This is a genomic window from Pseudomonas sp. E141, from assembly GCF_052659885.1.
Genome location: NZ_CP084024.1, coordinates 2919637 through 3032181, shown reverse-complemented (window position 1 = coordinate 3032181; position 112545 = coordinate 2919637). Strand labels below are relative to the sequence as shown.

Annotated in this window: 104 protein-coding genes and 3 pseudogenes (2 of these 107 cut by a window edge); 62 read left to right on the top strand and 45 right to left on the bottom strand. The window is 60.4% G+C overall.

Annotated features, from left to right (window positions below; all coding sequences use genetic code 11):
- Both GKKCFE_RS13535 and denD read right to left on the bottom strand, forming a co-directional pair.
- Nucleotides 1-695, bottom strand: the beginning of a protein-coding gene (locus tag GKKCFE_RS13535; protein WP_076384241.1) for a GntP family permease. 712 nt of this gene lie to the left of the window's left edge; only the first 695 of its 1407 coding nucleotides appear in the window; its start codon is at nt 693-695; its stop codon lies beyond the left edge, outside the window.
- Between the two features lie 59 nt (nt 696-754).
- Nucleotides 755-1711, bottom strand: a complete 957-nt coding sequence (denD, locus tag GKKCFE_RS13530) for a D-erythronate dehydrogenase (protein ID WP_445578006.1) — start codon at nt 1709-1711, stop codon at nt 755-757.
- Nucleotides 1712-1902: 191 nt separating this feature from the next.
- Here denD and GKKCFE_RS13525 point away from each other — a divergent pair, with 191 nt between their 5' ends.
- From GKKCFE_RS13525 to otnI, 5 genes are all read left to right on the top strand, one after another.
- Nucleotides 1903-2619 carry a FadR/GntR family transcriptional regulator gene (locus GKKCFE_RS13525; protein WP_230682588.1) on the top strand — a complete coding sequence of 239 codons (717 nt, stop codon included), beginning with the start codon at nt 1903-1905 and terminating at the stop codon, nt 2617-2619.
- A gap of 63 nt (nt 2620-2682) precedes the next feature.
- On the top strand, nt 2683-3549 hold the full coding sequence (gene ltnD / locus GKKCFE_RS13520; protein ID WP_047225864.1) for an L-threonate dehydrogenase: 867 nt from the start codon (nt 2683-2685) through the stop codon (nt 3547-3549).
- Nucleotides 3550-3551: 2 nt separating this feature from the next.
- Nucleotides 3552-4823 (top strand): 3-oxo-tetronate kinase, encoded by a 1272-nt coding sequence (gene otnK / locus GKKCFE_RS13515; RefSeq protein WP_445578005.1) that lies wholly within the window; start codon nt 3552-3554, stop codon nt 4821-4823.
- Nucleotides 4820-5458: a 3-oxo-tetronate 4-phosphate decarboxylase gene (otnC, locus tag GKKCFE_RS13510; RefSeq protein WP_047225618.1), complete on the top strand. Its 639-nt coding sequence runs from the start codon at nt 4820-4822 to the stop codon at nt 5456-5458. Before otnK ends, otnC begins: the two co-directional genes overlap by 4 nt.
- Nucleotides 5459-5463: 5 nt before the next feature.
- Nucleotides 5464-6240: a 2-oxo-tetronate isomerase gene (gene otnI / locus GKKCFE_RS13505; RefSeq protein WP_076384251.1), complete on the top strand. Its 777-nt coding sequence runs from the start codon at nt 5464-5466 to the stop codon at nt 6238-6240.
- 84 nt (nt 6241-6324) lie between these two features.
- Here otnI and GKKCFE_RS13500 read toward each other — a convergent pair whose 3' ends face one another.
- From GKKCFE_RS13500 to GKKCFE_RS13490, 3 genes are all read right to left on the bottom strand, one after another.
- A complete protein-coding gene (locus GKKCFE_RS13500; RefSeq protein WP_076384253.1) occupies nt 6325-7548 on the bottom strand; it encodes a zinc-dependent alcohol dehydrogenase in 1224 nt (407 codons plus the stop codon).
- 99 nt (nt 7549-7647) lie between these two features.
- Nucleotides 7648-8601 (bottom strand): diguanylate cyclase, encoded by a 954-nt coding sequence (locus GKKCFE_RS13495; protein ID WP_445578004.1) that lies wholly within the window; start codon nt 8599-8601, stop codon nt 7648-7650.
- A gap of 3 nt (nt 8602-8604) precedes the next feature.
- Nucleotides 8605-9564, bottom strand: a complete 960-nt coding sequence (locus GKKCFE_RS13490; RefSeq protein ID WP_445578003.1) for a response regulator — start codon at nt 9562-9564, stop codon at nt 8605-8607.
- Nucleotides 9565-9730: 166 nt separating this feature from the next.
- Between GKKCFE_RS13490 and GKKCFE_RS13485 the strand changes: the two genes are divergently transcribed.
- The 4 genes from GKKCFE_RS13485 (at nt 9731) to GKKCFE_RS13470 (ending at nt 13366) form a co-directional block, all read left to right on the top strand.
- Nucleotides 9731-9973, top strand: a complete 243-nt coding sequence (locus GKKCFE_RS13485; protein ID WP_107322806.1) for a hypothetical protein — start codon at nt 9731-9733, stop codon at nt 9971-9973.
- Nucleotides 9974-10261: 288 nt separating this feature from the next.
- Nucleotides 10262-11704 carry a coniferyl aldehyde dehydrogenase gene (locus tag GKKCFE_RS13480; protein WP_445578002.1) on the top strand — a complete coding sequence of 481 codons (1443 nt, stop codon included), beginning with the start codon at nt 10262-10264 and terminating at the stop codon, nt 11702-11704.
- A gap of 18 nt (nt 11705-11722) precedes the next feature.
- A complete protein-coding gene (locus GKKCFE_RS13475; RefSeq protein WP_445578001.1) occupies nt 11723-12628 on the top strand; it encodes an alpha/beta hydrolase in 906 nt (301 codons plus the stop codon).
- Nucleotides 12629-12691: 63 nt separating this feature from the next.
- Entirely contained in the window at nt 12692-13366 is a 675-nt protein-coding gene (locus tag GKKCFE_RS13470; RefSeq protein ID WP_445578000.1) for a TetR/AcrR family transcriptional regulator, read from the top strand.
- A gap of 7 nt (nt 13367-13373) precedes the next feature.
- Here the strand turns inward: GKKCFE_RS13470 and GKKCFE_RS13465 are convergent, their stop codons facing one another.
- Complete coding sequence (locus tag GKKCFE_RS13465; protein ID WP_047225625.1) at nt 13374-15203, bottom strand: sigma-54-dependent Fis family transcriptional regulator; 1830 nt, start codon at nt 15201-15203, stop codon at nt 13374-13376.
- Between the two features lie 277 nt (nt 15204-15480).
- Between GKKCFE_RS13465 and GKKCFE_RS13460 the strand changes: the two genes are divergently transcribed.
- The 7 genes and pseudogenes from GKKCFE_RS13460 to GKKCFE_RS13430 all read left to right on the top strand — a co-directional run bounded on the left by GKKCFE_RS13460 (nt 15481) and on the right by GKKCFE_RS13430 (nt 24587).
- Nucleotides 15481-16248 carry a coniferyl-alcohol dehydrogenase gene (locus GKKCFE_RS13460; protein WP_445577999.1) on the top strand — a complete coding sequence of 256 codons (768 nt, stop codon included), beginning with the start codon at nt 15481-15483 and terminating at the stop codon, nt 16246-16248.
- 94 nt (nt 16249-16342) lie between these two features.
- Nucleotides 16343-17989, top strand: a complete 1647-nt coding sequence (locus tag GKKCFE_RS13455) for a DUF1302 domain-containing protein (protein ID WP_445577998.1) — start codon at nt 16343-16345, stop codon at nt 17987-17989.
- 18 nt (nt 17990-18007) lie between these two features.
- Nucleotides 18008-19369, top strand: coding sequence for a DUF1329 domain-containing protein (locus tag GKKCFE_RS13450; RefSeq protein ID WP_445577997.1), 1362 nt, complete (start codon nt 18008-18010; stop codon nt 19367-19369).
- Nucleotides 19370-19455: 86 nt separating this feature from the next.
- The gene (locus GKKCFE_RS13445) at nt 19456-20535 is read left to right on the top strand and encodes a WD40/YVTN/BNR-like repeat-containing protein (protein WP_188250771.1); all 1080 of its coding nucleotides are present in this window, start codon (nt 19456-19458) and stop codon (nt 20533-20535) included.
- 120 nt (nt 20536-20655) lie between these two features.
- A complete protein-coding gene (locus GKKCFE_RS13440) occupies nt 20656-23013 on the top strand; it encodes an efflux RND transporter permease subunit (protein ID WP_445578040.1) in 2358 nt (785 codons plus the stop codon).
- A 218-nt stretch (nt 23014-23231) separates the two neighbouring features.
- Nucleotides 23232-23951 (top strand): annotated as a pseudogene (locus GKKCFE_RS13435) (PAS domain-containing protein); the annotation flags it as partial.
- Nucleotides 23952-24092: 141 nt separating this feature from the next.
- Nucleotides 24093-24587 carry a methyl-accepting chemotaxis protein gene (locus tag GKKCFE_RS13430; protein ID WP_370695198.1) on the top strand — a complete coding sequence of 165 codons (495 nt, stop codon included), beginning with the start codon at nt 24093-24095 and terminating at the stop codon, nt 24585-24587.
- A 24-nt stretch (nt 24588-24611) separates the two neighbouring features.
- Here GKKCFE_RS13430 and GKKCFE_RS13425 read toward each other — a convergent pair whose 3' ends face one another.
- From GKKCFE_RS13425 to napE, 5 genes are read right to left on the bottom strand one after another with little or no spacing between them, the layout of a single operon-like run.
- Nucleotides 24612-25208: a cytochrome c3 family protein gene (locus tag GKKCFE_RS13425; protein WP_013692861.1), complete on the bottom strand. Its 597-nt coding sequence runs from the start codon at nt 25206-25208 to the stop codon at nt 24612-24614.
- Between the two features lie 9 nt (nt 25209-25217).
- Nucleotides 25218-25703, bottom strand: coding sequence for a nitrate reductase cytochrome c-type subunit (locus GKKCFE_RS13420; protein WP_445577996.1), 486 nt, complete (start codon nt 25701-25703; stop codon nt 25218-25220).
- Between the two features lie 11 nt (nt 25704-25714).
- Nucleotides 25715-28219, bottom strand: a complete 2505-nt coding sequence (gene napA / locus GKKCFE_RS13415; protein ID WP_139049864.1) for a nitrate reductase catalytic subunit NapA — start codon at nt 28217-28219, stop codon at nt 25715-25717.
- On the bottom strand, nt 28216-28476 hold the full coding sequence (locus tag GKKCFE_RS13410; RefSeq protein ID WP_047225633.1) for a chaperone NapD: 261 nt from the start codon (nt 28474-28476) through the stop codon (nt 28216-28218). The genes napA and GKKCFE_RS13410 overlap by 4 nt, the downstream gene beginning before the upstream one ends.
- Before the next feature lie 36 nt (nt 28477-28512).
- A complete protein-coding gene (napE, locus tag GKKCFE_RS13405) occupies nt 28513-28680 on the bottom strand; it encodes a periplasmic nitrate reductase, NapE protein (RefSeq protein ID WP_047225634.1) in 168 nt (55 codons plus the stop codon).
- Nucleotides 28681-28935: 255 nt separating this feature from the next.
- Between napE and GKKCFE_RS13400 the strand changes: the two genes are divergently transcribed.
- Nucleotides 28936-30258 carry an APC family permease gene (locus GKKCFE_RS13400; RefSeq protein ID WP_139050065.1) on the top strand — a complete coding sequence of 441 codons (1323 nt, stop codon included), beginning with the start codon at nt 28936-28938 and terminating at the stop codon, nt 30256-30258.
- A 136-nt stretch (nt 30259-30394) separates the two neighbouring features.
- Complete coding sequence (locus GKKCFE_RS13395) at nt 30395-31174, top strand: EAL domain-containing protein (protein ID WP_417691967.1); 780 nt, start codon at nt 30395-30397, stop codon at nt 31172-31174.
- A 70-nt stretch (nt 31175-31244) separates the two neighbouring features.
- Here the strand turns inward: GKKCFE_RS13395 and GKKCFE_RS13390 are convergent, their stop codons facing one another.
- Nucleotides 31245-32447 carry an MFS transporter gene (locus tag GKKCFE_RS13390; protein ID WP_445578039.1) on the bottom strand — a complete coding sequence of 401 codons (1203 nt, stop codon included), beginning with the start codon at nt 32445-32447 and terminating at the stop codon, nt 31245-31247.
- A gap of 145 nt (nt 32448-32592) precedes the next feature.
- On the opposite strand from GKKCFE_RS13390, the gene GKKCFE_RS13385 reads away from it, so the two are divergent.
- Nucleotides 32593-33567: a LysR family transcriptional regulator gene (locus GKKCFE_RS13385; protein WP_445577995.1), complete on the top strand. Its 975-nt coding sequence runs from the start codon at nt 32593-32595 to the stop codon at nt 33565-33567.
- Between the two features lie 47 nt (nt 33568-33614).
- Here the strand turns inward: GKKCFE_RS13385 and GKKCFE_RS13380 are convergent, their stop codons facing one another.
- A complete protein-coding gene (locus tag GKKCFE_RS13380) occupies nt 33615-34607 on the bottom strand; it encodes a DMT family transporter (protein WP_445577994.1) in 993 nt (330 codons plus the stop codon).
- 91 nt (nt 34608-34698) lie between these two features.
- On the opposite strand from GKKCFE_RS13380, the gene GKKCFE_RS13375 reads away from it, so the two are divergent.
- Both GKKCFE_RS13375 and GKKCFE_RS13370 read left to right on the top strand, forming a co-directional pair.
- Nucleotides 34699-35607 carry a LysR substrate-binding domain-containing protein gene (locus GKKCFE_RS13375; protein WP_445578038.1) on the top strand — a complete coding sequence of 303 codons (909 nt, stop codon included), beginning with the start codon at nt 34699-34701 and terminating at the stop codon, nt 35605-35607.
- A gap of 92 nt (nt 35608-35699) precedes the next feature.
- On the top strand, nt 35700-36236 hold the full coding sequence (locus GKKCFE_RS13370) for a DUF488 domain-containing protein (protein WP_047225640.1): 537 nt from the start codon (nt 35700-35702) through the stop codon (nt 36234-36236).
- Nucleotides 36237-36242: 6 nt separating this feature from the next.
- On the opposite strand, the gene GKKCFE_RS13365 is transcribed toward GKKCFE_RS13370, so the two are convergent.
- On the bottom strand, nt 36243-37190 hold the full coding sequence (locus tag GKKCFE_RS13365) for a DMT family transporter (protein ID WP_445577993.1): 948 nt from the start codon (nt 37188-37190) through the stop codon (nt 36243-36245).
- Between the two features lie 74 nt (nt 37191-37264).
- Between GKKCFE_RS13365 and GKKCFE_RS13360 the strand changes: the two genes are divergently transcribed.
- Nucleotides 37265-38119, top strand: coding sequence for a LysR family transcriptional regulator (locus GKKCFE_RS13360; RefSeq protein WP_107322795.1), 855 nt, complete (start codon nt 37265-37267; stop codon nt 38117-38119).
- Nucleotides 38120-38206: 87 nt separating this feature from the next.
- Here GKKCFE_RS13360 and GKKCFE_RS13355 read toward each other — a convergent pair whose 3' ends face one another.
- The 4 genes from GKKCFE_RS13355 to GKKCFE_RS13340 form a co-directional block, all read right to left on the bottom strand.
- Nucleotides 38207-39172: an FAD:protein FMN transferase gene (locus tag GKKCFE_RS13355; protein WP_139050066.1), complete on the bottom strand. Its 966-nt coding sequence runs from the start codon at nt 39170-39172 to the stop codon at nt 38207-38209.
- Nucleotides 39162-41342, bottom strand: a complete 2181-nt coding sequence (locus tag GKKCFE_RS13350) for a PepSY domain-containing protein (protein WP_445577992.1) — start codon at nt 41340-41342, stop codon at nt 39162-39164. The genes GKKCFE_RS13355 and GKKCFE_RS13350 overlap by 11 nt, the downstream gene beginning before the upstream one ends.
- A gap of 25 nt (nt 41343-41367) precedes the next feature.
- Nucleotides 41368-41844, bottom strand: a complete 477-nt coding sequence (locus GKKCFE_RS13345) for a DUF2271 domain-containing protein (RefSeq protein ID WP_445577991.1) — start codon at nt 41842-41844, stop codon at nt 41368-41370.
- Between the two features lie 76 nt (nt 41845-41920).
- Nucleotides 41921-42244, bottom strand: a complete 324-nt coding sequence (locus GKKCFE_RS13340) for a PepSY domain-containing protein (protein WP_139049870.1) — start codon at nt 42242-42244, stop codon at nt 41921-41923.
- A gap of 130 nt (nt 42245-42374) precedes the next feature.
- Between GKKCFE_RS13340 and GKKCFE_RS13335 the strand changes: the two genes are divergently transcribed.
- Together GKKCFE_RS13335 and GKKCFE_RS13330 are read left to right on the top strand one after the other, a co-directional pair.
- On the top strand, nt 42375-43034 hold the full coding sequence (locus GKKCFE_RS13335) for a response regulator transcription factor (protein ID WP_445577990.1): 660 nt from the start codon (nt 42375-42377) through the stop codon (nt 43032-43034).
- Complete coding sequence (locus GKKCFE_RS13330) at nt 43031-44374, top strand: ATP-binding protein (protein WP_445577989.1); 1344 nt, start codon at nt 43031-43033, stop codon at nt 44372-44374. The genes GKKCFE_RS13335 and GKKCFE_RS13330 overlap by 4 nt, the downstream gene beginning before the upstream one ends.
- 74 nt (nt 44375-44448) lie before the next feature.
- Here GKKCFE_RS13330 and GKKCFE_RS13325 read toward each other — a convergent pair whose 3' ends face one another.
- Nucleotides 44449-46164 carry an amidase gene (locus tag GKKCFE_RS13325; protein ID WP_445578037.1) on the bottom strand — a complete coding sequence of 572 codons (1716 nt, stop codon included), beginning with the start codon at nt 46162-46164 and terminating at the stop codon, nt 44449-44451.
- A 266-nt stretch (nt 46165-46430) separates the two neighbouring features.
- Here GKKCFE_RS13325 and nhaA point away from each other — a divergent pair, with 266 nt between their 5' ends.
- Nucleotides 46431-47624: a Na+/H+ antiporter NhaA gene (gene nhaA / locus GKKCFE_RS13320; RefSeq protein WP_139049874.1), complete on the top strand. Its 1194-nt coding sequence runs from the start codon at nt 46431-46433 to the stop codon at nt 47622-47624.
- Between the two features lie 94 nt (nt 47625-47718).
- On the opposite strand, the gene arsB is transcribed toward nhaA, so the two are convergent.
- Complete coding sequence (arsB, locus tag GKKCFE_RS13315; protein WP_322833924.1) at nt 47719-48804, bottom strand: ACR3 family arsenite efflux transporter; 1086 nt, start codon at nt 48802-48804, stop codon at nt 47719-47721.
- 234 nt (nt 48805-49038) lie between these two features.
- On the opposite strand from arsB, the gene GKKCFE_RS13310 reads away from it, so the two are divergent.
- The 12 genes from GKKCFE_RS13310 to GKKCFE_RS13255 all read left to right on the top strand — a co-directional run bounded on the left by GKKCFE_RS13310 (nt 49039) and on the right by GKKCFE_RS13255 (nt 59290).
- Nucleotides 49039-49452 carry an arsenate reductase ArsC gene (locus GKKCFE_RS13310; RefSeq protein ID WP_047225645.1) on the top strand — a complete coding sequence of 138 codons (414 nt, stop codon included), beginning with the start codon at nt 49039-49041 and terminating at the stop codon, nt 49450-49452.
- A gap of 8 nt (nt 49453-49460) precedes the next feature.
- On the top strand, nt 49461-49832 hold the full coding sequence (locus GKKCFE_RS13305; protein ID WP_047225646.1) for a metalloregulator ArsR/SmtB family transcription factor: 372 nt from the start codon (nt 49461-49463) through the stop codon (nt 49830-49832).
- A 65-nt stretch (nt 49833-49897) separates the two neighbouring features.
- Nucleotides 49898-50614: an arsenical resistance protein ArsH gene (arsH, locus tag GKKCFE_RS13300; RefSeq protein ID WP_322833925.1), complete on the top strand. Its 717-nt coding sequence runs from the start codon at nt 49898-49900 to the stop codon at nt 50612-50614.
- A gap of 68 nt (nt 50615-50682) precedes the next feature.
- Nucleotides 50683-51687: an ArsJ-associated glyceraldehyde-3-phosphate dehydrogenase gene (locus tag GKKCFE_RS13295; RefSeq protein WP_076384302.1), complete on the top strand. Its 1005-nt coding sequence runs from the start codon at nt 50683-50685 to the stop codon at nt 51685-51687.
- 9 nt (nt 51688-51696) lie between these two features.
- On the top strand, nt 51697-52926 hold the full coding sequence (gene arsJ, locus GKKCFE_RS13290; protein WP_445577988.1) for an organoarsenical effux MFS transporter ArsJ: 1230 nt from the start codon (nt 51697-51699) through the stop codon (nt 52924-52926).
- Nucleotides 52927-52995: 69 nt separating this feature from the next.
- Entirely contained in the window at nt 52996-53673 is a 678-nt protein-coding gene (locus tag GKKCFE_RS13285) for a thermostable hemolysin (protein WP_047225650.1), read from the top strand.
- Nucleotides 53663-55144 carry an AMP-binding protein gene (locus GKKCFE_RS13280; protein WP_445577987.1) on the top strand — a complete coding sequence of 494 codons (1482 nt, stop codon included), beginning with the start codon at nt 53663-53665 and terminating at the stop codon, nt 55142-55144. Before GKKCFE_RS13285 ends, GKKCFE_RS13280 begins: the two co-directional genes overlap by 11 nt.
- A complete protein-coding gene (locus GKKCFE_RS13275) occupies nt 55141-55815 on the top strand; it encodes a TenA family transcriptional regulator (RefSeq protein WP_445577986.1) in 675 nt (224 codons plus the stop codon). The genes GKKCFE_RS13280 and GKKCFE_RS13275 overlap by 4 nt, the downstream gene beginning before the upstream one ends.
- The gene (locus tag GKKCFE_RS13270) at nt 55802-56611 is read left to right on the top strand and encodes an SDR family oxidoreductase (protein ID WP_047225653.1); all 810 of its coding nucleotides are present in this window, start codon (nt 55802-55804) and stop codon (nt 56609-56611) included. The genes GKKCFE_RS13275 and GKKCFE_RS13270 overlap by 14 nt, the downstream gene beginning before the upstream one ends.
- Nucleotides 56608-57252, top strand: coding sequence for a tetratricopeptide repeat protein (locus tag GKKCFE_RS13265; RefSeq protein WP_076384310.1), 645 nt, complete (start codon nt 56608-56610; stop codon nt 57250-57252). Before GKKCFE_RS13270 ends, GKKCFE_RS13265 begins: the two co-directional genes overlap by 4 nt.
- An 11-nt stretch (nt 57253-57263) precedes the next feature.
- Nucleotides 57264-57926: a response regulator gene (locus GKKCFE_RS13260; RefSeq protein WP_047225655.1), complete on the top strand. Its 663-nt coding sequence runs from the start codon at nt 57264-57266 to the stop codon at nt 57924-57926.
- Entirely contained in the window at nt 57923-59290 is a 1368-nt protein-coding gene (locus GKKCFE_RS13255; RefSeq protein ID WP_047225656.1) for a sensor histidine kinase, read from the top strand. Before GKKCFE_RS13260 ends, GKKCFE_RS13255 begins: the two co-directional genes overlap by 4 nt.
- A 2-nt stretch (nt 59291-59292) precedes the next feature.
- Here GKKCFE_RS13255 and GKKCFE_RS13250 read toward each other — a convergent pair whose 3' ends face one another.
- The 7 genes from GKKCFE_RS13250 to GKKCFE_RS13220 all read right to left on the bottom strand — a co-directional run bounded on the left by GKKCFE_RS13250 (nt 59293) and on the right by GKKCFE_RS13220 (nt 65012).
- The gene (locus GKKCFE_RS13250; RefSeq protein ID WP_445577985.1) at nt 59293-60402 is read right to left on the bottom strand and encodes an ArsO family NAD(P)H-dependent flavin-containing monooxygenase; all 1110 of its coding nucleotides are present in this window, start codon (nt 60400-60402) and stop codon (nt 59293-59295) included.
- Nucleotides 60403-60486: 84 nt separating this feature from the next.
- A complete protein-coding gene (locus tag GKKCFE_RS13245; RefSeq protein WP_047225658.1) occupies nt 60487-60675 on the bottom strand; it encodes a YgaP family membrane protein in 189 nt (62 codons plus the stop codon).
- A gap of 13 nt (nt 60676-60688) precedes the next feature.
- On the bottom strand, nt 60689-61108 hold the full coding sequence (locus tag GKKCFE_RS13240; RefSeq protein WP_445577984.1) for a DUF6691 family protein: 420 nt from the start codon (nt 61106-61108) through the stop codon (nt 60689-60691).
- Nucleotides 61109-61110: 2 nt separating this feature from the next.
- A complete protein-coding gene (locus GKKCFE_RS13235; protein ID WP_281460121.1) occupies nt 61111-61545 on the bottom strand; it encodes a YeeE/YedE family protein in 435 nt (144 codons plus the stop codon).
- Nucleotides 61546-61588: 43 nt separating this feature from the next.
- On the bottom strand, nt 61589-62392 hold the full coding sequence (locus tag GKKCFE_RS13230) for a sulfite exporter TauE/SafE family protein (RefSeq protein WP_076384314.1): 804 nt from the start codon (nt 62390-62392) through the stop codon (nt 61589-61591).
- Between the two features lie 28 nt (nt 62393-62420).
- A complete protein-coding gene (locus tag GKKCFE_RS13225; protein WP_445577983.1) occupies nt 62421-64091 on the bottom strand; it encodes a TIGR01244 family sulfur transferase in 1671 nt (556 codons plus the stop codon).
- 42 nt (nt 64092-64133) lie between these two features.
- The gene (locus tag GKKCFE_RS13220) at nt 64134-65012 is read right to left on the bottom strand and encodes an MBL fold metallo-hydrolase (RefSeq protein WP_445577982.1); all 879 of its coding nucleotides are present in this window, start codon (nt 65010-65012) and stop codon (nt 64134-64136) included.
- A gap of 226 nt (nt 65013-65238) precedes the next feature.
- On the opposite strand from GKKCFE_RS13220, the gene GKKCFE_RS13215 reads away from it, so the two are divergent.
- The 6 genes from GKKCFE_RS13215 (at nt 65239) to GKKCFE_RS13190 (ending at nt 70035) form a co-directional block, all read left to right on the top strand.
- A complete protein-coding gene (locus GKKCFE_RS13215; RefSeq protein WP_445577981.1) occupies nt 65239-66564 on the top strand; it encodes a sigma-54 interaction domain-containing protein in 1326 nt (441 codons plus the stop codon).
- A 144-nt stretch (nt 66565-66708) separates the two neighbouring features.
- Complete coding sequence (gene cydP, locus GKKCFE_RS13210) at nt 66709-66909, top strand: cytochrome oxidase putative small subunit CydP (RefSeq protein WP_052915280.1); 201 nt, start codon at nt 66709-66711, stop codon at nt 66907-66909.
- Nucleotides 66906-68477 carry a cytochrome ubiquinol oxidase subunit I gene (locus GKKCFE_RS13205; RefSeq protein WP_047225665.1) on the top strand — a complete coding sequence of 524 codons (1572 nt, stop codon included), beginning with the start codon at nt 66906-66908 and terminating at the stop codon, nt 68475-68477. Before cydP ends, GKKCFE_RS13205 begins: the two co-directional genes overlap by 4 nt.
- Nucleotides 68470-69603, top strand: a complete 1134-nt coding sequence (gene cydB / locus GKKCFE_RS13200; RefSeq protein WP_445577980.1) for a cytochrome d ubiquinol oxidase subunit II — start codon at nt 68470-68472, stop codon at nt 69601-69603. Before GKKCFE_RS13205 ends, cydB begins: the two co-directional genes overlap by 8 nt.
- Before the next feature lie 25 nt (nt 69604-69628).
- A complete protein-coding gene (gene cydX, locus GKKCFE_RS13195) occupies nt 69629-69751 on the top strand; it encodes a cytochrome bd-I oxidase subunit CydX (protein WP_445577979.1) in 123 nt (40 codons plus the stop codon).
- Complete coding sequence (locus GKKCFE_RS13190; protein WP_445577978.1) at nt 69748-70035, top strand: cyd operon YbgE family protein; 288 nt, start codon at nt 69748-69750, stop codon at nt 70033-70035. The genes cydX and GKKCFE_RS13190 overlap by 4 nt, the downstream gene beginning before the upstream one ends.
- 61 nt (nt 70036-70096) lie before the next feature.
- Here GKKCFE_RS13190 and GKKCFE_RS13185 read toward each other — a convergent pair whose 3' ends face one another.
- The 5 genes from GKKCFE_RS13185 to GKKCFE_RS13165 form a co-directional block, all read right to left on the bottom strand.
- Nucleotides 70097-71014 (bottom strand): c-type cytochrome, encoded by a 918-nt coding sequence (locus GKKCFE_RS13185; protein WP_445577977.1) that lies wholly within the window; start codon nt 71012-71014, stop codon nt 70097-70099.
- A 10-nt stretch (nt 71015-71024) separates the two neighbouring features.
- Nucleotides 71025-71660 carry a c-type cytochrome gene (locus tag GKKCFE_RS13180; RefSeq protein WP_445577976.1) on the bottom strand — a complete coding sequence of 212 codons (636 nt, stop codon included), beginning with the start codon at nt 71658-71660 and terminating at the stop codon, nt 71025-71027.
- Nucleotides 71661-71728: 68 nt separating this feature from the next.
- Nucleotides 71729-72163: a universal stress protein gene (locus GKKCFE_RS13175; RefSeq protein ID WP_274090145.1), complete on the bottom strand. Its 435-nt coding sequence runs from the start codon at nt 72161-72163 to the stop codon at nt 71729-71731.
- 60 nt (nt 72164-72223) lie between these two features.
- On the bottom strand, nt 72224-75001 hold the full coding sequence (locus tag GKKCFE_RS13170; protein ID WP_445577975.1) for a cation-transporting P-type ATPase: 2778 nt from the start codon (nt 74999-75001) through the stop codon (nt 72224-72226).
- Between the two features lie 45 nt (nt 75002-75046).
- A complete protein-coding gene (locus tag GKKCFE_RS13165) occupies nt 75047-75970 on the bottom strand; it encodes a universal stress protein (RefSeq protein WP_076384330.1) in 924 nt (307 codons plus the stop codon).
- A 236-nt stretch (nt 75971-76206) separates the two neighbouring features.
- On the opposite strand from GKKCFE_RS13165, the gene GKKCFE_RS13160 reads away from it, so the two are divergent.
- Both GKKCFE_RS13160 and GKKCFE_RS13155 read left to right on the top strand, forming a co-directional pair.
- The gene (locus GKKCFE_RS13160; protein ID WP_445577974.1) at nt 76207-77451 is read left to right on the top strand and encodes an MgtC/SapB family protein; all 1245 of its coding nucleotides are present in this window, start codon (nt 76207-76209) and stop codon (nt 77449-77451) included.
- A 106-nt stretch (nt 77452-77557) separates the two neighbouring features.
- Nucleotides 77558-78469, top strand: a complete 912-nt coding sequence (locus GKKCFE_RS13155; protein ID WP_445577973.1) for a universal stress protein — start codon at nt 77558-77560, stop codon at nt 78467-78469.
- A 55-nt stretch (nt 78470-78524) separates the two neighbouring features.
- Here GKKCFE_RS13155 and GKKCFE_RS13150 read toward each other — a convergent pair whose 3' ends face one another.
- Complete coding sequence (locus tag GKKCFE_RS13150; protein WP_047225870.1) at nt 78525-79088, bottom strand: GNAT family N-acetyltransferase; 564 nt, start codon at nt 79086-79088, stop codon at nt 78525-78527.
- A 306-nt stretch (nt 79089-79394) separates the two neighbouring features.
- Here GKKCFE_RS13150 and GKKCFE_RS13145 point away from each other — a divergent pair, with 306 nt between their 5' ends.
- From GKKCFE_RS13145 to GKKCFE_RS13130, 4 genes are all read left to right on the top strand, one after another.
- On the top strand, nt 79395-80288 hold the full coding sequence (locus GKKCFE_RS13145; protein ID WP_076384336.1) for a universal stress protein: 894 nt from the start codon (nt 79395-79397) through the stop codon (nt 80286-80288).
- A gap of 136 nt (nt 80289-80424) precedes the next feature.
- Nucleotides 80425-82797 carry a phosphoketolase family protein gene (locus tag GKKCFE_RS13140; protein WP_445577972.1) on the top strand — a complete coding sequence of 791 codons (2373 nt, stop codon included), beginning with the start codon at nt 80425-80427 and terminating at the stop codon, nt 82795-82797.
- 61 nt (nt 82798-82858) lie between these two features.
- Complete coding sequence (locus tag GKKCFE_RS13135) at nt 82859-83749, top strand: universal stress protein (protein ID WP_445577971.1); 891 nt, start codon at nt 82859-82861, stop codon at nt 83747-83749.
- A gap of 101 nt (nt 83750-83850) precedes the next feature.
- Complete coding sequence (locus GKKCFE_RS13130) at nt 83851-85206, top strand: MBL fold metallo-hydrolase RNA specificity domain-containing protein (protein ID WP_445577970.1); 1356 nt, start codon at nt 83851-83853, stop codon at nt 85204-85206.
- 185 nt (nt 85207-85391) lie between these two features.
- On the opposite strand, the gene GKKCFE_RS13125 is transcribed toward GKKCFE_RS13130, so the two are convergent.
- Nucleotides 85392-85928, bottom strand: a complete 537-nt coding sequence (locus GKKCFE_RS13125) for an Hsp20/alpha crystallin family protein (protein WP_047225871.1) — start codon at nt 85926-85928, stop codon at nt 85392-85394.
- 88 nt (nt 85929-86016) lie between these two features.
- A pseudogene (gene arcD / locus GKKCFE_RS13120) lies at nt 86017-87511 on the bottom strand (arginine-ornithine antiporter).
- 264 nt (nt 87512-87775) lie between these two features.
- On the opposite strand from arcD, the gene GKKCFE_RS13115 reads away from it, so the two are divergent.
- Nucleotides 87776-88465, top strand: coding sequence for a phosphoribosyltransferase (locus GKKCFE_RS13115; RefSeq protein WP_445577969.1), 690 nt, complete (start codon nt 87776-87778; stop codon nt 88463-88465).
- Nucleotides 88466-88494: 29 nt separating this feature from the next.
- On the opposite strand, the gene GKKCFE_RS13110 is transcribed toward GKKCFE_RS13115, so the two are convergent.
- Both GKKCFE_RS13110 and fnr read right to left on the bottom strand, forming a co-directional pair.
- On the bottom strand, nt 88495-89142 hold the full coding sequence (locus GKKCFE_RS13110; RefSeq protein ID WP_076384342.1) for a BON domain-containing protein: 648 nt from the start codon (nt 89140-89142) through the stop codon (nt 88495-88497).
- Nucleotides 89143-89380: 238 nt separating this feature from the next.
- Nucleotides 89381-90133 carry a fumarate/nitrate reduction transcriptional regulator Fnr gene (gene fnr, locus GKKCFE_RS13105; RefSeq protein ID WP_139049895.1) on the bottom strand — a complete coding sequence of 251 codons (753 nt, stop codon included), beginning with the start codon at nt 90131-90133 and terminating at the stop codon, nt 89381-89383.
- Nucleotides 90134-90487: 354 nt separating this feature from the next.
- Here fnr and GKKCFE_RS13100 point away from each other — a divergent pair, with 354 nt between their 5' ends.
- The 3 genes from GKKCFE_RS13100 to GKKCFE_RS13090 all read left to right on the top strand — a co-directional run bounded on the left by GKKCFE_RS13100 (nt 90488) and on the right by GKKCFE_RS13090 (nt 94972).
- Nucleotides 90488-92326: a sensor histidine kinase gene (locus GKKCFE_RS13100; RefSeq protein WP_372241369.1), complete on the top strand. Its 1839-nt coding sequence runs from the start codon at nt 90488-90490 to the stop codon at nt 92324-92326.
- Nucleotides 92323-92685 (top strand): response regulator, encoded by a 363-nt coding sequence (locus GKKCFE_RS13095; protein ID WP_076384348.1) that lies wholly within the window; start codon nt 92323-92325, stop codon nt 92683-92685. The genes GKKCFE_RS13100 and GKKCFE_RS13095 overlap by 4 nt, the downstream gene beginning before the upstream one ends.
- 235 nt (nt 92686-92920) lie before the next feature.
- A complete protein-coding gene (locus GKKCFE_RS13090; RefSeq protein WP_445577968.1) occupies nt 92921-94972 on the top strand; it encodes a 2Fe-2S iron-sulfur cluster-binding protein in 2052 nt (683 codons plus the stop codon).
- A gap of 194 nt (nt 94973-95166) precedes the next feature.
- Here the strand turns inward: GKKCFE_RS13090 and GKKCFE_RS13085 are convergent, their stop codons facing one another.
- Nucleotides 95167-96072 carry an AraC family transcriptional regulator gene (locus tag GKKCFE_RS13085; RefSeq protein ID WP_188250787.1) on the bottom strand — a complete coding sequence of 302 codons (906 nt, stop codon included), beginning with the start codon at nt 96070-96072 and terminating at the stop codon, nt 95167-95169.
- A 110-nt stretch (nt 96073-96182) separates the two neighbouring features.
- Here GKKCFE_RS13085 and GKKCFE_RS13080 point away from each other — a divergent pair, with 110 nt between their 5' ends.
- Together GKKCFE_RS13080 and GKKCFE_RS13075 are read left to right on the top strand one after the other, a co-directional pair.
- Nucleotides 96183-96530 carry a carboxymuconolactone decarboxylase family protein gene (locus tag GKKCFE_RS13080; RefSeq protein WP_445577967.1) on the top strand — a complete coding sequence of 116 codons (348 nt, stop codon included), beginning with the start codon at nt 96183-96185 and terminating at the stop codon, nt 96528-96530.
- Nucleotides 96531-96681: 151 nt separating this feature from the next.
- Entirely contained in the window at nt 96682-97146 is a 465-nt protein-coding gene (locus GKKCFE_RS13075; RefSeq protein ID WP_445577966.1) for an HIT family protein, read from the top strand.
- 8 nt (nt 97147-97154) lie between these two features.
- Here the strand turns inward: GKKCFE_RS13075 and GKKCFE_RS13070 are convergent, their stop codons facing one another.
- From GKKCFE_RS13070 to GKKCFE_RS13060, 3 genes are all read right to left on the bottom strand, one after another.
- Complete coding sequence (locus GKKCFE_RS13070; RefSeq protein WP_445577965.1) at nt 97155-98405, bottom strand: MFS transporter; 1251 nt, start codon at nt 98403-98405, stop codon at nt 97155-97157.
- Nucleotides 98406-98524: 119 nt separating this feature from the next.
- Nucleotides 98525-100291 (bottom strand): S8/S53 family peptidase, encoded by a 1767-nt coding sequence (locus tag GKKCFE_RS13065; RefSeq protein ID WP_445577964.1) that lies wholly within the window; start codon nt 100289-100291, stop codon nt 98525-98527.
- Nucleotides 100292-100402: 111 nt separating this feature from the next.
- The gene (locus tag GKKCFE_RS13060) at nt 100403-101299 is read right to left on the bottom strand and encodes an AraC family transcriptional regulator (RefSeq protein ID WP_445577963.1); all 897 of its coding nucleotides are present in this window, start codon (nt 101297-101299) and stop codon (nt 100403-100405) included.
- A 144-nt stretch (nt 101300-101443) separates the two neighbouring features.
- Between GKKCFE_RS13060 and GKKCFE_RS13055 the strand changes: the two are divergent.
- From GKKCFE_RS13055 to GKKCFE_RS13045, 3 genes and pseudogenes are all read left to right on the top strand, one after another.
- Nucleotides 101444-101524, top strand: a pseudogene (locus GKKCFE_RS13055) (3-oxoacyl-ACP reductase); the annotation flags it as partial.
- Between the two features lie 16 nt (nt 101525-101540).
- Entirely contained in the window at nt 101541-101942 is a 402-nt protein-coding gene (locus tag GKKCFE_RS13050) for a VOC family protein (protein WP_445577962.1), read from the top strand.
- The gene (locus GKKCFE_RS13045) at nt 101939-102916 is read left to right on the top strand and encodes a saccharopine dehydrogenase family protein (protein ID WP_445577961.1); all 978 of its coding nucleotides are present in this window, start codon (nt 101939-101941) and stop codon (nt 102914-102916) included. The genes GKKCFE_RS13050 and GKKCFE_RS13045 overlap by 4 nt, the downstream gene beginning before the upstream one ends.
- A 22-nt stretch (nt 102917-102938) precedes the next feature.
- Here GKKCFE_RS13045 and GKKCFE_RS13040 read toward each other — a convergent pair whose 3' ends face one another.
- Nucleotides 102939-103862 carry a LysR substrate-binding domain-containing protein gene (locus GKKCFE_RS13040; RefSeq protein WP_188250790.1) on the bottom strand — a complete coding sequence of 308 codons (924 nt, stop codon included), beginning with the start codon at nt 103860-103862 and terminating at the stop codon, nt 102939-102941.
- Between the two features lie 113 nt (nt 103863-103975).
- Here GKKCFE_RS13040 and GKKCFE_RS13035 point away from each other — a divergent pair, with 113 nt between their 5' ends.
- Nucleotides 103976-105226 carry a cation:dicarboxylate symporter family transporter gene (locus GKKCFE_RS13035; protein WP_177513909.1) on the top strand — a complete coding sequence of 417 codons (1251 nt, stop codon included), beginning with the start codon at nt 103976-103978 and terminating at the stop codon, nt 105224-105226.
- 3 nt (nt 105227-105229) lie between these two features.
- Here GKKCFE_RS13035 and GKKCFE_RS13030 read toward each other — a convergent pair whose 3' ends face one another.
- The 3 genes from GKKCFE_RS13030 to GKKCFE_RS13020 form a co-directional block, all read right to left on the bottom strand.
- Complete coding sequence (locus GKKCFE_RS13030; protein ID WP_107322328.1) at nt 105230-106825, bottom strand: argininosuccinate lyase; 1596 nt, start codon at nt 106823-106825, stop codon at nt 105230-105232.
- A 62-nt stretch (nt 106826-106887) separates the two neighbouring features.
- Nucleotides 106888-108129 carry an OprD family porin gene (locus tag GKKCFE_RS13025; RefSeq protein ID WP_047225697.1) on the bottom strand — a complete coding sequence of 414 codons (1242 nt, stop codon included), beginning with the start codon at nt 108127-108129 and terminating at the stop codon, nt 106888-106890.
- A gap of 329 nt (nt 108130-108458) precedes the next feature.
- On the bottom strand, nt 108459-108965 hold the full coding sequence (locus GKKCFE_RS13020) for a transporter suffix domain-containing protein (RefSeq protein WP_076384367.1): 507 nt from the start codon (nt 108963-108965) through the stop codon (nt 108459-108461).
- A 116-nt stretch (nt 108966-109081) separates the two neighbouring features.
- On the opposite strand from GKKCFE_RS13020, the gene GKKCFE_RS13015 reads away from it, so the two are divergent.
- The 3 genes in view from GKKCFE_RS13015 to GKKCFE_RS13005 are tightly spaced (each overlapping or abutting the next) and all read left to right on the top strand, a layout consistent with a single transcriptional unit that may run on beyond the window.
- Complete coding sequence (locus GKKCFE_RS13015; protein WP_445577960.1) at nt 109082-110608, top strand: TolC family protein; 1527 nt, start codon at nt 109082-109084, stop codon at nt 110606-110608.
- Nucleotides 110601-111740: an HlyD family secretion protein gene (locus GKKCFE_RS13010; RefSeq protein WP_445577959.1), complete on the top strand. Its 1140-nt coding sequence runs from the start codon at nt 110601-110603 to the stop codon at nt 111738-111740. Before GKKCFE_RS13015 ends, GKKCFE_RS13010 begins: the two co-directional genes overlap by 8 nt.
- Nucleotides 111730-112545 carry the 5' portion of a DUF2955 domain-containing protein gene (locus tag GKKCFE_RS13005; RefSeq protein WP_445577958.1) on the top strand. 213 nt of this gene lie beyond the right edge of the window, so only the first 816 of its 1029 coding nucleotides appear in the window; its start codon is at nt 111730-111732; its stop codon lies beyond the right edge, outside the window. Before GKKCFE_RS13010 ends, GKKCFE_RS13005 begins: the two co-directional genes overlap by 11 nt.

Here is a 112545-nt window from a genome sequence, read left to right as displayed (position 1 = left end):
TCGAGTACTTCACGATAGGCGGTGGCGGGTTCGACCGGAGTTTGGCCGCTTTGCGCGATCATCGCCTCGATGCGTGGGCCCATGAAGCGGGCGTAGGCCACCAGCACGAAGGTGCCGGGAATGGTGAATACCACGCCCCAGAAAATCATCAACCCCACGTCGATATTGAAAATCCCGGCAATCCCCAGTGGCCCTGGCGTCGGTGGAACCGCATGGTGGGTCAGCATCAGGCCGCTGGCCAGGGCAATACCCAGGGTCAGCATCGATTTGCCGCTGTTGCGCGCCAGTGCCCGGACCAACGGGTTGAGGATGACGAACGCCGAGTCGCAGAAGATCGGCACCGAGACGATGTAGCCGGTCACCATCATCGCCCACTCTTCGCGTTTGTTGCCCAGCCAGCGCACGAAGGTATAGGCCATCCGCTCGGCGGCGCCGGAGACTTCCAGCAGGCGGCCCATCATCACACCGAAACCGATGACCAGGCCGATGGTCGACAGCGTGGCACCGAAGCCGGTGGTGATGGATTTGACCAGCGCGTCGGGCGCCATGCCGCCACCCAGGCCGGCGATCGAAGCGGCGATGATCAGCGCCAGCAGGGCGTGGATGCGGGTCTTGAGAACCAGCACGATGAGTATGACGATGGCCAGGACCAGGCTCACCATCAGCTGTGGGCCGGCGATAGAAGTTGCGTCCATTGGGTAATCACTCTTGTTGTTATTGGATGGAACGACGGCACCGCACGGCGCCGCCTGGGTCAGTGATTCATGCTGAGCTGGTGCGCCCTTACCACGCTGTCGAAGTCGGCATCACCGCGAAAGCCCAATTGCAGCGGCCTTTGGATGTCGAAGTTGCCGGGCCAGCTGCAGACGATGCGCTGGATCCGCTCGTCCGGCTCAAAGCTGACCCGCGCGCGCGCCGCCTCGCCACCGACACGGGCGAGACTGTCGAGCATTTCGCTGACCCGCACGCTGATGCCGGGCAGGTTGAGGGTCCGCCGCAGGCCAAGCGCCTGGCCGTCCAGGCGCGCGGCATGGACCAGGTTGTCGACCACGGTCTGCGGCGAAGACAGCCACATGCGGGTATCCAGTGGTACCGGACAGTTGCTCATCTCGCCGGCCAGGGGCTCGCGCAGGATGCCGCTGGCAAATGACGAGGCCGCTGCGTTGGGTTTGCCGGGGCGAACGGAAATGGTTGGCAGGCGACACACCCGGCCATCGATGAAGCCCTTGCGCGAGTAGTCATTGATCAGCAGTTCGGCCATGGCCTTCTGCGCGCCATAGGACGATTGCGGCAGCGGTGCGAGTTCTTCGGGCACCTGCTCGGGCATCGGCCCACCGAATACCGCCAGTGAACTGGCGAACACGAAACGCGGTGCCTGGGCCTGTTGGCGGCAGGCTTCGAGCAGGGCGCGGGTCGCATCGAAATTGACCCGCATGCCAAGGTCGAAGTCGGCTTCGGCCTGGCCACTGACGATCGCGGCCAAGTGATAGACCAGGGAGGTTTCTGGGCCGATCAGCGATTTGATAAAGGCCGGGTCGCAGATGTCGCCGGTGTGCGACACCACCCGAGGGTCATTGATGGGGCAGGGCGCCAGGTCGACCGAGACGAGGCTGGCACCGGGGGGCAGCAAGTCACTCGCAGTGGGCGCCAGCAGCGCTTCGATCAGGCGGGCGCCGAGAAAGCCAGCGCCGCCAGTTACCAGGATCTTCATGTATTGCACTCCGCTTAAGGAGAATATTCGGGGCAGGGTGCCGAACGCCCCGTATTCTTGTTATTTGACGAACCAGGTGACAAGCAGTTGTCATGTTGTATGATGAATTTAACGTGGACGCAACCGTTGCGTGTTTTCTTCTTGCCCACAGCGGGTGGCAAGGCAGCGCGACGATTGCCGGGAGAATTTGAGTGGACAGTCTGAACGACGTTACCCCCAAGCTGGCCGAACGGCTGGCCAAACGCCTGAGTGCAGCGGTCCATGACGGCCAGTTGGCCGCCGGGAACCGCCTGCCCACCGAGCAGGCATTGTGCGAGCAGTACGGTGTGAGCCGCACGGTGGTGCGCGAAGCGATTTCGATGCTCAAGCGCGAAGGCATGCTCACTTCGCGCCAGGGCAGCGGCACCTTCGTCGTGCCCAATCCCAGTGTCGCGCTGCGCCTGTCTCCGCCCCAGGGCAACTTCGAGGCGGTGGTGGAAATCCTCGAGTTGCGCAGCGCGCTGGAGATCAAGGCCGCCGAGCTGGCCGCGGCACGGCGCACCAATGCGCAACTGCGGGCGATGCAAAACGCCTTGGCCGAGCTTGACGAAGCGGTCGAGCGGGGTGAAGACGGCGTGCGCGAAGACCTCGCCTTCCACCGTTCGGTGGTGGCCGCCACCGGTAACCAGCACTTTCTCGAAACCATCGATTTTCTGCACCAGCTGCTGCAACAGGCGATCAGAGTGACCCGTCGCAACGAGGCGCGTAACGCCCAGTACATGTGTCAGGTCGATCAGGAGCACCACGCGCTGCTCGCCGCTATCGCCGCAGGTGACAGTGAGGCGGCACGTACCGCGGCCTCCTCGCATCTGCGCAACGCCGAAGTCCGCCTGCGCGAAGCGCGAAGCGAGGCCGACGCGTCCGGATAACAACCACAAGAGGATTCACCCGTGACAGCAATATCCAGTATTGGTGTGGTCGGCCTGGGCTCCATGGGCCTGGGCATGGCGCGCGCGCTTTTGCGCGCTGGTCTGCCCGTATGGGGCTACGACATCCGCGAGGATGTGCGCCAGGCCTTCATCGCCGAAGGTGGCCAGCCGGTCAGTGCCCTGAGTGACAGCGCCGCGCTCAGCGACCTGCTGTTCATCGTGGTGGTCAACGCCGCGCAAACCGAGCAATTGCTGTTCGGCGAGCAAGGTATTGCGGCGCGGTTGCGTCCGGGCTCCGTGGTCATTGCCTGCGCAACCATCTCGGCGGCGGCTGCGCGGCGCATCAGTGGGCGCTTGGCCGAGCATCAGGTGCTGATGCTCGATGCGCCGATTTCAGGCGGGGCGGTGCGCGCCGAAGCGGGCGAGTTGACCATCATGGCCTCGGGGCCGGAGGCCGCCTTCGAACGGGCGCAAACGGCACTTGCCGCCGTCGCCGCCAAGGTCTACCGGCTGGGTGAAGAGGCCGGGCAAGGTTCGCAGATCAAGCTGGTCAACCAGTTGCTCGCCGGGGTCCACATTGCCGCGGCGGCCGAAGCCATGGCCTATGGCATTCGTCAGGGCTGCGATCCCGAGGCGCTCTACGAGGTGATCAGTCACAGCGCCGGTAATTCCTGGATGTTCGAAAACCGCGTGCCGCATTTGCTGGCGGGTGATTATCGACCGCGCTCGGCGGTGGATATTTTCGTCAAGGATCTGGGCCTGGTGCTCGACAGCGCCCAGGAGGCGGTCTTCCCGCTGCCGCTGACCGCCAGCGCCCACCAGATGTTCAAGCAAGCGTCGGCTTCCGGGCTGGGGCGCGAGGATGATATCGCCGTGGTGAAGATATTCCCCGGTATCAACCTGCCTGCCGCCGCCAACGAGGAGATTTGACCATGCCCCTGATCGGATGCATCGCCGATGACTTCACCGGAGCGACCGACCTTGCCAGCATGCTCGTGCGCGGCGGCGCCCGTACTGTGCAGACCATTGGTGTCCCACACGGGCCCTTGGCGGTGGGCGACGCCGACGCCCTGGTGGTGGCGCTCAAGTCGCGCAACCTGGCGCCCGATGAAGCCGTCGCACAGTCGCTGCAGGCGCTGGAGTGGTTGCGCCAGCAGGGCTGCCGACAGTTCTACTTCAAGTATTGCTCGACGTTCGACTCCACCGCTGAGGGCAACATCGGCCCGGTCAGCGATGCGCTGCTCCAAGCCCTGGGCAGCGACTTCACCGTGGCCTGTCCGGCCTTTCCGGAAAACCGCCGCAGCGTGTTCAACGGCTATCTGTTCGCCAATGACGTGCTGCTCAACGAAAGCGGGATGCAGGACCATCCACTCACACCTATGCGCGACGCCAACCTGCTGCGCGTGTTGCAGCCGCAGACACGCCACCCGGTCGGCCTGATCGGCTACCGGACCCTGCGCGCCGGCGTCGAGGCGACCCGTCAGCGGATCGCCGCGTTGCGCGCCGAGGGCGTGGGCATCGCCATCAGCGACGCTATCGATAATGAAGATTTGCAGGTGCTCGGTGCCGCCTGCGCCGATCTGCCGTTGGTCACGGCCGGCTCGGGGCTGGCGCTGGGCATGGCCCAGGATTGGCAGGCCAGAGGGCTGTTGCAGGCCAACGGCGAAGCCAGCCGGCTGGAGGCGGGTTGGGGGCGCCAGGCGATTCTCAGCGGTAGCTGTTCGCGAGCGACCCTCGGCCAGATCGAGCAGGCGGCAGCGGTCTATCCTGCCTTTCGTCTTGAGGCCGCCGAGCTGATGGCCCGCGGTGACGCACTGGTGGCCGAGGCCCTGGCCTGGGCTGCCGGCCACCCGGGGCCGGTGCTGATCTATGCCAGCAGTCCAGCCGACGAGGTACGCCGGGTGCAACAACAGTTCGGTGCGCAGCAGGTCGGTGAACGCATTGAATCGGCGTTGGCGGCGATTGCCCGTGCGCTGGTCGAACAGCAGGGCGTGGGCCAATTGCTGGTGGCCGGTGGCGAAACCTCCGGCGCAGTGGTCGGTGCGCTGGGCATCGAAGGTTTGCGCATCGGGCCGAGCATCGACCCCGGCGTGCCCTGGACCCAGACGCTCGGCCAATCCGGTCGGCCGCTGACGCTGGCGCTCAAGTCCGGTAACTTCGGTAGCGCCGATTTCATGATCAAGGCCTGGGAGATGCTGGCATGACAGAAAGCCAATTGCGCGAAGAGATCGTCGAGATCGGCCGTTCCCTCTACCTGCGTGGGCTCAGCCCTGGCTCCTCCGGGAATATCAGCGTGCGTCTGGACGATGGCTGGCTGCTGACACCGACCAACGCCTGTCTCGGTCGCCTGGACCCGGCCGACATCGCCAAGCTCGACTGGCAAGGTAACCACCTGGCCGGCAAACCCGCCTCCAAGGAAGCGTTCCTGCACCGTGCCGTCTATGAAGGCCGTGAAGATTCCGGTGCCATCGTGCACTTGCATTGCACGCACTCGGCGGCGGTCTCGTGCCTGGATTGCCTGGACGCGACGTCGTGCCTGCCACCGCTGACACCCTATTTCGTCATGCGTGTGGGGCGCTTGCCGCTGATTCCGTACCACCGGCCCGGTGATCCGCGGCTGGGTGAGGCGATTCGCGGGCTGGTCGGACAGCACAGTTCGGTGTTGCTGGCCAATCACGGGCCGGTCGTTTCGGGCAAGAGCCTGGAGGCGGCCACCTATGCCATCGAAGAACTCGAAGAAACCGCCAAGCTCTACCTGTTGCTGCGCCAGCAGCCGGTACGGGCGTTGGACGACGAACAAATCGAAGAACTGCGCCAGACCTTCGGCGCCCAATGGTGACTGCAATGCCACGTTTCGCTGCCAACCTCAGCATGATGTTCAACGACGCACCTTTCCTGGATCGCTTCGGCCGAGCCGCCAAGGCCGGCTTCAAGGGCGTGGAATACCTGTTCCCTTATGAGTTCGCACCGGCCGAACTGGCCGGACGTTTGGCCGAGCACGGGCTTAGCCAAGTGCTGTTCAACCTGCCACCCGGGGATTTTGCCGCAGGCGAGCGCGGCATCGCGGCGTTGCCGGGGCGCGAGGCGGAATTTCGTGAAAGTGTCGACCGGGCCATCGAATACGCCCACGCCCTGGGCTGCCCCAAACTGCACGCAATGGCCGGACTGGTGAGTGACGAGAGCCAGCGTCCGCGCATGCGCGAGGTCTATCTGGAGAACCTGCGTTACGCCGCACGACGTTTGGCCGAGCACCAACTGACACTGCTGATCGAGCCGATCAACACCCGCTCGATTCCGGGTTACTTCATCAATCGCCAGACTGAGGGCCATGCAATCCTGGCCGAACTGGGCGAGCCGAATCTGCGTGTGCAACTGGACCTGTTCCATGCACAAATCATGGAAGGCGATCTGATTGCCGGTTTCCAGCGCTTCCAGGCCGGTGTCGGGCATATCCAGATTGCCGGCGTGCCGGATCGGCACGAACCGGACCTGGGAGAAGTGAACTACCCGTACCTGTTCAAACTGCTCGACGAGGCCGGCTACGATGGCTGGATCGGCTGCGAGTACAACCCCCGCGGCCTGACCGAGGATGGCCTGGGCTGGTTTGCGCCCTGGCGCTGAGCCGAGAGGGGTAGGGCGTCCAGGCAGGGCGTGAGGGCATGCGATGAATACAAACCCTCTCGCCCCAGACGCCGGATAAGTCCCCTACGTACTCAGCAGAACGGCCTGGTCATCATTGACCGGCAAGGCAATATCGGGCTCGCCGGGTGTCAGGATGACCTTGCGACAATCTTCCTGTTTTTTGTCGAATAGCTTGTAGCCCTCGGCGGCCTGTTCCAGGGACAGGCGATGGCTGATGATGACTTCAGGGCTAAGGCGACCGGTCTCGATATGGCCAAGCAGCTCGGGAAGGTATCGCTGCACGTGGGTCTGGCCCATTTTGAAGGTCAGGCCTTTGTCGAATGCGTCGCCGAACAGGAAGCCGTGGATGAAACCGGCATACACGCCCGGTACGCTTACGACCCCACCGCGCCTGACCGCCGCAATGCATTGGCGTAACGCCTTGCCGCTGCTGCCTTCGAGTTTAAGCGTAGCCAGCACTGTTTCGGTGGTGCTGCCTTTGGCTTCAAAACCCACGGCATCCACCACGCCGTCCACGCCCCGCATGCCCTTGGTCTGGCGAATGATCGTGTCCGCCGGGTCGTCGTCTTCATCAAAATTGATGGGAATAACGCCATAGGTTTTCTGTGCATAGGCCAGACGATAGGGGTGATGATCGACCATGAAGATCTGGTCGGCGCCCAACATCCGCGCGCAGGCGGCGCTCAGTAAACCGACCGGCCCGGCGCCATAGATGGCAATACTCGAGCCGTTGCCGATCCCGGCGTTGGTCACCGCTTGAAAGGCGGTTGGCAAGATGTCCGAGAGGAACAGCACCTTCTCGTCCGAGAGGGTTCCCGGCACTTTGAAAGGCCCGGTGTTGGCCTTTGGTACCCTTACATACTCAGCTTGTCCGCCAGGGATACCGCCGTACAAATGACTGAAACCGAACAGAGCTGCCCCGGGCGGGATTGCCTTCTTGTTCAGAATCGCGCCACGACCCGTGTTGGTCGTTTCGCAAGCGGCGAACAAATCCATCTGACAGAAGAAACAGCTGCCGCAGGCGATAACGAAAGGCACAACCACTCGATCGCCGGGTTGAACGGCGGTCACCGCTGAACCGGCTTCTTCAACGATTCCCATGAACTCATGGCCGAAGATGTCGCCATGTTCGACAGCGGGAATTTTTCCGCGATAAAGGTGCAGATCGGAACCACAAATCGCCGTTGCCGTGACACGCAGAATGATGTCGTCACTGTCCTCCAGGACCGGGTCGGGGACCGTGTCGACTTTTACACTGTGCGCACCGTGGTAAGTGAGTGCTCTCATGACTTCCTGCCTCTGGGTAGCGTGGTGATATAGGGCAGAGGCGGGAGGCTGGATGGAAGTTCAGAGCGTTAGCGCAGGTACGTGACTGGCGGTCATCATCTACTCATGCACCGTCACCCGATTGCGCCCGGTTTTTTTGGACGTATACAACGCCTGGTCGGCCCGGGCGATCAGTTCGGCGTGGCCGGTCGAGGGCTGGCTCAGGTCTGCCACTCCAAGGCTGATGGTGAAACGGATGCTCTGGTCGTTGTACAGCACCTGCAGTTCTTCGACGGCCTTGCGCAGGCGCTCGGCGAACATCCGGGCACCGGTCTGGTCGGTGTCCGACAGCACCACGCCGAACTCCTCGCCGCCATAACGCCCGGCCACGTCGGAGTCGCGTACGTGTTCGCGCAGAAGCCTGGCGACCTGTTCGATGACCTTGTCTCCGGCCTGATGGCCATAGGTGTCGTTGACCCGTTTGAAGTGGTCGATATCGAGCATCACCAGGCTCAAGGCATTGCCATAGCGCTGATGCCGCGCATAGGCAGCTTTCAGGTTCGCCTCCCAATGACCGCGGTTGTACAGCCCGGTCAGTCGATCGGTACTGGAGAGCTGCTGCAATTGCGCATTGGCGGCCTGTAGTTGATGCCGGTTGGTGGCGACGTCGGTGACGTCATAGATCACCAGGCAGATGTGACTGATCGTGTTGTCGGGCGAGCGCAGCGGTAACAGCGTGGTGTTCTGGTACATGAACTCTTCCTGGCCGGTGATGGGCTGGTAGCTCTTGAACCGCACCAGATAGGGACGCTGCTCCCAGACAGTGAACGCTGGGGTGCCCAGGGCCGCGACGCTTTCTACCTTGCGGCTGAACCACTGGCGATCGATTTCCGGGAACAGGCTGAAAAAATGCTGGTTGTGGGCGTCCTTTGGCTGAACCCCGGAGCGGTTCTCCATGAACGTGTTCCAGACCTGCACGCGGTAGTCGCGGTCCAGTACCACCACCCCGACATCGATGCTCTGAACAATGGCCAGCAACCAGTGAAACTCGTTCAGATCAATGGAATCAGGCATGGCTCAGGTCATCAGGTAGGTGAGTTTTTGGGTCAGCCGCTCGATCGAGTCTTCCGTGAACAGTAACAATAGATCGAAACGAATATCGTGCCCTTCCAGGCTGTAGCTGATTTCCACCGCCAGGGTCTTTTTCCAGTGCTTGCGGTTGACTTGAATCAGCTCCTCGATGGCCGCGTGCTGGCCGAGAATCTGCGGATGACCCTGAGAAAACACCACGTCGATCTGTTCGGCAATGCTGCTCAGGCAAGCGCCGATCAGAACGCTGGAGAGGTCCAGCAGCATTTCCAGGTCCGAATAGTCGCTGCTTTGACGTTGCATCAGTTGCGCTATGTCGGCAATTTCCGACTCGTGAAATATCAGCAGGGCTTCGCCGGCAATACCGCTGCCAATAAAGCCCTGGCAGATGGCGGTGAGTTGTTCAGAGCTACCGGCATCGTTCAGCGCCATGTGCAGCTCACCCACCTCAAGGATGTTCACGTTCGGTACCGGTAACTGCACAAACACACCCAGCACCTTGGCGATCAGGGCGGCGGCCTGGCCGATGGCAACGTTGACCGTCTCGCGAAACGCATCGTGAAAACTGATGGCCGTGTTCGTTGCCGGACGATTTTGCGGCGGCGTCTGGCCGGGTTTCGTCAGCAGGCCCAACTGGCTGAGCGTCTGGCGCAGTTCGTTTTCGTCGAAAGGTTTTTTCAGGAATGCCAATGCGCCCAGCTCAAGCACGCGGCGAACCGCCTGCTCCTGCACGTCACCGGAGATCACGATGACTTGCGCCTTCAAGCCTTCGGTGCGCAAGGCGCTCAACACTTGGTAACCATCCATCTCCGGCATGGTCAGGTCCAGTAGCACCACCTGGCCCAGCCCCTGGCGTATGGCGTCCATAGCCTGGCGACCATTGCTGGCCTCGGTGACCGAGACCGGCCAGTCCGCCGGCAGCGCCCGTAGCACCTGCTTACGGGCCATGTTGGAGTCGTCACATACCACTAAGGGAATCACTGACACTGGGGCGCCCATTTGAATTGAACGGCAGCCGAGGCCTTCAGGCAGGCCACGCATTGCATTGAACTAAAAACTGGACCAATAAGTCAGGCTAGTCAAATGCACTTCATCCATTTCGGGAGTCTGTCCAATGCGCAACTACACGGTGAATTACCTGTTCAACGACGCGCCTCGCACTCACGCGTTCGAGCTCAAGCAGCTTCAACTGCCCGTCCATGAAGCCGCGATGCACCTGCTCCAGCTGCATTTTGGAGATGCAGAGAACGGCCTGATCATGCCCACCGCGGATGCGACGCCTGCGCAGATCCTGGAGCAGGCCGAGCGGGTAGGGCTGACGCAAATCAGGGTTGTCGATCAACACATAATTGATTAATCAAAATAATCAGTTTTTTTAGTTTTTTGCTCGTGATCCGTGTTGCACCGCCCATGAAAAACATCCGCGCCGGGGTTCCGCCTTTGGTGGTCCGAACCGGATATTATCGGTATTGCCGGCTGTTTATGGGCTCTTAGCCTCGCGTCGGGATGTTTGTAAATTAAGAAACCTAGTGGTTTCCTTTCTGTTGTTTTTTGGCATACTCACCCAGCGAGTCGACACCAGATGTCTGCTCGAAATGGTATTTAGTGCTGTCTAATAACAATATAACCAGCAGGAACCCACGCCATGCACAGTCCCGATCACCACGCTACGCCAGTCGGCGCCGAACAACTCACTGCCACGCTCGCGCGGATGAAACAGGCCCACTTGGTTGACGGACCGGCCAGCCTGGAGCTGCGCCGCGACCGCCTCGATCGGGCCATTGCGCTACTGCTGGATAATCGTGACGCCATCGTCGCGGCGGTGTCGGCGGACTTCGGCAATCGTAGCCGCGAGCAGACGCTGCTTTCCGATATTGGCGGTTCGGTGGCAAGCCTCAAGCATTGCCGTGAGCATCTGGCCGAGTGGATGCAAGCGCAATCGCATCCGTCACCCTTCCCCGGCAGCGAGGCGCGGGTCGAGTACCAGCCGTTGGGCGTGGTGGGCGTGATCAGCCCCTGGAATTTTCCCATCGTACTGGCGTTCGGGCCGCTTGCGAGTATCTTCGCCGCCGGTAACCGGGCCATGCTCAAACCCTCTGAACTGACCCCGCGAACCTCGGCATTGATGGACGAATTGATCGCCCGATATTTTGACGAGAATGAACTCACCACGGTGCTGGGCGATGCCGAAGTCGGCGCGCTGTTCAGTGCCCAGCCGTTCGATCACCTGATCTTTACCGGTGGTACGGCGGTGGCTCGGCACATCATGCGTGCAGCCTCGGACAATCTGGTGCCGGTGACCCTGGAGCTGGGGGGCAAGTCGCCCGTGCTGGTGTCCCGTAGCGCCGATCTGGCGACGGTGGTGCAGCGGGTCATGACCGTGAAGACCTTCAACGCCGGGCAAATCTGCCTGGCCCCGGACTACGTGCTGCTGCCGGAAGAATGCCTGGAAGACTTTGTCGCCGAGGCGGTGCGCTTCGTCGGTGCCATGTATCCCTCCTTGCACAGCAACCCGGACTACACCTCCATCATCAACCCACGCAATTTCGACCGCCTGCAGGGTTATCTGGCCGATGCTCGCGCCAAAGGGGCGCGGCTGATCGAGATCAACCCGGCGCAGGAAGACCTGGGCGATCGCCAGACCCGCAAGATCGCTCCGACGCTAGTGCTGGATGCCACTGAACAGATGCAGGTGCTGCGCGAGGAAATCTTCGGCCCGCTGTTGCCGATCAAGACCTATCGCGATTTCGCCACGGCGATCGACTACGTCAACGGTCAACCTCGGCCCCTTGCCGCTTATTACTTCGGCGAGGACGCCGGTGAGCGCCAGCAGGTGTTGGAGCGCACGACTTCGGGCGGTGTGGTGATCAATGATGTCATGAGTCATGTGGTGTTCGAGGCGCTGCCGTTTGGCGGGGTCGGTCACTCGGGGATGGGGGCGTATCACGGTGTCTACGGTTTCCGTACGTTCAGCCATGCCAAGGCGGTGGTGGTGCAGAGCCCGGTTGGTGAGTCCAACCTGGCAATGCGCGCGCCTTACGGCGCAATGATCCACGGTCTGCTGGATCAATTGCTGACTGCCCACTGAGTCTTCAGGAGTTTGATCATGAACGTGTTGTCGACTCTCAAGGCCAAGCTGCTGCGTGCCTTTGCCAAGCGCATGAAAGCCAAGTTCACCTATGACGCGGCGCAGTATCCGTTGCGCCTGTTCGAGGAGAAGCTCATCCCCACGGCGTGGGGCCCGGCACGGGCCTTGTTTTATTGGCCCCAGACGCCCTCCAGCGAACCTCTGCCCGTGTACCTGAACCTGCATGGCGGCGGCTTTGTGGCCGGGGTGCCGGAGCATGACGACAGCTATTGCCGGCGGTTGGCCCATAACCTGGGTTGCCTGGTGGTCAATCTGGATTATGTCCTGGCCCCCGAGTTTCCCTTTCCCGCCGGCTTGCGACAGAGCTTCGCGGTGCTTGAGTGGCTGGCCGACCAGGCCGCGACCCTGGGCATCGACCCACAACGCATCGCAGTCGGTGGGCACAGCGCCGGCGGTAACCTGGCCACCGGCGTGGCCAATCTGGCGCGGGAGCACCAACGGCTGCGGGTGGTGCATCAGGTCATCGACTATGCGGCCGTGGATTTAGCCGCGGATCCGGAACTCAAGCGCTCGACCTCTGACAAACCCTTGCTCGGCCCGGGCCTGATGCGCTTCTTCAATCGCTGTTACCTGAGCGATCCGGCGCATGCCCGCGACCCTCTGGCATCACCGTTACTGGCGACGGTCGAACAATTGCAGGGCATGCCCCCCGCGACGGTGATCACTGCCGAGTACGATATCCTGCTCGCCGAGGGGCAGGCCTACGCGCAGAAACTGCGTCAGGCCGGTGTGGCGGTGACCGAGAGAATGTTCACCGGGTGCGACCATATGTTCACTCACCTGGGACCGGATGCTTCGGCACAGCAGGCGTGGCAGCTCATCGAAGACTCCCTGCGCGAGGCGTTTTCGAGCAGGCTGCACTAAGCTGGGCACCTTTGTGAAACCACCATCAGGACACGCGCACCATGCCGTTCAACAGGACCCGTAATGTCTGAAACCGTAATGCCTGAAACCACTGCGCTGCCCACCCGGCGCGGTCGTCCGCCGGTGCGCAGCCGTCAGGAGCAGATGGCCTCGCTGTTGGATGCGGCGGCGCAGGCGCTTGGCAGCGGCAATTTTGCCAACGTCACCATGGATGCCATCGCCCGCGCCGCCGGGATCTCCAAGAAGACCCTGTACCTGTTGGTGCCGAGCAAGGAAGCGTTGCTCTCGCAACTGGTGGCCAGGGACTTGTCCACCCTTGAACTGCTGTTGGAAAGCGGTATCGACTGCGCCGAGGACCTGCTCAGCGAGTTGCGCATGTACCTGACGTTATGGGCGCGCCTGACCCTGTCGCCGTTGGCGCTGGGGCTCTACCTGTTGGCGGCCCAGGGACGCGAAACGGCGCCGGGCCTTGCCAGGATCTGGTATCAGGAAGGTGCCGCGCGCTGCCTGAGCTTGTTGCGCGGCTGGTTGGGCAAGGCCGCCGGAAAGGGATTGTTGGCACACGAAGATGTCGAGTCAGCGGTGGAGCTGATCGACTCGCTGTTGATTTCCCAGCCGCTCAAGCTGTTCACCCTGGGGGTCCAACAGGCCTGGTCCGACGAGCAGATCGAGCAGCGGGTCGAGGTGACCTTGGGCCTGTTCGGCCGCTGCTTTATCCATCGATCATCTACGCCATAAGGCGCGCCTATTCGCTGGCCGAGCGTCGCGACAGGCGATAGGACAACTGAGCACGGGTCAGACCCAGACGGCGGGCCGCTTCAGAGACATTGCCTTTCACTTCGCCCAGGCAGTGGTCAATGATGGTGTCCTCGATCTCTTGCAACGACAGCCGGCTCGGGTCCTTGCCGCCGAACAGCTCCAGACTCGCACCACTGCCGGTACTGGCTGCGGCGCTCGTTGCATGGCGGGCCGGCGGCGGGTCGTTGGGGCTCGCAGCCAGTTGGCCACGGGTGCCGATGGAGAACATGGGCTGGGCCAGGCGTTCACCGCTGGTAAACAAGTGCGCCAGGTCGATGGCGCCGCCGTCCGGGGCGCTGATCACGCCGCGCTCCACCAGGTTCTGTAGCTCGCGAATATTGCCCGGAAAGTCATAGGCCAGCAGCGTATCGGCCGTGCGCGGCGTGAAGCCGCTGATCTGCCGACCATGGCGCTGGGTGAAGCGATGCAGGAAGTGGGTCATCAGCAGCGGGATGTCTTCCTTGCGTTCGCGCAGCGGCGGCAGGTGGATCGGAAATACATTCAAGCGAAAGAACAGGTCTTCACGGAACTCGCCCCGTTGCGCGGCGGCGCGAAGGTCGACGTTGGTCGCGGCGACCACCCGTACATCGACTTTCAACGTGCGGCTGCCACCGACTCGCTCGACTTCGCCCTCCTGCAAGGCGCGCAGCAGCTTGCCCTGGGCCACCAGGCTGAGGGTGGCGATCTCGTCAAGGAACAGGGTGCCGCCATCGGCGCGCTCGAAGCGCCCGGCGCGCGATTGAGTGGCTCCGGTGTAGGCACCGCGCTCGACGCCGAACAGCTCCGACTCCATCAGGTTTTCCGGGATGGCAGCGCAGTTTATGGCGACGAAGGGTTCATCGTGGCGCGGGCTGATGCGGTGCAGCATCCGCGCAAACATTTCCTTGCCGACGCCGGACTCGCCAGTGAACAGCACCGTTGCCTGGGTCGGCGCGACCCGTCGCAACATGTGGCAGGCGGCGTTGAAGGCCGAGGAAATCCCCACCATGTCGCTGTCTTGTGCGGGAGTCGGATCAACCAGCAAGCTCGTCGGCAGGGCGCCTTTATCGCTGCGGCTATGGGCTGTCACGCTGCGCCCGCCGGTGCTGACGAAAGGTTCGGCGTTCAGGTCGGCCAGGTCCGCTTCGGCGTCGTCCCATTCCTCCGCGGGTTTTCCTATCAGCCGGCAAATGCTGGAACCGGTGGAGCGGCATTCGACCTCGCGGTAGAGAATCAGCCGGCCGACCATTGCCGAGGTGTACCCGGTGGCATAGCCGGTCTGCATCCAGCAGGCCGGTTCGGTGCCGATGCCGTATTGGGCGATGTGCTCGTCGTCCTCGCTGGAGTGATGCCAGAGGAATTCGCCGTAATAGGTGCCCAGGTTCATGTCGAATTCGAAATGCACCGGCTCGACCTTCACCGCGCCTTCGATCGCATGAATGATCGGACCGGCGGCGAACAGCGCCAGGATGTCGGCCTCGGGGAAGCGCTCCTTGATCAGGGCGGCGTCCCGGGCGCCGCAATGGTAACCGGTGCGCAACATGATGCCTCGGGCGCGGGCCAGGCCCATGCTTTCAATCAGTTCTCGGCGTAGCGCGCCGATGCCGCTGTTGTGGATCAGCAGCATGCGCGCGCCGTTCAACCAGATGCGACCGTCGCCCGGGCTGAACATCAGGCATTCCGTCAGGTCCTGCAGGGTAGGCGGCGCCCCTGGTGGCAGCTGCTCGCTGGCACCCCGCACGGGTTTGTTTGGCGTTGCGCGAGAGAGTTCGGCCAGGGAAATCAGCTTGTTCGCCATCACAAATCCTTAAACGGGATAATCATAATCCGCATAGTGCAGCATGAAATTGCTGAAATCATCACTTTTTTCACCCGCCTGAATCCCCCCTCCAGATACCTACATGCCTCTGTTTGCGCTGGATGCCGCGTGCTTGAGCGGTTGCCTTGCGATTACCCAGAGATGGCATATCGCTTGCTACAACTAGTTACCGAGATTAACTAATTCGGCAATAACAATATGGCTTGGCTGTCGCCGCCTTCGAGCAGGCAGTACAAGCAAGAATCGGGAAGCCCGTATGAAGTTGACCAACAAGAGGATAGTCGTGACCGGGGTTTCCTCGGGCATCGGCGCCGAAACCGCGAGGATCCTGCGTGCCCACGGGGCCACCGTCATCGGCATGGATCGCAATGAGCCCAACCTGAGCCTGGACGATTTCATCCAGGCTGATCTCAGCCACCCGGATGTCATCGATGCGGCCGTGCAGCAGTTGCCGCAGGCGCTCGACGGCCTGTGCAACATCGCAGGAGTCCCCGGTACCGCCGATCCGCAAGCGGTTGCCCAAGTCAATTACCTGGGGGTGCGCCATCTGTGTGGAGCCGTGCTGCCGCGCATCACTGCCGGAGGCAGCATCGTCAACGTCGCTTCGATTCTGGGCGCGCAATGGCCGCAGCGCCTGGACCTGCACAAGGCCCTGGCCGATACCCAAAGCTTTGCCCATGGCCAGGCCTGGCTAGCCGAGCATCCGGTGCCTCAGGAGAGCTGCTACCAGTATTTCAAAGAGGCCTTGATCGTCTGGAATTACCAGCAGGCCCAACCCTGGTTCCTGCAGACCTCTGTGCGCATGAACTGCGTGGCGCCGGGCCCGGTGTTCACGCCCATCCTGGGTGATTTCGTCAGCATGCTCGGTCAAGAGCGCGTCGAGGCTGACGCTCATCGTATGAAGCGCCCGGCCTACGCCGATGAAGTGGCGGCTGCCATCGCCTTTCTGTGTGCCGACGAATCGCGCTGGATCAATGGCGTCAATCTGCCGGTCGATGGCGGCCTGGCGTCCACCTACATCTGAACGAGGAGCCCTGGGCGAGTGACCACCGGCCGACTACGAGCGAACGGCCAGTTCAAAAAACATGCTTCCAACAACAAGAACAATGAGGAACACCATGCACAACTCTCGATGCTATCCAGGCTTCAAGCGTTCAGCCCTGGCACTCTCGGTCTGCCTGGCCGGCTGGGCCTCCCAGCCCCAGGCTGCGCAAATAGACTTGGGCGACAGTCAATGGCGCCTGCGCTGGGATAACACCCTCAAGTACAGCCAGGCGTGGCGTCTGCAAGGGGCCGACGACAATCTGGTCAACGCGCCGACGGCGGGGGGCCTGTACCCCTCGATCCAGAGTCAGGGCGACAAGAACTTCAGCAGCGGCCTGGTCTCCAACCGCCTGGACCTGTTCAGTGAGATGGACCTGAGCCGGGAAAACTATGGCCTGCGTCTCAGCGGCGCGGCCTGGTACGACGATATCTACAACAAGAGCACCGACAGCAGCGAGCAACGGCACTTTCTCGACGATACCCGCGAACTGCACGGGCGCGACGCCGAATTGCTCGATGCCTTCGTGTTTGTGCGGGGTGATGTCGGCGAGTCGAGCCAGGGCACCGTGCGGCTGGGCCGGCATAGCCTGATTTATGGCGAAAGCCTGTTCTACGGGGGCAACGGCATTGCCAATGCCCAGGGGCCGAGCGATATCGTCAAGCTGCTCAGCGTACCCGGCACCCAGTTCAAGGAAATCCTGCGTCCGGTCAATCAGGTGTCCGGGCAGTTGCAGATCAACCCGCAGTTGTCTGTGGGTGCCTACTATCAGTTCGAATGGGAGCGTTCCAACCTGCCGGGGGCGGGCAGCTACCTGAGTGACAACGATGGCATCGGCGAAGGTTCCGGCGACTGGACCCAGGTGTTTGGCAACACCACCGTGCATGCCTCCGATATCGAGGCCAGGAACTCCGGCCAAGGCGGCATGCAACTGCGCTACAAGCCCGAAGGCACCGAACTGGAACTGGGCTTCTACGCCGCCAAGTATCACGACAAGGCGCCGAGCGCGCTCTATGCCTATCTGGACGGTGCAGCGGCCGCGGCCACCGGGCTGCCGATCCTGGGGTCCTATCGCCAGGTATACGCCGAAGACATCAAAACCCTCGGCGCCAGCTTCTCCACCGCTTATGGCCCGTTCAATTTCGCCGGCGAAACCTCGGTGCGCTGGGACGCACCGCTGGTGAGCAACCTGCAGGTGGTGACACCTGCCATGGCGGCGGACAACAACGGCGATGCGCTCTACGCCAAGGGCAAGACCGCCCACGTCAACCTCTCGACCATCTATCTGCTGTCGCCCGGCCCGCTGTGGGATGGGGGTTCGGTGCTCGCCGAACTGGCCTGGAACCGCACCCTCAGCGTCACCGACAACCGCGCGGCATTGGACGCCAACACCACCCGGGACGCCACGGCGCTGCGCGTGCTGGCCGAACCGGCTTATTTCCAGGTGGCCGACGGTCTCGACCTGAGCGTACCGATGGGTTTTGGCGTGGTCCTCGATGGGCGCTCCTCAGCGGTCAGCAAGGCCGGGTTCGGCAATACCCACGCAGGCGACTGGAGTGTCGGCGTCAAAGCCACTTACCTGCAACGCTGGGACTTCGGCATCAACTACGTGAACTTCTTCGGCAAGAAGGAGGCGGGGCTGCGCGAGGACGGCAACTTCAGCTACGGGCAATCGCTGGCCGACCGTGACTTTGTCTCCATGTACGTGAAAACCACATTCTAATAAGAGGTTTCATTCGTTATGCACAGTAACCTTTCCTTGCGTATTTCGGCCTTGGCCATTGCCTTGCTCAGTGCCGGCCTGGTGCACGCGGCCGTTTCCCCGGAGCAGGCCGCACGCCTGAACTCGGACCTCACCCCCCTTGGCGCCGAGCGCGCCGGCAACAAAGACGGCAGCATTCCGGAATGGACAGGTGGCTACACCACAGCACCGGCCGGCTACAAGAATGGCGATAAACGCGCTGATCCGTTCGCCGCCGACAAGCCGCTGTACTCGGTCAGCGCGTCCAACATGGCGCAGTACGCCGACCAATTGGCCGAAGGCACCAAAGCCCTGTTGCAGAAGTATCCCGCTTACCGTCTGGACGTCTATCCCACCCGGCGCAGTGCCGCAGCGCCTCAGTGGGTGTATGACAACACCCTGAAAAACGCTACCCGCGCGAACCTTGAGGTGGCCACCGAAAAGGTCAGCGGCGCCTATGGCGGGATCCCATTTCCATTGCCGCAAAACGGCGCCGAGGTGCTGTGGAACTACCGCCTGTCCTGGCAGGGGGGAGACACCTTCTATTCGCCTTTTGATACCTGGCTAATGACCGCAGGCGGCAAGAAAATCCAGGCCACCCGCGCGCGTTTCTGGTACCAGCAACCCTATTACTTCAAAGACGGCAGCCTGGAAACCTTCGCGGGCAAGTTTCTGATCGGCAAACTGGCCACGGAACAACCGTCCTCCAAGGCCGGCGAGGGCCTGATGACCCACTGGGACATGGACCCCGGCAAACGTGCCGCCTGGCAGTACCTGGTCGGCCAGCGCCGGGTGCGTCGTGCGCCGAACGTTGCCTACGATACGCCGGACTTCGTCACCTCGGGCGTCGGTTTCTTCGACGAGGCCTTCATGATCTTCGGTCCGACCGACCGCCACGACCTCAAGCTGGTTGGCAAGAAAGAGTTGCTGGTGCCCTACAACAACAACCGCGCGGCAGCAGCGAGCAGCGACGAGTTGCTCAAGCCAGGCTTCCTCAACCCGGATCTGGTGCGGTGGGAGAAGCATCGGGTGTGGGTCGTGAGCGCGACACTCAAGGATGGCAAACGTCATGTGGTGCCCAAGCGCACCTATTACGTGGACGAGGACTCCTGGCAAGTGCTGCTGCTCGACGGCTATGACGCCCAAGACAAGTTGGGGCGGCATAACTATTCGCTGACGTTGCTGGCGCCTGAAATGCCCGCGCTGACCGCTCAGATGATGTGGGGCAGCTACAACCTGGAGACTGGCGCCTACTTCCTGAACTCCTCGGCCAACGACCTGGATGTGCAGTACCAGAGCTATCCGCGTCCGCCGTCCGCGTTCTTCACCCCTGACGCCATGGCCAGCGACAGTATGCGCTAAGCGATTGTGCAAGGCGCCGGAGCCCAGGCATCGGCGCGTTGTGCGATCAGCGGTTGGATAATTCTTATGCGGCGGTTGGAGCGGACATGATCGGTAATTTTTCACTCATGCGGGCGCTACCGGTGGCCTTGCTGCTGGCTGCGTTATCAGTGTCAGGCTGGGCGACGGCCAGCCCGGGCATAGCACTACTCAACCAGCCGGCCTTGCAAAGTGCCAAGGCACCCCGTGCGGTGCTGCTGGCGGTAACCCGGGCGGGCGATCGGCTGGTGGCGGTCGGCGAACGCGGCATCGTGCTGCTCTCTGATGACTCGGGCCAGAGTTGGCGCCAGGCCCGCGTGCCGGTCAGCGTCAGCCTGACGGCGGTGCAGTTCGTGGATGCCGAACGGGGCTGGGCTGTCGGTCATCTGGGCGTGATTCTTCACAGCACCGACGGTGGCGAAACCTGGGTCAAGCAACTCGATGGTGTCGCAGCGGCGCACCTGGCGCTGGTTTCGGCTCAACAAGGCAGCGACGCCAAGCGGCTCAAGGATGCCGAGTGGCTGGTCGCCGATGGCCCGGACAAGCCGTTTCTCGACCTGTATTTCAGCGACCGTCGCAACGGTTATGTGGTCGGCGCCTATGGCCTGATTCTGCGTACCGCTGACGGTGGCGACAGTTGGCAGCCGTGGATGCAGCAGGTGGATAACCCCGAGGGCCTCAACCTGTACGGCATTCGCCCGGCGGGCGGTGCGCTGTTCATCGTCGGCGAACGCGGTCTGCTGCTGCGTTCGACTGACAACGGGAGCCGCTTCGAGGCCCTCGATTCACCCTATGACGGCAGTTTTTTCGGTGTGCAGGGCAGCTCGGCCGGAGAGTTGTTGGCCTTCGGTCTGCGCGGCAATGCTTATTGGTCGGGCGACCAGGGTGTGAGTTGGCGGCGGATCGAGACGGGGCTGGAAGTGGCTTTGTCGGCTGGCACTCGCTCGCCTGATGGCGCGTTGATCCTGGCCAGCCAGGCCGGCGATCTGCTGCTCAGCCTCGATCGAGGCCGCAGCTTGCGGCACTTGAAAGGACCGACCGGCACCTCGATCGCCGGCCTGGTGGCCGCCCCGGACGGCAGCTTGATTGGTGTCGGCCTCAGTGGCGTGACCCGCCTCAAGCATGACCTTTACTCGGCGCAACGTTGAAACACTTGCCAGAGCCCTATGCGGCCGTATTCGGAGTCCGATGTGAACGACCATAATCCCGCCCTCGAACAGCAAGTGGTAATCGCCCGTCTGGAGGATTTCGATCCGCGTTCCGGAAACATGGGCGAGCGGGCGATCTTCAATCATCGCCCCTGGGTGATTCTGCTCTGCCTGCTGGCCACCCTGGTGCTGGGTTACCAGGCCAGCAAGATCGGTCTCAATGCCAGTTTCGAAAAAACCATTCCGACGTCGCACCCTTACGTCGCCAATTTCCTTGAGCGACGCAGCGAATTGAGCGGCCTGGGTAACTCAGTGCGCATTGCCGTGGCGGTCAAGGACGGCAACATCTTCGACAAGGATTACCTCGACGTTCTCGCCAGGCTCAACGACGAGATCTATTTGCTGCCGGGTGTCGACAAGCCTTATATGAAGTCGCTCTGGACGCCGACCACGCGCTGGACGGCCGTGACAGAGGAGGGCCTTGATGGCGGCACGGTGATCCCGGACACCTATGACGGTTCTGCCGCCAGTCTGGAGCAGGTGCGCACCAACGTTGCCCGCTCCGGCGAGATCGGCCAACTGGTGGCGGGCAACTTCCAGTCCAGCGTGATATTCGTGCCGCTGCTGGAAATCAATCCCGTGACCGGCAAGGCGCTGGATGCCGGCGAATTTTCCCGGCAGCTGGAAGCGTTGCGCGACAAATACCAGAGCGATCGAATCCAGATCCACATCACCGGGTTCACCAAGATCATCGGCGACCTGATTGCCGGACTGGTCCAGGTCATGCTGTTTTTCGTGGTTGCCGTGCTGGTGACGGTCGTGGTGCTCTACTGGTACACCCGTTGTGCCCGCAGCACCGCGCTGGTGGTGCTCTGCTCCCTGGTGGCGGTGCTCTGGCAGGTCGGGCTGCTCGCCAGCCTCGGTTACGACCTGGATCCCTATTCGGCGCTGGTGCCTTTTCTGGTGTTCGCCATCGGCATGAGCCACGGCGCGCAGAAGATGAACGGCATCATGCAGGACATCGGTCGTGGCACGCACCGGGTGGTCGCCGCGCGTTATACCTTCCGCCGCTTGTTTGCCGCCGGCATGACCGCGTTGCTTTGTGATGCGGTGGGGTTCGCGGTGCTGATGGTGATCAAGATCCGCGTGATCCAGGACCTGGCGATTACCGCCAGCATCGGCGTGGCGGTGCTGATCTTCACCAACCTGATCCTGCTGCCGATTCTGCTCAGCTATATCGGTGTCGGCGCCAAGGCGGCCGAGCGCAGCTTGCGGGCCGAAACCGCTGAGTTGAAAGCAAACGTCAAGCATCCGCTCTGGAGTTTCCTCGACCTGTTCACCCGGCGCTCCTGGGCTTACGGCGCTTGCCTGGTGGGCCTGGCGCTGGCGGTCGGCGGTTTCGCCGTCAGCCTGCACCTGAAAATCGGCGATCTGGACCCAGGCGCTCCGGAGCTGCGTCCAGACTCGCGCTACAACCGCGATGCGGCTTTCATGACGCAGAACTACGCGGCCAGTTCAGACATTTTCGTGGTCATGGTCAAAACCCCGGAAGACCAGTGCACCCGCTATCCGACCCTGGCGGCGGTGGATGCTTTGGCCTGGCAACTGGAGCAATTGCCGGGCGTCGAGTCGACCAACTCCATGGCCGCCCTGAGCAAGATCGCCGCCGCCGGGTACAACGAGGGCAACTTCAAATGGTACGAGTTGATTCCCAATGACGGGGCCCTCGGCGCGGTACAGACCCGTGCGCCGCGTGAGCTGTTCAACCAGGGCTGTTCGTTGCTCTCGCTTTACGTCTACCTGGCCGACCACAAGGCTGACACTCTGGAGCGGGTGGTGCAGACCAGCGAAGCCTTTATCGCCCAGCAGCAACTGCCGGACGTGAAGTTCATGCTCGCTGCGGGGAGCGCCGGCATCGAGGCGGCGACCAACATTGTGGTGAAGAAGGCCATGCGCGAGATGCTGTTCTGGGTCTACGGTGCCGTGATCCTGCTTTGCTGGGTGACCTTCCGTTCCTGGCGCGCGGTACTCGCCGCGGTGCTGCCGCTGATGCTCACCTCGATCCTCTGCGAGGCGCTGATGGTGGGGCTGGGCATGGGCGTGAAGGTGGCCACCTTGCCGGTGATCGCCCTCGGGGTGGGCATCGGCGTCGATTACGCGCTTTACGTGCTGAGCGTGATCCTGACCCACATGCGCGCCGGCGCCTCGCTGTCCGAAGCCTATTACCGCGCGCTACTGTTCACCGGCAAGGTGGTTCTGCTGACCGGCGTCACCCTGGCTATCGCCGTGGCGACCTGGGCTTTCTCGCCGATCAAGTTCCAGGCCGACATGGGCATCCTGCTGGCCTTCATGTTCCTGGTGAACATGCTCGGCGCGCTGATCCTGTTGCCGGCACTGGCGTACTTCCTGTTGCCACAAAGGCTGTTCGCAAAAAAGCCTGAGGCCGCCGGCGTGTTGCAGCCGGTCGGGGAGGACTGACTGACGGTCCGCTGGCAACCGAAGGGCCAGACCAGGCAAGCCAATGCGGCTTGCCTGGTCTGGCCATTTCCACTATCCGATGGAGACAAGTCAAAACGGTTTTTCTGCCGTTTATCTGGCGTCAAAACATAATCTTTCACGCCGTATTTAGCCTTCAGCCAACTCGCCGATACCCTCAATAAGGTCCGATCGATTTGTGGGTTCGCCGAGGGTACGTCATGTTTAATTCAACGCTGAAAAGTGAATTGATGGCTAGGACAGCCGAATTGGCAACGTACAAAGGATTGGTGGGTGCTCTGGAGCGGTCGATGGCCGTTGTGGAGTTCAGCCCAGATGGCAAGGTACTGCGCGCCAATGAGAATTTCTTGCATACGATGGGGCATCGGGCAGATCAACTGGCCGGTATGTCTCATCGGGATTTCTGCACGCCCGCGCTGGTCAGCAGCGCCGAGTATCGTCAGTTCTGGGACCGCCTGCGGTCCGGTCAATTCGTGTCCGGCACTTTTCAGCGAGTCAATGGCAAGGGTGGGAATGTCTGGCTGGAGGCCAGCTATAACCCGGTAGTGGACGAACAAGGCCGCGTTGTAAAAGTGGTCAAATATGCACTCGACGTCACCGCGCGGGTAGCAAACGAGGCGCAAACCCAAGGCAAGCTGGCCGCACTCGATCGCGCTATGGCGGTGATCGAATTCGATTTGAACGGCAACATCCTGACCGCTAACGACAACTTCCTCAGTGTCATGAATTACTCGCTGGCGGAACTCAAAGGCAAGCACCACCGGCTGTTCTGCGAGCAGGAGCTAGTGAGCAGCTCCGAATACAGCGATTTCTGGCGTCGCCTCAATAGCGGTGAATTTTTCAGTGGTCAATTCAAACGTCTGGGCAAGCACGGCAAGGTTGTCTGGTTGGAGGCCAGTTACAACCCGGTCTACGATGCCGAAGGCAAGCTGAGCAAAATCATCAAGTTCGCCAGTGACATCAGCGAACGAGTCGAGAAATTCGAAGAGGATTCGCGCGGCGCTTCCCGTGCCTACCACATCTCTGCCGAGACCGAGAAAGTCGCTGAACAGGGCTCGCAAGTGATTCAGCAGACGGCCAAGGAAATGCGCCAGATCGCTGACAATATCGGGGCCTCTGCACGATTGGTCGGCCAGTTGGGCGCGCGTTCTGAAGAGATCACGGCCATCGTCAATACCATTCGCGGCATCGCCGACCAGACCAACCTGCTTGCCCTTAACGCGGCCATCGAAGCGGCGCGGGCCGGCGATCAAGGGAGAGGGTTTGCGGTGGTCGCCGATGAAGTCCGGCAACTGGCCGGGCGCACCAGCCGTTCGACGGCCGAGATTGCCGAGATGATCGGCCTGATTCTGTCTGAAACCCGTGACGCCGTCGCCAGCATGACGGTGACCCAGGAGGGCGCCCTGCGTGGCGTAACCCTGGCCGATCAGGCCGGATCGGTTATTCTGCAGATCAGAACCGGTACCAGTGACGCACTCGAAGCGGTGAGCATGTTTGCCTCCAAACTCGATGAGTCCGAGGTCATCCCGAAAACGGCCATCGGCTGGGTAGGTTGAAGCGTATGGGCGGCCCGAACCTCCTCACCAGCCTTTGACGCCGCTCATATCAGGCAACTTGTGGGCGATGCCCTTGTGGCAATCGATGCAGGTTGCCTCGCCATTGGCCAGTGAGGTCGAGTGCATGCTCGAGGCGCGCTTGCTTTGCCGGGTGAAGTCCATGAATTCGAAGTTGTGACAATTGCGGCATTCTCGCGAGTCGTTGGCCTTGAGTCGGGCCCATTCGTGCTCGGCCAGTTCACGTCGCAGGGCGAGGAATTTGTCGCGGGTGTCGATGGTACCGAAAATCTTGCCCCAGACCTCCTTGGAGGCCTGCATCTTGCGCGCGATCTTATGGGTCCACTCGTGTGGCACGTGACAGTCCGGACAACTGGCGCGTACGCCGGAGCGGTTGGTGTAGTGGATCGTGTCCTTGAGCTCGACAAACACGTTGTCACGCATTTCATGGCAGGACACGCAGAACGTCTCGGTATTGGTCGCCTCCAGGGCAGTGTTGAAGCCGCCCCAGAAAACGATACCGGCGATAAAGCCCCCAAGCGTCAGGAAACCCAGGCTGTAATACAGGCTCGGACGACGCAGGACGCCCCAGTAGTCCTTGAGCAAGGCGAACAGTGCTTTCATGTTGCCTCCTCAAGGTTTCTTCGTGGCGTTGGCGTTGTCTAGCAGCAGTTTGTCGATTGTCTCGAAATTGTTTCCCACCAAAGGCTTCACGTCCGCCTGCGGTACATGGCACTGGTTGCAGAAGTACCGACGTGGTGAGACGGCCGCCAGCGCTTGGCCATCGCGGTCCATGTAGTGGGTGATGCTGATCATCGTTGCCTGGGTCCGTGCGCTGTTGGCACGGCTGTGACAGGACAGGCACTTGTTGCCGTTCGCGTCGACCTGATAGCCACGGATGGTGTGGGGAATGGTCGGCGGCTGGTCCGGGTAATTACGCTCGCGTTTGAGGTCTTTGTTTTCTTCATCGGTAATGGGCGGGGCGGGCATGTTCTGGGACAGAGTGCCGCCGGGGCGACGCCCATCCGGAGCTGGCGCGTCGAGCGGGTAGTTGATTTCAGCCGCGATCACCACGCCAATCGCGGCAAGCAGAAACAAGGGCAGCATTCGAAAAAGCATCAGGGTTCTCCTCAGGCCACGCTGACCAACTCGATGCGTATCGCGCACTTTTTGTAGTCGGTTTGCTTGGAGATCGGGTCGGTGGCATCGAGCGTGACCTTGTTGATCAGCTTGTTGGCGTCGAAAAACGGCACGAATACCAATCCTTGAGGCGGCTTGTTGCGCCCGCGGGTTTCGATGCGCGCACGGATCTCACCGCGTCGGCTGATCAGCTTCACTTCACTGCCGCGCCGTGCTTTCAAGGCCTTGGCATCCTCGGGATGCATGTACACCAGCGCATCCGGCACGGCTTTGTAGAGTTCTTCGACTCGCTGGGTCATGCTGCCCGTGTGCCAGTGTTCAAGAACGCGCCCGGTGCTCAGCCAGAACGGGTAGTCCGCATCCGGTGCCTCGGCCGGCGGTTCGTAGGGGAGGGCGAAAATGATCGCCTTCTTGTCCGGATAGCCATAGAACTGCACCTCGCTGCCTTTCTCCACATAGGGGTCCAGCCCCTCGCGATAACGCCAGCGGGTTTCCTTGCCATCCACCACCGGCCAGCGCAGGCCCCGTTCACTGTGGTAACGGTCAAACGCGGCAAGGTCATGTCCATGGCCGCGACCGAATTGGGCGTACTCCTCGAACAGCCCCTTCTGCGGGTAAAACCCAAAGGCCTTGGCTTCATCGTTTTTGTAGCCGGCTTCCAACTGCTCGACGGGGAACTGGTCCACCTGGCCATTTTTGAACAGCACCTCGAAGAGGGTCTTGCCCTTGAGCTCAGGTGCCTTGGCGAGCAATTCGGCGGGCCAGGTTTCATCGGTGGTGAAGCGCTTGGAAAATTCCATCAACTGCCACAGGTCCGACCGGGCGTCTCCCGGTGCCGTCACCAACTGATGCCAGAATTGCGTGCGTCGTTCAGCGTTACCGAAGGCGCCTTCCTTCTCCACCCACATGGCGCTGGGCAGAATCAGGTCGGCGGCCTGGGCGGAAACGGTGGGGTAGACGTCGGAGACAATCATGAAATTGTCCGGGTTGCGCCAACCCGGCAGGACTTCCTGCATGATGTTCGGTCCGGCCTGCATGTTGTTGCTGGCCTGGGTCCAGCACACGTTGAGCACACCGTCCTTGAGCATGCGGCTCTGTTCCACCGCGTGGAAGCCGGGCTTTTCCTGGATGGTGCCGGCGGGCAGCTTCCAGATTTTCTCGGCGGTGGCGCGATGCTTGGGATTGGTGACCACCAGGTCGGCCGGTAGTCGGTGGGAAAAAGTCCCCACTTCACGTGCCGTGCCACAGGCCGACGGTTGACCGGTCAACGAGAACGGGCTATTGCCCGGCTCACTGATCTTGCCGGTAAGCAGGTGGATGTTGTAGATCAGGTTGTTGGCCCAGACGCCACGCGTGTGCTGGTTGAACCCCATGGTCCAGAACGACACGACCTTACGCTTGGGGTCGGCATACAACTGCGCCAGGCTTTTCAGTCGCTCAGGTGCAACCCCCGTCTCCCTGGCGGTTCGCTCCAGCGTGTAAGGCTTGACGAAGGCGGCGTACGCCTCGAAGTCAATATCCGTCCAGGTGTTGGCCTTGCCGGCATTCTTCGCGCTGGTTTCCCGTGGGTCGTCAGGACGCAGGCCGTAGCCGATGTCGTCGGCACCCCGGGCAAAGCGAGTGTGCTTGCTGATGAAATCCTGGTTCACCGCGCCGCTTTCAATGATGTGGTTGGCGATGTAGTTAAGAATCAGCAGGTCGGTTTGCGGCTTGAACACCATGGGGATGTCGGCCAACTCGAAACTGCGATGTTCGAAGGTGGACAGCACCGCCACTTTCACATGGGGCTGGCTCAGGCGGCGATCGGTGACCCGGCTCCAGAGCACCGGGTGCATCTCGGCCATGTTCGAGCCCCAGAGCACGAAGGCATCGGTGGCTTCGATGTCGTCATAACAACCCATGGGTTCATCGGCGCCAAAGGTGCGCATGAAACCCATCACCGCCGAGGCCATGCAATGGCGGGCGTTGGGGTCGATGTTGTTGGTGCGAAAGCCGGCCTTCATCAGTTTGTTGGCGGCGTAGCCTTCCCAGACCGTCCACTGTCCGGAGCCGAACATACCGACCGATTCCGGCCCCTTGCTTTTCAGGGCCTGCTTGAACTTCAGCTCCATGATGTCGAAGGCTTGCTCCCAACTGACCGGCTGGAATTCGCCCTGCTTGTCGTACTGACCGTTCTTCATGCGCAACAGCGGCTGGGTCAGGCGATCGACGCCATACATGATCTTTGAAAGAAAATAGCCTTTCACGCAGTTGAGCCCACGATTGACTTCGGCCTTCACGTCGCCATGGGTGGCGACCACCCGGTTATCCCGGGTCGCGACCATCACGCTGCACCCGGTGCCACAGAACCGGCAAGGCGCCTTGTTCCAGTCCAGGGTGACCATGTCCGCTTCGGTCACCAGGTTGCTGGCAGAGGTTACGATCGGCAGGCCCGCAGCGGCGGCTGCAATGGCGGCGGCCTGGGTCTTGACGAATGCACGGCGGGTCATGCTCATTCGATGTCTCCTTCGGGCTCGAGGAGTTCGTGATAGATCAACGCCGCGTTGAGTACGCCGGGCAGGTTGTTGATCTGGTCGATGCGTTGCAGGATCTGGTCTTCATGCACGGCTTCAAGCACTACCACCAGTTTTCCGGCGGCACTTTCCTGATGCAGCTCCAGGCCATCGAGCAGGCGCAGGTTGGCCTTGACCGCGTCGAACATCTCCGGTCGGGCAAGTACGACAAGACTGGCGATATGCAGGGTTTCGTCCATGAACGGGCTCCAATAGCCTCAAGAAAAAGCCACCGGTCAGTGGGGAGGGCCAGGAGGGCCATACAGCATCTGGAAAAACCAGACGAGGAAACCGTAGCCGCCGACGATGGCGACCGACAGCAGCGGAAAGAGGAACACGACAAGGAAGAGGAACAGCCGGGTTTCCTTGCGGCGTTCAGGTTTGCGTTCTTCAGCCAACGACATTGGGGCTTCTCCAGCCGAACCTGCGTTGATACTAGATCACGATTGCTGGACTGGCCTGTTTGCCCGATTTTGCTTTCGACCAACGGTCCCACCAAGGGCCAGTAAATGACTCTGACGATTGACCCGGACGGCGCGATGATGGGGAACATTTCTGAACTTTCACTGGGCAAATACTTCCACTACTCAGAGAGTCATACCACTGCCTGGCGCAACGCGAGGTACCCAACACGTGCATGTTTGAAGCAGAGCCAGAATATGAAAGTAACGCCCCCTAAATCCCGGACCTCCTTGCGCCGGGCGGTGACAGGACCGATGCTGTTTCTTTTCATTCTTGGCGATGTACTCGGCGCCGGTGTTTATGCGCTCGCCGGCACGATCGCGGGGGAGGTGGGCGGCGCGATCTGGGTGCCGTTGCTGGTCGCATTATTCTTCGCAATGCTGACGGCCGGTTCGTATGCGGAGCTGGTCACCAAATACCCCCATGCGGGAGCGGCGTCGGTGTATGCCGAGAAGGCATTCAAGTCACCGCTTATTTCGTTTTTGGTCGGGTTCTGCATGCTGGCTGCGGCTGTCACAAGCGCTGCCGGTCTTTCGCTGGCTTTCGCGGGTGATTATCTGGGCGCATTTGTTCAGGTCTCACCGCACGTCGCGGCCCTGGTGTTTCTGGTGGTCATAGCGCTCTTGAATGCCAGGGGAATAAAAGAGTCTCTGGGGGCGAATCTGGTGATGACGCTCATAGAACTGTCAGGCCTGATTCTGGTCGTTGTGGCTGCCGCCTGGTTTTTCCGTTCCGGTGATGCTCACCTGGAAGCCGCGTTGCAATTCAAGCCGGGGGTCAGTCCGATGCTGGCGGTGTTGGGGGCGGCATTGCTGGCCTTCTATTCGTTTGTCGGCTTTGAAACATCCGCCAATCTGGCTGAGGAAATACGTGATGTTCGAAAGGTCTATCCGCGCGCCTTATTTGCGGCATTGTTGACCGCCGGGGTCGTCTACATGGCCGTTGGTGTCGCAGCCTCTTCAGTGCTGCCGATGGAGCAACTGGTCGCAACGTCGGCCCCGTTGCTGGAAGTCGTCCGGGCATCGGGATTGAACATTCCACCTCGCGTGTTTGCCTTTATCGCGCTCATTGCCGTGGCCAACGGAGCGTTGCTGACTCTGATCATGGCCAGTCGACTCGCCTATGGAATGGCGTGTCTGGGGCTGTTGCCGGAGGCCTTGGCGCAGGTACTGCCCAACAGACGTACGCCTTGGGTCGCTATCATCGCCACGACCCTTGTATCTATTGCGTTGACACTGACCGGCACCCTTGCTGCATTGGCCCAGACAGTTGTTCTGCTGTTGCTTTTCGTATTCCTCAGCACAAATCTGGCGGTATTGGTGTTAAGGCGTGACACGGTTGAGGAAGCGCATTTTCGGGTGCCTACCTGGGTGCCCGTTCTGGCTATCGTTTCGTGTTTGATATTGCTCAGTCAGCAAAGCCTGGAAACCTGGCTTCGCGGTGCAGCCTTGATGGTTGTCGGAATATTGCTTTACGCCTGCACGCGTATCGCGATGCCCGTGGCGATAAAGCCTGGCTAGCGGGCTGGAGGAGTCCCGTCGGTAATCATGGACTCAAACGTCCTCCAGAAAGCTCGGACTGTGCCGATTCAAACGGTGTCGACTACAGTTCCTTGCATGTGCAGGGGATGCCCCGTTAAGCAACGGAATACTGATCATGACCCAAGACTCCTCCGACCCAGCCTTCAAATCCCTCGGTTGCGCCGAATGCCGCAACCATGAGGCGCTGGGGTTCGACTTCACAATGGCCTTTCAACCCATCTTCAATGTACGAACGCGCACCGCGTTCGCTTATGAGGCGTTGGTGCGGGGCGTCAATGGCGAATCGGCAGGCTACATTCTTGGACTGGTCAATGACGGTAACCGCTACCGGTTCGACCAGGCGTGTCGCGTGAAGGCGATCGAGGAAGCCGCCCGGCTGGGCATTCTGGACATTGCCGATTGCCTGCTCAGCATCAATTTCCTGCCCAATGCCGTGTACAGGCCCGAGACCTGTATCCGGGCAACCCTGGAAGCCGCACGTAATACAAACTTCCCGCCAAACCGACTCATGTTCGAAGTGACGGAAGGCGAGAAAGTGGTAGATCCTGAGCACCTCAAGTCGATTTTCGTGGAGTACGAGCGCCAGGGTTTCACCACCGCCATTGACGATTTCGGCTCCGGTTACTCAGGGCTCAATCTGCTGGCCATGTTTCAGCCGCAAGTGCTGAAGATTGATATGGCGTTGACTCGCACGATTGATCAAGACACCGTCAAGCAAGCGATTGTCGAGGGTATCGTCCTGGTCGCCAAACGCCTGGGCATTACCGTCATAGCCGAGGGCATTGAGACGCGTGGGGAAAGCGCCGCGCTCCTGGAGCTGGGTATCGATCTGATGCAGGGATACCTGTTCGCAAGACCCGAGGTCGGTCGCCTCCCGCCTGGCTGTTTTGACTGAGGTGTACGGGGCGTTCACGGGCTGTTCCGAAGACAGCTTTTTTGTTCGCTGGGTGAGATGGCAGAGGCTTTTACAGTTTTTGTCGGCCGTGGTTGAGCCAGCGGGAAGCGCCCAATATATAAAAGGCTCCTCCCGCGATAATAAAGAGCGCGAGCATGTAGAAAATGCTGTGGGGCGGTTGCGTGGCCAGGACCACGCCGCAGAGCAACGGCCCGGCTGCGGCCCCCAGGTTGCCGAGGTTCTGCGCGGCGTAGTACATGCCGCGCAGATGGTTGGGCGCGATGTTGTCGATGAACATGTATTCCGCGGGGAATACGATTATTTCCCCGACAGTGAATACAGCCATGGACATCACCCAGAACATCACCGAGTTGGACAGGGCGAAACCGGCCAGGCCCATGAGGAACATTCCCAGCCCGGCCAGCAGCCAAAGATTCAGATGCCGATGGGATATTTTCTTGCCGATGGAATATTGCAAGCTGATCACCATCAGCGCATTGGTCGTGACGATAGCGCTGATGATTCGGTAGGTGTTCTCCGGCGTGGTTGTAACCACCAGATACTGCGAGAGATAGGCGGTGAACTGGCCGAAGACCACGGCGCTGAGCAGGCCGCCAAGGGTGAAACATACCAGCCGGTAGTCGTGAAGCAGAACCTTGCCCACCGCCAGGAAAGGCACAGGCGCCTGGCCTGCGTCGACGGGGGCGGAATGTCTGTCGCCCCAAACGAAGTAAATGAGAAAGAAGCCGGCACCGAGCCCGGCAGACAATAGAAAGGGCAAGCTGATCCCTAGCTTGGCAATTCCCGCCCCGAGAAACGGTCCGACGGCATAGCCGATGTTGGTCAGCGTGTATTTGATCGAGAACACTTCGCTGCGTTCGGCGGCGGGGAGCAAGCTGCCAAATCCCGCTTTGACCGCTATATCGATGACGGCATATGCCAGATTGATCAGCACCAGGCAGATGAAAAAAAGCCAGAGTTCGCGCGTCACGACTGCCCCAAGGAACCCCAGGCTGAACAACCCACTGAACCCCAGAATGAGTCGGTAGCTGGAGAGCCTGTCAACCAGGAAACCGCCATAGAGGCTCAATAGCGATCCAATGATCAGTGTGCTGCCGATGACCACTCCGATATCCGCCACACCCATGGCGAAGTTTTCGGACAGATAGATAACCAGATAGGGCAGCGTGATCGCTCGGCTCAACGTCAGTATCGAAGACGCGCAAAGCAGCAAGTTGACGGTCGTGGGGTAGTTTCTAAGGGTAGCGAGCATCCTTGCCTCTTTGTTCAATCGATCATTGCCAGGGGCGCAGCGTGGCGCAATACGCTCGCGGCAAGTTTACTGAGGAATCCAGTTCTGATTTATGATGGATTTTCCATTGCAGGTTGAACTTAATTCATCAATAACAGGACGCCTAATGTTTTCCTCCGAGCGATTGAAGGGGATCGATGTCTTTGTCTGCGTCGCCGAATCCGGCAGCTTCAAGGCCGCCGCAGAGCGGATGAGCCTCACGGGCTCGGCCATCAGCAAAAGCGTCGCCCGTCTGGAGAGCCGTCTTGGCGCTCGATTGTTCGATCGCACCACCCGGCGGGTATCGCTGACGGACGCTGGGACGGCGTTCTATCGCACCTGCACGGGGGTGCTTGCAGACCTTGAAGAGGCCGAGCTGTCGCTGCGTGCTGAAGACGCCGAGCCACAGGGCAGGGTCCGGCTTGACCTTCCGGCAGCCTTTGGTCGTTCGCAAGTGATGCCCATCATCTTGCGGTGTATCCAGGACTATCCGCGGCTGGTGCCGCACATCTCGTTCACGGATCGTTTCATCGACCCTCTCCAGGAAGGCGTGGATATCGTCGTCACCATTGGCGGCTCACAGGTTTGGCCAGACGCGCTGGGGCATCGTTACCTGGGTCGTGAGTGGCATGTCTTCTGTGCTTCACCCGTGTACTTGGCCAAGCATGGCATCCCCATGACCGATCGCGATCTGGAACATCACCAGTGCATCGCCTACGGCTGGCCGGACGGCAAGCTCAGTCCGTGGAATTTTGCCGGTGAGCGTCCCGGCGAGACGGTAAGAAAGCAGGTGTCGCCAGCGTTGGTCGTGGGGGACGGTGAAGGGCTGGTTGCTGCGGTATCGGCCGGGTGCGGGATTGCACAGTTACCTTCATGGTTGATCCAGCGGCAGCTTGAGGAGGGCACGTTGATTGAGGTGCTTGCCCATCTGGCAACCGACGGAATGGTGATCAACCTTGCCTGGCAGAAAAGCCGTGAGAAGCTTCCCAAGGTCAGTGCCTTGCTGGAAGCACTTGCGGCCAATTTGTGTCAGCCGGTAGGTGGCAAGCCGCGCCACGGCCATCGGCCTGAAGTCAATTCCCGCAAGGCCGTGGACGTATAGTCCAGCAGATCATGGCAGCAGCGAAACGATGATCAGTGAAAGATGCATCACCGGGTGCGCCTGGCGATGTTCTCCTCGTGTCGGGCGCGGTCGGTCGATTCGCTGGATGTCAGGATGATACGCACGGCCACAACCACGCCGACAAGAACACCGGCTAGCCCTGAGGTTTCCCAAAGAGTGGGCAGTCGCTGATGAAACATCAGGCCCAGTATCGTCGCGAAGAGTGACTCCAGGGATATCAGCTGCCCGCTAAGCACCATGGGCAGGCGACGGGACGCGGCATTCCACGCCCAGGCCCCGACGACCGACGACATCAGCGCGATAAAGAGCCCCCAGGCATATAACGGCCCAGCCACGGAAACACTGAAACCCAGACTTGGCAGTTTCAGAAGATCAAGCACCAGTACGGCGGGTAAGGCGATCAAGGTGCCCAGCCCGGCGCCTGCCATCATCAAGCCGGTCCAGGCCCCTGATGCGTTGACGGCAAGTTTTTCCAGGCCCCTTTGATTCAACGCGGCGAATACGAGCCAGAGGATCACTGCGCTGATTGAAAAGAACAGCCCCTTGCGCCAGGCATTGTCGCCAGTTGGGAGGTGATTGAGACTGCCGACGTTCAACAGCAACAGCCCGCCAGTCATCAACGCCAGTGGTATCGCGAGCTTGCGCCATTCGAGGGTTCTGCTCGTGGCGTTGCCGAGCGCGGCCTGCAGAAGCGGCACCATGCCAATAAGCGCCGGGGTCAGTACCGGCCCTCCGTAAATCACTCCGGCGGCAATGCAAGTGCTATAGCCGAGGTACCCGATAATTCCCAGGCTTGCGCCAAGAAGCTGCTGTTCGCGGCTCAGGCGTCGAAGTCGAGCTCGATAGAACACCATGACGCCCACACCCAGCGTCCCGGCGATCAGAAACCGAACGATCATCAAGTCGTAGATCGAATAGGCACCGGTGACGTAGGGCGCTACGAAATTCAAGGCCCAACTCAGAGTGGCGACGACGGCGAGGGCCACGCCTGCGGTGGTGTTTGAGTCATTCCTGAGCATCGGTCTATCCATGAGACATTCAGCTCATGTTGCGCAGCGTCAGGGCTATGCTACAAACGAGTTCTCGGCCACGGATGCATTACCGGTGATTATGAATACGCTTGGAAAGTCTTTACCGCCGCTCGCCAGTTTGTTGCCTTTTGAAGCAGCGGCGCGGCTGGAGAGTTTTTCGAAGGCCGCCGAGGAGCTGCACATTACCCAAGCGGCGATCAGTCGGCAGATACGCGGACTTGAAGAGAATCTTGGGCTAAAGCTCTTCAGTCGGCGCAACCGCGCAGTGTTTCTCACCCAGGAAGGACGCGAGCTTGGGCGTGTGGTGAGCAGCTCCTTGCGCAGTATCAGCGATGTCGCCGAGACCCTTCGCCAGGCGCCTGGCAAGAACCGTGTCGTTCTGCTGTGCCAATTGTGCGAGGCGTTCTACTGGCTGATGCCGCGCCTTTCGTCATTCCACCAGCAATACCCGGAGATCGAAATCCAGGTGGCCACTTCAACCCGGCCGCTGACTGAATTCAATGAGCATTTTGACGTGGCCTTGCAAAGCACCGGGCGCCCCAGTGGTGCGCATGTTCTGGTCTTTACCGCTAGCGATGAGGTGTTTCCGGTGTGCAGTCCGCAATACCTCAATGTCCAAGCGCCCATGCAGGTCAGTGAGCTGGCTCGCCACACGCTTTTGCACTATCGCACCACGCCGCCTCACTGGATGCAGTGGGAGGGTTGGCTGAAAGCGTTTGGACAGATACCGGCTGTTGATCTTCAAGGCACAGTATTTGACAGCTACCCCTTGATGCTTCAGGCGGCGGTGGAGGGGCACGGAATTGCACTGGGATGGCGCCGCACCGCCGCAAGGCTGATTGAGCGTGGGGCTTTGGTGAGGCCTTGCGCGCAAAGCGTTCCGTTGCCTGAAGCGATATCGGTTTTCAGAAGTTCGCACGCAGCAGATCGCGCTGAAGTGAGCGCACTGATCGAGTGGCTTGAGGGGGAGTTGGCAAGTGAGGGCTGACGGCTGTCACCCTGGCGGATTTGCGTGAATCCACTAGAACCTGGCTTGCTTGCACAGGTCATCTGAAAGGAATCAGGTGTGGATTAGTATTTATGCAAAGTGTCCGTGTTTACACAGTGGGTCATTCGACCCGAACCCTCGAACAGTTCGTGGAGATCGTCAGCGGTTTTGGTGTCGATACCATTGTCGATATCAGGACCGTCCCGCGATCACGGACAAATCCTCAATACAATCTGGATACGCTTGCACACCGACTGGCCGAATTCGATATCGGGCATCAACAGATTCCGGAGCTTGGCGGATTACGAAAAAAATCAAAGACCGTTGCCGATGAGGTCAACGCATTCTGGGTCAATCGAAGTTTCCATAACTACGCGGACTACGCCCTTTCGCAAGAATTTGAGGTCGGTCTGAATCGCCTCCTCGCGCTCAGCAAGACTCACCACTGCGCCATCATGTGTGCGGAGGCTGTTTGGTGGCGCTGCCATCGCAGGATCGTCGCCGACTATCTGTTGCTTCGCGGTGTAGAAGTCATCCATATCATGGACAAAGATAAAGCCAATACAGCGGTGTTGAGTCCGGCTGCGAAGGTTCACGGGCTGAAATTGACTTATCCCGCTGGAGAGTGAACAGGGCTACTGAGCTGTGTCGGCCACTGGCTGCCGAGCTTCGGTGCGCACCACCATCCAGATGCCGATCCCGGACACCGCCATGCCCGACACCATTTGCCAGGAAAGAGGTTCGTTGAACATCGCCCAGGCCCACAGCATCGTAACGGGTGGGCTGAGGTACAGGACGCTGGCAACCCGGGTGGCTGACGCGCGGCGCAGACACAGCCAGTAGAGCCCATATCCGCCAATCGTAGACAAGCCCGCGGTCCACAGGACACTCAAGACAAAACCTGTGCTGGGTATCGGTGCGAGGCTGCCCTGTAAGCCCTCGACCAAAGCGAAGGCAAAGCCTGAAACACAGCATTGCAGCCATAGGTTGGGGAGTAGGCCAAAGGACTGCGATGGCGGCAGGTGCTTTTGCCACAATGTCGCGACGGCGAGTGAAAGCATGCCAAGCAGCGGCAGCGCATAAGTCCATAAGGGCGCATCGCCCCAGGCCAGCGCGCCATGTGTCACCAGCGCGGCCCCGACCAGACCGATGACCAGGCCGGCCCAAACCGGCCAGGCCAGTCGCTGTCCCAGGACGCCCGCGGCCAATAAAGCCAGGCCCATGGGAAGAAGGTCGGCGAACAGGGCAGCGAGCCCGGCCGGTACGCCCAAGGCAATGCCTTGGGTAATACCCGCCAGATACCCCGCCATGGCCAGCAAACCGATGCCGGCGTTTTTCAACAGCACGGCAGCCGAGGTTCGCCTCAAGTTCCTGGCGACAAACGGGAACAGAACGAGCGTGACCAGCACGCAGCGCCAGAACACGACCAGTAACGGCGGCGCGTAATCAAGCGAGAAGCGCGCGCCGATGAAGCCTGAACTCCAGCTCAACACCAGCGCCGCCTCGAGTAAGAACAGAGGTATCGCCTGGTGCCATTGAGGTTTGGAGAGAGCAGGGCATGAGATCGATCGGTATGCATTCATGCCCACAGGCTACGAAAGCAGGCTAATCTAATAAATCAAAATATAGTGCAGCAGTCATTCACAAAGGTTGAATTATGCCGGCCATACTCGATATCGAACTGATACGGACTTTTCATGCGGTGGCGCGCATCGGCAAATTCAGTGCGGCGGCGGAGCAACTGCACAAAAGCCCGGCAGCGGTGAGCGTGCACATCCAGCGGCTGGAAGCGGTCGCCGGTGGACGATTGCTCAACCGTGACAATCAGGCGGTTTCCCTTACCGCACTGGGCAAGCGTTTGCTCCTGTCTACCACCGAGTTGCTCAGTACCCACGACCGGGTCTTGGCCGACCTGCATGGCACCCGCCTGGCGGGGCGTATCACCTTGGGCGTGCCGGATGAATATGCGGACCATGTCATCCGCGACATCCTTCCGACATTCGCAGCCGCCTGGCCGAACGTGGTACTGGAGCTCAGGACGGCGCCAAGCTACGCGCTACGTGATCAGGTTCAACGTGAAAAACTTCAGGCTGCGGTGATTGCCCGGCCGAAGGAGCTGCCGGACACAGAGTCGCTGCGGTTAACCTCCACGACACCTGTTTGGGTCGGCCCGATCAATAGCGTGATTGCCTCGACGCAGCCGCTGCCACTGGCCGTGCATGCGGCGCAGTGCCCTTATCGACAAGCCATGGTGGAAGCGCTGAAGCAATGCGCTCGCAAATCGCGCATTGTCCTGGAAAGCCCCTCCACCCAGGCCGTCAAGGCGTGTGTGGAGGCCGGCTTGGCGATCAGTCTGATAGACCGGGCCCGGGTGACGGACAAGATGCAGATCCTCGATGATCTGCCCCGGGTGCCGGAGCACGAGGTGGTGTTCATTCGAGCGCAGGCGTCCCATGCCGATGAGGCGGTGAACCTGCTCTCCCGGGCCATGCAGCAATACTTTCGGCTTTGATGAAAGGGCCGGGCGCAACCACGCCAGGGTTGTTTTTTATCGCCCGACAACGGCGGCGTCCGGGATGGGATCACCCGTATCGCCCCGTCAGTGCGTCTGAATGCGCGTTTGCAATTGTCCGCCGACAATCGAGATTTCTTTGAACTGGTCTGCATCACGCAGGACGAACAAAGCGTCCATGCCGCGCTCTTGTGCCAGGCGAGGGCCATCGGTTTCGCCCAATACCAGCAGCGCTGTGGCCCAGGCGTCGGCGAGCATGCAGGAATTGGCCACCACCGTGACGGCCACGAGCGAGTTGCGCGCTGGAGCGCCCGTAGCCGGGTTCATAGTATGGGCGTAGGACTGCCCCTTCACATCGATCCAGTGTCGGTAATCCCCGGATGTTGCGATGGCAGCCTCGCTGAGTTCCATGACGCCCATGACTTCACGCACGCCCCGACAGGGTTTTTCGATGGCGACTTTCCAAGGTTGGGCGTCAGGTTTTAGACCCCCGGCACGCATCTCGCCGTCAATACCAACCAGATAGCAAGTGATACCAAACCTTTCCAGGCAGCGGGCCAGTTCATCGACACCAAAACCCTTGGCAATCCCATTCAGGTTGAGATGCAGCGGCCCACGTTTACGCACTTGATTACGCTGCCGGTCCACCACCAGTCCTGCGCTGGCGGATGGTCTGGCATGGAGTGGCAACGTACCGAGCACCGGTTGCGTGGCAGATTTTTCGCTGCAACCAAATCCCCAAGCCTCTACCAGGTCACCGACGGCGATATCAAAAGCGCCGCCAGATTGCTCGCTGACACGCAGCGCAGCCGCCAGCACCGTAACCAGTTCTTTGGGCGCAGGCACCCATTGGTGTTCGGGGGCGCTGTTGAGGCGGTTGAGATCGGAGTCGGGTTTCCAAATGGACATTTGCTGGTCTACCCGGGAAACGGCACATGCCAGGCTGCAGCCAACCTCGTTGGTATCCAGCTCGGCTCCAGCATAGAACAGGGCCGTGTATCGGGTGCCCATGGTCTCGCCATTGAGGCTGTAGCGTTGCAGTTCAGTAGACATCTTCACGGTAGCGTCCTTGTACCTTGAGGGCCTGCACACTCAGGTTGAGCGGCGCGAGTATTTCATCCAGTGCCTGCATCACGCCTTTGGCCATTTCACGACCGCCACATACCAACACCTGAGCACCATTCTCAATCAACTGTCGCAGGATTTTCGCATCGTTGATCAGCCGGTCTTGCACGTAACAGGGATCCATCGCCTGGGAGAAGGCGGGGCGCAGTGCGGTGAGGCGGTGGTCGGCCAGGTAGCCGTTCAGCTCCGACTCGTAAAGGAAATCCGATGTCGGGTTGCGCCCGCCCCAATACAGATGCATGGGATGGTGGGCCGTGTTATTACGAATAAAACCGGCGAGGGGACCTATGCCAGTACCGGCGCCGATGAGAATCACGGGGTGAGCGCCCAAGGCCGGGCGAAATTGTGGGTTGGGCTGGATAAAGGCTTCTATCGGCGCGCCGATGTCCAGACTGTGGAGCAATTGTGAGCACAAGCCCCCTTTGTGTTTGCGTACGCATATCTCCAACACGCCGTCCTGTGAACCACAGGCCAGCGAGTAGAAACGCGGAACCGAGCTGCCAGGGGGCAGAATGCCAACCAGATCACCGGCTTCAAAGGTGGGCAACCTTCCAGGCGCCTTGAAACGCAGTACGTGGGTGGGGGTGTCTACCTTTTCACCGTAGACGATGCGCTCGGCCAGCACCAGTCTATGGGTATGCGGTTGTTTTGCCGTGTGGACCAGCATCAGGTCATCCCCCAACACCTCGCCCAATGCTCGGCCCCAACGGGCAAACTCCTGAGAAGATTGGCGGTTGATGGTCTCCAGCCCCATCAAGGGTGAACCACCGGCCTGCAACAAGGCTTCCTGTACCTGCTGGGCGAACTGACAGAAACGTGGAAACTGCCGGTCACCAAAGCCCAGTACGGCGAATGGCTGACCAGGCTTGAGACCGACTTTGGCCAGCCTTGCCAGAAACTGCGCAGCCTGGGCCGGAGCGTCGCCGTCGCCGTGGGTCGCGGTGAGGATGAACAGGCGCTGGGCGTTGCCGTAGTCATTGGAATACTGGTTCATCGCCGCGCTATGGACACGGTGGCCGGCCTCATGCAAAGCAACATGCAAGGCGTTGGCGAACCCCCACGTGGTGTTGTGTTCACTGCCCACCAGGATCACGCTGTCGGCGGTTTGCGCGGTGCTGTTATTGCGGATGTTGGGTCCGGATCTGCGGCGGTCCCACCACATCAGGATGCCGGTGATGCTCATCAACGGCACACAGAGTGCACAGAGGCCTAGCAACAAGCCGAGCCACCAGAGGCCCTCACCTGTATGCAGTTGATAGATCATTTCGTAGGCGTTGTGCATGGCGTCGTGGGCCTGGTAAGACAGCAAGGCGCCTGAGGCCTGGTCCACGTAGCCGTCACCCTGGGCTGTGCGTAAGGAATACACGTCCTGCGGGTTGCTGGGACTTGGATAGACCAGTTCGCGCAGGTCATTCAGATCGGTGACCTGCAAGGCTGGCAGGTTCGCCACCGACAACGCCGGGCCGGTACTGACATAGGTGGGAAAGGTGGGCTCACTTTGGCTGCCGTCGGCAATCAAGTCGAAGGTCGTGGCGCACATATAAAGCCCGCTGAGTGCCGACAGGAGCAGCCCAGGCAAGATCAGACGGCCGACTTCAGCGTGCCAGCGCTGGTTGAAGTCGCCACGCAATGGCCGCAGAAGGTTGCGCCAGCCGCCCACCCGACGGACCAACAACAGCACTCCGGAGACTGACAGTAGCAGCATGAACAGCGCGCCGACGCCCGCTACTCCATGACCTGGTGTGCCAAGCAACAGCGACCGGTGCAGCCCCTTCATCCAGCGCGAGAAGGCGGATGGTTCATAAGCCTCCAAGCCTCGACCCGTCAGTGGGTCAACCTTTTCGGCTCCAGCCTGACCGTCCTGGTTGTAGTAGACGATGACGGTCCCCGACGCTGTGCGCTGGATCTGCTCCACGCCGGGAAAGTGCTTGGCTACGCGCCCGGCCAACTGACCGACGTTGACCTGCCCGGCGGCGGTGGCCGTGCCGGCCAGGCGTTCCAGAGCCGGGTTGACCGACAAAATCGCGCCGCTGATGGCCAACAACATGACCAGCAGGGCAGCGATCAGGCCGGGCAGGGAATGAAACTGGCGAAGCATGTTCAGTCTCCGGAAACGGCAGGGGCTACAAATCGTAAGTAAAGGATTCGACGTAAGTACTGCCGGCCGCCGGCTTGCCTGCGCCTTCGGACGTCAGGGGGACACTGACATCGGCGCGGACATCACGCTTGTCTTCAACGGCACTGTCGATTCGGATCTGATACCCGGCATCGATCAGGGTATCTGCAAGCTCGACGCTGACTTTGAGTGTGCGCCCACTGCCGACACTGGCGCCGCTGACCCCGTCGAACTCACTGGGATTGAGCTTGCTTCCACGTGCCCAGTCACTCAGGTGCTTGTAATACTTGGATTTTTTTCCGGCCACCCAAAGAGTCTTCTGGTATTGACCGTTGGCATCAGTGAGATAAATCGCCAGATACGCATCATTTCCGCTGTAGCGTTTGAGTTGGGTCGTCAGGGTGACTTCGCGGGCCTGGGCCAGCCCCGGCAGGGCGATGCTGATAGCGCCGGCGATACAGGTTGCAGCGATAAATTTTTTCATGGCCTTGTCCTTTCTTGAGCGTTGATACAGAGCCTGGACCTGCTTGCTGACAGCAACCTGAAGGGCCGCAAAATTGTCATTTGATTAACGGCTTTCCGAGGTATTCCCCGCCATCGCTGTCGGCCCGGAAGTGGATCTCCAGCTTGCGCAGGTGCAGCGATGCCGGTGAGTAGCGGGCTTCGACAACATTGCCTTGGCGGTCCAGTCCCTTGAGCTTGTAACAACCGTCGTCGACCTTGATGCGCTGCACACTCCAGCCGTATTGCCGCTCTACCTGCTGACGCAAGGTTTCGCGTGATTGCCAGTCGCTGACGGGGTCGCTGCAGTCTTCATCGGCCACCGCGTATCCGTTGAAAAGCACGCTCAATAACGCGGTACTGGCTATAAAACCTGATTTCATGATCCATCTCCTATCAAGGCGCCATCGTTGGCATAACCTACGGCGCAATCCTGACATTCACCTGAATCTTCAGATTGACCTCAGTTAAGACGGTCAAGGTTCTGCACGACACGATCACAGGAGCTGCCAGATGCGGGTTTTATTGGTTGAAGATGCGCCAGGTTTGGGGGAAGCGGTGCGAGAGCAGATAGCCGATGATGGCCATGCGATCGATTGGGTCCAGCGCCTGGACCATGCGGGTAACAGCATGCGTACCACACCGTACGATTTGATACTGCTTGACCTGATGCTTCCTGACGGTCGCGGACTTGATTTTTTGCGTCAGCAGCGTGGTGCCGGGGTCGCGACACCGGTGATCATCCTGACCGCACAGGATCAGATATCTGATCGCATCGCGGGTCTTAATGCCGGGGCCGATGATTATCTGGTCAAACCGTTCGACCTGTTCGAGCTTTCGGCACGCGTTGCAGCTGTGGCGCGCCGTTACAGCGGTAACCCCAACCCGCAGATCAAGATTGGCGAACTACAACTGGATATGAGCGCGCGTACGGTGCTGCGCGCCGATACCACAGTGGACCTTACGGCGCGGGAGTGGGCATTGTTCGAGGCCTTCGTGCAGCGCCCTGGCGCGCTATTGTCCAAGTCGCAGCTTGAAGAGCGCTTATACGCCTTCGGCGCCGAAATCGAGAGCAACACTATCGAGGTGTACATCAGCCGGCTGCGCAAGAAGCTAGGTCGTGACGTCATCGAAACCGTGCGTGGCATGGGCTACCGGCTGATATCCCTATGAGCGCCTCGGGCAGTCTGCAAAAACGTCTTGGCGTTGGATTGACGCTGGGCATGACCTTGCTTTGGCTGGCGGCGACCGTCGGCACATGGCGGGTGGTGCAACATGAGTTGGATGAAGTGTTCGACAGCGCCCTGGAGGAGACCGCGCAACGGATCCTGCCTCTGGCTGTTCTGGAGATCAGCAATCGCGAAGAACCGCAAAGCGCACAACTTGTGGCTACCTTGAAAATGCACAAGGAGCATCTGACCTACCTGGTGCGCGATGCCAGGGGCAAGATCCTGATGCAGTCTCACGATGCCAACCCGAAGATATTTCGCAAAACACCGGCTGAAGGTTTCTCCACAACCGAAAAATATCGCCTGTATGGCGCCAGTGCGTTACGCGAGTCGGTGTTCATCGAAATCGCCGAACCTCTTGACCATCGCCGAGAGGCCGCGCGGGAGGCCTTGCTGGCCTTGTTATTGCCGTTGTTGGCGCTGATTCCCATCAGTCTGGTGGGCACTTGGTTATTCGTACGTCTGAGTTTGCGCAGCGTCATGGCCTATCGGCGTGCCGTGGAGGCCCGGGGGGCGGGTGACCTTTCGCCGATCAAAGTGTTGCGATTGCCAGCAGAGATCGATCCGCTGGCTGAGGCGGTCAACCATCTGCTCAAACGTTTGCGCAAGACCCTGGAGGCCGAGCGTAGTTTCACCGCCAACAGTGCCCATGAACTGCGTACGCCACTGGCTGCGACGCTGGCGCAGGTCCAGCGACTGCGCCAAGAAGCGCCTGAAGGCCCCTTGCGGCTGCGTGCAGCGAAGATCGAAAACTCGTTGCGCGAGCTGGCCCGGCTCTCGGAAAAACTCATGCAATTGGCCAAGGCTGAGGGCGGTGGGCTATTGGCGCAGAGGCCTCAGGACCTCATCCCGTTGTTGGCCCATGTGGTCGATGAGTGGCGTCAAAGCAGCGGTCGCCAGATCGAACTCTTGCTTCCGGCTCAGGCCGGCGTCTACTCGACCATCGATCCAGACGCTTTTGGCATCCTTTTGCGCAACCTGATCGAAAATGCCTTGAAATACGGCGCGACGGAGCACCCCCTGGAGGTCAGCCTTTCTGACCAGGCGCAACTGCGGGTGGTCAATGGCGGCCCGGTAGTGCCGCCGGCCAGATTGCAGCGCCTGACCGAGCGTTTTGTACGCGGTCAGAGCGACGCAAGCGGGTCAGGATTGGGGTTGGCGATCGCCAAAGCGATTGTGCTGGGGATCAACGGACAAATAACACTGGCATCGCCGGCGAAGGGCCGCCAGGACGGATTCGAAGTCAGCGTATGGTTACCGCTCGCCTCGACGACCCAAGGCTGAAAAGCATGTTTTGCACGTGCTGCAGCCTTGGGCCCGGTTTGGTCAGGGAAGCAGGCGGGGGACCCCCGCCACACTTATTGCTTGCGACCCGGCAGCGGCGGCGTCCGCGGCGGGACCACCCGTTTGGAGCCCAGCGACTCAAACGCCGAAGCCAGGCGCAACAGGGTCGAATCGTCATAGGCACGTCCGGCAAACGTCAGCCCTACAGGCATGCCAATGTCCGCCATCACGCCCATCGGCACCGTGACGGTGGGCACGCCCAGGTGCCGGATGGCCAGGTTGCCATTGGCGACCCAGACCCCGTTGCTCCAGGCGATATCGGCGGACGCCGGGTTGATATCTGCATCTGCGGGGCCAACGTCGGCGACTGTCGGGAATATCACCGCATCGAGCCCAAGCCGGTCCATCCAGTCTTCAAGATCGATTCGACGTGTCTGTTCAAGGCCCCGCAGTCCGTCCGCCAGGGTGGGGATCTGGTCCCACGGCGTAATGCCGCGCTCGGCCATCCTGACGTATTCATCCATGCCAGCGGCCAGGTCGTCCTCACGGTTGGGCAGGGTGCCCGGGTCATGGGGGAATATCAGTGGTCCGTCAACATCGGCCAGGCGATTGAGTTTCGGATCACCGTTGGCGCGCAGAAAGTCATCGAACGCCCAGGCTGACAGGTCCCACAACTCATGGTGCAGGAACTCCTTGGACACCAGGCCCCGAGTGAATACGGTCGGCGCGCCCGGACGATCACCTTCGCAGTTGGACACCAGCGGGAAATCGACCTCAATCACTTGCGCGCCACAGGCTTGGAGCGCCTTGCGGGCGTCTTCCCACAGGGCCATGACCGAGGCACGGGTGTTGATTCGCTGCCCCGTCGGCCCGCCAATGCCGGGAGCCTCAGCCGTGCCCGCTTCGGGATCGGCGTTGATGTACATGCGCGGAACTCCGAAGCGGACCCCAGCGAGTGCTTCCTTATGCGCGGCAAGGCCCGGGTATGAGGCGGGGCGAACCGAGTGGACAGGCGGGAGGGGCACCCAGGGTTGCATGCGCCACAGATCGCCCCGGGTATCAGGATCGTCCGCCACCACGACGTCGAGCACTTCGAGAAGATCCGCCATCGTCCTGGCATAGGGCACGACGACGTCCATTGTTGGCGTCAACGGCCAGTTGCCGCGTACCGAAATCACCCCGCGCGAAGGTGTATAGGCACACAATCCGTTGTTCGAGGCCGGGCCCCGGCCACTCGACCAGGTTTCTTCGGCAAGGCCGAATGCGGCGAAACTGGCTGCCGTTGCAGTGCCTGCACCGTTCGAGGAGCCCGATGCGAAAGGGGCGGTGAGGTAGTCCGCGTTATAGGGGCTTTCAGCCCGGCCATAGACACCGCGCTGCATGCCGCCATTGGCCATGGGCGGCATGTTGGTCTTGCCCAGGCAGATCGCCCCGGCGGCGCGAAGCCGTTCGATGGTGAACGCATCGCGATAAGCGATCAGGTTCGCGAACGCCGGACTGCCAGAAGCCGCCGTGAGCCCCTTCACCAGATAACTGTCCTTGGCGGTATAGGGAATGCCATCGAGCGGACCGAGGGTTTGTCCCTTGGCCCGACGGGCATCGGACGCGTGTGCTTCTTCCAGGGCATCGGGGTTTCGCACGACCACAGCGTTGAGGGCGGTGGACGTGTCGGCGCCGTCATAGGCATCGATCCTGGCAAGGTAGGCCTGGACGAGTTCGACCGCGGTCGTCTGACCGGACTGGAGCGCTGCGCGCAGTTGTGCGATGGAGACTTCGGTAATTTCGATCATGCTGTTACCGTTGCGGCTGACTGTGGGTGTGACGCGCGGGGCCATTCAAACTGGGTCTTGGGCACTTCAGACATCTCAACGTGGGTTCTCATGTTGGTTGCATGCACTTTACTACGGGATAACCGCCAGAGGGCCTAATTAGAAAACCGCCCACACTCGGGCAGTACCTTTTGTATAGAATACGGCCCAAGGGTGTCACCGCAAAACGCGGCAGGGCAGGTTTAATCAAGCGCAGGTCGGGCCGCCAGCGCGGAGTCGCTGTGCCTATGAGCCCGGAACCGTTGCGCCTGAATAATAAAAGTGAGTCACCTTCCGCCATGGCTTTCCTCTCCCGTTTTTTCGCCGCTGAATCCGCTGGCGGCCTGATCCTGATGGCTTCCGCCCTGGCCGCGCTGATCGTAGCCAATTCGCCCTGGTCAGAAGTGTACTTCTCCACGCTGCACATCAAAGCCCTGGGGCTTTCGGTGGGGCACTGGATCAATGATGGCCTGATGGCTCTGTTCTTTTTACTGGTCGGCCTTGAGATCAAGCGTGAAATGCTTGAAGGCCAGTTGTCGAGTTGGGGCCAGCGGGCCCTTCCGGGATTTGCGGCGCTGGGAGGCATGCTGCTGCCGGGCCTGATCTACGTGGCGATCAACTGGGGTAATGCACAGACTTTGGGCGGCTGGGCGATTCCCACCGCAACTGACATCGCGTTTGCTTTGGGGGTGTTGTCGCTGCTGGGCAAGCGTGTGCCCATTTCCTTGAAAATCTTTCTCTCCGCGCTGGCGATTCTGGATGACCTTGGGGCCGTCCTCATCATCGCGATCTTCTACACCAGCGATTTGTCGACGAACATGCTGCTGGCGTCCCTGGGCGTTACGGCACTGCTGGTGGTACTCAACCGTTGCGGCGTCAAGCGGCTGTTTCCCTATGTGATAGCCGGCGCACTGCTCTGGTACTTCATGCTGCAATCGGGCATCCATGCGACCTTGGCCGGGGTCATTCTTGCCCTCTGTATCCCCCTTGGAGACTCCAACGAAGGCGGGTGGTCGCCGCTGCTCTACCTCGAAGAAAAGATGCATCCGTGGGTGGCTTTTGCGGTCGTGCCCATCTTCGGCTTCGCCAATGCCGGCGTGTCCCTGGCCGGTATTTCGCCGAATAATCTGCTTGATCCGGTACCGATGGGCGTGGCGATGGGGCTGTTGCTGGGCAAACAGCTTGGGGTGTTCGGGTTGGCGGCGCTGGCCATTCGTTTCGGCTTGGCCAAACTGCCTGAGGGGGCCAGATGGTCGCAGATGTACGGCGTGGCGCTGTTGTGCGGGATCGGATTCACCATGAGCCTGTTCATCGGTGCGCTGGCATTTCCCAATGCGCCGCATCTGGTCGATGAGGTCAAAGTCGGTGTGCTGCTGGGCTCGACCCTGTCGGCCATCATCGGCGTCATGTTGCTGATGAAAGTAGGTCCCAAGAAAAACTGATGTGAGACGCGGCAGGGGCATTATCCATGCCGCGTTATCCAGTTCATCTCGCCTGGGTTAACCACAGTATTTCTCGTTCGCAGCGATGCTGTGGTCATGGCGAGGCGGTTGGCGTCATTTCTACGCTTTCTTTCGGGAACCAGGCCTGGGTCCGGTTGGCAAAAGCCACCAGCGACAGCATCACCGGCACTTCCACCAGCACCCCGACCACGGTGACCAGGGCCGCCCCGGAGTTAAGGCCGAACAAACCAATTGCCACCGCCACCGCCAGCTCGAAGAAATTCGAGGTGCCGATCAGGGCGCAGGGTGCCGCCACGTTAAAGGGTACTTTCCATAGCCGCGCCGCCGCGTAAGCAATGGCAAAAATGCCGTAGGACTGGATCAGCAAGGGTACGGCAATCAAAGCAATCAGCAGTGGTTTATCCAGAATGATCTGCCCCTGAAACCCGAAAAGCAGCACCACGGTGCCCAGCAGGCCGAGTATCGACAGGGGTTTGACCCGAGCGTTGAAGCGCGTGACCGCATACTCGGCCTCGCCGGCGTTTTGCGCCGAGGCACTGAGCTTCAGCCGGGTGAGTACCCCGGCAATCAGCGGGATCAACACATACAGCCCGACCGAAAGGATCAGGGTTGCCCAAGGCACCTCAATGTCAGTCACGCCGAGCAACAGCGCCACCAGCGGCGCGAAGGCGAAGATCATGATCACGTCATTCAGTGCCACCTGCGCCAGGGTGTAGGTGGCGTCGCCGCGTGTCAGCTGCGACCAGACGAACACCATGGCGGTACACGGCGCGGCGCCGAGCAGGATCAGACCGGCGATGTATTGGCCGGCATCGCGAGGATCGATCAGGTCGATAAAGAAATAATGAAAGAACAACACCCCCAGCCCGGCCATGGTGAACGGTTTGATCAACCAGTTGACCACCAGGGTGATGATCAGCCCCTTGGGCCGTTCGTGAATGCGCTTGAGGCTGGAGAAGTCCACCGACACCATCATCGGATAGACCATCAGCCAGATCAGTACCGCGACAATGAAATTGACCGAACCGTATTCATAATCGGCCATGGTCTGGAACAGCCGTGGGAACAGACTGCCCAGACCAATGCCGGCGGCGATACAGAGGGCGACCCACACTGACAGGTAGCGCTCGAAAAAGCCGATGGGCTGGCGGGTGCTCATACTCAAACCTCTTCTTTGTACGTCTGCGCGCACAGGTTCCGGATGCAGAGCGTATATGAAAAAAAACATATATTTCTGAACTGAGCGCGATCCTGTTCAGAGAATACCCCCAAGAGGATTCTATCTCGTTCTGATTGTAGACGTTGCGTGGCAGGGAAAATAAACGGCGGGGGCTTTACCTTATATTCGGATAATCATATATTCGGTTTTCCGTATATTGGATGAGGCTTCATCATGACTGGCAAAGCCCGCGTTCTCTTCGTCTGCACCGCCAACGCTGCTCGTTCCCAGTTAGCCCAAGCGCTGCTCAGGCACACGGATTCGGAACATTTCGAGGCGTTCAGCGCCGGCACGGTTCCGACCGCGGTCGACCCGCGCACCTTCGAGGTCTTGTCGCACCTTGGAATCAGTACTGACGGGTTACGCAGCAAGTCGATTGATGAGTTTCAGGGAGAGCGTTTCGATTACGTGATTACCCTGTGCGATAAAGCAACTGCGCAGTGCCAGTCGCTCCCCGATGCTGGCGAGGCCTTGACCTGGAGCTTTGAAGATCCGGTCACCAGCACCAAGCCCGACGCGTTCCGTCACACGCTTCACGAAATTCATGAGCGCATCAAGATGTTTGTCTTGGTGAAAACCAAACACTGAGAACTGAAATGGCTGACCATCTGACCCCGACCACTGTCTTCAAATGCCTGGCCGACGACAATCGGGTGCGCATGATGCTGCTGATCACCCGAGAGGGGGAGTTGTGCGTCTGCGAGCTGACCTGTGCGTTGAACGAGAGTCAGCCCAAAGTCTCCAGGCACTTGGCGCAGTTGCGCACCTGCGGTTTGCTCTCGGACCGTCGGCAAGGTCAATGGGTTTACTACCGACTGCACCCCAATCTTCCTGACTGGGTGCTGCAGGTACTGACCGTGGTACTCGAAACCAACAAGCACTGGTTAAGCCCCGATGCCAAGCGTCTGGAAGCAATGGGGGACCGTCCTGAACGGGTCGCCATTTGTTGTGAGAGCAAAATTGCCTGACGAGCCCCGGTAGACGATGCCGCTGGTTTGATGATTCCCAAAGCGCCGTCGCGCAGGAAAAGACTATGTTTGATGACTCTATTCCCCAACTCGAAACCGAACTGGTTGATCTTCCGTCGACAGACAAACTCGGTATCGAAACCACATCCAGCCACAAGCCACGCATTTTGCTGCTGTACGGATCGACGCGCGAGCGTTCCTTCAGTCGCCTGTTGGTAGAGGAGGCCGCTCGGTTGTTGGAGCACTTCGGCGCCGAGGCGCGGATTTTCAATCCGTCGGGTCTGCCGTTGCCGGATGACGCACCGGTCGATCACCCCCGGGTCCAGGAGCTGCGCCAGCTGATGCAGTGGTCCGAAGGCCAGGTCTGGTGCTCGCCGGAACGCCACGGGTCCATGAGCGCGGTGTTCAAGGCGCAGATTGATTGGGTGCCGCTGGCCATGGGCGCGGTACGCCCGACCCAGGGCAAAACCCTCGCTGTCATGCAGGTATGCGGTGGCTCGCAGTCGTTCAACGTGGTCAATCAGCTGCGGGTGCTGGGACGCTGGATGCGCATGTTCACCATCCCCAACCAATCTTCCGTGCCGAAGGCCTATATGGAGTTTGACGACAGCGGCCGGATGAAGCCTTCGCCGTTCTATGACCGCGTGGTGGATGTGATGGAGGAATTGGTGAAGTTCACGCTGCTGCTTCGCGACCGCCAGGATTACCTGGTCGACCGTTATTCCGAGCGCAAGGAGTCGGCGCAAGAATTGATGAATCGCGTCAATCAGCGCTCCATCTGAGTCAAGCCCAACGCCTGGTTCGACCGGCAGTCGAACTCCATAGACACCAGCCATAGGAGCACAACAACATGACGATCAAAGTGGGTATCAACGGTTTTGGACGTATCGGTCGCCTGGCATTGCGGGCCGCCTGGCATTGGCCGGAGTTCGACTTCGTGCAGATCAACGATCCGGCGGGTGACGCCGCGACCCATGCGCATCTGTTGAACTTCGATTCGGTGCATGGTCGCTGGAATGCAGAGGCTGGCTCCGAGGGCGACAACATCGTCATCGATGGCAAGCGCATCAAGGTCACGGCCAATAAAGCGATTGCCGACACCGATTGGTCGGGCTGCGATCTGGTGATCGAAGCCAGCGGAAAAATGAAGACGGTTGCCGTGCTTCAGGGCTATCTCGACCAGGGTGTGAAGCGCGTGGTGGTCAGCGCCCCGGTGAAGGAAAAAGGTGCATTGAACGTCGTCATGGGCGTCAATCATCAGCTGTTCAAGCCCGACGACCATGCCATCGTCACCGCCGCTTCATGCACCACCAACTGCCTGGCGCCGGTGGTGAAAGTCATCCACGAGAAGCTCGGCATACGCCACGGTTCGATCACCACCATTCACGACCTGACCAACACCCAGAGCATCCTCGATCAACCCCACAAGGACCTGCGCCGTGCGCGGGCTTCGGGCATGAGTCTGATTCCCACCAGCACCGGCTCGGCCACCGCCATCGCGGAAATCTTCCCGGAGCTGCGCGGGCGCCTCAATGGTCACGCCGTGCGCGTGCCACTGGCCAACGCTTCGCTGACCGATTGTGTCTTCGAGGTCGAGCGAGCCACCACCGTCGAAGAAGTGAATCAGTTCCTCAAGGACGCTTCCGAGAACGAACTCAAGGACATCCTCGGTTTTGAGGAGCGCCCATTGGTGTCCATCGATTACCGAACCGACCCGCGCTCGTCGATCATTGATGCGCTGTCGACCATGGTCATCAATGGCACCCAGGTCAAACTCTACGCCTGGTACGACAATGAGTGGGGCTATGCCAACCGCACCGTGGAACTGGCCCGGATGGTCGGTCGGACAGTCTGAGGAACGGTCATGAAAGCGTTGTCAGCCCTCGCTCCGCAAGTGCGGCAGTACCTGCTCGTCACCGGCAATTACTGGGCCTTCACCCTCACCGATGGCGCCTTGCGCATGTTGGTGGTGCTGCATTTTCATGCGTTGGGCTACAGCCCGCTGCAAATCGCCGCGCTGTTTTTGTTCTACGAAATCTTCGGCGTGATCACCAACCTGGTGGGCGGCTACCTCGGTGCCCGGCTTGGCCTGAACCGAACCATGAATATCGGCCTGGGGATGCAGGTCGTGGCGCTGTTGATGCTGACAGTTCCCTTGGCCTGGTTGACCATCCCCTGGGTGATGGGCGCTCAGGCGCTGTCCGGGATCGCCAAAGACCTGAACAAGATGAGCGCGAAAAGCTCGATCAAGCTGCTGGTTCCCGATGGTCAACAGGGGCAACTGTACAAGTGGGTGGCGATTCTCACCGGCTCCAAGAATGCCCTCAAGGGCGTTGGTTTCTTCCTGGGGGGCGCCCTGCTGGCCCTCATCGGCTTCAAAGGTGCGCTGCTGGCGATGGCCGGCGTACTGGCGTTGATCTGGATCGCCAGCCTGATCCTGTTGAAGAAAGACTTGGGTAAAGCGAAAGCCAAGCCCAGGTTTCGCGACATCCTCTCCAAGAGCCGCGCGATCAACATTTTGTCGGCGGCACGGATGTTCTTGTTCGGTGCCCGCGACGTCTGGTTTGTGGTGGCCCTGCCGGTTTACCTGAGCAGCGTTTTCGGTTGGGACTTCTGGAAGGTCGGCGGTTTCCTCGCGGCCTGGGTGATCGGCTACGGCATCGTGCAGTCTTTTGCGCCCAACATCACTGGCAAGAAACGTGGGCACGTGCCGGATGGTCGCGCGGCGTGTCTGTGGGCAATGGCATTGGCGGGTCTGCCCGCGGCCATTGCGCTAGGACTCGACAGCGGGTTGGCACCACAGACGGTGCTGCTGGGTGGGCTCATGGTCTTTGGAGCGCTGTTCGCGGTGAACTCTTCGTTGCACAGCTACTTGATCGTGTCTTACGCCAAGGAAGACGGCGTGTCGCTGGATGTGGGTTTTTACTACATGTCCAACGCCATGGGACGGCTGATCGGAACGGTGCTTTCTGGCTGGGTTTATCAAGTGTACGGGCTGCAGGCGTGCTTATGGATCTCCAGCGCCTTCGTGCTGCTCGCCGCTTTGATTTCCATTGGATTGCCTCGCCACACCAGTGCGGCAGTCGATCTTTAACCACCTTCAGACTTCGTTAAGAAACGGCCTCGATACTTTCTCCCCATACCCAAGGGAGAACGTTGACCCATGCCCGATTCTGACTGGAACATCCATCTACCGCTGGCTTTCGGCAATGCCGGCCAGCCGGTTCGCCACTTGCACCGGGCTATGCCGGGAGAGCCCCGCCGGGATGAGTTCGAAGCCTTCATCCACCGACGTTTCCACCAGGCGCACGGCGCCGAGATTCGTCACTTCATGCCTGAACTGTTCGGGCTCGATGATGCCGACGGCAGGCTTTGCGCCGTGGCAGGCGTGCGTCTGGCCGCCCAGGGACCGCTGTTTCTCGAGCATTATCTGGACGATCCCATCGAGCCTTTGATCAAGGCCGACGCAGACTGCGCAGTGGATCGCGCCGGCATTGTCGAAGTTGGCAATCTGGCCGCCAGCGACACCGGCAGCGCTCGCCTGAGCATTATCGCGATCACCTATCTGTTGGCGATGGGCGGGCTGGAGTGGGTGGCGTTCACCGGCAATATCGGCCTGGTCAACAGTTTCCATCGCCTTGGCCTCAAGCCCGTGACCCTGTGTCCGGCCGACCCGCAGCGCCTGGGGGAAGACCGTCACCTCTGGGGCCGCTACTACGAGAGTCAGCCATGGGTTCATGTCGGCAACATCCGTGCAGGCTTCGTTCATCTGCGCGACGCCGGTCTGTTCGACCGCCTGGGGTTCTCACAGACTTACGGGGAGGCGTGCCATGTTGCCTGAAGTGGAGCGCTTCAAACTCACCCTGCGTGAGCATGCCCAACGCAAGGGCTACGCCGTGGCGCTGTGGGGCGATAACTTGCGGCTGGACTACGCCACGCTTTATTCCGAAGTGGTGTACCGCCAGCAACGCCTGCGCGATGAACACATAAAGGTTGTTGCCCTGGCCCTGGATAACGGTGTCGAAGCCATGCTTTGGGACCTGGCGGCTTTGTTCGAAGGTCTGGCCTGCGTCATCCTGCCGGGTTTTTTCAGTCCGGCTCAACGCTTGCACTGCCTGGAGCAGAGCCAGGCGCAGCGGGTGATTGCCGAGCCGGGACTGGCCGCCGAACTCCAGGTCGCCGGTTACCACTGCAGCGGCGAGTTCTGGCATAAAGATTACGCCGGACCGAGCCGCCTGCCGGCGGGCACCGCCAAGCTGACCTTTACCTCGGGCACCACCGGCACGCCAAAAGGTGTCTGCCTGAGTGCCGACAGCCTGCTGCGGGTCGCCCGTGAGCTGGAACAGGCCAGTCAGCCGGTCAACCCAAGGCATCACCTGGCGCTGCTGCCCCTCGCGGTGCTTCTGGAAAACCTCGGGTGCTACGCGGCGCTGTATGCCGGGGCGATGCTCAGCCTGCCTGGCCAGAAAACCCTTGGCATCCAGGGCGCCAGTGGCGTCGACCCGGCGCGCCTGTTGGCGTGCCTGACCGAGCGCCGGGCGCAGAGTCTGATCCTGGTTCCACAATTGCTGCTGATGCTGGTCACGGCCGCCGAGCAGAAAGCGTTCTACCCACACGCTTTGCGGTTCGCCGCCGTGGGCGGTGCGCGGGTATCCCATGATCTTCTGCAACGAGCCCAGCGTGCTGGCGTGCCGGTATTCGAAGGCTACGGGCTGTCGGAATGCGCTTCGGTGGTGTGCCTCAACCGCCCACAGGCCAACCGCGCCGGCAGTGTCGGTCAGCCGTTGCCCCATGTGCAGGTTCGTCTGGCCGAAGACGGCGAAGTCATGATCAAGGGCTCGACCTTGCTCGGATACCTGGGGGAGCCTCCGCCGCCCGACGACTGGTGGCCCAGCGGCGACTTGGGGGAGTTCGACGCCGACGGGTTCCTGTACCTGCGCGGGCGCAAGAAGCACCAATTCGTCACCAGCTTCGGTCGCAACGTTAACCCTGAGTGGGTCGAAGCCGAACTTACCCAAGGCGGCACCATCAGTCAGGCCTTCGTCTATGGCGAAGCCTTGCCGCGCAACCATGCATTGCTGTGGCCCACCCGCGCTGACTGCTCTGATCAAGCGCTGGATCTGGCGGTGAGCAAGGCCAACGAGGCGTTGCCCGATTACGCGCAGGTCCATCACTGGACGCGACTGGCGCACCCCTTCACCGCAGCCAACGGCCTGCTCACCGCCAACGGCCGACCGCGCCGTGAAGCGATTGTCGAGCATTACCGCGGGTTGTTCAGCGAATCCATTCTGTCCGAGGAATATCCGTCATGAGTTTTTTCGACACGTTGCAAGAAGCCACCCATCAGGAACGTCAGACGCTGTTCAACCTGCCGATCATCCGTGACGCCCTCGACGGCCAGGTCAGCCTGGCCAGTTACCGGGCGTTTCTGATCCAGGCCTACTACCACGTGCGCCACACCGTACCGTTGATGATGGCTTGCGGTGCACGCCTGCCAGCGCACCTGGAATGGCTGCGCAAGGCCGTGTGCGAGTACATCGACGAGGAATACGGTCATGAGCAATGGGTGCTGGATGACATCGCCGTGTGTGGAGGCGACAAGGATGCGGTGCGTGATGGTCAGCCGTCGCTGCCTATCGAGTTGATGGTCAGTTACCTGTATGACTTGATCGCCCGGGGCAATCCGGTGGGGCTGTTCGGCATGGTCAACGTGCTCGAGGGCACCAGCATCGCTCTGGCGACCCAAGCCGCCGACGCCATTCGTGAACACCTGGAACTGCCGCCCACCGCTTTCAGCTACCTCAGCTCCCACGGGTCGCTGGATATCGAGCACATGCAGACCTATCGCGGCCTGATGAACAAGCTGGAGGATCCGGCCGACCAGGCGGCGGTGATCCACGCCTCCAAAGTGGTGTACACGCTCTACACCGAGATGTTCCGGGGCCTGCCCCGTGACGAGGGGGACCAGCATGCGCCTGTGTGACGCCCGGATCGTCTTGACCGGTGCCAGTGGCGGAATTGGCCTGGCCATCGCCCAGGCCCTATGCGCCAGTGGCGCTCGGGTGTTGGCCGTGGCCAGGCATCGCGAAGCGCTGGAACCCTTGATCGAACGCTACCCGCAGCAGTTGTACTGGGTTGGCGCAGACCTGACTGTGCCAGGTGATCGGCGCAAGGTGCTGGCCGCCGCCGAGGCCTTGGGCGGCATCAACCTGCTGATCAATGCCGCCGGTGTTAACCACTTTGCCATGCTCGAACAACTCGAGGACAGTGAGATCGACGCCATGCTGGCGTTGAACATCAGCGCGCCGATCTGTTTGAGCAAACTGTTGCTGCCACTGCTTAAACAGGCCGCCAGCGCCATGGTGGTCAATGTCGGCTCGACCTACGGCTCGATCGGCTACCCAGGCTACGCCAGTTACTGTGCCAGCAAGTTCGCCCTGCGCGGGTTCTCCGAAGCACTGCGCCGGGAATTGGCGGACACCCGTGTCGGCGTGCTCTACGTGGCGCCCCGGGCTACACGTACGTCGATGAACAGCCCGGCGGCCCAAGCCCTCAACCAGGCGCTCAAGGCCAACGTCGATGACCCACACGCCGTGGCGTCGGCGGTCATACATGCCATTACCGGCGACCGTCGCGAGCTGTATCTGGGCTGGCCCGAGCGTTTTTTCGTCGGCCTCAACAGCCTGCTGCCCAACCTGGTGGACCGTGGCCTGCGCAAGCAACTGCCACTGGTTCGCCGTCTGAGCCATAAACCTGAGAACGAGCACCTCAAACCATGAAAAAAATTCTGATCTGTTTACTGTTCGGCGCCCTGGCTCAAAGCGCCTGGGCCTTGGATGACGCCGACCAGCAGCGTCTCACAGGCATCCAGCAAAGCTGGGCGCATATCCAATATGAGTTGCCTGAGGGGCAGCGTGCCGATGCCTTTGAAAAACTCGCCGCCCAGGCTTCGGCGTTCAAGCAGCAACGCCAGTCAGTGGCCGAGGCCTGGATCTGGTCGGGCATTGTCAAAAGCAGTTGGGCAGGGGCCGCAGGCGGGATCGGTGCGCTGGGCAAGGTCAAGGACGCCAAGGCCGATCTGGAACAGGCCCTGGCCCTGGATCCCAAAGCCTTGCAAGGCTCGGCCTACACCAGCCTCGGCGCACTCTATGATCGGGTTCCCGGCTGGCCCTTGGGGTTTGGCGACTCGGACAAGGCCGAGCAACTGCTCCAGCAGGCGCTGCAACTGAACCCAAACGGCATTGACAGTCTGTACTTCTGGGGCGATCACCTCTACCGTCAGAAACGCTACGCTGAAGCCCGGGTTGCCCTGCAAAAAGCCTTGCAGGCAGCGCCACGGCCCGGCCGGGAAACCGCTGACGCGGGGCGCCGCAAGGAAATCGAAGCGTTGCTGGTGGATGTGAACAAAAAACTTGGCTGAGAGGAGTGTGCGTGCGCTTATTACTGATCGAGGATGACGTGGCCCTGGGCGAAGGCATCCATCAGGCCCTGAGCCGCGAAGGCTATACCGTAGACTGGTTGAAGGACGGGAGCAGCGCCTTGCACGCACTGCTCAGCGAAACCTTTGACCTGGCTGTGCTTGACCTGGGCCTGCCACGGATGGACGGCCTGCAGGTGTTGCGTCGCTTGCGTGACAGCGGCTCCAACCTGCCGGTGCTGATCCTCACCGCCCGGGACGCCACCGAAGATCGCATTGCCGGGCTCGATGCCGGGGCCGACGACTACTTGATCAAACCCTTCGATCTGGCGGAACTCAAGGCCCGGTTGCGGGCCTTGTTGCGCCGCAGCGCCGGTCGTGCCCAGGCGCTGATCGAGCATGCCGGCATCAGCCTCAATCCGGGGACCCAGCAGGTCAGCTATCAGGGCAACCCGGTGGCGTTGACGCCCAAGGAGTATCAGTTGCTCCATGAATTGCTGTCGCCGCCGGGCCGGGTCATGACGCGCGATCATCTGATGCAATTGCTTTACGGCTGGAACGAGGAGGCCGAGAGCAACACCCTGGAAGTGCATATTCACCACCTGCGCAAGAAATTTTCCACCGACCTGATCCGTACCATTCGTGGCGTCGGGTATCTGGTGGAGGAGCGCCGATGACTTCAATCCGGCGGCGCACCCTCACGCTGATCCTGGGGCTTTTGTTCGTTGGCCTGTTGATCATCACCGTATTCAATCTGCATGACAGCAACCACGAGATCGCTGAAGTCTACGATGCCCAACTGGCCCAGAACGCCCGGCTGTTGCAGGGTGTCATGCGCATGCCCATGGCCAGCAAGGAACATGCGCAGTTGTATCAGGCATTCAATTCGGCCTTGGCGTCGGCGGTTCCCAAAGTCGATGGACATCCCTATGAGAGCAAAATCGCCTTTCAGGTCTGGGATTCAAAAGGTGCGTTGCTGGTTCACACCTCCAGTGCACCGACATTCACCTCACCGCCGATTGCTCCTGGTTTCAGCGACGTGATAGACCAAAAGGACCGTATGTGGCGGGCGTTCGTACTGGATGATACACAGTACGGCCTGAAAATCTGGGTAGGGGAGCGTGATGATGTGCGGTCCGATCTGGTCGATCGTATTGTCCGTCACACGGTGGTGCCCAATCTGATCGGCAGCCTGATTCTTGCCGCCGTGATCTGGTTGGCCATCGGCTGGGGGCTCAAGCCTCTGGTCGACATGGCAGCCAAGTTGCGTGCGCGGCATCCGGGCTCACTGGAGCCTCTGCAATTGGTGCCGCTGCCCAGCGAACTGGAGCCCATGCAAGCGGCGCTCAATCGGGTGCTGGCGCAGATTCAGGAGTTGATGGGCCGTGAACGGCGTTTTATTGCCGACGCAGCCCATGAGATGCGAACCCCCCTGGCGGTGCTCAGGGTTCATGCGCAGAACCTGATGGAGGCGGGGAATGAGCAGAGCCGGCGTGAGTCCCTGCAGCATCTGATCGTCGGAGTGGATCGCACCACGCGCCTGGTCAATCAGTTGCTCACCATGGCACGTCTTGAACCACAAGCCGGCGTGCCTGCACCCGCCGTGATCGATCTGCCCGCCACGGTGCGTGAAAGTCTGGTTCAGATGACCCCCTGGTTGCTCAGCAAGGGGCTGGAGCTGGTTCTGGACGTCAGTGATGACATCGACCCGGTGAGGATTGATCCGGTGTCCATCGATATTGCCTTGAACAACCTGGTGACCAATGCGGCCAACTTTTCTCCCCCCAACGGCTTGATCACGGTGCGACTGGCCCGACAGGGAGATCATTACGAGCTGGCGGTCGAGGATCAGGGGCCAGGCATAGACGAGGCCGAACGGGACCGGCTTTTTGAACGCTTCTACAGCCGCGGCAACGACCAGGGTGCCGGGTTGGGCTTGACGATCGTGCGGACCATCGCCAATCGGCTTGGCGGGCAGGTCCGGTTGGAGAATCGCCCCGAGGGAGGTCTGCGCGCCACGTTGCAGATGGGCCGTCTTTAACCTTACTCGTCGTGGGCCGGTAGCGTTTGGGCATCGGATGGATCGACGAGAAAAGCGGCAATTTCGTTGACCGTGCTGCGGGCCGTGCGTGTTACGCCGATCAGCGTAGCGGAGGCCGCACCGGTCCATTCGCCATAGCCGACCAGCCATAGCCTGGGCTCTTGAATCGAATGAGTCCCGTCAACGTCCACGCGTCCTTCCGGGTTAAGCACACCCAGTGGCTCCAGATGCTGCAGGGCGGGTCGGAAGCCGGTGCACCAGATCACCACGTCCACCGCAGACTCGCTCCCGTCGGCCCAGATTACGCCGTTGCGGGTGAAGCGTTCGAAAGGTCGGACTGATTTGAGCGCGTTGCGCGACCGGGCCTCGACAACGGGCGGTACCATGACGATGTCACCCAGCCCACCCACGGGCTGTTCGATGACGCGACCTTCCTGTTGCGCTTTCCAGCGCTGCGTGGCGCGCTCGAACAACACCTGCCCATCCACTTCATCAGGCAGGAACAGGGGTTCAACAGGTGTTACCCATGTGGTTTCGGCAACCCTGGAAACCTCGGCCAGAATCTGCGCCCCTGAATTGCCGCCACCGATGACCAGGACTTTTTTTCCGGTGAACGGCTGCGCTTGGAGGTAGTTTGCCGAGTGCAACTGTTGACCGGCGAATAATCCGGCGCCGGGGTAGTGGGGGATGAACGGGGTACTCCAGGTGCCGGTGGCGCTGACCACAACCTTGGCATCCCAGTGTCTATCGTGCGCCTTAACCCGCAACCCGGTTTCTGTACGCTCTACAGAGGTGACGCGCACGGGACGCACGATGGGCAATTGATAGCGCTGTTCGTACTGCTTGAGGTAGTCGATCACATGGTCGCGTGATGGGTAGCCATCCTGCGTGGGCGGCATCATCCAGCCGGGGATCGAGCTCCAGGTGGCGGGGGAGAATAGGCGCAATGAATTCCAGCCATGGCGCCAGGCACCTCCTGGCCCTTGCTCGGCATCGAGAATGACGAACGAAAGTCGGGTGCGCCGCAGGAAATACGCCACTGCCAGGGCTGATTGGCCTCCACCGATAATCAGTACGTCATATTGACTGGCAGTGGCAGGCGAATGGGGCATGACAGTGGTCTCCGATTGAGGTGGGAAAACAAGCCGGTGTAATGGCTGACAGTACCGTCATTTGCAGGCGCGGCAGCACCCGCCTCAGCAGCGTTTGCAGGTCCTGATGCCCAGTAATGTATAGACCGGGCAGAAACGGAAGATCCCCGTCGCCAGCGGCACCAGGCCGATCCAGCCCCACAAGCCGATCACGCCGCTCAGGCTGAGGGCAATGAGGACAAGTCCCGCGGCAATACGCAAGCTACGGTCGATGGTTCCGATATTGGCTTTCATGACGATCTCCCGATCAGTGAGTGCGCCGGTTCTCCAGCGCGGTGAACAACAACATGCCAGCCAGCATGGCCGCCATGAATACGATGATTTGCCAGTGCCCGGTGAGCAGGATCGCCACGGCGGGCCCCGGACAGATACCGGCTATCCCCCAACCGATGCCAAACAGCAGGCTGCCGCCGATCAGGCGAGGGTCCAGCTCACGCTTGACCGGCAATTGCATCGGGTTTCCCAGCACCGAACGGGTCTGGCGGCGGGCCCAGGTCAGTGGGCCGATCGCGACACCAATCGCTGCGAGCATGACCAGGGCCAGGGAGGGATCCCAAGTGCCGGTCACATCCAGGAACGCCAAGACTTTGCTCGGATTGGCCATGCCCGCCAGGAGCAGACCGAAGCCGAACAACAGACCGGCCATGAATGCAGTCAGTTTGAGCATGTTCAACCCTCCAACATATGACGCAGGACAAAGACCGTGGCGAAACCGCTGAACATGAAACATGCCGTGGCGATCATCGAACGCGGTGAAAGGCGCGACAGGCCACATACGCCGTGGCCGCTGGTACAGCCCGACCCGTAGCGGGTGCCGATGCCCACCAGCAGGCCGGCGACGCTGAGGCCGAGCCAGCCGCTCTGAAACTCGATCTGCGGCAACGCGGTGAACAGGCCCCATACCAGCGGCGCAACGAGCAGCCCCAACAGAAACAGCGCTTTCTCGCTAACCCCCTCGCTACCACGCTGCAGCAGGCTGCCGAGTAAACCGCTGATGCCGGCGATACGCCCATTGGCGACAACGAAAAGGCTGGCAGCCAAACCAATCAACGCACCGCCGGCAAGGGCTGACCAGGGCGTGAAGTTGAGCCAGTCAATGTTCATGAGATTTCTCCGATACAAACCACGTTGAGACTCCAGCAGGCGATTAACCCAGGGCTTTTACAACCAATGCCAGGGCCACCAGCGCAGCCAGAATGGCGAAGCCTTTTTGCAGATAGGGCTCCGGCAGTCGGGCGGCGAGCAAGCGGCCGCCGGTCATTCCCAACAATGCGCCAAGGGTAAAAGGTACGGCAATCGCCCATTGCAAATGACCCGCCGCCGAGCTCGCCACCACGCCGGAAATTGAAACCAGGGCAATGACCGTCAGCGACGTGGCGAGCACCGATTGGGTGGTCAGATTGGTGTAGCGCTGGAGTGCCGGGACCATGACAAAACCGCCGCCCACACCCAGCAGGCCGGACAGCGCGCCGGCGACCATGCCGGAGACCGTCAGCGCCCAGGCACAGGGTGCGGTCCAATGGAGCTTGCCGCGGTTTTCGTCCAGTACACAAGGCGGGGGTTTGCGCTTCGACGTGGCTTTGCAATCGGCGCGCGAGGGCAATGATTTTTGAAAGGCTCGGAAGGCCACGTACATCAATAGAAGGGCAAACAGGAGCGCCAAAGGACGGTTAGGCGTGCGCTGAGCCAGCCAGATCCCCAGTGGAGAACAGATGATGCCCGCGCCTGCGGTCAGCAGCGCAGCCTTATAGCGTACGGTGCCGTTTCTAAGACCCATCACCGCACCCAGGGACGCGGCCAAACCCACCGCCATCAAACCGATGGGCCCGGCTTCGGCCATGCTCAGGCCCGCGCCGAAGACCAGCAGGGGAACCGCCAGGATGCCTCCGCCAGCGCCGGTCAGCGCCAGAATCACACCCACGGTCAGGCCGAGCAGCAAGATGATGATCATCCCTCTCTCCTTGCCTTGAGGTCTGGTTTCATAGATCCGCCAACTCCGGTTTAGCCAGCCACTCATGTCCCTTGAGCATGCCCTTCCAATACAACGGAGGGAGAATCCGCTCCTTGAGTAGCCAGGCCAGACGCGATGGTCGGGTACCGTCAATCAGCCAGGACGGGAAGCTGGGGGCGACGGTGCCGCCATAGGTGAACTCCGCCAGGACGATCTTGCCCCGTTCGACTGTCAGCGGACAGGAGCCGTAACCGTCGTAATGAGCGTTGCCCTTGGCTTTCCCCATGGCTGCCAGCACGTTATGGGCGACCACGGGCGCCTGCTTGCGCGCGGCCGCGGCGGTCTTGGCATTGCTGGAGTTGGTGGCGTCGCCCAGTGCGTGAATATTCGCCCAGGTTTTATGGCGCAGCGTGTCGGGATCGACATCAATCCAGCCAGCGGCATCGGCGAGGGGGCTGACGCGGATAAAGTCTGGCGCAATCTGTGGGGGCACCACATGCAGCAAATCGAAGTCGCGCGTGACAAGCTGGCGTGTGCCATCGGGCTGGGCGCAACTGAAGGTGGCGGTTCGCGCGGGACCGTCAACGCTCGTCAGCGTGCTGCCGAAGTTCAGGTCGATGCCATAGGCGCGGATGTACTCCATCAGGGCCGGCACGTAATCGGGCACGCCGAACAGCACAGCTGCGGCACTGCAGAAATCGATCTTGATGTTGCCGAGTACCCCTGCACGCCGCCAGTGGTCGGCAGAGAGATACATGGCTTTTTGCGGCGCCCCGGCACATTTGATCGGCATCGGCGGTTGCGTGAAGATGGCCCGGCCACCGCGCAGTTGCTGCACGCACTCCCAGGTATAGGGGGCGAGGTGATACAGGTAGTTGGATGTAACGCCGTTGCGACCCAATGTCTGCGGCAGACCTTCAATGGCATTCCAGTTGAGTTTCAGGCCAGGGCATACGATCAGTTGTTGATACTTGACGACTCTGCACCCATCGAGAATGAGTGCATTTTTCTCGGGTTCAAAAGCGGCCACGGCGGCTTTGATCCAGTGCACGCCGCGAGGAATGGTCGAGCCCATCGTATGGGCGGTCCGGGGGGCATCGAAGACACCGCAACCGACCAGCGTCCAGCCGGGCTGGTAATAATGCACATCTGCCGGGTCAATGATGGCGATGTCGAGCCCCGGTTCCCTGGCCAATAAGCTGGATGCCGCCGCAATGCCCGCTGCGCCGCCCCCGATAATGACCACCGCATGTTCGGCCTCGGCCACTTCGATCGGGGTCTGCCCCTTGTTTGCAATCCGGCGGATAACGCCTTTCATGTCAAAGCCGGCATCTTTGGCTGTTTCGACGATCTGCGGCAGAGGAAGCAGGTTCGCTTGTGACAGCGCCCACATGGTTGTCGAACGCATGCCGGAGCGGCAATACGCCAACACCGGTTTTGGCAGCGATTCAAATAGCCGGCCGAAGGCAACGCCTTGTTCGTCGGTGACCTTGCCCGATTCCGCGGGCAGATAGTGAGCTTCAATGCCCATCGCTTCAGCCGCGCGCTTGATTTCGGCAAACAAGGGTTGATCGCTGCCTTCGCCATCCGGGCGATTACACACGATGGCGCGAAAGCCGGTGTTTTTCAGTTCCGTCAATTGATCGGGGAAAATCTGCTCTGATACCGCTAAGCCTGGCGCAAGGTGGCGGATGTCCATGGTGGTCTCCGTGATGGGATTTTCTTATAGGGGGAGGGGACGTCAGAGCACGTTGAGCGGTATCTTCAGATAGCGTGTGCCGTTCGATTCCGGCTCAGGAAAGTGTCCGGCGCGCATGTTCACCTGAACCGATGGCAGGATCAGCGTGGGCATTTCCAACGTGCTGTCACGCTTGGTGCGCATGGCCACGAACTCTTCTTCACTGATGCCATTGCGCACATGGATATTGTCGGCGCGCTGCTCGGCAACGGTACTGGCGAACAGTACCTCGCGGCCGTCGGGCTGGTAGTCGTGGCACATGTACAGCACCGTATCGGCCGGCAGGCTCAGTACCTTGTTGATGGACCGGAACAAGGTGCGGGCATCGCCACCAGGAAAATCACAGCGCGCCGTACCGTAGTCGGGCATGAACAGGGTGTCGCCGACGAATGCCACCGTTTGCCTGGCGTCGCTGACGACGTACGTCATGCAGGCGGGTGTATGGCCCGGCGTATGCAGTGCGCGGCATTGCAGCGAACCGATGGAGAACGTGTATTCATTGACGAACAGATGATCGAACTGACTTCCATCCTGGGCCATGTCATCACCGGTATTGAACAGCGTGCCAAAGGCTTGCTGCACGGTGGTGATGCGACTGCCTATGCCGATCTTGCCTCCCAGCTTTTCTTTGAGGTAAGGCGCTGCCGTGAGGTGGTCGGCGTGGACATGGGTTTCAAGAATCCATTGAACCTTGGCGTCCAGCTCGGCCACCCTGGCGATCAACGTGTCGGCAGACGTCGTCGTGGTATGGCCGGACTTGGGATCGTAATCCAGTACGCTGTCCACGAGTGCGCAGTGGCGAGTCGCCTGATCAAGCACGATATAACTGACAGTATGAGTATCGGGATCGAAAAATCCTTGGACGTGCAGTGTAGCGGTCATGATCGGTCTCCTGGTCTTGTTGCCGACTGGTTTAACCTGACATAGCAATAAGCCTGCCATGGACCGAGTGAGCGAAAAATCAGAGCTATCTATTTGAATTTGTTGTGTTTATTTTTGTAGGTTGGATGCGGCATTTTCACGCACACGAATAAACAACTGCCATTGGCAGTGTTTGTTGGCATAGTGGCAGTGTCGCTTGCGTCCGGATGAATCCACAGGAACCCCGATGAGCACTATCCTGCCAACCCCGAACAATTCGATCCCCCCGCCGGACCAGGTGCAGTCTCTGGTTTCGTTTCTCGAGCACGAGCCGCAGCCGATGATCGTGCTGGACCCGGACTACAACATTCTGGCGGCGAACACCGCCTATCGGCGCCAGTTCGGCAGTGCCGATCAACCGTTTATTGGTCATAAGTGCTATCGGATTTCCCATCATTACGATGTGCCTTGCGATCAGGCGGGGGAGAACTGCCCGATGAAGAAGGCCAGGGAGATGCGCGGCCCGGATCGGGTCCTGCACATTCACCACACCCCCCGCGGGCCTGAACATGTCGACGTGGAACTGCGGCCGATCCTCAATGACCATGGCGACATAACCGCTTATGTGGAGCGCCTTACCCTGGTACGCAGCGCCTCAGCACGGCCCAGCAACGAGGGCCTGGTGGGCAGCTCTCCGGCGTTCAACCGTGCACTGTCGGAACTGCAGCGGGTCGCGCCGTCCATGTTGCCGGTGCTGCTGCTGGGAGAGTCGGGGACGGGTAAGGAACTGTTTGCCCGTGCGGTCCATGAAACCAGCGAGCGGGCCAACGGGCCCTTTGTGGTAGTGGATTGTTCCGGGTTGACTGAAACGCTGTTTGAAAGTGAACTGTTCGGCCACGAGAAAGGCGCGTTCACCGGGGCCACCCTGCGCAAGCAGGGCCTGGTCGAAACAGCCCAGGGTGGTACGCTGTTTCTTGATGAAATCGGCGACGTTCCCCTGGCCATGCAGGTGAAACTGCTCAGGCTGATTGAGTCGGGAACCTATCGCCGTGTTGGCGGCGTGGAAACTTTGCATGCAGATTTCCGATTGGTTGCCGCCACCCATAAGCCCTTGGAACAGATGATGGCCCAAGGTGAGTTCAGGCAAGACCTGTACTACCGCATCAGCGTATTTCCCATTCATTTACCGCCTCTGCGCAATCGCATGGAGGACATCGCGCTGCTGGTCAATTCGTTATTGCAACGTTCCGGTACGGGCAAGCGCCGGCTGACCATCGACGCCGATGCCTTGATGCAACTGCAGCGATACTCCTGGCCGGGCAATATCCGCGAGCTTCGCAATGTGCTGGAAAGAGCCAGCCTGTTTGCCGATGACGGGGTCATTCATTCCGTGCATTTACCCCAGATCCCCGATGCGACAGCCCAACGACTGGCTAACCCGGCTGGTGCTGATGGCCACTCGTTGGCCCAGATCCTGTCTGCGTTCAAAGGGACCCGCAGTGAGCTGGCCCGGCACTTGGGTATCAGCGAACGGACTTTGTACCGGCGCCTGAAAGAGCAGGGTTTGGCCTGATCAGCCGCTATGACACCTGACTGCCAATCACTGCCGTAATGGCAGATTGGCAGCCTCTGAAGTTGGCGAAAAATCCCCCTTCTACCAGGCTACGTTCCTAATCTGCTGTTATTTAACGATAAAAACCTGACCCTGAGCCTTGGCATGGCGCGTGCTAACTGCACCGACATGACTATTTCCGACAAACGACTGCGCCGTCATCTGCTCACAGCAGTGCTTATCAAGCTGCTCGTGCTGGCAGTGCTGTGGTGGCTATTCATCCAGGATTTCCACGTCAGCGTCGATTCCAACGCGGTCGGCAACCGTTTCGGTGTACCCACCTCGGCTCAAGGGGCAAGCAAGTGATCTCAGAACAACTGGTGGATTTGTCGCGGCTGCAGTTCGCAGCCACGGCGCTTTATCACTTCCTTTTCGTACCGCTCACCGTTGGCATGGTGTGGCTGCTGGTCATCATGGAAAGCGTCTATGTGATGACCGGTAACGTCATCTGGAAAGACATGACGCGCTTCTGGGGCAAGCTATTTGGCATCAACTTCGCGCTGGGGGTGACCACCGGGATCACCCTGGAATTTCAGTTCGGCACCAACTGGGCCTACTACTCGCACTATGTCGGGGACATCTTCGGTGCACCGCTGGCAATAGAAGGCTTGATGGCGTTCTTCCTCGAATCGACCATGATCGGGCTGTTCTTTTTTGGTTGGGACCGTCTCAAGAGACAGCATCACTTGCTGGTCACGTTGTTGATGGCAATCGGCACAAACCTGTCGGCGCTGTGGATCCTGATCGCCAATGGCTGGATGCAGAACCCGGTGGGCTCAGAGTTCAGCTACATCACCATGCGCATGGAAATGGTCGATTTCTGGACGGTGGTGTTCAATCCGGTGGCCCAGGCCAAGTTTGTCCATACGGTTTCGGCCGGGTATGTCACCGGTTCGATGTTTGTGCTGTCGATCTCCAGTTGGTATTTACTCAAAAATCGTGATGTCGAGTTTGCCAAACGTAGCTTTCGGGTCGCCGCAGCGTTCGGCCTGGCCTCTGTGCTGAGCGTCATCGTACTGGGCGATGAGTCCGGTTACACGGTGGGGGAGGCGCAGCAGACCAAGCTGGCGGCCATGGAGGCCATGTGGGAAACAAAGCCCGCGCCGGCTGGCCTGACGCTGATCGCGAGCATCGATGAAGCTCAATCCCGAAATAATTGGGAGGTCGAGGTGCCATGGTTGATGGGCCTGATCGGGACCCGCTCGGTCAGCCAGCAGATTCCCGGCATTCATGAGATCAAGGAAAAGAACCGCGCCCGAATCATCCGCGGTATTAGCGCAGTCAATGCGCTGGAAGCACTGAGAGCCAATCGCAGCGATCCGGCGGCGTTCAAGACGTTCGAAGAATACAAAGCTGACCTGGGCTTCGGGTTGCTGCTCAAGCGCTATGTCGAGGACGTCAACCAAGCCACACCGGCCATGATCGAAACCGCGGTGAACGATACGGTTCCGCGCGTGACGCCTATGTTTTGGGCGTTCCGGATCATGGTCGGCCTGGGTTTTGCGATGCTGATGCTCTTTGCACTGGCATTCTGGAGCACGCTGAAGTCGAACCGCACCCGCCACCGAGGGTTGTTGCGTTGGGCACTCTACATGCTGCCGGCGCCCTGGATCGCCTGTGAACTGGGCTGGTTTGTCGCCGAATACGGCCGTCAGCCCTGGACGATCTACGGCGTATTACCGACCCACATGAGCGTGTCCACGCTCAGCGTCAACAACCTGTATGGCTCGCTGGCCGGGTTCATCGTTTTCTACACCGTGTTGCTGGTGGTGGAAATGTTCCTGATGGTCAAGTTCGCCCGCCAAGGGCCCGGCAGCCTCGGTACAGGCCGTTATGTTCACGACGCTCATCTGAAGGAGCTTCACCATGCTTGATTACTTCACCCTGAAAATAATCTGGTGGGCGTTGGTCGGCGTCCTGCTGATCGGTTTTGCGATCATGGATGGTCATGACATGGGCGTCGGCACGCTGCTGCCATTCGTTGGCCGCAATGACCTGGAGCGGCGCGTTGTCATCAATACCGTCGGGCCGCATTGGGATGGTAATCAGGTCTGGTTCATCACCGCTGGCGGCGCCTTGTTCGCGGCCTGGCCTGTGGTCTACGCCACTGCCTTCAGTGGTTTCTACTGGGCGATGATTCTGGTGCTCTGGGCGTTGTTCTTCCGCCCGGTGGGGTTTGACTACCGTAGCAAGATCCACAACGCCACTTGGCGCAGCACCTGGGATTGGGGGCTCTTTATCGGAGGGGCGGTGCCTCCGCTGGTGTTCGGGATTGCGTTTGGCAACTTGCTGCTGGGCGTGCCGTTTCACTTCAATGACTATCTGGTGTCTACCTACACCGGCAGTTTCTGGCAACTGCTCAATCCTTTCGCGCTGCTGTCCGGTGTTGTGAGCAGTGCAATGATCACCCTGCAGGGCGGCACTTATCTGGCCCATCGCACTGAGGGGATTATCCAGTCCCGGGCAGTAAAAGGTGCGGTGGCGGCGGCGATCGTGCTGGTGTGCTCATTCATCGTGGCCGGCATTTGGCTGCAATGGATTGACGGCTACCGCATCACCTCGCTCGTTGATACCGCGGCGCTGCCGGACATTCTCAGCAAGACGGTGGTACGTGAACCTGGCGCCTGGATGGCCAACTACGAACGCTATCCATTGCTTTGGCTGCTGCCCGTCCTTGGATTGGGCGGGGCTGTAGCTGCCGCGTTCTTGTTGATGGTGCGCCGTACGCTGTCGGCGTTTGTCGCCTCATCGCTTGCGGTGATTGGCGTGATCAGCACGGCAGGCGTCTCAATGTTTCCGTTCATCATGCCTTCATCAACCATGCCCGCGGCAAGCCTGACGGTGTGGGACAGCGTCTCCAGCCACCTGAGCCTGGCGATCATGTTCTGGGCCACGTTGATCTTCATGCCCCTGATCGTGATTTATACCTCTTGGGCGTATCGCGTCATGAGCGGAAAAGTCACCGTTGCCCAGATCAAAGCCAACGAGCATTCGGCCTAATAGTGCCGGCAAAGGAGCAAAGAATATGTGGTATTTCGCCTGGATGTTGGGAGTCGGCTTTGCGCTGTTGCTGGCGATATTGAATGCAATGTGGGGGGAGAACGAAGCGAACCGGGCCTTGAGTGACAATGACGAGCAGCCGCGATGATTCAGCAACGCTCGGATACCCAGCCGTCTTCACGCATTCATCTGGCGAGTCTGATGATTGCCATCACCATCATGCTTGCCTGCACACTGTACCCGCCGATGATGGCAACCCCGGAGGGTAAAGCTGATCACGCACTGGCGGGTGCTTTGTTTGCGTCGATGAGTGTGGCTTTCGTCAGGGGCGTGGGTTTTATCCCGCGCCGGTGGCTCTGGCGCTGGCTGTTTTCAGGTTGGACCTGTACTGCGGCATTGGTGCTGGCCGGATGGCTGATGTTCGTGCGGTGAAGGCGGGCTTACGTTCAATAACGCTGCACGAGAACGGCGACAGTAGTATTGGCTGCGCCGTTCATTCAGTTCCCTGGCCAAGTATCACGCCGTTCACTTCTTTGCCATAAAGATTGATCCCGTCATTGGCATGGAATTTCAACCGGGTCTGCTCGATAGAACCGGCAATCATCCTGGGGTCTTTCGGCCGTTCGTGGCTGTTCATGTAGGCAGCAACGTGCCAGGCCTCATCGGCGGACAGGGTGGCGCCTTTACCTAATGGCATATTCGACTTTATGAACCCGGCTGCGGTATTGATGCGATGCATCCCCGCGCCCCAATTGAATGAGTCTTTGCCCCATAACGGTGGGAATACGTAATTGCCCCCGGCCTTTTGGCCTTCGCCCTCGTTGCCATGACACACTGCGCATTGCTGGGCGTAGATGACCTTGCCCTTGGCCAGATCGAAGCCTCCCGCCGGTTGCGGCACCTCAGGATAAGCTCGCCCGGGCAGTTCCTGGCCTAGCGGTGCTCCTGTTGCCAACCAGTAGGAAAAGGCAGTCAGGGCGGCGATGACCTGCCCGTCGGCCGGAGGCGGTTTTCCGTTCATGCTGAACTCAAAGCAGCCTTGTAGGCGCTCGGCGTAGGTATTGACCTTGTCGTTCTTTTTTCGATAAGCCGGGTACATCGTGTAAGCCGCCCAAAGGGGCGCCGAGTCGGCTTTTCTGCCTTGGTCCAAATGACAATTGGTGCAGTTCATCCCGTTCCCCACGAACTCGGGGGCGTTGGCTTTGGTATCGACAAAGATCGCATGCCCTTGCCGGACCAAACGGCCAAAGGCGTTATCAGGCAGCGTGTCCTCTGCTGGCGGAGTAAATGTCGCCGTCCGCTGTTGTGGGGCGTCTGGGCCGGGCGAAGGGGGCGATGCATCTGCCACATCAGCAGCGCCAGCCATCGATACCATATTCAAACTGATGAGTGCCGCGATGAATGATTTCATGGCCAGACCTCTATTGACTGAGCTCAGCGAAATACCGGGAAACAGCCTCGACCTCGGCTTCAGTGAGGGACCTCGCGATGTGGCCCATGAGATCGTCTGGATCATTTTTCCGGGTCTTCTGCCGCCAGGCATTCAGTTGCGAGACCAGGTACTGAGCCGATTGGCCCGCCAGCGGTGGAAAAGAGGCACCGACCCCGATTCCGCCAGGGCCATGACAGGAGACGCACTCGGGTATGTTTCGATCCCATGCGCCTCTCAATGCCAGGGTCTGCCCCAGGCCCTTGGCCGCCTGCGCACGATTGATGGGTTTGACAGGTGGGCCTGGCATGTTGGCGAGCATGCTGGCGAGGGCTTGTACCTCGTCCTCGCTCAATGCCTGGGCGATAGGAAGCATGATTGGGTTGGCCCTGGAGCCTGAGCGAAAATCCGCGATTTGTTTTGAGAAGTACTCAGCAGGTAACCCTGCAAGCCTTGGGAAGCCAGCCGCGGGCATCCCTGTACCGTCCGCACCATGACAGGTTGAACAGGCAATGGCGGCGGGGTGGGTCCCGCCCTGGGTGAAGGTCTTTTGCGCGTCCGCTGCATAAGCGGATGTTGCCAGCGCACCGGATAAAGCAAGGACTGATCCCCATCGCGACATACCCATCGTTCTGCCTCGCAGACGTTATGGGGGACAGGCCCCCTGGTGCGCCATCAACTGCAACTCACCCTCGGTTATTTGACCAAGGTAATCGGGATACTGGACAGCTGGATCACTTTGGCCGCGACAGAGCCCAGGAAAATGCCTTCGAGAAAACCACTGCCGTGCGAACCCAGGATGATGCTGTCGCACCCCAAGGATTTGGCGCACGCCACGATTCTGCTGGCCGCGTCGCCGTGCAGCGTATGGAAGGTAAAGGCGATGCCTTGCTGTTTCAGAAGAGCGATTGCCTTATTCGCATCTTCGGCACTTTTGCCGTCGTAGTAGCGGTCAAGTTCATCCTTGCTCATGGTTTGCGCGATGCGAGTGGGTAAAAATGACTGCACATTGACCAGGTGCACCTCTACGCTGCCTCCCAGCAATCCGCCGTCCTGGATCAGTCCAATGAGATAATGCACCACACGTTCGGAGTGCTCTGAACCATCGACAGCGACCAATACTTTGTGCATTTTCCGAATCCTCTTTCAGTAACATCCAGCGGCTGGTCGAACACCATGCCAGCCGCAGCGTCAGGGTGACTTCGGGGTCTGTCCCACTATGAGCGTAGCGCCCTTGGGGTCGGTTAACCGTAGCCGAATCTGTTTTTCAGTTTCGATGATCGCAAAGAGCGCGATGCCCACTGCGATAATCAATAGCCCATCCATAAAGGGGATCGCTTGAGTGGCAAACACCCTTTGCAGGGGAGGCGCGTAGGTGATGGCGAACTGAGCGAAGGTTACCACTGCAACGGTCAGCCACACGACCTTTGTACCTCTGACAGCCTCCCAAGTCAGTGACGTGCCATAAAGATTGCGAATGAAGAACAGGTGGAATATTTCCATCACCACCAGCGTGTTGACGGCGATGGTGCGGGCCAACTCCACCGGGTAGCCCCGGTCGAGCGCGTAGGTAAATATGCCGTAGACGCCGCAAAGAAACAGGATCGAAACCAGCACCATGTGCCAGATCAAGGCGCCGCTTATCAACGGCTCGTGCCTTGAACGTGGCGGCCTGCGCATGGTGTTTTCTTCGGTCGGCTCGAACGCCAGGGCGATACCCAGCGTGATCGCGGTAATCAGGTTGATCCACAAGATCTGAATCGGTGTCACCGGCAGGGTGAGGCCAAACAGCAGCGCGACAATGATGGTCATGGTTTCGCCCGCGTTGGTGGGCAGCGTCCAGCTCAGCACTTTCTTGATGTTGTCGTAGACCGTCCGGCCTTCACGTACGGCGGCCACGATGGAGGCGAAGTTGTCATCGGCCAGTACCAGGTCCGCCGCCTCTTTTGCCGCCTCACTGCCTTTGTCGCCCATGGCGATGCCGGCGTCGGCGCGTTTGAGCGCGGGCGCGTCGTTGACCCCGTCGCCGGTCATGGCCACGGTCATGCCGTTCGATTGCAGCAACATCACCAGCCGCAGCTTATGTTCAGGGCTGGTGCGGGCGAAGATATTCACGTCCTTGAGCGCTTCTTTGAGCGTGCCGTCGTTCATCGCGTCCAGGTCGACGCCCGTCAGCACCTTGTCGGGATTTTGCAGGCCGATTTGCACGCCGATCGCGGCGGCGGTACCGGAGTGATCGCCGGTGATCATCTTGACTGCGATACCGGCAGTCTGGCATTGCTGGACCGCCTGGATCGTCTCGGGGCGAGGCGGGTCAATCATGCCTGTCATGCCAAGCAGGGTCAGCGAACCCTGCACGTCGCCAAACTCCAGAACGGTGTGCTCGGACGGCACGGGGCGGCTGGCAAACGCCAACACGCGCTGACCTTTGCCGGCAATGGTGTTTGCCTGTTGGTGCCAGTAGTCAGCATTGAGCGGCTCCGTGGCGCCGGTACTGCCACGCTGCTGCGCGCACATGGCCAGGATCTGTTCCGGCGCGCCTTTTACATAGATTGACGCCTGTCGCTCATGGTTGTGGTGCAACGTCGCCATGAAGCGGTGTTTGGCGTCAAACGGAATCGCGTCGGTGCGGGGCCAGGTGCGTCGCTCTTCTTCGCCATCGATTCCGGCTTTCACGGAAAACGCCAGCAGTGCGCCCTCCATGGGATCGCCCTCGACCTTCCATGTGGCATCGTGCAGCCTCAACACCGCGTCATTGCAAAGCGCGGCGGCGCGTCCCAGTTCGGCTAACGTGGGGTGATTGGAGGTGTCGATCAACTGGTCAGCCAGGTTCATGTTTCCCGACGGCTGATAACCGGCTCCGTCGACCGTGAACGTCAGATCACGGGTGACCACTGATGCGACCATCATTTCGTTGCGGGTGAGGGTGCCGGTCTTGTCCGTGCAGATGACCGAAACCGATCCCAGGGTTTCGATGGCGGGCAAGCGGCGAACGATGGCGTTGCGACGGGCCATCGCGCGAACCCCGACCGCCAGGGTAATGGTGAGAACGGCGGGCAGTCCTTCGGGGATGGCAGCGACCGACATGCCCACCACCACCATGAAGATTTCGTTGAATGCGTAATGGCCGACAAAATGACCGTAAACCAGTAACAGCCCGGCGACGAGCAGAATCAGGATCGTCAGCCAGCGCGCGAAGACGTTCATTTGCTGGACCAATGGCGTGGTCAGTGTCTCGACTTCCGACAACAGATTGCTGATGCGCCCGATCTCGGCGGCGGTCGCGGTTGCAACGACAACCCCGGTGGCCTGTCCGCAGGTCACCAGGGTTCCACTGAAGGCCATGCAGGCACGATCACCCAGGGGCGCTCCAAGGCGCACAGGTTCAGTGTGCTTTTCCACGGCGGCGGATTCACCGGTCAGGATGGCTTCCTGGATCTGCAGCCTGTTGGCGTGCAGCAAGCGAAGGTCTGCCGGGACTTTATCGCCGGCCTCCAACAAGACGATATCGCCGGGTACCAGCGCTTCACCCGCGATGCTCAAACGTTCACCGGCACGAATCACGGCGGCGCGGGGCGCCAGCATCTGCCGGATCGCGTCCATGGCTTTTTCCGCTTTGCCCTCCTGGACATAGCCAATGATGGCGTTGGCCACCACCACCGCCAGAATGACCACCGTATCCCAGAGGTGTTGTAACAGCGCAGTGATCACCGCGGAGCCCAGCAGCACATAAATCAGGATATTGTGAAACTGCAACAGAAAACGCAGCCACGCCGGTCGCCGCGCCGATTCCGGCAGGCGATTGAAGCCTGTGCGCGCAAGCCGGGCTTGAACTTCTGCATCGTTCAGCCCGGTGTGCTCATTGACCTCCAGCCGTTCGAGCACCTGCTGCGCAGGCAACGTGTACCAAGCCTCGGCATCTGTGGGAATCGGATCCCGCTCGGTCGGTGCGTTGCTCGCTCGGTTCATCAGGCCGCTATCCCTGTGCTCATTACACTATTGGCGTTCATGCCTTCAATCGAACTGCTGCGGTGCAATCACCCACAAGCTGCACGGCATCTTGTACAGCAGGCCTTCCACGGTGCTGCCGATCAACTTGTCCAAACCTTTGTAGCGCACGCGCCCCATGACAATGACATCAATGTCATGGGATGCCGCGTAGCTGGCCAATACCTTGGCCGGGTCGCCCATGACCATGCGCCGTTGTTCCGGCGCGATCCCGTTGCGCTCGGCCAACGCGTCAAACGCCTCGCCCTGGGATTCATAGAGCTGCCGGGCCAGGGTGGAGGAAAAGAACATCGAGCCGCTGCCGAAGCCGTATTCAGAGGCAGTGATGGACGACAGGTCATAGGCGTAGATGACTTCCAGGCTCGCGTCGCAGGAGGTGGCCAGTTTGTTGGCTTCGCTCAGGATCCGGTCGTTGAGGCCTTCGTAGCGGCCGTCGAGATGAAAGGGGTCAATGGCCGCCAGAATCTTGCGCGGACGGGCGTGGGTGACTTTGTTGACGAAATGCAACGGCACTTCGCTTTCGCGCAGCAGGTGCACATCCAGCGGGGTGAACATCAGGCGCGAGAACCAGGATTCATGCTCCACCGTCTTGATCAGGGCATCCATCGGCTGCTCCTTGAGGTGGACCAGAATCTCCTGCAGCGGTCTCTCGACCCACGCCACTTCGGTCGTGACTTCAATGCCCAGCTTGCGCAGTGGCCGGGCCTGGTCTTCCAGCCAGTGGCGATGGCGTTCAACGTAACCCAAGCGCATCTGTTCCAGGGCCTGCTCATTGACCAGGCTGGCGGTGGCCAGGCCTTCGAGGTAGTCGAAGGCAACGATATGCAGCGCGGCGCCTTCGGCCTTGGCCAGCGCCGCTGCCCGGTCGAAGGCCGGACTGTGTTCCATCAGCGGCGAGACGACCAACATCAAACGTGATTGCGTGGACATGACAAACCTCCCGAGCATGGACGTATGGGTACCCGACGGCCTTCGCGCCGCGTGGAGCCAGGGTTTGATCATGATCGTATCGGGCATCGGTCACTTGATTTGCATCAAGCTCATGCCAGAAGCGTGGCATCAATGCACACGGCGCCTGGCAATAGCGCTATGTTTGATCATGAAATCCTCCCAGGGACTACCCTGGACTCAGGTACAACCGGAACACTCAGTATAGAACCGAGGCCATGAGCGAAACCCTGGGCTTTGCCAATGCCGCCGCTGCGCTCGGAATCGGCTTGTTGATCGGGCTCGAACGCGAGCGACGCAAAGGCGAGGGCGCCCGGCGCGACTTCGCCGGCCTGCGTACCTTTGCCATTACCTCGTTGCTGGGTTATGTCACGGTCCAGGCTGGCGGAGTCTTGCTGCTCGGGTTCGTGGCGCTTGCGCTGGGGGCACTGGTCACGGCGGCGTATTGGCGAAACCTCGACCAGGACCCCGGTATCACCAGCGAAGTGGCGTTATTCGCGGCGCTGGCGTTGGGGGCGCTGTGCATGACCGCCCCGGCCCTGGCGATCGCGATCGGCGTGGTGATGGCCGGTCTGCTCGCCAGCCGCCAGGCGCTGCACCATTTTGCCCGTAACCAATTGACCGCCGCGGAAATGCGTGACGGGCTGGTGCTGTTGATCGCCGCGCTGGTGGTGTTGCCGCTGGTGCCGGATCGCTTCCTCGGGCCTTACGATGCGATCAACCTGCGCACCATCTGTATGTTGACGGTCATGTTGATGGCTGTGGGTGCGCTGGGGCATGTTGCGGTGCGGACCCTCGGCACTCACTACGGCTACGCCCTCAGCGCGGTTGCCTCGGGGTTCGCCTCGGCCACGCTGACCGTCGCCACCATGGGTAACATCGCCGCGAAAGAACCGGCCAATCTCAAGGTGCTGAGCGCCGCTGCCGTGCTATCCAATCTGGCGACAGTGGCGCAAATGGGGCTGATCCTCGGTGCCGTCGAACCGGCCCTGTTACTCTGGATGTGGGGCCCGCTGCTCTGCGGTGTATTGACAACATTGGTCTACGCCGGGGTGCTGATGTTTCCCCGACCCAGGGCTCGGGCGGATGAACCGATCAAGCGCGGCGGGGCCTTCAACCTCAAACTGGCCTTGACGGTAGTCCTGGCGATGGCCGGTATCACGCTCCTGTCGTCGGCGATGCTTGCCGAGTTCGGCCAGACCGGGGTAACCATAACGGCGGTTTTCAGCGGGCTGGTTGATGCTCATGCTTCAATTGCCTCTGTTGCTTCCCTGGCGAAGGCCGGATTGTTACCCCTGGATGGCATCGCCATACCGGTCTTGATGGCGATGAGCAGCAATTCCCTGAGTAAATGCGTAGTGGCCTGGCTCAGTGGCGGACGGCGTTTCGCCGGGTATTTCATCCCCGGCCAGGTGCTGGTGACGCTGGGAATGTGGGCCGGCGTTCTGCTCCCGAATCTGTGAGCCTGTGTGGTGGCAGTTTGATGAAGATCAAGTCCTGCCCGTTGCATACGTTCATTCTGGAACCCTCAATCCTTTAGGTGGCTGCCGCCACGTGCCGAGGTGTTCCATGTCCCAGACCCAACGTTTGTTGTTATTGGCACCCGATGCCATGACCCGTTCGCCTGCGTTCGACCGCGCCACCGAACTGGCCCTGGCGCTGGATCTGCCCCTGCACATCGTCGCCATCGATTATCTGGAGGTGCTCTCGGTGGCCGGTCTTTTTGCGCCAGAACAAGTCAAGAAGGCCCGTGACGGCTATCTGGAAACGCATCGGCACTGGTTGTGGCAACAGGCTGAGCTGGCGCGCCGCCATGGAGTGGAGGCGACGAGCGAGGTGGTCTGGGGCAAAGACGCTTATCAGGCCTTGCAGCAGTACGTCAAAGAGATGCCCCTGGCGCTGATCATCAAGGACGCCGAGCCTGAACCGGCGATGAAGCGGATTTTCTTCACACCCATGGACTGGCGCCTGCTGCGCGACTGTCCGGTTCCGGTGCACTTGGTCACCGACGCGCGTCATCCACGGCCCCGGCAGGTCCTGGCGATCGTCGATGTGCTGCGCAGCGAGGAGCAGGACCTGGTGTTCAACGACCGGATCGTCGATGCCGCCGTGAAACTGGCCGATCAATGCAACGCCCAGGTTGAGTTGTTGCACGCCTTCGACTGGACGGCGGTGTACGCCGCCGATATGGGCGTGGGTGCGCTCCCGCTCGCCACCGGGCTCTATGAAGCATTGGGGCAGGCGCAGCACGAAGTGTTTGAATCCCTGGCCGAGCGTCACGGCGTGCCGCCGCAGCAGCGTCACTTCATCGAAGGTGCGCCGCTGAGCAGCATCTGCACGTTCGCCACCGATCATCAGTGCGACGTCATTGTCATGGGCACGACACAGCATCGAGGTCTGGACAAGCACTTGGGCAGTACTGCCGAGCAGGTGCTGCAATGGGCACCTTGCAGTATATGGGCAATCAAGCCGGGCGAGTGACGGCAGGGTGACCTTGCGCGGGGCCTGGCCCCGGGTCCCGCGCAATGCACTGTGGTTAAAGATAGAGCCGGTGGATGACCTGCCGGGCGTCGTCGGGGTCGGTGCGGGTATCAAATCCAAGGCTATGGGCCAGATCCCGCATGGGGGCGTTATCGGCGGCGTCGATGGAATACAGCTGGCGATAGCCGTTCTTGCGGGCCGCCTCTATCAAATGCTCCATCAACAACGTCCCCAGCCCCAGATGCTGCCATTGATCGGCTACGGTCACGGCGCACTCGCATTCGTGTTCACTGGTAGCGCAATAGCGGCTGACACCGATTTCGATCAGTTGGCCGTTGTCGTGGACCAGGGCGATGTAAGCCATGCGCGTCTTGCAGTCGACATCCATCAACTGGTCGAGCATGGCCGCGCCGGGCTCATTGATTTGCGCCAGGAAACGCATGTGCCGGGACTCCGGTGACAGACGCTTGATGAAGTCATACTCACGCTGGCGATCTTCTTCCTTCAGTGGCCTGATCAACACGTGCCGGCCATCTCTGAGGGCCTGGATCCAGTGTTTGCCGCTGATGCTGGCATACAGGGCAGCGGCGCGTTCATTGTGGTCTTTGACGTTGAGCATGATGCGTTCCTCCATCGGGTGTGAACCTTCGGCGCGGCAAAGGCCGTGCATTCGCTACTGTTCTACGCCGGCGTGGCAGATCGATTCTGATCTGGATCAGTGCTCGCGAATCCGCTCGTCGATGATCAATGCCGGGGAGCAATTTCTGTGGGAGCCAAACCTGTGGGGGGCAAGCTTTGCTCCCACAGGTATGTGCATGCAGTTGATAAAGATCAAGCCGCCCCGGGGTGACAAGCGCAGGCTGTTGCACATGCCAGAGAGGGACCGCTGGGGACCGGATGGCCAACAGACCAGTGGAGGTGTGTAATGGGACAGTACCAACGTTTGCTATTGATCGTTGAAGCCGACCTGCATCCGTCTGCCGCGCTACGTCGCGCCTGTGCCCTGGCCAGGGTCAGTGGCGCGGCCTTGCACTTGTGCGCATTCGTTCAACCACCGCCTCACACGCATTTGTGGGGCGAAAAGAACGATGAAGCGACAGCTCAGCGCTATATGCACCACTACCGTCGCTGGATGGTGGAGGAGGCGGCGCTGCTCAAGGAGCAAGGACTGGATGTGACGACCCATGTGGTCTGGACCACTCATCCATTACTGGACATCCTGCGCTACGTCGAGCAGTTTCAGCCCGACTTGCTGATCAAGGATGTGACCCTCGAACCGCTGCTCAAGCGTGTTTTCGTGACACCCCTGGACTGCCATTTACTGCGCGATTGCCCGGTGCCGGTGCATCTGGTCAATCGCGCCACCCACAGCTTGCCGCGCCGGGTCGTGGCGGCGGTGGACCCCGCCAATCCGCAGGCCAACGCCTTGAACCAGCGCATTATCGAGGCCGCCGGGGCAATGGCCCTGCAATGCAATGCCCCGCTGCATCTGCTGCACGCCTGCGATCTGTCTCCGGCCTTCAACGGGGAGGCTTCGTTGGTGGCTGGGGCCTGGGATGAAGATTTTGCCGAGGCCTTGCGAGAGTCGCTGCATGCGGCGTTCATCAATTTGGCCGAGCGGTGGAGCATTCCACCCGAGCGCCGTCATTTCGTCATTGGCCTGCCGGTGCCGGTGATCCATGAGTTCCTCGATGAGTTCGAGGCTGATGTGGTGGTGATGGGCACCGAGCAACGCGCTGGGCTGGACCGTCTGATCGGTAGCACGACGGAACGGGCCCTGTATTCGGTGTCGGGCAGCTTGTTGGCAGTCAGGGTATGAGCAGGGCGCGTTGACTCTGATGTAAATCAAGTCGGGTTTGTTCAAGCGCTCCAGAATCAGTCGTGGCAGACCGTTCGATATCGGTTCAAGCGACCAGGGCAGTTCGCGGGTAATCCAGCCTCTTTGGGAGAATGTGATGAGTGATTTTCTTAGCCCCGACCAACTGGAAGGCATTGACGCCTATTGGCGTGCTTCCAATTATCTGGCTGTGGGTCAGATTTACCTCAAAGACAACCCATTGTTGCGCAAACCGCTGCTACTGGGCCACGTCAAGCCGCGCCTGTTGGGTCACTGGGGCACCACGCCGGGATTGAACCTGATTTACGTTCACCTCAATCACCTGATCAAGACCCACGACCTGAACATGATCCTGGTCACCGGCCCCGGACACGGCGGCCCAGCCATCGTCGCCCAGAGCTATCTGGAGGGCAGCTTCACCCAGTGTTATCCCTCGGTGGAACAGAACGAGAACGGGATGCTGCGCCTGTTCCGGCAGTTTTCCTGGCCCTACGGGTTGTCCAGTCATGTCTCGGCGCAGATCCCAGGGTCCATTCATGAAGGCGGGGAACTGGGGTATTGCCTGGCCCACGCCTACGGTGCGGCGTTCGACAACCCTGACCTGATCGTGGCCTGCGTTATCGGCGATGGTGAAGCCGAAACCGGTACGCTGGCGGCGAGCTGGCATTCCAACAAGTTCCTCAACCCCCGGCGTGACGGTGCGGTTCTGCCCATCCTTCACCTCAACGGCTTCAAGATCGCCAACCCCACGCTGCTTTCGCGTATCAGTGAAGACGAGCTGTCAGCCCTGATGTACGGGTATGGCTACGATCCTTATTTTGTCGAAGGCGACGACCCCCACAGCGTTCACCAGCAACTGGCGATGGTCCTGGACGCCATGCTGCTCAAGATCCGCGAAATCCAGCGTACGGCCCGTGCAGACTCGTCGGCACATGAACTGGAGCGGCCACTGTGGCCGATGTTGGTGCTGCGCACGCCCAAGGGCTGGACCGGTCCGAGATTCGTCGACGGTCAGCAGGTCGAGGGCACCTGGCGCGCCCATCAGGTGCCACTGAGTCATTTCGAGCAGCCCATGCATCTGACGCAACTGCAACAATGGCTCGAGAGTTACCGGCCACAGGAGCTGTTCGACGCCAGTGGTGCATTGCTGCCGGAGATTGCGGCGCTGGCGCCCACAGGGCATCGGCGTCTGGGCGCCAATCCCCACGCCAATGGCGGCTTGCTCCTCCAGTCACTTGAGCTGCCTCGATTTACCGATTACGCCGTGCAGTTCTCCGCGCCCGGCAGTGTGCAGGCGGAGTCCACCCGGGTGTTGGGCGGTTTTGTCCGGGACGTGATGAAGTACAACCTCAAGGCCGGCAACTTTCGCCTGTTCGGCCCCGACGAAACCGCCTCCAATCGCCTTGATGCGGTGTACGAGGTCAGTGGCAAGACCTGGATGGCGGCACTTGAAACGGGGGATACCAACCTGGCCTGCGAAGGCCGGGTGATGGAAATCCTCAGCGAGCAGGTGTGTGAAGGCTGGCTTGAGGGCTATCTACTGACGGGCCGTCATGGCCTGTTCTCCTGCTATGAGGCGTTCATCCATATCGTCGATTCGATGTTCAATCAGCACGCCAAGTGGCTCAAGACCGCTGCGCAGATTCCCTGGCGCGCGTCGATCGCTTCGCTCAACTACCTGCTCACATCCCACGTCTGGCGCCAGGACCACAATGGTTTCTCCCATCAGGATCCGGGATTTATCGATCATGTGGCGAACAAAAGTGCCGATGTGGTGCGTATCTACCTGCCGCCGGATGCCAATTGTCTGTTGTCGGTGGCCGATCACTGTCTCAAGAGCCGCGATTACATCAACGTGATCGTGGCCGGCAAGCAACCGGAGTGGCAATGGCTGGATATCGATTCGGCCATCAGGCACTGCTCCATTGGCATCGGTCGGTGGGCCTTCGCCTGCCAGAACGATGACAACCCGGATGTGGTGATGGCCTGCGCCGGTGACGTGCCAACCCTGGAAACCCTGGCCGCCGTGACACTGTTGCGCCAATACGTGCCGGATCTGCGCGTGCGGGTGGTGAACGTGGTGGACTTGATGGCCCTGCAACCGCCGCAACAGCATTGCCATGGTCTGCCGGATGCCGGGTTCGATGAGTTGTTCACCGTGGACAAACCGGTGATTTTCGCGTTCCACGGCTATCCTTCATTGATCCATCGTTTGGTCTACAAGCGCCATAACCATGACAATTTCCATGTGCGCGGTTTCATGGAGGAGGGGGCCACAACCACCCCGTTCGACATGGCGGTCATCAATCACCTGGATCGCTACCAACTGGCCTTCGATGTCATCCAGCGGGTACCGCGCTTGCAACCGTTGGTGGAGGGCGCCCGGGACCGCTACTGGGCCACCATGGAGAAGCACCAGCTTTACCTGATCGAACATGGGCAGGACATGCCCGAGGTCTTGAACTGGCGCTGGACGCCGGCGCCGGGTTGACTGTCCGCCTTGTCACGACTTCGACATCGCGCCGTTCGCCCTGACTTTTTGGAGATCCATCATGAGCCAGTACCAGCGCTTACTGCTGATCCTCAACCCGGCACAGCGACACTCTCCGGCCCTTCATCACGCAGCGGCCCTGACGGCGGCCAGCGGGGCGCACTTGCATGTTTCTGCGTTGGTGCCGTCACTGGGCATTCTCAAGCTGTTGGAGCAGGAGCCCCGTGATGAAGCGCGTCAGAACTACCTGCAGGATCACCGTCACTGGCTGGAGGAGGAGGCCGACAAGATGCGGCGCCGAGGCCTGAGGGTCACCACGCAGGTGGATTGGGTCGACGGCATGGACGAGCAGATTCTGCAGCACGTTACGCAAATCCAGCCTGACCTGCTGATCAAGCAGGTGCAACACGAGCCCCTGCTCAAACGGGCCTTCCTTACCCCGCTGGACTGGCGTCTGTTGCGCCAGTGCCCGGTTCCCACCTACCTGGTGGGCGCCACCGGCCACGCCTTGCCGCGCAAAGTGGTTGCGGCGGTGGACCCTTCCAGCGACTTTGCGCAAAACAGTGGGCTCAACGACCGGATCATTCGCGAGGCAATCGGCTTGGCCTTGCAGTGCGATGCCGAGTTGCATCTGGTTCACGCCTATGAGGTTTCGTCGGTCTATCTGGGCGATGTCGGCGGAGGTGGCCTGACGCTTAAACAGCTCAGTAATGAACTGCGCAGGAGCCTGGAAAAAACATTCCTGGAGCTGGCCAACCTGTTCGGCGTGCCGGCCGAGCGCAGGCACTTCGTGCTGGGCCATCCGGTTTCAGCCTTGAGTGAGTTTGCCCTGGAGCATGAGGTCGATGTCGTGGTGATGGGGCGCTCGCAGAAGGGGGGGGCGCACGGGCTGTTGGGTAGCACCACGGAGCATATTTTGTATCAGGTGTCGTGCAGCGTACTGGCTGTGTGAGGAAACCGGTGCTCACGGCTGTGTCCTTGATGAAAGTCAATGGCCCGCTGGGCGAATAGTGCGACCAATGGAACGCCAATCGATTGTTCAGGAGCACGCTCATGCGCATGACGTTTCTAGGGGCGGCCGGCACAGTGACCGGCAGCAAGTACCTGCTGGAGCATGACGATCAGCGCATCCTGATCGACTGCGGGCTGTTTCAGGGCTACAAACAATTGCGCTTGCACAACTGGGACCCCTTCGAACTGCCGATGCGTGACCTGGACGCGATCGTGCTGACTCACGCACACCTGGACCACAGCGGTTACCTGCCAGTGCTGGTGCGAAACGGTTATCGCGGTCCGGTCTATGCCACGTCGGCCACCTGTGAGCTGGTCAAGATCCTCTTGCTCGACAGCGCCCGCTTGCAGGAGGAAGAGGCCGAATACGCCAACCGCAAGGGGTTCTCCAAGCATGATCCTGCCATGCCGTTGTACACCCGGGAGCATGCCGAGCGGGCACTGAAACTGTTACGCCCGATAGCGTTCGATCATCCGGTGGATATCGCCCGTGGGGTGGGGATTGTGCTGCGCCGCGCGGGACACATCCTGGGCGCAGCCACGGTGCAGGTACAGGCCGCTGGCGTTACGTTGGTGTGCTCCGGCGACCTGGGGCGCCCCGAGGACCCGGTGATGTTTGCCCCGCAAACCATCGAGCAGGCGGATTACCTATTGGTTGAGTCCACCTACGGCGACCGGAGGCACCCGAGTCAATCGCCCGAAGATCAACTGGCTGACGTCATCACCCGCACCGCATTGCGCGGCGGCATCACCTTGGTGCCCTCGTTCACGGTCGGTCGGGCACAACTGCTGATGTATCACCTGTATCGCCTGAAACAGCGGATGGCGATTCCGGACATCCCTATCTACCTGAACAGCCCCATGGCCATTGATGTAACCCGCTTGTATCAACGCTTTGGCGATGAGCATCGTTTGTCCAGGGAGGAGTGTGAGGGCATGTGCCACATCGCGCACCCGGTGCGCTCGGCCAGGGATTCCATGAACCTGGACCTGCAACGCACCCCGGCGGTGATCATCGCCGCCAGTGGTATGGCTACCGGAGGGCGGGTGTTGTTTCACCTCAAAAGCCTGGCGCCGAACCCGATCAATACCTTGCTGATGCCAGGTTTCCAGGCCGGCGGGACGCGTGGCGCAAGGATCGTGGCGGGTGAGCCTGCGGTGCGCATCCATGGCAAGGACGTGCCAATCAACGCTGAAGTGGTGCCGATGCAAACATTGTCCGCCCATGCCGATGCCGATGAAATCATGCAATGGTTGCGCGGCTTCAAGACACCGCCCCGGCATACCTATGTCGTGCATGGCGAACCCAACGCGTCCGATGTCATGCGCCATCGCATTCGCGATGAGCTGGGCTGGTCAGTATCGGTGCCGGAGTATCGCGACAGCGTGGAGTTCTGAGGCCTCCTTCGCGAGCAGGCTCGCTCCCACAAAGGTCCTGAGGTACGCGGTATTCGTGTTCACCGCCGGCCCCTGTGGGAGCGAGCCTGCTCGCGAAGCGGCCCATCAGCTTCAACAACACATCTAAATGCACAGGCAAAAAAAAGCCCCTCGTCGTTGGCCGGCGAGGGGCAGGGTGTACAGCGTCAGTCAGCCTTGATCGGCACGACTTTTTCCGCTTTCAGCGCTTCCGGTTTTTTAGGCAGCGTCAGGGTCAGCACGCCTTTGCTGAACTGAGCTTCGATCTTGTCGCTATCGATGCCTTTTGGCAGGTTGAAAACCCGTTCGAAGGAGCCGTAATGGCGTTCGGACAGGTGATAACCTTTTTTCTTTTCTTCCTTGGCTTCTTTCTTCTCGCCCTTGATGATCAGGTTGCCATTGGCGAGCCGGATTTCGATGTCTTTCTGATCCATGCCGGGCAATTCGGCTGTGATTTCAAAGCTCTTTTCCTTCTCGCTGATGTCCACGGCCGGCAGGCTCGTGGAAAACTCCCTGCGCCAGAATGGCTCGACATCGAACAGTCCGCGACTGAAAGGAGAAAGACCTGTACCCCGGTTGAAGTCATCGAACAGGTGATCCACCTGCTGACGGAGTTTTTCCAGTGGATGCCAAAGGTCATTCTTGGCCGGATGTTGAGTGTTGTCTTGGGTATCGACCGGCATTTTTTTCACTGAATTGGACATTTGATTTTCCTCTTTGGTGATGTCCGGGCGGGACTTGGCATCATTGCCAGGGACCGGTTCCGGACGGGTCAATGCACGCTTGCAAGCCTTACAACGAGAGCTGGCCGGACCAGAGCATCCAGCCGGCGAAAATCGCCGCCACCCAGATCACCAGCAGCAACCCCCAGCCGAAACCATTGAGCGCATGCCCGGTCCTGGCCCGTTGGGCGCTGAGGTAAATCAGCGAACCGGGGGCATAGAGCAGGGCGCTGAGCAGCATGTAGCGAGGGCCAGCGGCGTAGAGCAGCCAAATGCAATAGGTGGTGGCGACCAAGGCGATGGCCATGTCGCGCAATTGCAGGGCGCGGTGCCCGGCGTAGGTCTGGCCTTGCCAGGTCATCTTCAGCGCGTATAGGCCGCTGAACAGATAAGGCAGCAGGATCATCGAGGTGGCGAGCGAGATCAGGGCCAGGTAGCTGGCGCTCGAATACAGCGTCAACAACAGGAACAGCTGAATGCAGCCGTTGGTGATCCACAGCGCGTTGGCCGGCGCGCCGTGCTGGTTTTCCGAGGCCAGCGCGCGGGGCATGACCTTTTCCCTGGCCGGCGTGAACACCGATTCCGCTGCCAGCAGGGTCCAGGCCAGCAACGCACCGCCGACCGACACAATCAGGCCGATACTGATCAACACCGCACCCCAAGGACCGGCCACCGCCTCCAGAACACCCGCCATGGATGGGTTCTTCAGGGCAGCCAGTTCAGGTTGTCTGAGGATCCCCAGAGACAGGAGCGACACGGCAATCAGCAGCAGCAACGTCAGGACGAAACCGATCACCGTGGCCCTGCCCACATCCGCCCGGTCGGCGGCACGGGCGGAAAACACGTTGGCACCTTCAATGCCGATAAAGACCCAGACCGTCACCAGCATGGTGCTCTTGACCTGATCCAGGGTACTACCCAATGCCGGCGTGCCCCAAAAGTCGACCATGAAGGTGTCTTTGGAAAATCCAGCGATCACCAGGCCGATGAACAGCAGCAAGGGCACGACTTTGGCCACGGTGGTCAGGGCGTTGGCCTTGGCCGCTGTGCGCATCCCGCGCAGGATCATCCAATGCAACGACCACAGCACCACCGACGCACCGGCAATCGCGGCCTTGTTATTGCCTTCGCCGAACAAGGGAAAAAAGTAACTGAGCGCCGCGAACAGAATCACCAGATAACTGACGTTGCCAATCCACGCACTGATCCAGTAGCCCCCACGCCGAATTGAAGCCCAGGAACTCACCCCCAAGCGCACGAGCGTAGGCGAACACGCCATTATCGAGTTCCGGTTGACGGTTGGAGAGTGTCTGATAGACCAGAGCCAATGACAGCATACCCACGCCAGTGATCAGCCAGCCGATCAGGATAGCCCCGGCACCCGCGCTGGAGGCCATGTTCTGGGGCAGGCTGAAAATGCCGCTGCCGATCATCGAACCCACCACCAGCGCAACCAGCAGGCTCAATGACAGGCGTTTGGGTTCGACCTTTCGCAAACTGCCGGCCAAAGGATGAGGTTTGACGGCCGGGATGACCGGCTCAGTGCCTTGCAGGTGCGTTGCCATGATTGAAGCCTCCACGAGACGAAGGGGTCGACGACCTTCGCCAAAGCGAAGGTTCTAGCGCTGGTTATTAATCTCTGCGTGAAGAGGCTGGGGAGCATTGATTTAGATCAGAGGTTATGCAGGGCGTGCATGCGTGAATTTCATAGGAAAAGGACTGAGCTGCCTTGCAGGGAAATTGACATAAATCAACGCCGAGGCCGCTCTATCAGAGGACGCTGGATTGACGCTGAACGACGGGGCGCAACAGCCTGTGGAGGTTTTCCAATGAGTCAGAGTCCCTCAATGCAAACAGTGTGGAAGGACCGCAGCGCAGCGGGGCAAGGGCTGGTGGAACATTTGTTCAAATACGCCCATCGACCCGATGTCATCGTCCTGGCCTTGCCCCGCGGCGGAGTTCCAGTGGCTTATGAAGTGGTCACCGCTCTGCACGTGCGCCTTGATCTGATGCTGGTTCGCAAACTGGGTGTGCCGTCCAACCCTGAGTTCGCGATGGGCGCCATTGCCAGTGGTGGCATACAGATCCTCAATGACGACGCTCTTCGTGCCCATCCGATTGATCAGCCCAGTTTCGACGCCGTGGTTGCCCGGGAAACCCGGGAGCTGTTGCGTCGTGAGCAGGCGTATCGAGGCACTCGTGAGCCTGTACAACTCAAGGACCAGGTGGTCATCCTGATTGATGACGGTCTGGCGACGGGGGCCTCGATGATGGCAGCGATCCACGCGGTCCGCACGCAAGGGCCTTCGCGCGTTGTGGTCGCCGTGCCGGTTGGGCCGCTTGAAACAGTGGAGGCGCTACGCAGCGAAGTGGATGAGGTGATTTGTCCGCTTATTCCTGACTGGCTGGTATCCATAGGCTATTGGTACAAGGACTTCCCTCAGACATCCGATGAAATCGTCATCGATTTGCTACAGCGAGCCTGGCAACGGGAGTCGACCGCCGCGTATCAGGGGTAGAGCGGCGGGACTGCGAACGGGCCTGCGACTTAGACAAGCAACAGGTGATCGTCCACCTCTCTGACCCCCGGCACCGACCAGGCCGCCCGTTCCGCGATTTTACGCTGGCGCCATAAATGGACTTTGCCTTCGAGCCTCACCACATCCCCATCGACCTTGACGTGAATTGCCTTGGCATCCACTTCGGCATTGCGTTTAAGGGCCTCTTCGATACGACGCTGGATGTTGCCCGCGTCCACTCGAGGGCGCAGGGTTAGCCGATTGTTCACGCCCACCACGCCGGACAGCTTGAACACGGACCGCTCCACGCTTTCTTTCTGGTATTGCCATTCCACTTCGCCTTCCAGGCTGACCCAGCCGTTCTGCACGATGACTTTTATGTCGCCTTCAGGAACGTCGCAGCTCCAGTTGATGATCTTCAAGGCGCGATTGGCAATGGTGTCGTCTGCGGTGCCGGCGTTTTTATTCAATCGGACCTGGATTTCCTCAGCTACGGCGCGCACGCCCTCGATGCTTTTGACGGCGCGTTCAGCGCTGATCTTTTCTGCATAACTGCCAACATGACCGGAAAGGGTGACGACGCCATTGTCCACGGCCACGCCAATATGGGCTGCGTTGAGGTCGGGTTGGAATTCCAGTTCTTCCAGAATGGTCTTGCGCAGGGTCAAGTCGCTCATCGTGGCGTCCTCCAGGTAATGCGAAGCGGGCGGGGCTATCAGGGCCCGGTCTGCTTTTTCTACGCCTGGGTGATGCCGACACATTGAGCTAAATCAACAAGGGTGTAAGTGGGGCAACGGGCTGTCGGGGCAACTGCCCGTGATTTGATGAAAATCAGCAGGGCGGTCGACCGTGCCAGCGGAAGGGGCGATCAGGTGACGGGCAGGTGATCAGTGATGCAAGCGCCTCGAGAGGGTTTCACCGCTCTGAATGACGGTGGCAACCAGCCACTTTTTGCTTGAGGCCGGGCAGGTCCAGGATGGTGACGTTGCGTCCATGCATTTCTACCAGTTCCTCTTCTCGCAGGTGCGCGATACCCCGGCAGATCGTTTCCAGCCGCAGGCCCAGATAAGAGCCGATAGCCTCGCGGCTCATGCGCAAGACGAATTCCCTGGAGGAGTAACCGCGCATGTTAAGTCGCTGAGACAGGTTCAGCAGAAACGCCGCAAGACGTTCATCGGCATTCATGTTGCCAAGCAACAGCAGCATGCTGTGGTCGCGCACGATCTCCTGGCTCAGGAGCTTGTTGAGGTTGTGCTGTAAAGAGGGCAAATCGTGGGCAAGTTTTTCCAGGTTGCTGAAAGGAATCGGGCAAACTTCGCTGTCTTCCAGCGCTATTGCATTACAGGCGTAATGATCGGTGCTGATGGCGTCCAGACCGAGCATTTCGCCTTGCATCTGGAAACCGGTGATTTGTTCGCGTCCGTCCATCGACAATACGCTGGTCTTGAAGAAACCCAGCCGCACCGCATACAGAGAGCGCAGCGGATCGCCGATGCGGTACAACGCCGCGCCTTTTTTGACCTTCACACGCTGTGAGATCAAGGTGTCCAGGCGCTCGACTTCGCCGCCCGTCAGCCCGATAGGCAGGCACAGCTCAAGCACGCTGCAGTTGGAGCAAGCGGTTTTAAGGGAATGCACGCGCAGAAGTCGTGCTTCTGATTCGCTCATCGGAATAAACTCCTTTGCTGGAGCAATCATAGAAGATCAAACCCGTTGCGCCTGTAATTTGTCGTATATAGATATACCGGCTGTCATGTTTCAATCTGCAAGCTCAGGTCTTGAAGCGAATGGTTCGACAAACACGAGGCCGACTACACTCAATTGCTGCTCTTCAGCGCGCTAGAAAAGATCCCTGTCCAGGTTCAAACACCGAACCTGTTGAACTTTCATGAACTAGCGCGGTGAATAGGGATCTAGACCTCCAACATAACGGCTCTATGAAACATATCCGAACCCGCATTCAGAAGGATTATCCGAGCTGGAATCACCGACTCCGGCCATAAACTGGGGGCGATGGAGAGCGTGGGCGTTTCAGCCAGGCGGATTGAGGATTACCAGATGTCGAACATTGAAGAGCTTGCCGTGGAGGTTTGCGCACCGAGCGAGTATCAGAGCCTGCTCACCCTGGGCGCGAGCGCGCTCGACGCCATACCGGGGGCGGTATACCTCTGTGATCACGAGGGTTGGCTCGTCAGGTACAACAGTGAAGCGGCCGAGCTATGGGGCAGGACGCCCATTATCGGGAAAAACGGTGACCGCTTCTGCGGCTCGCACCGGCTTTTTTTACCGGATGGCACGCCGCTGGCTTTCGAAGACTGCCCCATGGCTTCGGTGCTTATTACCGGCGCTGCGACACGCAATCAGGAAGTGATCATTGAGCGTTCGGATGGAACGCGGCTTATGGCGCTGGTGAACATCCGGGCCCTCAGGGATCGGCGCGGGGCCATTCAAGGGGCGATCAACTGTTTTCAGGATGTCTCGGCGCGTCATGCGATGGCCGAAGAGCTTCGTCGCAAGAGTGCCGACCTCGAGGATTTTTTTGAAAACAGCGCGGTGGGGCTTCACATTGTCAGCAACGCGGGCATCATCCAGCGTGCCAACAAGGCCGAGCTGAACATGCTGGGCTATACGGCTGACGAATATATCGGCCGCCACATTACGGAGTTTCATGTGGATGAGCCCGTTATTGGTGACATCCTCAATAAACTGGGCAGCGGCGAAAGCCTGGACAGCTACCCGGCGCGGTTGAGGGCCAAAGACGGCACGATCCGGCATGTAGCGATTACCTCCAATGGGCGTTTCGAGGACGGTAAGCTCTTTCACACACGCTGTTTCACCATCGATGTCACGCTCGCCCAGCAAATGGAAAGCCAGATTCGCGAAAGCGAACGGCATATGCGCAATCTTCTCGAGGCTCTGCCCGCTGCGGTTTATACAACCGATGCACAAGGGCGCATCACCTTCTTCAATCGGGCGGCTGTCGAATTGTCTGGCCGAACCCCACAGTTGGGGGACATGTGGTGCGTGACCTGGAAAATATTCAATACCGATGGAAGCGCGCTTCCCCACGACCAGTGCCCGATGGCGGTGGCCTTGAAGGAAAACCGCCCGATACGTGGTGTCGAGGCCATTGCCGAACGGCCGGATGGCACTCGTGTGCCGTTTGCGCCGTATCCCACACCGCTGCATGACGCCGATGGCAACCTGGTGGGCGCCATCAACATGCTGGTGGACATCACCGAGCGAAATCAGGCGCAGAACCGGCAGAAGACCCTGATCGACGAACTCAATCATCGGGTCAAGAACACCCTGGCCACCGTGCAATCCCTGGCGGCACAAACGGCGCGCAATGCCGAGGATGCGAACGACGGTTACAGGCGTTTCGAAGCCAGGCTGCTTGCGTTGTCCCGGGCACACGATCTGTTGACCCGGCGCCATTGGGGCCATACCCCCCTGGGGTCCCTTGCCCATGAAGTGCTGATGCCGATATTTGGCCAGGAACCCAGTCGAATCGTGGTTGAGGGCGACCCTGTCGATGTCGGCACCCGCGTTGCGCTCAACCTCACCATGACCCTCAATGAACTGGCGATCAATGCACTGAAATACGGCGCGATGTCAGTAGAGACGGGCACGCTTTCAGTGAAGTGGGTTGTGCAACCACAATCCGATGGAATGCTACTGACCCTGGACTGGCGCGAGCAGGGCGGGCCACGGGTGGCCCAACCCAAGCGGGAAGGGTTGGGTTCGCGTTTGATGAAGCGCTGCATCGAGCGCGATTTGGGCGGGACATTTGACCTGACCTTCGACCCGAAGGGAGTTTGCTGCCGAATCTCGTTTCTGATCCAGGCGTCCAGCCCATGAGTTCATTCCCCGGAGTCAGGGTGCTGCTGGTTGAGGACGAAGGCACCATCGCCATGCTGGTCGAGCAAATGCTGGAAGAGCTCGAATGCGTGGTGGTGGCGTCAGTGGCACGGCTCGCTACGGCCTGCGAAGTGGCGAACCGGGTGGCAATTGACCTGGCCATTCTGGATGTCAACCTGGCCGGTGAGCGGGTTTTTCCGGTTGCCGAAATTCTCCAGGCGCGCCAGATTCCGTTTTTGTTCAGCACCGGATACGGTGCCAGCGGGCTGCCGAACGAGTTCGCCCATCGTCCTGTGTTGCATAAGCCATTCTCCGAAAACGAGTTGCAACTGAAAATCGCTCTTGCGCTGGGGCGCTGACCTTCAGCGATGAGCGGGCACGCTGTCCGGCCCTGGTGATTCCCCGCAGGCGCCCTGGACGTGTTCATTCCAGTTTATGAAACAGTGGATTGCAGTTCGTGCGTATTCCTCCCCAATCCCTTTGGGAAGAAGATAACCCCACCTGCAATGCACCCTCGGCAAGAGGCGTAGCGCAGTCCCCCTGACCGTAGCGTCTTAACGCAGCCTGCAAGGCTGCGGGCGCGAGGAGTAGCTGATGGACGAAGCCGCGAAACCACAATCCTCACCCTGGCATGAAGGCGAACTGACCTTGCAACGCTCGGTCGGTGCGGTCGACATGATGACCAGCGTCGGCCAGCGACAATTGGCGCGCAACTGGATGCCGGACCAGCACCGGGAGTTCTACGCACAGTTGCCTTTCGTGGTATTGGGCGCCGTGGATCGGCAAGGTGACGTGTGGGCGACCCTGCGCACCGGCAAACCCGGTTTCATGAGCTCACCTGATCCGCAAACCCTGCAGATCGATCTCAAGCCACAACCCAGCGATCCGGCCCAGGAGGGCATGGGCGAGGGGGCTGCCATCGGCATGCTGGGTATCGAATTGCACACCCGTCGGCGCAACCGCATGAACGGCAACGTTCGCCGTCTGCTCGATCACGGGCTGGAAATTTCCGTCAGCCAGGCCTATGGCAATTGCCCCCGCTATATCAACCTGCGCCAATATTCCTTTGTCCGCGAACAGGCCGGTGACGTTCGGCACCTGGTGGCAACGGACCCATTGGCTCGACGCCTGATCACGGCGGCTGATTCGTTCTACATCGCCACCTATGTGGAGCGCGACGGCGAACGGCAGGTCGATGCGTCCCACCGCGGCGGCAAGCCAGGTTTTGTGCGCATGGACGAGGACGGCACGCTGACCATCCCGGACTTCTCCGGAAACCTGTTCTTCAACACCCTGGGCAACATCCTGCTTAATCCCCGGGCAGGCCTGATCTTCGTCGATTTCAAGACCGGCGATCTTCTGCAAATGACCGGTTCCGCCCAAGTATTGCTGGACGACCCCGAAATTGCCGCGTTCCAGGGCGCCGAGCGGCTGCTGCGCTTCAAGCCGCAGCGCGTGGTTTACCGCCAGGCCGCGATCCCGTTGCGCTGGAAGGACCAGAGCTCGGGTGACTCGCCCAATTCATTGATGACTGGCAGTTGGGAGCAGGCCGCCGAGCGCTTGCAGGCCGAATCCCTGCGGACCCAATGGCGCCCATTGCGCGTGGTTCGTGTGGTGGATGAGAGCCACAACATTCGCTCCTTCTACCTGCAAGCCGCCGACGGAGCGGGCGTGCCCCGGTTTGATGCCGGCCAGCACTTGCCCGTGCGGATTTCGCTGGAGGGGCAGAAAACGCCATTGATTCGTACCTACAGCGTGTCCAGCGCACCGTCGGATGATTTCCTGCGCATCAGCGTCAAGCGCGACGGCTTGGTCTCCTCGCACCTGCATGACCGGATCGAGGTGGCGCAGCAGATCGAGGCGCGAGCGCCCCAAGGGCATTTCACCGTTCAGGCCGCTGAGCGGCGGCCCTTGGTGCTGCTGGCGGCGGGCGTGGGTGTGACGCCGCTGTTGTCGATGTTGCGCGAGGTGGTTTATCAGGGCCTGCGCATGAGTCGGATGCGTCCGGTCTGGTTGGTGCAAAGCGCGCGCACGGTTGCCGACCTGGCATTTCGCGAGGAAATCGATGAGCTGGTCAAGCGCGCCGCAGGCAAGGTAAAGGTACTGCGCCTGGTCAGCCAGCCGCCTACGGAAGGTGTGGGGCAAGGCTACGACGCGACGGGCAGGATCGATGTAGAGCTGCTCAAGCAACTGCTGGCGCTCGATGACTATGACTACTACCTGTGCGGGCCCGGCAGCTTCACCCAGTCGCTGTATGACGGATTACGCAAATTGCGCATTCCAGACGATCGCATTCATGCCGAAACCTTCGGCCCATCCACACTGGTACGCGACGCCGAAGTCAGCGTGCCAGCGGCCCCGCAAGTGCCTGCATCGAGCGAGTCGGTGAAGATCCTGTTCGCCAGCTCCGGCAAGGAGGCCCGCTGGGAACCGGGCAGCGGGACCCTGCTGGAGCTTGCCGAAGCCCGGGGCCTGAGCCCTGAGTTCAGCTGCCGCGGCGGTTCGTGCGGCACCTGTAAAACCCGGCTAAGCCAGGGGCAGGTGCATTATCTGAACAGTCCGGCCGAGCCGGTTGCCGAAGATGAGGTACTGATCTGTTGCGCAGTACCGGCACAGGGGAGTGAAACCGTGGTTCTGGACGTTTGAGCAGGTGCTACACCCTCGCCAAAAGAGCAGCTTTTTGATCGTTCCCACGCTCTGCGTGGGAATGCATCCCGTGACGCTCTGCGTCACCTTCCAGAAGCGGAACGCGGAGCGTCCCTGGCGACATTCCCACTCAGGAGCGTGGGAACGATCGAATCTCTGGCTCCAATCGCCCAGCCCAGCGCCCTTGCCACAGGCTAGATCGTACGTCGCACTTTTCCTGGTGCTTGCCCATAAATCTCCTTGAACTTCTTGCTGAACGCCGCCTGGGATTGGTAACCGACCTGCACGGCAATATCGCTCAAACCCAAGTGCGAATGGCTCAGAAGACTGAACGCCAACTCCATGCGTATTTGCGTCAACAACACCCAAGGCGATACCCCGGCCACGCGAACGAACGTTCGCATGAAGTTCGCGCGGGACATGTTCGCGAGGTCCGCCAGGCCTTGGATCGTCCACTCGTAGGCCGGATCTGCCAGCATCGCCTGCCAGGCTCGGCCCAGACGTTTATCGCCCAGCAGCGCCAGCGAGCCGCTGTCCTGGCCGTGATTTGCCAGATGCGCACGCAGAATAAGCGTGAACAATGCCTGGGAAAGCGCATCGAGCAGAAAACGAGCACCGACCTTGGCCTCATCGGCTTCCGCACGAATGACTTCCACCAGCGCGGGTAGCGGACCGTTGGCCGGCAACGCGCCGCTGGGGATGACCAGGTATTCGGGCAGGGAGGCAAACAGCAGTGAGGCCCGATTGAAGTGAAAGTCGCCACACAGCATGTCCAGTTCGGCACTGGCGTTGCCAATACGATGGACCGGCAGCGCGCCACCTGTGACGAGTTTCGGTGAAGTTGGCGCCACTGTTTTCCCAGGGCTGTGCATCAGGTGTCGCGCACCACGGGGCAGAAGCAGGATGTCACCTGCGCGCATGGGCAAACGCTGCCCATCGGGAAACTCCACCCGGCACTCTCCCGCTAACACGATGTGATAGGGCGCTCTGCCCAGGGCTTGCTGTTCATGATCCAGAGCCCAGTCACCCTGGAATTGACAGCGTAGATCCAGACTGCCGCGCACATTGGCCAGGCTGATGAGTCGATCGATCGCATTCATTTGAGAGCATCGCCAAAAAAACTGAGCGGATTGAACAAAATCGACCCGCGCCGGAGTGAAAAACTGAGGGCGTCGAAACAGTACACCCAACCCACTCAGGAGTTAATGTCATGTTCCACAACTGGTCTGAATTGTTGCCCACCATTCAAAAAGCCTTTGGCGCACTGGGCCAGAGCAACCCGAAAATGGTCAAGGCCTACATGGCCCTTGGGGAGGCCGCCAGCGAAAATGACGTACTCGATGCCAAGACCCGCGAGCTGATTTCAATCGCGATCGCGGTCACCACCCGCTGCGATGGCTGTATCGCCGCGCACACGGACTCGGCGATCAAGGCCGGGGCGAGCCGAGAGGAAGTGGCCGCCGCCCTGGCAACCGCGATCTCGCTGAATGCAGGCGCTGCGTACATTTACTCGCTGCGTTCGCTTGAAGCCTATGACACGTTGAAAAACCGCGCGTGACGCCACGCAACTTCAGGCCCCGGCACTGCAAAGTACCGGGGCTTTTGTCCGTTTTATGGAAAACAGCCAGTTGATTGTGCTAAACCTTCTGATCGGTTGATGCCGGCTTGCTGGCAGTCAACTGTCCTGACAACCGCTTAAAGGAATGATCATGAGCCTGCACGGCGATTACGATCCGCAGAACATTTTCGCGCTAATCCTTCGTGGCGACGCGCCGTGCTACAAGATTTACGAAGACGCCGATGTACTGGCCTTTCTGGATATCTTTCCTCAATCGCGCGGCCACGTCCTGGTGATTCCCAAAGCGTCCCAGGCCCGGAATATTCTTGATGTCGAGCCTGCGGTCCTCGGCGCGATGATGTCTGCCGTGCAGCGGCTCACACGGGTCATCGTGGACGAGCTGAAGCCCGATGGTGTGCAAATTGCGCAGTTCAACGGTGCTCCGGCCGGGCAGACGGTCTACCACATTCATGTACACATCGTCCCTCGCTGGGAGGGCGAGGAGGCGGGCATACATGGGCGGGGCAAGGCCGATCCCGAGGAGCTCAAAGTGCTGCAGGCACGTCTGGTCGAGCGCATCCCTGCAGGGGCTAGCGCTGGCCCGATCCTGACGTAGGTAGAGAGTCAGTACACGGTTTTCTTGAAAGGGCGGGTGACCACGCCCGTGTAAAACGCCAGGATCGCGAGGCCTTGCACCACGACAGCGGCAATCACGATAGCGACGATGGCCTGGCTCGGTTCGGCAAAGACTGAACGGACTAGGCCGAAGAATGCTGGAGCGAAGGCATAGGTGGCTTGACTGATTGCGACCATCAGCGCAATCACCCTGGCGGTGTGTTCGCGGCTGAACTCAGTCTGGGCGATCAACGGCGGCAATGACGTGGCGTTGCCGATTCCCGAACCGATCAACACCACCGCCACCCAGGCGACCCCCGGATGGATATCCAGGCCCAGGAGCATCAGTGTTCCAAGCATCTGAATCCCATAACCCAGGCAGGCCAGTTGACGGCGGTTGACGCCCTGGGTCATCAGGCGTGCGGCCACGTAACGCCCGCCCATGGCGCTGGCGGTGGCCAGGCCCATGGCGAATGAGGCGTCATGGGCGCCCATGCGTCCCGCCAGAATCGAATACAGGTGGGCGATCAAGCCTATTTGGGCGAACAACCCCAGGGACATGCCCGCTGCCAGGGAACGGAAACTGGCCGATTTGAGGGTTTGCGCCGCAGTCCAGGGTGTGGCGCTCGTGCCAGTCGCTATCGGTTCTGGTTGGTCGGCATTGTCCGGATGTTGGCCGAGGCTTTGAGGGCTTTTATTGAACACCAGAAAGGCGAAGCAGCCGAGCAGCACCACGGCTGCGAGGCTGATCACCAGCGCCGCCGTGGCAAAGCCAAAACGCTCGATCAGCAACACCCACAACGGCGAGAAAATCACCCCACCCATGCTGGCGCCGTTGTAAGCCTTGCCCAAGGCTTTGGGTCGCTCCTTGATATACCAGGGCGCGATCAGGGTGTTAACGGCGGCGGCGCCTAATGTCACCCAACCGATGCCCGAGCAGATGGCCCCGGCATACAGCACCCATAATTGGCTGGCCTGAGCCCAGATATTCACCCCGACCCCCAGCACCACGCTGCCCAGCAGGGTAATGGCCGGTACACCGAAGCGCGCGTAGAGCCTTGGCAGGTTGGCGATGACCAGGGTGCCGCTGAGAAAGTGCAGCGTAACGGCCGCCGACACCTGGGCCACCGGCCAGCCGGTGCGATCCATCACGGCCTGCATATAGATCGGCGGCCCATAGAAACCGACCCCCCATCCGATCATTGCCAGGATGAATGTGCAGGCCAGTACGGTCTTTCCAAAAAAACGGGTGGGTTTCATCGCCATCTCCTCCATGTGGGCTCACAGGTTATGCACCTGAGGCATCGCTCACTTCGAGGAGGGTCAAACTATGGATGTCGCTGCTGCCAATACTTTTTATCCCACACCCGGTGCCAGGTTCAGCGCACGCGCGTGCGGCTCTGCTCCGCCAGGTCCAGCGCTTTTTGCATGTCCAGCCGCGCCGAACGCCCCACGTCCTTGTCGTTAAGCTGATAGCTGCGCTCCGACGGCAGGATAGGGGCGGTGAGGTCCTCGCCATCCATCCGTTCGAAGTCATGGTTTTCACCGATGGTCATGGCGCTGCGCCGTAGCAGCATGCGTAGTTGCTCGGGCTGAAGTTGCGGGTTGATGGACAGCATCGCCGCCAGCAAGCCCGCGACCATGGGCGTGGCATAGGATGTGCCGCAATGCACTGCGCCGTTTTCGCCGGCGCTGGTGGTCGAGGCGTGGGCGCAAGCGGCGGCGGTGATGTCCACGCGCATGTCGATATTCGAGGAGCTGCGCTTGACCGCATAGCCCGGATCATCGACGGCAACCCCGGCGCGCTCGTTGCGCTGGTGCCCGCCGACCACCAGCAGTTGTTCGGTGATGAACGAAGAGGGCAGGCGGTATTCATCGGTGCCCGAGAACGAAGACCCATTGCCGGCGGAGTTCACCACCACCACGTCGGGATGCTCCTTGCGCAGCCAGAGGAAAAACTCTTCCAGCAGTTCCTCGTAACCGCTCATGGCGATGCCTGAGCGCAACAGCGAGTCGACTTCATCGCCTTTGACGTTTTTCGCGCCAACGCGGTGAATGCCCCAGCTCCAGTTGAGCACCCGCACGCCGTCCTCCACAAGGTTGACCGAGGCGGCGATGTTGGCGGTGATCCCGGCATCGGAGTTGCGCTCTACAATGACTTCGAAACCACCGCTGGCTTTGTCCAGACCCCGGAGAAAACCGGTGTTTCCACCGTCATCCCAGCGTGCGGCGAGAATGCCCGCGACGGTGGTGCCGTGGTTGTCTGGCGTATTCGCATCGCGCGCATAGACGCAGGTGCGCGGCATCGAGCAGCCGCCGAGGTAGTCGGCGAAATCGGCGGTGTCGAAATCCACGTTACGTTCGATCAGGCCGATGCGTACCGGTTGCGGCGGGGTGGGCGGTTGCCGCGCAGGAATGCGCCGCTGGTAGTAGTTCACCGCGTCGAGAAAGCGGTTGGCGGCCCATTCATCGGAGTCCAGGGCCGGCTTCTTCGGCTCTTCAGGGTGGGCGCTGGCTTGCTCGGCCTCTTCTGCCGCCGACTCCTCGATCACCACGGCATCGACACTGGTCTCGCTGCCCATCCGTAGCACCAGCGCGTCGCGCTGCACCAGATCCTTGGCGGGTAGCCGAAGCTGATACAGGTTCAGGGGAGCAATACTGCCGACGACCTTGGCGCCGTATTTTTGGGCGAGACGCTCAGCTTCCTGGCGCCCATCGTGATTTTCCTCGATCAACAGGCTCACCAGATCGACGTAGGTGCTCAAGCCGTCCATGTTCTTGGCGACTTCGTTCGGCCCGGCGGCCAATACGTGGCTGTTGCGCAGGCTCAGCCAGGCTGCATTGCTGACGCGCTGCCCGTCTTCAAGCCAAATAGGGCCGCTCTGATAGGCGGCGCTGTCCAGGCGCACGCGCAGGTTTTGCCCTTCGCGTTGGACAATGAGCGCGGGTAGCGTCTTTTCACCCAGTTTCAGTTGTGGCGTTTGAGTACCCAAGCCGTGCACCGTCAGGCACCAGTCCTGATGCTGGCTTTGCAGCAGGTCACCGCAGCGGTCCAGGCGTTCCAGGCGCAGCGGTTCTTGTGCGGCGGCCGCCGTGCTGGCGGCCAACGTGAGCAACGTAGCGAGGACAGCAGATCGTAAGGACATGAGTCAGGTTTCTTTGCCGAGGGGCCTGGTGTTCCGACTGCCCCGTGGCCTGTTTCGTTCAGCGCGAACAACAACGGTGACTGACTCACAGCATCCGGGGGAAAAACCGTTTCATCTGATCTGCTCGCCGAGAATTTCACCCTGAATTCTTGCCGCATCGCGTGCTGGGGGCAGTCCGAATACTCGTGCGTAATCGCGACTGAACTGTGTAGCGCTTTCGTAACCGACCTCCAATGCCGCGCTGGTAACGCTTTTGGCATGGGCGACCAGGAGTGTCCGAGCCTGAAGCAAGCGCACTCTTTTTTGGTACTGCAGAGGGCTCAACGCGGTCACGGCTTTGAAGTGACGGTGAAAGGCCGAAACGCTCATCGCAGCCCGTTGTGCCAGCGCTTCCACGCGAATGGACTCGGCAAATTCCCGGCGAATGTACTGGATCGCGAGGCTGACCCGAGCCATGGCGCTATCGGGTGCTGCGATATCACGCAGCATCCAGCCGTGAGGGCCTTGTAACACCCGGTAGAGGATCTCTCGTTCGTAAACGGGGGCAAGGGCCGCAATGTCTTCAGGCCGACTCATCAACCGCAGCATACGGACCCAGGCATCCATCAACTCGGGCGTGACTGAGGCTACCGAAAAGCCCGCATCCTTTTCGTATTGGCCGACAGGCTTTGGCAGGTCGGCGAGCAAAGTTGCCAGGACCGCCGGGTCGAGTGTCAGGCTGACCGCCAGGTAAGGCTCGCCGGACGCAGCGGGATGGACTTGGCCAACCGCTGGCAATTCGATGGACATGACGAAATAGGTCGCAGGGTCATAGTCCAGCGTACGGTCGCCGATGGTCATTGACTTACTGCCTTGCAGAATCAGGTTGATCATCGGTTCGTAAACGGCGGCCAGCAAATGCGCCGGGATTTCACCCTGGACCATGGCCAGGCGCGGTATGCCCGTTTCCGTGCGGCGGTTCTCGGCCCGAGCAGCCAGGGCGCGCAGTTCGTTGAGTGGGTTGGTCATGGGGGCCATCTGAACCCAGGCGGATGCGTCCACGCAAGCAAAAAGCAGAAACAGGCAGGATTCGAGCAGGAACGGCTGCGCTCGCTACCAAGGCGATGGTTACTGTGGTGACTCAACTCAGTGACAGTGGAGCAGCGAATGAGCGTGATCGCCATGCTGCTGTCCGAAGAAGGACGCTGGATCAATGCTCAGACGATCGAAGTCGCGGGCGGCTACAACATCTGAATAGCGAGGCTAGCGCATGCTTGATCATATTTTTATCTCAGTCAGCGACATTGAGCGTTCCATCCGTTTCTACACCGCGACACTGACCCCGCTGGGCATTACCGCGCGACTTGATTACGACGGCAAGGACGGACCGCCAGGCCACCCGGATCTCAAGGGCTTCGGCGCCAATGGGCGGATGTTTTTCTGGTTGCGCGAGGGCGTCGTCGAGGGGCGGGCCGTGCATGTCGGTTTCGTGGCGAGCAGCAAAGCCGAGGTCAACGCGGCGTATGCGGCGGCTATGGAAAATGGCGCTCATGACAACGGCGCACCCGGCGCACGTCTGCATTACGACCCCGATTACTACGCAGCCAATGTCCTTGACCCGGACGGCTACAGCCTCGAATTCGTCTACAAGAACTGGCAGCACAATCAATGAAAAAATTAATGATCTACGGCGCGACGGGCTACACCGGGCGCATGGCTGCCGAGCATGCCAAAGCGTTGGGGCTGGAATTTGTCATCGCCGGACGCAATGGCGAAAGGTTGCAGGCTCTGGCTGCTCAACTGAACGTCACGTACCGAGTGTTCAGCCCGGATATACACGCAGCACAATCCCTGGAAGGCATCAGCGTGCTGCTGAACTTCGCCGGGCCTTTTGCACAGACAGCGCACGCCCTGATGCAGGCCTGCATCAAGGCTGGGGTCGACTACCTGGATATCACTGCCGAGATCAACGTCTATCGGCAGGCCGAACAGCTTGGCGCACAGGCCGTCCAAGCGGGTGTCATGTTGCTGCCCGGCGTCGGCTGGGACGTGGTGCCGACAGACTGCCTGGCCATGCATGTCGCCCGTCGTGTACAGGATCCGCAGTCGCTGAAGATGGCGCTGCAGGTCGCAGGCTCCATGTCACGGGGATCGGCTTTGAGCGTCAGCGAGATCATCGGCGCGGGGCTCTTGGCGCGGGTGGACGGGTTACTGGTGGCAACACCCGACGCGCAGCCTCAGCACTTCGACTTTGGCGATGGCCCGGCACTGTGCGCGCCGCTGTCCTTCGGTGATCTGATCACCGCGTGGCATTCCACCGCTGTCCCGAATATCGCCATGTTCGTGAATATCACCGGTGATGCCTTTCCCGAAGGCGACCTGTCACAACTTCCCGACGGCCCAAGCGTTGAACAACGTGAGGCCAACCGCGCCCGCGCCGTGGCAGAAGTCACAGGGGCTGACGGCACGGTGGCGCGTTCAATGATCGAGACCGTCAACGGCTACACCTACACCCCCCTGGCGGCCGTGGAGGCTGCTCGGCGGGTGCTGGACGGTGAGCGGCGAGCAGGCTTTGAAACCCCGGGCCGGATGTTCGGTGTCGGTTTCGCCGAGACGATTGCAGGGACGACAATCACTGATTTATAGGGCGCTATAGCGCTCCACACGATCACCCTACGGCCTGCTTGCGATATCCCTTCGCCAGGTCCCGAGCCAGCACGACGAAATTGCGCAATGCGGGCGATTCGTTGTCCTGGCGGCAGACCAGCGTCAGCGGTGCGACAAGGCGGGGGCGGGCGCCCAGGATGCGACGGTAGACGACACTTTCCCGGTGAATGTCGCGCATCGAGGCCGGCACGACCGAGACACCCTCACCAGCCGCAACCAGGCTGACATTGGTCAGCATTCTTTCCACTTCGAAAGCGACTCGCGGTTCGAAGCCGACCGCCTCGCAGGCGCGCAACAGATTGGCGTACATCCCCGGCGCGCCGGGCCGACGAACCAGGATAAAGGGCTCGTCACGTATGGCCCGCAGGTCTACGGCATCGGGGTGCTCGGCCAATGCGGGGTGGCCCACCGGCAACACCATCAATAATTCCTCCACCAGCAGGCGATGGAACTCGATCCCGTCTGGTCGGCTGACCGGCGCACGAAGGATGCTCACGTCCAACTGGCCGGCGCTGGCACGTTCGGTCAAGCGACCGGCGTTGCCTTCGGCGAGCGTGATTGCCACCGCCGGGTACTGTTCGCGAAAGGCACGGATGATGCGCGGGATCAGCGGGTGTGCCGCGGCTGATGAGGTGAAACCAATTGCTAATGTGCCTTCCACGCCCTTGGCCACCCTTGCAGCCCGACGCGAACCGTCCTGCACGCGGGCCAGGATGGCCTTGGCCTCCTCCAGAAATACTGCGCCACCGGTGGTCAGGTCAGCGCCCTTGGGATGGCGTTTGAACAATTCGAATCCGAGTTCGGTTTCCAGCGCGCGGATCTGTTGGCTCAGCGGGGGTTGTTGCATGTTCAGGCGCGCGGCGGCGCGGGTGAAATGCCCTTCTTCGGCGACCATGACGAAATAGCGGAGATGGCGAAGTTCCATATAAACGGGAGTCCTGGTGGGGCGGGAGCAGACCGGTGGCGCAACTGCGGCTCTTGATCGGTTAGGATACGGGGCACTGAAGCGACTAAAACAACAATATTGCGCGACGGCCCATGATTTTAGCCAAGCTATACCGCAACGATACCCTGCTGATCCTGATCGCGATTGCCCTGGGCATATCGCTTGGTGTCGTGCAGCCGCAATGGGCGACGCGGATGAAGCCGCTGAGCGATGTTTTTCTCGGCGTGATCGGCCATGCGGTACCCCTGGTAATGTTCGTGCTGGTGTCTTCTGCGGTGGCGGGCTTCGGCGAGCGCGGGCAAAAGACGCGGTGTGCCAGCCGCGTGCTGGCTTACTTCCTGCTGATGACCGTGCTGTCGCTGATCACCGGGGCGGCACTGGCGATATTGCTGGCACCTGGCGTCGGCGGTGAGTCGCTCCCGGCTTCCATCGCGCGGCCGATCAGCGATCTGCCCTCGGCGGTGATGACCAGCCTGGCTCAGATAATGGCTCATACCGTCATTCTTCCCGTGTTGTTGGCTGCATTGGTGTTCGGCCTGGGGCTTGGCTATGCCGGTGATGCGGGCGAGCCGCTGCGGCGCAGGCTGGATGCGCTGGTCGGCTGGCTGCTGTGGGCGCTGCGCAAGGTGCTCAGATTCGCGCCACTGGCCGCCTTCGGGGCGATGGCCTTCACGGTGGGGCGCTATGGGCCAGCATCCGCTTGGTCGCTGCTCAAGTTCGTGGGCACTGTCTACTGCGCCTGTTTGTTGTTTGTCACCCTGGTGCTGGGCCTGACGGCGCGGTGCACCGGCCTGGGGTTATGGCGTCTCATCGTCTATATCAAGGCCGAACTTTGTCTGGTGGCCTTTACCGGCGCTTCGGTGGCGGCGGTGCCAGGGCTGATCGAAAAGCTCGAGCGGGCCGGATGCGATCAGCGGGTGGTGCGGCTGGTGCTCAGCACTGGCTACACCTTCAATCTCACCGGCTCGAATATCTACCTGACCTGTGCCCTGGTGTTTCTCGCCCAGGCCGCTGGGGTAGTGCTGGATGGACCGCTTCTGGTAATGCTGTTGTTGGTGACGCTTGTGACCTCGATGGGCTCGACCAGCGCGGCTGGCTCTGCCTTTTTGACGCTTGCCGCCACGGTGGCCGGCCTGAATCTGGTGCCGCTGGAAAACCTCGGGCTCCTGCTCGGTGTCGAGCGATTGATGAAATGCCGATCACTGACCAACGTGATCGGCAACAGCCTGGCGTGTGTGGTGATCTCGGCCTGGAGTGGTGCGCTTGACCGCTTGGCCCTGCGCGAGGCGCTGATGCCCGGGAGGAAGGCGACGCTTCCCGACGCTGTGGCCGGGAAGCGCTAGGGCTCAGTTCTTCAGCAGTGCGCCAAAGGCATTGTCCAGGCTGGTCTCGGCCTTCGCCAGCCGCTCACGGCGACCATTGGCCCAGTGCTGATCACCGGCCAGCGCGTCGTTCGCTTCCTTGAGCATGCGCTTGACTTCGGCCGGTTGCGGGCCGCCCGTGCCGACGCGGGTCTTGACCATGTTCTGCGGCGACAAAGTGGCCCGGAAAGCTGGCTCAGTCAGCGGCAGGGTGCGGGTCTTCCAGTTGTACTTCTGCGCCGCTTTGGTGAACAGTTGCTGCGCCTCGGCGTAGGGGAAGTTGGCTGGCACGAAACCTTCCTTGCGCGCATGGCCTACCACCAGCGAGGCGAAACTGTGACCGATACGGAAGGGCACCTTGTGCTCGCGCTCCAGGGTGTCGGCCAGCTCCATCGAGGTGGTCCATTCGCCTTCCAGTTCCTCCAGCGCACGCTGCGGATTGATCACCAGCGCATCCAGGACCTGGCGCGTGCGGACGAACATCTGCTGCGCATTATCGAACAGCCCGAGTGCGTCGAAGGCGAACTTGTAGTCGGTCATGCCGGTGGTCACGTTGTGCGCACGCAGAGTGACGGTCTGGGCAAGACCGACCACATCAGTGGCCGATTCCCGCGCGCGCATGATCAGGCCCGGGTTGCGCTTCTGCGGCATGGCGCTGCTGGTGTAGGTGGCGCCTTCCTCAAGCAACAGCCAGGGCCGAATCTGATGATATTGCGTATGGATGTCGCCCAGCATCGCGCCGATACGAATCGCCGAGGATGAGGCAATCCCGGCCGCCTCAATAGGAATGTCATAGGTCGAGACCTGTCCGGCATCCAGCGAGTTTTCCCGGACGCCATCGAAACCGAGCAATTCGGCCAGGCGTTCACGGTTGAGTGGCCAGCCGGAATTGGCCAGCACCGCCGTGCCCATAGGGCTGAGATTCAGACGCTCATACAGCTCGCGTATACGCTGGGCGTCGCGCTCGAACGCGGCCTCATAAGCCAGCAGGTAATGGGCGTAGGTGATCGGCTGCGCCTGCACGCCATTGGTGTAGGCGGGGATCAGCGTATCGACATTGTCCTTCGCCAGCTTCAGCAGTTGCGCGCGAGTGTCATTCATCGCGTCGGTGTAATCCAGCAGTTGGCTGCGCAATGTCGCGAGGCGGTAGGTGGCGTACATGTCCTGGCGACTGCGGCCGGAGTGAATCAGCGAGGCCTGCGGGCCGATCTTGTCGATCATGATGCGCTCGATCTGTAGCACGTCGCTGGGCTTCTTGCCGTCGGGTTTGCCGGCCTGATCAATCACGTACTGAACGCCGCGGGCGATCTCTTGCCCTTGTTGGCGGCTGACGATGTCTTCTTCAGTCAGCATGACGATGGACGCCTTGTTGATCCGGTTGACCCAGGTGAACTGGTTGTCGTGCTTGCTGTGCTTGGCACCAGCACGATCGACCGTCGCGCCAATCTTCGCCGCCTCGGCCGCGCATTCGGCTGTGGTGCGGCAGGGCAGGTCGGCAGTGTCTGCCGCCTGTGCGCTCAGCTGGGTGGTGGCCAGGGCGCACGCCACGGCCAGGCAAAGCAGTGTTTTTCGCAAAGTCATGATCAATATCCTGTTCAGCAAAACCGTTGCCCGCTCGGGCAACGGTGCGGTGTGGGCGGGCGTTAGAGCAGCGACAACGTGTAGCTGAGGATGAAGCGGGTCTGATCGATGTCATTACCCGTGCTTCGGTAGGTGCCGTTGCGCAGCTTCACGCCGAAGTTCTTCAACGCGCCTTGCTGGAACACGTAGCCGATGTCGGTATTGCGTTCCCACTCACGACCGTCGCGTCCGCCAGGGCCGTCGAAATCGTCGCCCCGCACATAGCGGGTCATGAAGCTCAACCCAGGCATGCCCACGGCCGCGAAGTCGTAGTCGTAGCGCAACTGCCAGGACTTCTCGCCGGGGCTGGCGAAGTCCGGCGAGATCATCACGTAGTTCACCAGATACGAATTGGTGCCATTGATATGCGGAAAACCCGTCTCGCCACTCATCTTCTGGTACGCCGCCCCGAACGCGTGACCGCCAAGCTCATAGGTGAACTTGGCGCCAAAGGCATCGTTGTCGACGTTGGTGTTTCCGGCCTCGGTGGAACGGGCGAAGCGCAGATCGCTCTTGAACGCCTGGTCCTCGCCCAGCGCCAGCACGTGCGCCAGGTTGAAGATGTGCTGCTTGTAGTTCTGATCCAGATGGCCGTAGTGATAGCCCGTGGTCAGTTTGGGCGTCCAACGATAACTGGCGCTGGCGAAATCGAACCGGTCACTGGCCTGACCGCCGCTGATGCCCTTGCCGGCCACCAGCATGTCCTCATTAGCGGGGGAGTTGCGCAGGCTGTTCTGGGTCAGGCGCCCCGCGTTCAGCGTCAGCCCGCTGATTTCCCGCGAGGTCAGCATCCCGCCGCGAAAAGTCTGCGGCAGCAGGCGCGAGTCGTTGGGCAGCACGGTCGGCAGCTTCGGCACCAACGTGCCGGCGTACAGCGTGCTTTTCGAATAACGCGCCTTGGCTGTCACGCCCAGCTGGCTGTACTCATCCGGTGCCTTGTCATCGCCGACCGGCAACAGGCCAGAGTTCTGCCGGTCCGGCCCCGAGTCGAGCTTTACCCCCAGCAGGCCAATCGCATCGATACCGAACCCCACCGGCCCTTCGGTGAATCCGGACTCGTAGTTCAATAGAAAGCCCTGCGCCCATTCTTCGCGTTTCGACTGGTTGGCGTCTTCCTGTCGGTAATCGGCGTTGAAGTAGAAATTGCGCAGTTCCAGCGATGCCTTGCTGTCCGCAAGAAAGTCGGCCATGACCACACCCGGCAAACCCGCGCCCAGCGTAGCGGTCGCAATTGCCGCGGCGAGCGGCTTCGGTGACCTGTGCATTGATGTCTCCTGATTATTTTTATTGGAGGTGGACGCCGCAGATAGAAGGCCACGCAGCGTCCGGGCGAATGCTAGTCACCAGTGCGAGGGAATTGAAAATATATGTTATGTACTGAGTTCAGATGTTTTGCGTATGGGCGGGGCAAGTTAGGGTTTTTTGCGGGCTACTTACCGTGCTCAATATTCATGTGTCGTTGGGGTTTGGGAAGCCAAGGACTGGCTTGCGAAATCGCACCGCTGGACGTGCCAGCGATCGGGAACGCCGGTCCTGATTGACGCTGGGCAGCTAACGTCCGCTAGGGTTGAAAGCCTTCGTTTCTATCGTCGACTCACGTCGCACTTGAGTCCGAGACACGTGCAGTTCGCACAAATAACGCGTGCACCTTCTCCCAGAAATTCCCCCCGAGTACAAAAAAGCTGCCAATCAGCATGACGTCACCCAGCAATTGGGCCTGCCAGAGGTTCGGTCTGAGACCTGGCCAGAAGGCATCGACGTAAGGCTCGAGGAATGAGGAGATCAACGGCAAGCAGAACATCACGATGCCGATTCGATGACGAACCGGGCCAACTTCGTCCTTCATGGAAGGCACAAGCCCGGACACGTAACCGACCAAGCTGCCCTTCAACTGCTGGAAGCCGGCCTTGCCCATGACGGCGATGACGAGAATCAGCAGGACTTTGTTGCTGATAAACAGGACCCCAGTCAGCGCTGCGATCTTTGATCCAGGCACATCGAGCGCCGCCGCGACTGGCACCATCAGCCAGGAGCCTAGCATCAGACAAATGATGGCTATACCCAGTTTGAAGCGCCATTTAGCGGTATGGGGGGAGTTCATGGCTGCCGTACCTTTTTGACGGGTCTTATCAAATATAACGATGCTGAAAAGCTTAGCAGTCTGCGGGCGATCAGGGCGTCTATGCTCCTGTAATCTTCCTTGACTGGAAAAAACGCATGCATCTGACGCGATCGGGCCAACTGCTAGTGTTTGGAGTGCTCGGCTTGAGCGGCTGCGTGCGCCTGGGGCCAGACTTTCAGTCACCGAGGGAGGCGTGGCCAGGACACTGGACAACTCCTGCCCTTGAGCAAGTCAGCCAACGCAGCCGGGCCCCGGACTTTCGTCAATGGTGGCAAGTTTTCGGCGACCCGGTCCTCAATCGTCTGATTGCCGAGGCGGATGCCAACAATTCAGACCTTAAAGTTGCCGGTCTGCGGGTGATTGAGGCACGGGCCCAGCTGGGTATTGCCCAAAGCGGGCGTTACCCACAACTGCAGCAAGCCAGCGCCGACAGTCTGTACTTCAACCGTCAGCAATCCGGCGGAAGTAGTCCGCAAAACAGTCATTTCTGGCAATACAGTGCGGGGTTCGACATTGGTTGGGAACTGGACTTCTGGGGGCGCTTCAGTCGCGCCATTGAATCATCCGATGCCAGTTACTTCGCCGCCCAGGCCAATTTCGAAGACGGGCTGGTTCTGCTACGCGCCCAACTGGCCAGTACTTACTTTTCGCTGCGTACCACCGAAGCACGTTTGCGCGTGGCCAAGGAAAACGCCAAACAGCAAAAGCGTAACTTCGAGATAACCGAGAAGCTGTTCAAGAGCGGCCAGAATGCAGAGCTCGACTTGCAACAAGCCAGAACCCAATACCTGGGCACCCTCAGTACCATCCCCAACTTCGAGGATCAGGTTCTGCGTACCCGTAATTCTTTGGCGGTACTGATTGGACGGCCGCCCGGCGCTCTGCCGCAACTGGTCGAAAATGAAGGATGGATTCCGCTGGTGGACCGTACCGTGCTGCAGGATGTACCGGCCAACCTGCTGCTGCGCAGGCCCGACGTGCGTGCCGCTGAACTCAATGTCGCGGCCCAGTCGGCCCTGATCGGCGTGGCCGAAACCGATTTCTATCCGTCGCTGACCTTGCTGGGCAGCATCGTTTGGACGACTGATACGCTCAATGGCACCCCCAGGAGTCTGGACCTGATCGGTGGCCCGAGTCTGCGCTGGAATCTGTTCGATCACGGCCAGATCAGTAACAACGTGCGCGTGCAGGATGCGCGGTTGCAGCAACTGATCGAAGGGTACCGCGAAAAGGTGCGCCAAGCGGCACGCGAGGCAGATGACGCAGCCAATGGACTGATCAAGTCCCTGGAGCGCGAAGCAATCCTGCGCGAGGCCGAAGTCGCCGCCAAGCGGTCACTGGTGCTGGCCAACGCCCTGTATCGGGAAGGGTATTCAGACTTCCAGCGAGTGCTTGACTCGCAACGCGCACTGCTGGAGCAACAGGACAATTACCTGGTCAGCCGAAGCAATGCCGTCAGCAATGTGATTGCCCTATACAAAGCGTTGGGCGGCGGTTGGTACAGCGGCCAACCGAAAGTCGCCCCTGCCACCCGCCAGCAAATGGAAGGGCGCACGGACTGGGGCAACTTGCTGGATGAGCCTTCAGCAGCGGAACCGAAAAAGGTCAACAATCATGAGTGAAGCCGCGCAGTCTTCCACCGATGCCTCTTCCCCCGAGGCGCCAGAACCGCCAGTTGAATCCGGCTCAAAAGGCATCAAGTGGGTACTGATCTTGATCACACTGAGTCTGGTCTGGTACTTGTTGGCGGACCGCTTCACGCCTTATACGCAACAGGCTCGAGTCGGTGCTTTTGTGATACCGGTGGCTGCGGAAGTGGCTGGTCGAGTCATCCGCGTCAACGTGCGTAACAATCAGGACGTCAAGGCGGGAGACGTGCTGTTCGAAGTGGATCCTCAGCCATATCAGATTGCCGTCGACCGTGCGCATGCAGATCTTGAGTCCACCCGCCGACAGATCGGTGCCAGCACCGCCGGCATAGCCGCGGCACAAGCCAATTTGCGAGCGGCCCAGGCGAATGAACTCAAGGCGCGGCAGGACAACCAGCGGCTCGAGAGTTTGTACCGCGAAGACCCAGGCACCATTTCCGTACGCTTGCTCGAAGTATCTCGCGCCAACTACCAACAAGCGGTCAGCCAGGTCGCCGCCGCCCGTGCCGAGGTCCAGCGCGCGCGCGAGCAAGAAGGTGGCAGTGCGGAAAACAACGCTTTGCTGCGCAGCGCCGCCACCGCGTTGTCGAAAGCAGAACTGGACCTGGCTAATACACAGATTCGCGCACGTTCGGCAGGTTTGATCACCGATCTACGCACCGACGCGGGGCAGTTCGCAGCCATCGGCAGCCCAGTCATGACCCTGATCGCCATCCATGATGTGTGGATCAGCGCAGACATGACCGAAAACAACCTCGGTCTGGTCAAGCCCCAGACACCGGTGGCGATCGTCCTGGATGCATTGCCAGGCGAAGTGTTCGACGGGCGTGTACGCAGTGTCGGCTACGGCGTCAGCGTGGGTCCGACGACAGCGCCCGGTACATTGCCAACTGTGCAGAACAGCCGGGACTGGCTTCGTCCGGCACAGCGTTTTCCGGTGATCATCGAATTTTCCGAGGATTCAATGGCCAGGCTGCGTGACACTCGCGCGATACGTGCCGGTGGCCAAGCCGAGGTCATGGCTTTCCCCTCTCAAGGCAACCCGCTGAATCCACTGGGCCGCATATTTCTGAGGCTGATGAGTTGGCTGTCTTATGTCTACTAAGCGGACGCCGAGGACTCAGCGGGCGTTGCGCCTGGCTACAGGCACCGCGCTGTGCCTTGCGGTCAGCTTCGGCGTAGCCTTGCCGATTCCCTTTATCGCGCCCGTGCTTGCGGTACTTTTGATTTCCACCCTCAATCGTCCGTTGCAACTCAAGGCTGGACTGACACTGGCCCTGGTCGCGATGTTGACCACCGGTGTAGGCCTATTGCTTATCCCAATCCTGCGCTACTACCCGTTCAGCGGCGTTCTCCTGGTCGGCGTGAGCCTGTTCCTGGTTTTTCGATCGGGTCTGCGTGGCGGCAATAACCTGATCGTCACGTTTCTGGTGATCGGCCTGACCATGATCTCGTCAGCTGGCTTCGTCGATTTTGACTTGGCGATGATGATCATCGGTGCATTGGTTAAAGGCTTGATCCTCGCTGTCATCGTGCTGGCGATAAGTCATTGGCTGTTTCCCGAGTCAGCCAATACTCCGTCACCACCTGCGGCCCCGGCCTTGCGGGCGGAAGACGTCGACAGGGTTGCGCTACGGGCAGCGCTGATTGTATTACCAGCGTTTCTGGTGGCCCTGATTGATCCGGCCACTTACCTGCCCATTGTCTTGAAAGCGGTCAGCCTGGGTCAGCAGAGCTCCACAACGACGTCGCGTAATGCCGCTCGAGAATTGATTGGCTCGACCTTGTTGGGAGGCCTGCTGGCGGTATTGTTCTGGTGTGCACTGAGCCTCTTTGTACATCTATGGATGTTCTTCCTTTGGATGCTGCTGTTCGGCCTCATGCTGGCGCGCAAGCTATATGGGCTAAGC

Excerpts from the sequence above, each read along its gene's own strand:
- GKKCFE_RS13045 (WP_445577961.1), top strand. The coding sequence starts at position 101,939 with ATGAAAAAATTAATGATCTACGGCGCGACGGGCTACACCGGGCGCATG.
- GKKCFE_RS13445 (WP_188250771.1), top strand. The coding sequence starts at position 19,456 with ATGATCGGTAATTTTTCACTCATGCGGGCGCTACCGGTGGCCTTGCTG.
- GKKCFE_RS13395 (WP_417691967.1), top strand. The coding sequence starts at position 30,395 with ATGACCCAAGACTCCTCCGACCCAGCCTTCAAATCCCTCGGTTGCGCC.
- cydP (WP_052915280.1), top strand. The coding sequence starts at position 66,709 with ATGGCGCGTGCTAACTGCACCGACATGACTATTTCCGACAAACGACTG.
- fnr (WP_139049895.1), bottom strand. The coding sequence starts at position 90,133 with ATGAGCGAATCAGAAGCACGACTTCTGCGCGTGCATTCCCTTAAAACC.
- GKKCFE_RS13420 (WP_445577996.1), bottom strand. The coding sequence starts at position 25,703 with ATGCTTTTTCGAATGCTGCCCTTGTTTCTGCTTGCCGCGATTGGCGTG.
- GKKCFE_RS13245 (WP_047225658.1), bottom strand. The coding sequence starts at position 60,675 with ATGAAAGCCAATATCGGAACCATCGACCGTAGCTTGCGTATTGCCGCG.
- GKKCFE_RS13275 (WP_445577986.1), top strand. The coding sequence starts at position 55,141 with ATGAGTTTTTTCGACACGTTGCAAGAAGCCACCCATCAGGAACGTCAG.
- GKKCFE_RS13295 (WP_076384302.1), top strand. The coding sequence starts at position 50,683 with ATGACGATCAAAGTGGGTATCAACGGTTTTGGACGTATCGGTCGCCTG.
- GKKCFE_RS13480 (WP_445578002.1), top strand. The coding sequence starts at position 10,262 with ATGCACAGTCCCGATCACCACGCTACGCCAGTCGGCGCCGAACAACTC.
- GKKCFE_RS13050 (WP_445577962.1), top strand. The coding sequence starts at position 101,541 with ATGCTTGATCATATTTTTATCTCAGTCAGCGACATTGAGCGTTCCATC.
- GKKCFE_RS13075 (WP_445577966.1), top strand. The coding sequence starts at position 96,682 with ATGAGCCTGCACGGCGATTACGATCCGCAGAACATTTTCGCGCTAATC.
- ltnD (WP_047225864.1), top strand. The coding sequence starts at position 2,683 with ATGGGCCTGGGCATGGCGCGCGCGCTTTTGCGCGCTGGTCTGCCCGTA.
- GKKCFE_RS13345 (WP_445577991.1), bottom strand. The coding sequence starts at position 41,844 with ATGAAAAAATTTATCGCTGCAACCTGTATCGCCGGCGCTATCAGCATC.
- GKKCFE_RS13115 (WP_445577969.1), top strand. The coding sequence starts at position 87,776 with ATGAGTCAGAGTCCCTCAATGCAAACAGTGTGGAAGGACCGCAGCGCA.
- GKKCFE_RS13490 (WP_445578003.1), bottom strand. The coding sequence starts at position 9,564 with ATGGCCCGTAAGCAGGTGCTACGGGCGCTGCCGGCGGACTGGCCGGTC.
- GKKCFE_RS13495 (WP_445578004.1), bottom strand. The coding sequence starts at position 8,601 with ATGCCTGATTCCATTGATCTGAACGAGTTTCACTGGTTGCTGGCCATT.
- GKKCFE_RS13250 (WP_445577985.1), bottom strand. The coding sequence starts at position 60,402 with ATGCCCCATTCGCCTGCCACTGCCAGTCAATATGACGTACTGATTATC.
- GKKCFE_RS13385 (WP_445577995.1), top strand. The coding sequence starts at position 32,593 with ATGTTTTCCTCCGAGCGATTGAAGGGGATCGATGTCTTTGTCTGCGTC.
- GKKCFE_RS13425 (WP_013692861.1), bottom strand. The coding sequence starts at position 25,208 with ATGAAAGCACTGTTCGCCTTGCTCAAGGACTACTGGGGCGTCCTGCGT.
- GKKCFE_RS13085 (WP_188250787.1), bottom strand. The coding sequence starts at position 96,072 with ATGAATGCGATCGATCGACTCATCAGCCTGGCCAATGTGCGCGGCAGT.
- GKKCFE_RS13185 (WP_445577977.1), bottom strand. The coding sequence starts at position 71,014 with ATGAAATCATTCATCGCGGCACTCATCAGTTTGAATATGGTATCGATG.
- denD (WP_445578006.1), bottom strand. The coding sequence starts at position 1,711 with ATGAAGATCCTGGTAACTGGCGGCGCTGGCTTTCTCGGCGCCCGCCTG.
- GKKCFE_RS13175 (WP_274090145.1), bottom strand. The coding sequence starts at position 72,163 with ATGCACAAAGTATTGGTCGCTGTCGATGGTTCAGAGCACTCCGAACGT.
- otnI (WP_076384251.1), top strand. The coding sequence starts at position 5,464 with ATGCCACGTTTCGCTGCCAACCTCAGCATGATGTTCAACGACGCACCT.
- GKKCFE_RS13255 (WP_047225656.1), top strand. The coding sequence starts at position 57,923 with ATGACTTCAATCCGGCGGCGCACCCTCACGCTGATCCTGGGGCTTTTG.
- GKKCFE_RS13150 (WP_047225870.1), bottom strand. The coding sequence starts at position 79,088 with ATGCTCAACGTCAAAGACCACAATGAACGCGCCGCTGCCCTGTATGCC.
- otnC (WP_047225618.1), top strand. The coding sequence starts at position 4,820 with ATGACAGAAAGCCAATTGCGCGAAGAGATCGTCGAGATCGGCCGTTCC.
- GKKCFE_RS13240 (WP_445577984.1), bottom strand. The coding sequence starts at position 61,108 with ATGCTCAAACTGACTGCATTCATGGCCGGTCTGTTGTTCGGCTTCGGT.
- GKKCFE_RS13095 (WP_076384348.1), top strand. The coding sequence starts at position 92,323 with ATGAGTTCATTCCCCGGAGTCAGGGTGCTGCTGGTTGAGGACGAAGGC.
- GKKCFE_RS13390 (WP_445578039.1), bottom strand. The coding sequence starts at position 32,447 with ATGCTCGCTACCCTTAGAAACTACCCCACGACCGTCAACTTGCTGCTT.
- GKKCFE_RS13135 (WP_445577971.1), top strand. The coding sequence starts at position 82,859 with ATGAGCCAGTACCAGCGCTTACTGCTGATCCTCAACCCGGCACAGCGA.
- GKKCFE_RS13475 (WP_445578001.1), top strand. The coding sequence starts at position 11,723 with ATGAACGTGTTGTCGACTCTCAAGGCCAAGCTGCTGCGTGCCTTTGCC.
- GKKCFE_RS13165 (WP_076384330.1), bottom strand. The coding sequence starts at position 75,970 with ATGTCCACGCAATCACGTTTGATGTTGGTCGTCTCGCCGCTGATGGAA.
- GKKCFE_RS13330 (WP_445577989.1), top strand. The coding sequence starts at position 43,031 with ATGAGCGCCTCGGGCAGTCTGCAAAAACGTCTTGGCGTTGGATTGACG.
- GKKCFE_RS13270 (WP_047225653.1), top strand. The coding sequence starts at position 55,802 with ATGCGCCTGTGTGACGCCCGGATCGTCTTGACCGGTGCCAGTGGCGGA.
- GKKCFE_RS13400 (WP_139050065.1), top strand. The coding sequence starts at position 28,936 with ATGAAAGTAACGCCCCCTAAATCCCGGACCTCCTTGCGCCGGGCGGTG.
- GKKCFE_RS13155 (WP_445577973.1), top strand. The coding sequence starts at position 77,558 with ATGTCCCAGACCCAACGTTTGTTGTTATTGGCACCCGATGCCATGACC.
- GKKCFE_RS13130 (WP_445577970.1), top strand. The coding sequence starts at position 83,851 with ATGCGCATGACGTTTCTAGGGGCGGCCGGCACAGTGACCGGCAGCAAG.
- GKKCFE_RS13460 (WP_445577999.1), top strand. The coding sequence starts at position 15,481 with ATGAAGTTGACCAACAAGAGGATAGTCGTGACCGGGGTTTCCTCGGGC.
- GKKCFE_RS13180 (WP_445577976.1), bottom strand. The coding sequence starts at position 71,660 with ATGGGTATGTCGCGATGGGGATCAGTCCTTGCTTTATCCGGTGCGCTG.
- GKKCFE_RS13140 (WP_445577972.1), top strand. The coding sequence starts at position 80,425 with ATGAGTGATTTTCTTAGCCCCGACCAACTGGAAGGCATTGACGCCTAT.
- GKKCFE_RS13170 (WP_445577975.1), bottom strand. The coding sequence starts at position 75,001 with ATGAACCGAGCGAGCAACGCACCGACCGAGCGGGATCCGATTCCCACA.
- napE (WP_047225634.1), bottom strand. The coding sequence starts at position 28,680 with ATGTCGTTGGCTGAAGAACGCAAACCTGAACGCCGCAAGGAAACCCGG.
- GKKCFE_RS13190 (WP_445577978.1), top strand. The coding sequence starts at position 69,748 with ATGATTCAGCAACGCTCGGATACCCAGCCGTCTTCACGCATTCATCTG.
- cydB (WP_445577980.1), top strand. The coding sequence starts at position 68,470 with ATGCTTGATTACTTCACCCTGAAAATAATCTGGTGGGCGTTGGTCGGC.
- arsB (WP_322833924.1), bottom strand. The coding sequence starts at position 48,804 with ATGAGCACCCGCCAGCCCATCGGCTTTTTCGAGCGCTACCTGTCAGTG.
- GKKCFE_RS13080 (WP_445577967.1), top strand. The coding sequence starts at position 96,183 with ATGTTCCACAACTGGTCTGAATTGTTGCCCACCATTCAAAAAGCCTTT.
- GKKCFE_RS13145 (WP_076384336.1), top strand. The coding sequence starts at position 79,395 with ATGGGACAGTACCAACGTTTGCTATTGATCGTTGAAGCCGACCTGCAT.
- GKKCFE_RS13355 (WP_139050066.1), bottom strand. The coding sequence starts at position 39,172 with ATGTCTACTGAACTGCAACGCTACAGCCTCAATGGCGAGACCATGGGC.
- GKKCFE_RS13230 (WP_076384314.1), bottom strand. The coding sequence starts at position 62,392 with ATGATCATCATCTTGCTGCTCGGCCTGACCGTGGGTGTGATTCTGGCG.
- GKKCFE_RS13410 (WP_047225633.1), bottom strand. The coding sequence starts at position 28,476 with ATGGACGAAACCCTGCATATCGCCAGTCTTGTCGTACTTGCCCGACCG.
- GKKCFE_RS13500 (WP_076384253.1), bottom strand. The coding sequence starts at position 7,548 with ATGAGAGCACTCACTTACCACGGTGCGCACAGTGTAAAAGTCGACACG.
- GKKCFE_RS13335 (WP_445577990.1), top strand. The coding sequence starts at position 42,375 with ATGCGGGTTTTATTGGTTGAAGATGCGCCAGGTTTGGGGGAAGCGGTG.
- GKKCFE_RS13340 (WP_139049870.1), bottom strand. The coding sequence starts at position 42,244 with ATGAAATCAGGTTTTATAGCCAGTACCGCGTTATTGAGCGTGCTTTTC.
- cydX (WP_445577979.1), top strand. The coding sequence starts at position 69,629 with ATGTGGTATTTCGCCTGGATGTTGGGAGTCGGCTTTGCGCTGTTGCTG.
- GKKCFE_RS13365 (WP_445577993.1), bottom strand. The coding sequence starts at position 37,190 with ATGAATGCATACCGATCGATCTCATGCCCTGCTCTCTCCAAACCTCAA.
- GKKCFE_RS13305 (WP_047225646.1), top strand. The coding sequence starts at position 49,461 with ATGGCTGACCATCTGACCCCGACCACTGTCTTCAAATGCCTGGCCGAC.
- GKKCFE_RS13375 (WP_445578038.1), top strand. The coding sequence starts at position 34,699 with ATGAATACGCTTGGAAAGTCTTTACCGCCGCTCGCCAGTTTGTTGCCT.
- GKKCFE_RS13215 (WP_445577981.1), top strand. The coding sequence starts at position 65,239 with ATGAGCACTATCCTGCCAACCCCGAACAATTCGATCCCCCCGCCGGAC.
- GKKCFE_RS13370 (WP_047225640.1), top strand. The coding sequence starts at position 35,700 with ATGCAAAGTGTCCGTGTTTACACAGTGGGTCATTCGACCCGAACCCTC.
- otnK (WP_445578005.1), top strand. The coding sequence starts at position 3,552 with ATGCCCCTGATCGGATGCATCGCCGATGACTTCACCGGAGCGACCGAC.
- GKKCFE_RS13070 (WP_445577965.1), bottom strand. The coding sequence starts at position 98,405 with ATGAAACCCACCCGTTTTTTTGGAAAGACCGTACTGGCCTGCACATTC.
- GKKCFE_RS13015 (WP_445577960.1), top strand. The coding sequence starts at position 109,082 with ATGCATCTGACGCGATCGGGCCAACTGCTAGTGTTTGGAGTGCTCGGC.
- GKKCFE_RS13035 (WP_177513909.1), top strand. The coding sequence starts at position 103,976 with ATGATTTTAGCCAAGCTATACCGCAACGATACCCTGCTGATCCTGATC.
- GKKCFE_RS13280 (WP_445577987.1), top strand. The coding sequence starts at position 53,663 with ATGTTGCCTGAAGTGGAGCGCTTCAAACTCACCCTGCGTGAGCATGCC.
- GKKCFE_RS13040 (WP_188250790.1), bottom strand. The coding sequence starts at position 103,862 with ATGGAACTTCGCCATCTCCGCTATTTCGTCATGGTCGCCGAAGAAGGG.
- GKKCFE_RS13020 (WP_076384367.1), bottom strand. The coding sequence starts at position 108,965 with ATGAACTCCCCCCATACCGCTAAATGGCGCTTCAAACTGGGTATAGCC.
- nhaA (WP_139049874.1), top strand. The coding sequence starts at position 46,431 with ATGAGCCCGGAACCGTTGCGCCTGAATAATAAAAGTGAGTCACCTTCC.
- GKKCFE_RS13220 (WP_445577982.1), bottom strand. The coding sequence starts at position 65,012 with ATGACCGCTACACTGCACGTCCAAGGATTTTTCGATCCCGATACTCAT.
- GKKCFE_RS13265 (WP_076384310.1), top strand. The coding sequence starts at position 56,608 with ATGAAAAAAATTCTGATCTGTTTACTGTTCGGCGCCCTGGCTCAAAGC.
- GKKCFE_RS13450 (WP_445577997.1), top strand. The coding sequence starts at position 18,008 with ATGCACAGTAACCTTTCCTTGCGTATTTCGGCCTTGGCCATTGCCTTG.
- napA (WP_139049864.1), bottom strand. The coding sequence starts at position 28,219 with ATGAGCATGACCCGCCGTGCATTCGTCAAGACCCAGGCCGCCGCCATT.
- arsJ (WP_445577988.1), top strand. The coding sequence starts at position 51,697 with ATGAAAGCGTTGTCAGCCCTCGCTCCGCAAGTGCGGCAGTACCTGCTC.
- GKKCFE_RS13380 (WP_445577994.1), bottom strand. The coding sequence starts at position 34,607 with ATGCTCAGGAATGACTCAAACACCACCGCAGGCGTGGCCCTCGCCGTC.
- GKKCFE_RS13235 (WP_281460121.1), bottom strand. The coding sequence starts at position 61,545 with ATGAACATTGACTGGCTCAACTTCACGCCCTGGTCAGCCCTTGCCGGC.
- GKKCFE_RS13010 (WP_445577959.1), top strand. The coding sequence starts at position 110,601 with ATGAGTGAAGCCGCGCAGTCTTCCACCGATGCCTCTTCCCCCGAGGCG.
- GKKCFE_RS13030 (WP_107322328.1), bottom strand. The coding sequence starts at position 106,825 with ATGACTTTGCGAAAAACACTGCTTTGCCTGGCCGTGGCGTGCGCCCTG.
- GKKCFE_RS13485 (WP_107322806.1), top strand. The coding sequence starts at position 9,731 with ATGCGCAACTACACGGTGAATTACCTGTTCAACGACGCGCCTCGCACT.
- GKKCFE_RS13125 (WP_047225871.1), bottom strand. The coding sequence starts at position 85,928 with ATGTCCAATTCAGTGAAAAAAATGCCGGTCGATACCCAAGACAACACT.
- GKKCFE_RS13225 (WP_445577983.1), bottom strand. The coding sequence starts at position 64,091 with ATGGACATCCGCCACCTTGCGCCAGGCTTAGCGGTATCAGAGCAGATT.
- GKKCFE_RS13465 (WP_047225625.1), bottom strand. The coding sequence starts at position 15,203 with ATGGCGAACAAGCTGATTTCCCTGGCCGAACTCTCTCGCGCAACGCCA.
- GKKCFE_RS13065 (WP_445577964.1), bottom strand. The coding sequence starts at position 100,291 with ATGTCCTTACGATCTGCTGTCCTCGCTACGTTGCTCACGTTGGCCGCC.
- GKKCFE_RS13025 (WP_047225697.1), bottom strand. The coding sequence starts at position 108,129 with ATGCACAGGTCACCGAAGCCGCTCGCCGCGGCAATTGCGACCGCTACG.
- GKKCFE_RS13060 (WP_445577963.1), bottom strand. The coding sequence starts at position 101,299 with ATGACCAACCCACTCAACGAACTGCGCGCCCTGGCTGCTCGGGCCGAG.
- GKKCFE_RS13090 (WP_445577968.1), top strand. The coding sequence starts at position 92,921 with ATGGACGAAGCCGCGAAACCACAATCCTCACCCTGGCATGAAGGCGAA.
- GKKCFE_RS13285 (WP_047225650.1), top strand. The coding sequence starts at position 52,996 with ATGCCCGATTCTGACTGGAACATCCATCTACCGCTGGCTTTCGGCAAT.
- GKKCFE_RS13350 (WP_445577992.1), bottom strand. The coding sequence starts at position 41,342 with ATGCTTCGCCAGTTTCATTCCCTGCCCGGCCTGATCGCTGCCCTGCTG.
- GKKCFE_RS13310 (WP_047225645.1), top strand. The coding sequence starts at position 49,039 with ATGACTGGCAAAGCCCGCGTTCTCTTCGTCTGCACCGCCAACGCTGCT.
- GKKCFE_RS13440 (WP_445578040.1), top strand. The coding sequence starts at position 20,656 with ATGGGCGAGCGGGCGATCTTCAATCATCGCCCCTGGGTGATTCTGCTC.
- GKKCFE_RS13160 (WP_445577974.1), top strand. The coding sequence starts at position 76,207 with ATGAGCGAAACCCTGGGCTTTGCCAATGCCGCCGCTGCGCTCGGAATC.
- GKKCFE_RS13455 (WP_445577998.1), top strand. The coding sequence starts at position 16,343 with ATGCACAACTCTCGATGCTATCCAGGCTTCAAGCGTTCAGCCCTGGCA.
- GKKCFE_RS13110 (WP_076384342.1), bottom strand. The coding sequence starts at position 89,142 with ATGAGCGACTTGACCCTGCGCAAGACCATTCTGGAAGAACTGGAATTC.
- GKKCFE_RS13325 (WP_445578037.1), bottom strand. The coding sequence starts at position 46,164 with ATGATCGAAATTACCGAAGTCTCCATCGCACAACTGCGCGCAGCGCTC.
- GKKCFE_RS13470 (WP_445578000.1), top strand. The coding sequence starts at position 12,692 with ATGTCTGAAACCGTAATGCCTGAAACCACTGCGCTGCCCACCCGGCGC.
- GKKCFE_RS13360 (WP_107322795.1), top strand. The coding sequence starts at position 37,265 with ATGCCGGCCATACTCGATATCGAACTGATACGGACTTTTCATGCGGTG.
- arsH (WP_322833925.1), top strand. The coding sequence starts at position 49,898 with ATGTTTGATGACTCTATTCCCCAACTCGAAACCGAACTGGTTGATCTT.